We start from the raw sequence: 115,343 nt of genomic DNA, 5'->3' as shown, positions 1-115,343 counted from the left end.
TCGCCAATCTCAACCTCCATTATGATCCACCAAGGGGGGAGGGGGTGTGGTCGCGATTGCGGCTGTTCGCCTCGGTGCAGAACCTGTTCGACACGACCTATGTCGGCTCGGCATCGGTGATCGCGAACAGCCTGAACGCGGCGACCGGGCAGCAGAATCCGGCGGCCGTGCTCAGCACCGCAACCGGGTCGATCTATGCCGGTGTCCCGCGCACCGTCTATGCCGGCGTGAAGGCGCGGTTCTGATGCGTGCGACCACTCCACATTCTTCCGCCGCCGCACGTTCGGGCGGACCCGGTCCCGGTCGCGGCTGGCCGGGCTATCCGACGATCTGGCGCTGGCATTTCTATGCCGGGCTGTTCTGCCTTCCGTTCGTGCTGTGGCTGTCGGTCACCGGCTCGATTTACCTGTTCCGCCCGCAGATCGAGGCGCTGATCGATCGGCCCTATACGCATCTGCCGCTGGACGGCGCGCGCGCCTCAGCGGCGCGACAGGCCGAGGCGGCGGTGCGCGCGGTGCCGGGATCGGTGCTGCACCGTTATCAGTTGCCCGAGCGTCCCGACGAGGCGGTGCAGGTGATCGTCGGCGCCGGCACCACCGAGACGCGAGTCTATGTCCATCCGAACACATTGGCGATCCTCCACACGGTCGACGAGGACAGCCGGCTGATGCGGATCATCTTCCGGCTTCACGGTGAGTTGCTGATCGGCACGCCCGGCTCTTATCTGGTCGAGCTCGCCGCCTCCTGGGCGATCGTCATGATCCTGTCGGGGCTCGTGCTGTGGTGGCCGCGCGGCAGCGGGTTGGCGGCGGTGGTCTATCCGCGGCTGCGTGCCGGCGGGCGGCGGTTCTGGCGCGACCTGCACGGCGTTACCGGGCTCTGGGTATCGGTCTTCGCACTCGCATTGCTCATATCGGGGCTGCCCTGGGCCGCGAGCTGGGGGAGTTACCTGAAGGCGATCCGGACGGTCACCGAAGGGCGGGTGGTCAGGCAGGACTGGTCCGCAGGGCAGGCCGCGGAGCTTCGCGCGCGCGGTGCCGCCGATGCCGGCACCCGCGCGATGGTGGGCGCGCATGCCGAACATGGCGGGATGACGATGGCGCATCCCGCGGTCTCGGACGTGCCGCTCGACCGGCTGATCGCGACGCTGCGCCCGCTCGCGCTCGCGCCGCCGGTCCTGATCGCGCCGCCGACGGGCATGGGCCAGCCCTGGACCGCCAAGTCCGATACCGCGAACCGGCCGCTGCGCACCGACCTGACGCTCGACGGCGCTACGGGCGGGATCCTGACGCGCAAGGACTTCGCGCAGCGTCGGCTGATCGACCGGATCGTCGGTTACGGTGTCGCCGCGCATGAGGGACAGCTGTTCGGCTGGGCGAACCAGCTGCTCGGGCTGCTGACCGCGATCGGGCTGGCGCTGGTGTCGGTCAGCAGCGTGGTGCTGTGGTGGCGGCGTCGGCCCGCCGACACGCTGGGCGCACCACCCGCGCGGCCGCGACCGCGCGTGGCGGCGGGGTTCGTGGCGCTGCTGATCCTGCTGGGTCTCGCACTGCCGCTGTTCGGCGTGTCGATGCTGCTGGTGCTGCTCGTCGAGCGGCTGGTGCTGCGCGACTGGACGGCGGCGCGACGTTGGCTCGGTCTTCGGTGATCCGGCCCGCTCAGCCCGCGGGCACGTTCCGCGACAGCACCGCGCCGACTTCCGCGGCGAACCCGGCCAGCGCCGCGGCGGTCTCGCGCCCGCTCAGCTGGCGCGGGCGCGGATCGATCGCGCACAGCGTGCCGTAGAACGACCCGTCGGCGAGCGTGATCGGGAAGGAGACATAGCTTTTGAACCCATAGAGCGACGGCGCGGGGTGCGTCAGCCAGCGGTCGTTGGTCGACACGTCGTCGATGACGACGGCCTTGCCCGACTGGCGGATGTCGTCGCAGATTGTCGTCGAGATCCGCAGCTCGTCGCCCGGCGACATGCCGAAATCGATCTGGTCGAGGACCTGGCAGGCGATCCAGCGCGTGTCGGTGACGCGCGCGACCGCGACGAACCCCATGCCGGTCAGCGCCGCGACCTTTTCGAGGATCGCCCGCACGTCGCCATTGTCGCTCTCGAGCATGACGCTCTCGGCCAGTTGATCGTACATCCGCCCCATTCCCCGTTCGGCGCACGATCCCCCCGGAGATCGCGCTGCTTACGCTACGGCAGATGTGGGCGCGGCGTGAGAATGCAAGGGCAGGGGTCAGTCGCCCCGCTCGACCAGATGCGTCAGAAAATTGGTGAGTTCTAGCCGCCGACCCGCCTCCTGCGCGAAATCGTCGCCGACGCCGAGCAGCCAGAGCAGCGACCGGCGGTCGGGTTCGTCGTGCAGCGCATCGAGCTGCGCCGCGCGCTGTTCGACATCGGCCTCGCGCTCGGCGAGCCCCGCCTCGATCAGGCTGCCGGCCTGGCGGCGGAGCGCGATCGCGATTTCGCGCGGGGCCAGTTCGGGATGATATTGCACGCCCCAGAAAATCCCGCCGTCATGCCGGATCTCGGCCGCCTGGATCGCGGTGATCGCGTTGCTCGCGAGCAATGTCGCATCGTCCGGCAGCCGCTCGACCTCGTCGCCGTGGATCGCGGGCGCATCCCAGCTGTCGGTGCGGCCGGCGAGCAGCGGGTGATCGCGACCCGCCTGCGTGCGCGTGATCCGGCGCGCGATCCCGGCCTCCATCGTCTGCGGCATCTTGCGGACCGTGCCCCCTGCTGCGGCAACCGCGAGCTGCAGCCCCGCGCACGAGCCGAAGGACGGTGTCCCTGATGCGAACACTGCGCGCATGAAGGCGAGCTGGCGCTGCACCTCGGGCGAGTCGTCATAGACGTGGAGCGGCGAGCCGGTGACGAACACCGCGTCGAAATCGCCGATCTCGCCCGCCGCGAGCACGGGCGCGTCGTCGTCCGCGGGTGCGACGATCGTGATCTGCGCATCGGGCCGGAGCTGTTCGAGCGTCGCCGCATAGGTCTCGCCCGAACTCTTTCCCGCATGCTCGCGGCGGGCGTCGCGCTGTTCGGGTGTTTCGCTTTCGGCCACTAGAAACTTCAGCACTATCAGTCCTCTGACCGCAAATGGCCGACAGGATAACGCGCGCGCTGGCGGTTCGCCCAAGACCGTCGGCAGATAATCCGCGCGCTTCCGTAACGATCTTCCGCGCCGGCTCCGTCGCGCAGGGTGCAGTGCAACAAAACCCCGTCGCGCGGAGTTGCCAGCCTCATTCCATCCTTCCTGAACCACGGAGACTGTCATGTTCGGACTTACCAAGAAGGTGCGCTACGCCGTCGTCGGCGGCGGGCAGATTTCGCAGCAGGCGTTCATGCCGGGAATCGCGCGGACCAATAATTCCGAAATGACCGCACTGGTCACCGGCGACCCGGTCAAGGCGGACAAGCTGGCCAAGCTCTACAAGCTCAAGGCCTATTCCTACGAGCAATATGGCGAGCTGCTGGCCTCGGGCGAGATCGACGCGGTCTATATCGCAACGCCCAATTTCCTGCACATGCAATATGCCGTCCCCGCGCTCGAGGCGGGCATCCATGTCCTGCTCGAAAAGCCGATGGCGTCGAGCGTCGCGGAGGCCGAGCAGATCATCGCCGCCGAGAAGAAGGGCGGCGCCAAGCTGATGATCGCCTACCGGCTGCATCACGAACCCGGCACGGTCGAGATGATCACGCGCGCGCGGGCGGGCGAATTCGGCGACCTGCGCGCCTTCTCGTCGACCTTCATGCAGAATGTCCGCGAGGAGAATTCGCGTGGGCATAACGGCTATTGGGGCGGGCCCGTCCCCGACATGGGCACCTATCCGCTGAACGCGGTGCGCAATCTGTTCGGGCAGGAGCCGATCGCGGTGCATGCGGTCGGGACGAAGACGCCGGGTCGCGGCTTCAACTTCCACGACACCGTCGCGGTGACGCTGAAGTTCGCCGACGACCGTATCGCGCAGTTCACCGTCAGCTATGCGACCGCCTCGTCCGAGGGGTTCGAGCTCGTCGGTACCAAGGCAAGCATCCATGCCGCGCCCGCCTTCATGTTCGGCCCGACGACCGGCATCACCTATGTCGAGCGCACCGCGGACGGCAAGGAGAAGACGCACGCCTTCGATCCGGTCGAACAGTTCGGCAACGAGACGCAGTATTTCTCCGACTGCATCCTCAACGACCGTCATCCCGAAGCCGACGGGCAGGAGGGCCTGTTCGACATGCGCGTGCTGGCAGCGGTCGAGCGGTCGCTCGAAACGGGCGAGACCGTTACGCTCGAGCCCGCGACGCGCACGCGGCACGTGACCGCGGATCAGGCACTCAAGCTCAAGCCCGCCAAGGAGCCGAGCGAGGACGCGATGATCAGCATCATTCCGCAGTCCGCCTGATCACCGGCCGCGCCGCCCTTCGGGGCGGCGCGCGCCGTCTCAGGCGCCGACCCCGCGTTCATGCGCCCAGACCACCGCGGCGCTGCGCCGGTTGACGCCGATCTTGGCATAGAGCCGCGCGACATGGTTGCGCACGGTGTTGCGTGACAATTCGAGCCGCTCGGCGATCGCGGCATCGTCGAGATCCTGGCAGATCAGCTCGAGCACCTCGCGCTCGCGCTTGCTGAGATCGAGCAGCGGCGCGTCCGAGGCGGCGCCGGGGCGCGGGTTCCGCAGCGTCGCCAGCTTGTCCATGATCGACCGGCCGAGCCAGTTGGCGTCCTTCATCACCGCCTCGATCGCCTCGACCAGCTCGAGCTCGCCGCGCCGCCGCGCGGTAATATCCTGATAGAGCCAGAGTACGCAGGCATCGCCGTCGATCCGCATGTTTTCGGCGGAGGCGAGACAGTCGAGCGCCTCGCCATTCTTGTGGAGCAGGCGGACGTCCTGTCCGCGGAACCCGCCCTGCGCGCGGATCTCGGTTTCCAGCTGTTCGCGCTGGCCCGCATCGTTCCACAATTGCAGGTCGTCGGCGACCCGGCCGATCACCGCGCGATCGTCATAGCCGGTCAGCGTCTTGAACGCCGCGTTCACCTGCAGGATGCGATTGTCGTCGGTCTGGGTCACGACCATCGCCACCGGCGCCATCTCGAAGACCGCGGCGAAATGCCGCTCGCTCGCCTTCAGCGCATGTTCCGCGCGCCGACGCGGTTCGAGGTCGGCGAAGGTGAACAACAGGCAGTCGCGGTTGCCGACCTCGATCGGCTGCCCCGCCAGGATGACCAGCGTGGTGTCGCCGCCGGCGAGCGGCAGCTCGGCCTCGAGCTGTGGCACGACCTCGCCGCGCGCGACGCACGCCTTGACGAACGCCTTGCGCTCGACATCGGCGAGAAAGTCGAAATCGAACAGCGTCTTGCCGATGATCGCGTCGCGGTCATAACCCGACAGGTCGAGAAACCCCTGATTGACCAGGACGAAACGCTGGTCGGCGATCCGGATGATCAGCGCGGGGGCGGGATTGGCGTGGAACATCGCCTCGAACCGGTCCTCCGCGTCGAACCGCTCGGACACGTCGCTGATCACCAGCGCGAGACAGTCCGGCTCGCCGCCATCCTCGTCCATGACGATGTCACGGACCTGATGGACCCAGCATGGTTCGTCCGCGTCGCGCGGCGTGACTTCGACGATCAGGTCGGGGAAGCTCTCGCCCGCGAGCAGCCGGAGCAGCGGATATTCGCGCCGCGGCACCTTGCGCCCGTCGCGGTAGCGCAGGGCGAACCGCGCCGCATAATCGTCCGCGGTCGCACCCAGCTCGCCGACGCCGCGGACGCCGTGCATCTTGAGCGCGGCGGGGTTGGCGCTCAGGATCACGCCGGTCGGGTCGATCAGGATCACCCCTTCGAGCAATCCGGCCATGAGCTGTTCGAGATGATGCAGGGTGGGCGCATGCAGCGGCTTGCCGGGGGTACTGGTCATGCCTCCTCAGCGCTGGAGCGCGCGACCGGTTCCTTCACGGTCAGACCCGACCTACCAACCGGACTAGTGCCCCTATACCAATGTCGCAAAGCACTATGCGCGGCCGAACTGAACGTAAGCCGCACCCGGTCCGTTGAGCAGCCTGTACCAGTATCAACAGGAGCCTCATCATGAACCTCATCATCCTTCTCGTCGTCGGCGGACTCATCGGCTGGGTCGCCAGCATGATCATGCGGACCGACGCTCAGCAGGGCGTTTTCCTCAACATCGTCGTCGGCATTGTCGGCGCGTTGCTCGCAGGCTTCCTGATCACGCCGCTCATTGGTGGCGCCTCGATCATGGACGGCGCGCTCAACATCCAGTCGATCCTGATCTCGCTGGTCGGTGCGGTGATCCTGCTCGCGATCGTCAACATGGTGCGCCGCGGTTCGGTGCGCTGATGAGGGGAGGGGCGGCCGCATCACGCGGCCGCCCTTCGTCGCATATTGATCTCGATTATTCGTCACGCCAGCCCGGCGTTGCGGTGTCTTTGCGCGTAGCCTAGATATCAGCGACTTAGTGCAAAGGGCGAGTAGACGGTCTTGAACGATACACCCGACCGCGCCGACCCCGGCGCTCGTCCGTTGACGGCCGACGCCGAGCGAATCGCCGCCGAGCTGATCGGGCAGGACCTCGGCACCGACCCGTTCGTCGCCGCGGTGCGGGCGACGCGGATGCCGATGATCATCACCGATCCGCGCCTGCCCGACAATCCGATCGTGTTCACCAACGACGCGTTCTGCCGGCTCACCGGCTATCCGCGCGAGGACATACTCGGGCGCAACTGCCGGTTCCTCCAGGGGCCGGAAACCGATCCCGCGACGATCGACCGGATCCGCGACGCGGTTCGCCGGGTCGAATCGATCGAGATCGAGATCCAGAACCACCGCAGGGACGGTGAGACGTTCTGGAACCGGCTGCTGATGGCGCCGGTCTTCGACACGCACGGCGTGCTCGCCTATTTCTTCGCCAGCCAGGTCGACGTGACGCTCGAGCGTGAGCGGCTGAAGGGACTCGAGAGCAGCAACGCCTCGCTGATGGCGGAACTGACCGACCGGTTGCGACAGCAGCAGGAGCATGAGCGCGAGCTCGCCTTCACGCTCAAGGCGGCGCGGTTCGGGACCTGGAGCCTCGAGATCGCGACGAAGCGGCTGACCGCATCGGATACCTGCAAGGAGATCTTCGGCCGGCCTACGGACGCGCCGTTTTCCTATGACGACCGGCTGGCCGCGATCCATCCCGACGATCGCGCGCTAAGCGTCGCCGAGGTCCAACGCTGCGTCGAGGAGGGGACGGATTACGAGGTCGTCTACCGCATCTACCGCCAGGACGGCGAACTGCGGTGGATCGGATCGCGCGGACAGCCCTTTTATTCCGCCACCGGCGAGGCGCTGCGGATCGCGGGCGTGTCGACCGACATCACCGACCAGCGCCGCGGCGAGATGATGCGCGCGGCGCTGGTCGAGCTGGGCGACATGTTCCGCGACACCGACTGCCCCGACGACATCTCCTACCAGGCCGTCCAGATCATCGGCCGGACGATCGACCTCAGCCGGACCGGCTATGGCGAGATCGATCCGGACGCCGAGACCGTGACGGTGCACAGCGACTGGACCGCGCCGGGGGTCGACCAGCTTTCGGGCACGTTCAGGCTGCGCGACTTCGGCACCTATATCGACGACCTCAAGCGCGGCGAGGAGGTCTGTGTGACCGATGCGCGCGCCGACCCGCGGACCTACGCGACGAGCGCCGCGCTCGAGGCGGTGCAGGCCCGCGCGATCATCAACATGCCGATCACCGAAAACGGCCGGATCGTGGCGATGCTGTATCTCGCCAGCGGCTGGGCGCGGCATTGGCGCGCGGACGAGGTCGCGTTCGCGCGCGAGGTCGCGGATCGGACCCGCATCGCTACCGAGCGCCGTCGCACCGAACAGGCGCTCGCCGCCCTTGCTGCCTCGCTCGAGCAGCAGGTCATCGCGCGAACGAGCGAGCTGCAGACCGCCGAGGACGCGCTGCGCCAGTCGCAGAAGATGGAGGCGGTGGGCCAGCTGACCGGCGGTGTCGCGCACGACTTCAACAATCTGCTCACCGTGATCCGGTCGGCGACCGACCTGCTCAAGCGCCCCGACCTGCCGCCCGAACGGCGCGAGCGTTACATCGACGCGATCTCGGATACCGCCGATCGCGCCGCCAAGCTGACCGGGCAATTGCTCGCCTTCGCGCGGCGGCAGGCGCTCCAGCCCGAGGTGATCGATGTCGGCCAGAGTCTGGGCAGCATCGCCGACATGCTCGGCACGTTGACCGGATCACGGATCACGATCGCGATCGACGTGCCCGACACGCCCTGCTTCACCAATGTCGACCCGAGCCAGCTCGACACCGCCCTGGTCAACATGGCGGTCAATGCGCGCGACGCAATGGACGGCGCCGGGCAGATCGACATCGCGCTGCGGACCGCTACGATGATCCCCGCGGTGCGCTCGCATCCGGCGGTTGAGGGGCAGTTCGTCGCGATCTCGATGCGCGATACCGGGTCGGGCATCCCGCCCGAAAAGCTCGAGCGGATCTTCGAGCCGTTCTTCACCACCAAGGGGGTCGGGCAGGGCACCGGCCTCGGGCTCAGCCAGGTGTTCGGCTTTGCCAAACAGTCCGATGGCGACATCATCGTCGAGAGCGAAGTCGGCTGCGGCACGGTCTTCACGCTCTATCTGCCGCGCGCGGAGGAGCGCACCGCGAACCTGCCGGGGGCGGTCCCGGAGGGGCTGGCGGACGGCCATGGCACCTGTGTGCTGGTGGTCGAGGACAACAAGGACGTCGGCACGTTCACGACCCAGTCGCTTGCCGAGCTCGGTTATGTGACGGTCTGGGCGGCGGATGCGCAGGAGGCGCTGGCGGTGCTGGGCGAGGACGCGGCGCGCTTCGACATCGTGTTTTCGGATGTCGTGATGCCGGGGATGAACGGCATCGATCTGGCCAAGGCGATCCGGGCATCGCATCCCGGGCTGCCGGTGGTGCTGACGTCGGGCTACAGCAACGTGCTGGCGCAGGATGGTACTGACGGGTTCGAACTGCTGCACAAACCCTATTCGGTCGAGGACCTGTCGCGCATCCTGCGCAAGGCGGCAGGATAGCGCGTAGAAAAAAGGGCGACCGGCCGAAACCGGTCGCCCCTTCGGATCAGGTGAGGCTGTGCTTGAGCGCGCTCATCTTGTCATGGCCTTCGCGGACCGAGGCATAGCCCTTGGTGACCGCGTCGAGCGATGCGGGCGACAGCTGGCCGTCCTTCATCGCGTCCTCATACTTGGCCTTGATGTGGTCCTCGCCACGCTCGACCTCGAGGATGATCGCCTTGTCGTCCTTGCCGGTCAGCGCCTGCTTCAGGTCCATGAAGGTGCGATGCGCTGCGGCGAGCATGCTCGAATCCATCTCGGGCTCGCTGCCGAGTGCGCGGACCTGCGCCTGCAGGTTCGTCGCGACCTGGGCGCGATCGCGTGCGAAGTCGGCGAACATCGTCGCATACTGCGTGCTCTCGGCGTCCTTGGCCGCGTCCTCATAGCCCTTCATGCTGTCGAGGGTCGTCTTGATCAGGCCGTTCAGGACGGACACGTCGGTGTCGTTGCTCATCATTCGTCTCCTTTGGGAATGGCGGCTCAACGATCGTCACGCGATTAAGTCGCACCTGGATTTTACCCTCCGCACAGACAAGTATCGAGCATTGCGGCCGAATTCGGCGGTGAAACGGCTTTTGCGCCTGTACGGCTTGATCTATGTGATGGTCTGGCCACGGGGCCGGACCGCCGGTCCGCCACCGACGCGCCCGACAGTCTGGAGTGCCCATGGTCGCCGTTCCGTCCGCCGCATCGCCACTTTCCGCCACCGACCGACGCGACGGCCCGGTCGAAGCGCTGGGACGCGCCGAGTCCGCCGCACAGGTCCGCGAGCAGATCCTGTGCTATCCCGGCGCGGTTCGCATCCCGGCACCCGGGATCGAGCTGTACATCGTCCGCGATTTCCTGCCGCTCGACGTGTGCGCGACGCTGATCGCGCTGATCGATGCCGATCGCGTGCCGTCGCCGGTCGTCGCCGACGATCCGCGTCCCGCCTACCGGACCAGCGAGACCTGTTACCTTTATGCGGGGCCCGACGCGGTCACCGCGGTCGAGACGCGGCTCGACGCGCTGACCGGGCTGGAACCGCGCTACGGCGAGGCGCTGCAGGGCCAGCGTTATGCGGTCGGGCAGGAGTTCAAGCCGCATCACGACTTCTTCGATACCAGCCAGCTCTACTGGCAGGATCAGGTCGCGGTCGGCGGCCAGCGCACCTGGTCGGCGATGACCTTCCTTAACGAACCGGAGGCGGGGGGGCGGACCAATTTTCCGACAGCGGACGTGATCATCGCGCCGAAGGCGGGCAATCTGGTGATCTGGAACAACATGGACGCCTATGGCGCGCCCAATCCGGCGTCGGTGCATCAGGGCATGCCGGTCGAGCAGGGGGTCAAGTACGTGCTGACCAAATGGTATCGCGAGCGCCCTTGGGGTCAGTGAGGCACGGCGTCCGGCGCTGACGACGCCGCCGTCATCGCAAAGACGCTGCGTAAAGGCCGGGTCTCGGGCAGGATATAGACGATCCCGACGGTGCTCGTGAACAGCGGCTTGATTACCCCGTCATAGAAGCGCGCGGGCACGTTGACGCAGCCATAGGAGATCCGGTTGTCCTGCGGCGTCGCCGAGGCCAGCCGGCCGGCGCGGTCGTCGACCCGGCGGCCGGCGATGACGCGGTGGAGCGACAGCGCAGCGGCATAGTCGATCCACAGGATATCCTGCTCGAAATCGGCGCCGATCGACGCCTGGAACCGGCCGGCGGGCGTGGTCCGCTCGGCGGGCGTGATCGTCGCGAGCTTGCGCTGGCCTATCCCCGGCACGCTGTCGTCGCCGCGGGCGAGACCGAGCAGCGCGGGCGCCGTGCCGCGGAGCACCCCCACGCCATCGAACGCGAAGACCACCGCGTTCACCTTGTCGATCACGACGAACGGCAGGGCCTGGTTGTCGCGCGACCGCATCACCCAGTCGACCGTGTCGCGGGCATCGCGGGAAGCAGCGGCAGCCCCGAACCGCGCGGTCGCCGATGTGCCGGCCGCGACCGGCTGGGCGCCGGCGGCGGACGCGCCCCCAGCCGCCAGGGCGACCGCGACCAGCACCGCGCGCCGCGCTGTTCGCGACCCGAAGCCTGCCATATCAGTGGCGCGCCTGCTTGCGCGGATAGACCGGGACCACGGGGGTGCGCGGCACGGGCTGCGTCAGTTCCCCCAGCGACGACTGGGTCGGCGGCGTCACGGGGACCGGCGTCACGGGGGCCGGGGGGATCGGGAACGGTCCCGGACCCTCCGGCGGCACGCTCACGCCGCCGTCGACCACCGTCCCGACCGGCACGTTCGGCCGCCGGACCTGGGCTGGTGGCACCTCGAGGAACGGCCGCGTCGCGGTCGGCAGGACGGTGACGATCACCGGCGTCGGTGTCGGTGTCGGCGTCAGTATCGGCGTTGGCGAAGGCGAGGGTGCTGGCGACGGCGCGGGCGCGGGTGCGGGTGCGGGTGCGGGTGCGGGTGCGGGTGCGGGTGCTGGTGCCGGCGCCGGTGCTGGTGCTGGTGCTGGTGCTGGTGCTGGTGCTGGAGCTGGAGCGGGAGCAGGGGCCGGTGCAGGAGCCGGCGCAGGCGCAGGCGCAGGCGCAGGCGCTCGAGCTGGAGCTGGAGCTGGAGCTGGAGCTGGAGCCGGGGAAGGAGCAGGTGCGGGTGCCGGTGCCGGTGCCGGTGCCGGTGCTGGCGAAGGTGCGGGAGCGGGTGCAGGAGCAGGTGCAGGTGCGGGAGCAGGGGCAGGAGCTGGTGCTGGTGCAGGAGCAGGAGCAGGAGCAGGCGCCGGAGCAGCAGTGATCGTCCCCGTAGTCCGGAAGCCCGCCGTGCAGCACGATCCCGCCAGCGCATATTGGTCCGCATTCGCGCCGGTCAGCGTATAGCCGCTATAGCTGACGCCGATGCCCGCCCCGGCGTCCGCGCTGTCGAACGTCGCCGTCGCGTCCGTCCCCGCGACCAGGGTGACGCCACTCGGCAGCCCCGACGTGTCTGATGCGTTGAACCCACTCAGCACCGCCGCATTGGTGCCGTCCGCGACCTTCTGCGCGGACGGGAAGACCAGCATCCGCTGCGAAATCGCCGCACCCTCGGTCAGCACGAACTCGTTCGAGAAGTCGGTCGGCGTCGTATACGAAACCGGGTTGTAGGTGATCGACACCGGCGCCGCGGTCACCGTCGTCGGCGGCGACAGCGCGGAGAACACGATCGTGCCGCCGTTGACGCCCGGCCCGGTGCCGTCCGCGCCTGCGATCAGCGTCAGCCCGACCGGCAGGCCCAGGCTCTGCGCCGGGATCGTCGTGCCGCGCGTCAGCGTGACGGCAGCGTCGATCATCACGTCATGCCCCGCGCACAGCGCGATATTGCCGTCGGTCGTCGTGATCGCATGATAGACGTTCACGTTGCGCCCGGCGTTGAGCAGGATGCTGCCATTGACCGTCGTCAGGTCGGCGTTGACGTTCACGTCGCGGCCGCAGCAGGCGACGATGTTGCCGTTGGTCGCGCTGATCGGCGCGTTGATCACGACGTCGCGAAACGCGTTCAACGTCAGTGTCGTCGGCACGCCCGACGCGGTCCACGCGACCGCGTCGTTGACGAAGATGTCGCCATTGCCCGTCGTCGTGTCGCCCGCCGCGGGCAGCGTGCTGATCGTGATGCTGGTCGTCACGAGCTGCGCCGACAGCGTCGAGCCCGAGATGTTGCCGCCTGCACCAATCACATAATCCTGCGGATCGATCAGCCAGGTGCCGGTCGTGCCCGACCGCGCCAGCGTCGAGACCCTGGCCCCATCGGCGATGTTGACGGTCGCCGCCGACGTCTCGACGAAGCCGCCATTGCCGCCGACCGGTGCGCTCGCGTCGAGTGTCCCGCTGAGATTGGTGGTGCCGGTCTGCATGTCGCCGAGCAGCAGGATCGTGCCGCTGCGGTTCTGCAGCGTCCGCGCCTCGATGATGCCGCTATTGTTGACCGCGGTATGGAGCAGGTCGCCCGCACCCTGCGCGGTCATCACGACCTTGCCGCCATCCGCGCGGATCAGCCCGCCATTGCGCACCAGCGCGCCCACCGCGCCCTTGTCGACCGCGACGTTGAGCAGCCCGTCGCCCGCGACGTCGAGCGTGATCGCCTCGCCCGCCGCCAGCACGACCGTGCCGAAATTGGCGCGGATCACGCCGCTATTGCCGACCTGCGCGCCGAGCAGCGCGACATAGCCGCCCTTGGCGGTGATCGTGCCGTCATTCTGGACACCCGCGGTGCTGGTCCCGGCAAAGCGCGACTGGCCGGCCATGAAATCCGCATCGCTGATGTTCAGCGTCGATGCGACCAGCCCGCCGACGTTCACGCTGGCGGTCTTGCCGAACACGATGCCGTTGCCGTTGACCAGGAAGACCTTGCCGTTGGACGACAGGTTGCCGAGGATTGACGACGGATCCGACCCGACCACGCGGTTGAGCGCGACCGAGCTTGTGCCCGGCTGGTCGAAGGTCACGCTGGCGCCCTTGCCGATCGAGAAGGACTGCCAGTTCAGCACCGCGCGGTCGCTGGTCTGGGTGACCGTCATCGACGGCCCGCGCGTCGCGATGCTCGCCTGGCCCGCGGCCACCTCGCCCCCGGTCGGCAGCGTCTGCGCCGTGGCGGGGCGCGCGGCGACCGTGCCGGCAAGGCTGATGCCGATCAGCCACGCGAACCGCGCGAGTCCTGTCGTGCCGAACAGCCCGCCGCGGCGCTGACGCGTCGGTGCGGTGGAGGGAGCGGCGGCGGCGGGGCGATGGCGGATCGATGCGGGGATCGGGGTCATGGGCGGTATCCTCGGGTGGCGGCGGATGGCCGCGAAATGTCGGTGCTGGTCGCGGTCGTGCGCGCGGGCGTCAGAAGCTCTTGGCGATCTGGAACCAGGCGCGGCCGGACCGGTCGGGGGCGGCGGTCGCGTCGGCGCTGCCCAGCTTGCGCGCATAGGTCGCGCGCAGCACGATGTCGTACGGTGCAGTCCAGGTCGCGCCCGCGCCATAGGCGCTGCGGACAGCATGGTTCGATCCGTCGAAATAGCGCCGCTTCACATAATCGACCTCGCCGACATCGACGAACGCGAACAGCTGCAGCGCGCCCGGGATGACCCGCGGCAGCGCGAGCCGCGCCTCGGCGGTCGCGACATAGCCCTGGTCGCCATAGGCCTCGCCCTCGGGATAGGCGCGCACCGCATAGGCGCCGCCCAGCTCCATCTTCTCGGAGATGTCGAGATTGTTGAACGCGACCTGCCCGCGGACCGAGCCGAACACCGAGACCGGCCCGCTGATCGTCTGCAGCCGCGCCAGGCTGAACTGCATCTTGCCATAGCGCCCATCGGTGCGCGCGGTCAGCGCGTCGACCGACCGCTCATAGGCACCGCGAATGTCGAGCGTGCCGACCGAGACGCTCAGCGAATAGGCGTTCCAGCCGCCGCCGAGCAGCGTGTCGTGCGAGTCGCCGCTGAGGCCGCCGGTGACGACCTGCGCACTGCGATAGGTGACCGTGTCGACGATCCCGAACCGGTCGTCGAACCATTTCGCATCGCCCGCCACCGTCACGTACAGGTTGCTGTCGCGCGACCGGATCAGAGGGTAGCTGGCATAGACGCTGGCGATCTCGGCATTGCCGCTGCCGTCGAGGCTGTCGAATTCCTTGCCGAGTTCATAGTCGAGATGCGCATAGGCGACGCCGAGCGTCACCTTGCCGATCGGCGCCTGATAGGAGGCGCGGCCATAAGCAAGCCCCGAGAAGGACGTCAGCGCGCGAAAGCCGAGCACGTCGCCCGAGCCGGTCGGGTTGTTCCAGTTGACCGACCCGCCGACGCGGTAAGCGCCGGTATAGCGATTGCCCGCATTGTCGGCCTCGACGCTGCCCGTGATGCTGCGGCCCGGGGTGATGTCGACCAGCAGGTCCGACGTGCCGACCGCGGTGCCGGGGCTCAGCGTCGAGCGCACGCGCACGCCGGGCAGGTCGGACAGCATCAGCAGCCGGCGTTCGATCGGCGCGACCGCGACCGCATCACCGACCTCGAGCCCGTCGAGCATGCCGTTCGCGACGCTGTCCGCGAGGCGGGATTCGTTGCGCAGCCCGACCGCGCCGAGGCGACCCTCGACGACCGCGATCGTCACCGTCCCGCTCTGCACGTCCTGCGCGGGCAGATAGGCCTGCGCGACGAAATAGCCGCGGCTGGTATAATAGTCGGTGATCCGCGCCGCGAGCGTCTTCAGACCCGCGAGATCGAGCGTCGCACCGGGCGCGAACCCCGTCGCGGCGACCAGCGTCGCGTCGGGGAACAGCGTCGCGCCGGTGACGCGGATCGCATCCACGCGCGCCGAGGGTCCGCCCGCGGCCGGGATCGCGACCGGCGTCTTGCGAGTCAGGCCGAGCTCGGGATCGGGCGTATCGGTCAGCGGCACGGGCGGGATCTGCTGCAGCTGGCCACCGGCGCCGACCGGTACCTGTGCCTGCGCGGCCCCGCCGCCTGCCACGAGCGCAGCCATACTCACCGCCGCACACGCGGCTGCCCGAAGGATCGACGTCATTGGATATACCTCGAAAGTCACCGCGGATGGACGCTACGAACCTCCCATCCGCAGCAGCGGGAGTCGTAGTAGCAAGGCGTCGGAAGGGCCGCTGAATGCGGCAATGTCGGTGGCGAAGGTCTTGATGAAAAGAAGGTCGATCGTTGTATAAAACGAACGGCCGCGGTGGCTTAGTCCTTCGAATACAACTGAAATATACCCCGATTCCGTTACCTTTCTCTTAACGTTGATCTCTGTTCTTGATTTGAATCAAAAAAGAGAGGCCCGCGCGCGGGCTGATGCTGGACGCGCGACCTGCCTTACCGGACGGCCGCAAGCCCGATCACATGCCAACCCTCGACAGCCTTATTGTCCTGACACGCAGAGGGCCGGGCGCGTCAGAGACGTGGCACCACGTGACTCGCTCTTCCAAAAACCGTCCAAAATCCAAGCCAAACCCAAAAATTAACTGGTCAGGCCAATTGTCAGGAATTAAGCTGCCAAAAAAAGATCAGGGAGAGGGTTATGCAGACCAGATATGTCGCGGCGGCCGTCATCGCCGTTATGGCCGCGCCCGCTGCCGCACAGAGTGAGCGAACGGTCGTCCCCTTGGCGCAGGGCTGGGAGTTCCAGCGCGGCGGCGACGTCGATCCGGCGCAGGCCGCGCAGGCCGCCGGATCCTGGGAGCGGGTCAGCGTACCGCACACCTGGAACCGCGTCGGCTATTACATGCCCGACCCCCAGACCCATCTGAACAATGCCGAATCGGTCGACAAATATCAGGGCGTCGGCTGGTACCGCATGACGTTCACGCCGCCCGCCATGGACGCAGGTCAGCGCGCGTGGTTGCAGTTCGACGCGGCGAGCCGCACCGCCGAGGTCTGGCTCAACGGCCAGCGGATCGGCGGGCACAAGGGCGGGTTTTCACGCTTCCGGCTCGATGCCACGCGCGCGTTCCGCGCCGGGCAGGCGAACACGCTGCTGGTCAAGGTCGACAATACGCAACCGGCGCAGGGGTCGTCGACCGCGGACATCCTGCCGCTCGCGGGCGATTTCTTCGTGCATGGCGGGCTGTATCGGCCGGTCAGCCTGATCGTCACGAACGCGGTCCATGTCGACATGCTCGATGCCGGTGGCAGCGGGATCTTCGCGACGACCAGGTCGATCGACGCGGCGATGGCGAAGGTCGACGTCCGCGTGCGGATCCGGAACGACGGCACCAAGGCTCAGGCGGTCAACGCGGTGGTCAGGCTGATCGACGCGGGCGGCAAGACGGTCGCCACCGCGACCCGCCGCATCCCCCTGCGCGCCGACACCGCGTCCGAGAGCGTCCAGTCGCTGTCGGTCGCGACGCCGCATCTGTGGAACGGGGTCGCCGATCCGTATCTGCACCGTCTGGTGGTCGAGATCGCGACGCCGTCGGGCGCGGTGCTCGACCGGGTCGAGCAGGCGTTCGGCATCCGCGAGATGCGCGCCGACCCGGCCCGCGGCTTCATGCTCAACGGCAAGCCGCTGCGGCTCCAGGGCGTCGGCTATCACCAGGATCGCGAGGGCAAGGGCTGGGCGACCGCGCCTGCGGATATCGAGCAGGATTTCGCGATCATGCGCGAAATGGGCGTGAACAGCATCCGCCTGACGCATTACCAGCACGGCCAGGTGATCCACGACCTCGCCGACCGCTACGGCATGGTGCTGTGGGACGAGATCCCGCTCGTGTCGCGCTGGACCTGGGGCGACGATGCGGTCGCGAGTGCCGGGCTGCGCGACGATGCGCGCCAGCAGCTGCGCGAGCTGATCCGGCAGAACGGCAACCACGCGTCGGTGTTCAACTGGGGGATCGCGAACGAGGTCGATTTCGGCAAGTCGCTGCCGGCGTTCATCACCACCAGCAAGGACACGCCCGCGCCCGATCCGCTGCCGCTGCTGCGCGAACTGAACGCGCTGGCGAAAAGCGAGGATCCGTCCCGCGCGACCGCGCTGGCGACCTGTTGCGAAGGCCGGCTGCTCGGCTCCGCGGACATTCCGATCACCGCGGAGGCCGCGGATCTCGGCGGGGCCAACCGCTATTTCGGCTGGTATTACGGACAGCCCGGCGATCTCGGCAAGCATCTCGACTCGCTCCGCGCGCTGCGCCCGAACCAGCCCGTGTCGGTGACCGAATATGGCGCGGGCGGCGCGACGACGATCCACACCGACAACCCGCTCGGCGGCAAGGTCGACCAGCGCGGGCGCAACCAGCCCGAGGAATATGAGAGCTACATCCACGAAACCGCCTGGGCGACGCTGTCCGCCAAACCCTATCTCTGGGGGACATGGCTGTGGAATTCGTTCGATTTCGCGACGACCGTCCGGCGCGAGGGCGATGCGATCGACATCAACACCAAGGGGCTCGTCACCTACGACCGAAAGATCCGCAAGGACGCCTATTATTTCTACAAGGCGAACTGGACCGCGACGCCGACCGTGCACGTCGCCGGGCGGCGCTATGTCGACCGCGCCTATCCGGTCGCCGACGTCCGGGTGTACAGCAACGCGCCGCGCACCGACCTGCTCGTCAATGACCGCGTCGTCGGCACGCTGAGCGCCTGTCCGCAGATGATCTGCGCCTGGTCGAACGTCGCGCTGGCGGCGGGCGCGAACCGCGTCGTCGCGCGCGGCGTCTTCCCGACCGGGGCGGTCGACGACGCGATCGAATGGCGGGTGGCGCCGGAGGCTGCGCGGTCGATCCGGATCGACAGCGGCGCGCTGGTCGCACCGGAGATCGCGGGCAAGCGTTATGGCTCGGACGCGTTCTTCGACGGCGGCCGTTTCGGCGATATCAACGCCTATTCGGGCTATGGTCCGCGCCCCGAGAAAAAGGTTGTCGCGGGGACGCCCGAAGGTGCCGTCGCCGAAACCTACCGCGAAGGCCGGTTCGGCTACCGCGTGCCGCTCGCCAACGGGCGCTACACGGTCGAGCTGAGCTTCGTCGAACCCGCGCTTGCGGCCGGCGCCCGACAGTTCGACGTCGTCGCCAACGGCAAGCGCGCGATCGCCGCGCTGGATATCGCCGCGGTCGCGGGCGCGCCGCTCACGCGCGTCACGCGGCGGATCGTCGTGCCGGTCACCGACGGCATGCTCGACCTGAAATTCGTGCCGATCAAGGGCGACGCGATCGTGTCCGGCATCGAGATCACGCGATGAGCGCGCCGGGCAACCCGCGGCGCGGCTGGCGCAGCGTGCCGCTGCGCTGGCGGCTGATCGGGCTGGTGACGCTGGGGACGATCCTCAACTATCTCGCACGCTCGACCCTGTCGGTCGCCGCACCGCAGCTGAAAACCGAATTCGGCATGTCGACCGAGGATTACAGCTGGGTCGTGCTGGCGTTCCAGGCCAGCTACACGGTGATGCAGACCGTTGCCGGCAGCATGCTCGACCTGCTGGGCACACGGCTCGGCTTCTTCCTGTTCGCGGTCGGCTGGGCGCTCGCCAACATGGCGCATGCGCTGGCGACTGGCTGGCCGAGCCTCGCGCTGTTCCGCGCACTGCTCGGCGCGAGCGAGGCGGCGGCGATCCCCGCGGGCGCCAAGACGGTGTCCGAATGGTTCCCCCCGCGCGAGCGATCGCTGGCGACCAGCGTGTTCCAGATGGGCACCAGCGTCGGCAACATGATCGCGCCGCCGCTCGTCGCCTTCTGTATCCTCGCCTGGAACTGGCAGGCGGCGTTCATCGTGACCGGCGGCCTCAGCCTCGTCTGGGCGTTCCTGTGGTATTGGGGTTATCGCAGCCCCGCAGAGCATCCCGCGCTGAGCGAGGACGAGCGTGCCGCGATCATCGAGACCCGCGGCGAGGACGTCACCGCCAAGCCCGCGACGCGCGGCGACCTGTTGCGCAGCCGCAGCTTCTGGGGGATCGCGGTCCCCAAATTCCTGGCCGAACCGGCGTGGCAGACGTTCAACTTCTTCATCCCGCTCTATTTGGTGTCGGTGTGGAAGCTCGATCTGAAGAGTATCGCCTTATGGGCGTGGATGCCGTTCCTCGCCGCCGATTTCGGCAGCCTGGCCGCGGGCGTGCTGCCGAGCTGGCTGATGAAGCGCGGCGTGCCGCTGGTCGCGTCGCGCAAGATCACGATGACGATCGGCGCGCTGTGCATGATCGGACCGGCGTGCATCGGTCTTGCGCACTCGCCCGGCGTCGCGATCATCCTGTTCTGCATCGGCGGCTTCGCGCACCAGATGCTGAGCGGCGCGCTGGTGACGCTGTGTTCCGACATGTTCGACAGCCGGACGGTCGGCACCGCCACCGGGATGGCGGGGACGTCGGCCTGGGTCGGCGGGATGCTGTTCACGCTGCTGATCGGGCAGAGCGCGGATGCGTGGGGATATGACCCGCTGTTCGCGGCGTTGGCGGCGCTCGATCTGCTCGCGGCGGTCGTCTTGTGGAGTTTGCTGCGCGCTACGCCGCGCACGGGGTTGAGGGTTTAAGAGGATGACGAGTGTGTTGATGACGCAGACGATGCGCTGGTTCGGGCCGAACGATCCGGTGCGGCTGGACAGCATCCGGCAATCCGGCGCGACCGAGGTGGTGACCGCACTGCACGAGGTCCCGAACGGCGAGGTCTGGACGCGCGAGGCGATCGCCGCGCGCAAGCAGATGGTGCGCGACGCCGGGCTCGACTGGACGGTGGTCGAAAGCCTGCCGGTCGACGAGGGCATCAAGACCCGCTCGGGCGAATGGGACAGGCTGATCGACGCGTACCGCGAGAGCCTGCGCAATCTCGCGGCGTGCGGCATTCGCGTCGTCACCTATAATTTCATGCCGTTGCTCGACTGGACGCGGACCGATCTCGCCTGGGAACTGCCCGACGGATCGCGCGCGCTGCGGTATGAGGCGATCGTGGTGGCCGCCTATGACCTGTTCATGCTCCAGCGGCCGGGCGCCGAGCAGAGCTATGCGCCGGCGGTCCGCGAGGCGGCGGCGGCGCGCTTTGCCGGCATGGACACAGCGGCGCGCGCGGATCTCGAACGGACGATCCTTGCGGGCCTGCCGGGCAGCGAGGAGGGCTTCACCTCGGCCGCGTTCCTCGAGGCGATCGGCCGCTACGACGCCATCGACGCCGCGCGGCTGCGCGACAACCATGTCGCGTTCCTCGAGGCGGTGTGCCCGCTCGCCGACGAGCTCGGCATCGCGCTGGTCGTCCATCCCGACGATCCGCCGTTTCCGATCTTCGGCCTGCCGCGCGTCGTCAGCACCGAGGCCGACGTGACCGATCTGTTCACCCGCGTGCCCAACGTCTCGAACGGGCTGTGCCTGTGTACCGGGTCGTTCGGCGTGCGCGCTGACAACGACCTGCCCGGCATGGTCGACCGGCTCGGCTCGCGGATCGGCTTCCTGCACCTGCGTTCGGTCCAGCGCGAGGCCGATGGCGCGTTCCACGAAGCCGATCATCTGGAGGGCGATGCCGGCATGGCGGCGGTGATGGCGGCGGTCCACCGGCTGTCGGTCCGCGAAGGGCGCAGCATCCCGATGCGCCCCGATCACGGGCATCAGATGCTCGACGACCTGACGCGCACGACCAATCCCGGCTATTCGCTGCTCGGCCGGATGCGCGGGCTCGCCGAACTGCGCGGACTTGAACGCGGTATTGCCTTTGCGGCAGGAGCCCTTGCATGACCCGTCCTTTAGAGCTTCACCCCGACCGGCTGTTTCCCGCCGATCCGACGACCCGCGCGATCGCCCGCACGCTCTATGCGGAGATCGCCGACCTGCCGATCGTCAGCCCGCACGGCCATACCGATCCGACCTGGTTCGCCGACAACGCCAACTGGACCGACGCGACGTCGCTGCTGCTCGCGCCCGACCATTATCTGTTCCGCATGCTCTACAGCCAGGGCGTCGATCTGGACGCGCTGACGATCGCGCGCCGCGATGGCACGCGGAGCACCGATCCGCGCGCGGCGTGGCGGCTGCTCGCCGACCATTATGCGCTGTTCCGCGGCACGCCGTCGCGGATGTGGCTCGATCATGTGTTCGCCGAGGTGTTCGAGTTCGACGTCGCGTTCGAGCCGGCGACCGCGGACCTGTATTTCGACACGATCGGCGAAAAGCTCGCGACCGCGGCGTTCCGCCCGCGCGCGCTGTTCGACCGGTTCCGGATCGATTTCCTCGCCACCACCGAAGGCGCGCACGACAGCCTCGACGCGCATCACCGGATCCGCGAGAGCGGCTGGAACGGCCGCGTCGTCACCACCTATCGCCCCGACGGCGTCATCGATGTCGAGCACGAGCAATTCGCCGGCGCGCTACGCCGCTTCGGCGAGCTGACTGGCGAGGACGTCTATGGCTGGCAGGGCTATCTCGCCGCGCACCGCAAGCGCCGCGCCGATTTCCGCACGGCGGGCGCCACCGCGACCGATCACGGCCATCCGACCGCAGCGACCGCGAACCTGTCGACGCCTGAATGCGAGGCGCTGTTCGCGCGCATCACCGGCGACGACTGGACCGCCGCCGACGCCGAGCTCTTCCGCGCGCAGATGCTGACTGAGATGGCGGCGATGAGCGTCGAGGACGGCATGGTCATGCAGATCCATCCCGGCTCGGTGCGCAACCACAATGCCGGGCTGTTCGCCAGCCATGGCCGCGACAAGGGCGCGGACATTCCTGGGCGCACCGACTATGTCCACGCACTCAAGCCGCTGCTCGACCGGTTCGGGACCTCGACCGCGCTGTCGATCATCCTCTTCACGCTCGACGAGACGGTCTATGCGCGCGAGCTGGCGCCGCTGGCGGGGCATTATCCGTGCCTGAAGCTCGGCCCCGCATGGTGGTTCCACGACAGTCCCGAGGGCATGTGGCGGTTCCGCGAGATGACCACCGAGACCGCGGGCTTCTACAACACCGTCGGTTTCAACGACGACACGCGCGCCTTCCTGTCGATCCCGGCGCGGCACGACGTCGCGCGCCGGATCGACTGCGGCTATCTCGCGCGGCTCGTCGCCGAGCACCGGCTGGAGGATTGGGAGGCAGCAGAGCTCGCGCGCGAACTGACGAGCGATCTGGTCCGCAAGGCATACCGGCTGTGAGGCTGTCCAGGGCCACGCGCTCCGCGCTCGCCGCCGACGTGGCGCAGCCGGCATCCTCCACCGCGACCGGCGGGCGGATCGTGCATCTCGGGATTGGCGCGTTCCACCGCGCGCATCAGGCGGTCTATACACAGGATGCATCGACGCCGGACGCGGGCTGGCGGATCACCGGCGTGTCGCTGCGCTCGCCGCAGGTGCGCGATACGCTCGCCCCGCAGGACGGGCTCTACACCGTGACCGAACGGTCGAACGGCGCCAGCGCGACCCGGCTGATCGACGTGATCGACACGCTGCTGGTCGCCGCGGAGGATCCCGACGCGGTGATCGCCGCGCTCGCCGATTCCGCAACTCAGGTCGTGACGCTGACCGTCACCGAAAAGGGCTATTACCGGCATCCGGCGACCGGCGCGCTGCTCGTCGACGATCCGGCGATCGCGCACGATCTGAGCGGCGGCGTGCCGCGGACGATCTTCGGCTTTCTCGCGGCCGCCCTCGATCGGCGGCGCGGCGCGGGGGCAGGGGGACTGACGCTGGTGTCGTGCGACAATCTGTCGGGCAATGGCGCGCTGTTGATGCGTCTGCTGCTCGCGTTCCTCGAGCGCCGCGATGCGGATCTGGCCGGCTGGGTGCGCACGCATGTCACCGCGCCCGATACGATGGTCGACCGGATCGTGCCCGCCTCGACCGAGGCCGACCGCGCGGGCGTCGCGACCGCGATCGGGGTCGACGACGCCGCTGCCCTTGTCACAGAACCGTTCCGCCAATGGGTGATCGAGGACCGCTTCGCTGGCCCGCGCCCGCGCTGGGAGGCGGCGGGGGCGCAGATCGTCGACGACGTCGCGCCGTTCGAACTCGCTAAGCTGCGGCTGTTGAACGCCAGCCATTCGACGCTCGCCTATGTCGGGCTGCAACGGGGCCACGCTTTTGTCCATGAGGCGATCGCCGACCCGGCGCTGCGCACGTTCGTGATCGCGCAGATGCAGGAGGAGGCGGTGCCCAGCCTGACCGCGGCGGCGGGGCTCGATCCCGCGGCGTATATCGACGCGATTCTCGACCGCTTCGCCAATGCCGATCTGCACCACCGGCTCGATCAGATCGCGATGGACGGATCGCAGAAGCTCCCGCAACGCTGGATCGCGACCGTCGCCGAGCGGCAGGCGCAGGGGCTCGACAGCCCGAAGCATCGCCTCAGCCTCGCCGCGTGGATCGCCTACACCGCCCACGCGCCCGCCATGGCCGACGATCCGCTGCGGAATCGCTACGCCGCGATATGGGCGGACACGGCGGGCGACGCGCGGCAGGTCGTCGCGCGGTTCGTCGACGAACTCGGCATATTCCCCGCCGATTTCGACCACGCGGCGCTGGGCGATGCGGTGGTAACCTGGCAGGCGCAGGGGCCAGAGGCCGCGCTGCGCGGCGCCATCGGAGAGCCCGTCGCATGACCGGTACGATAGTGTGTTTCGGCGAGATGCTGTTGCGGCTCGCCGCGCCCGATCGCGGGCATCTGTTCCAGGACGCCCGGCTCGACGCGCATTTCGGCGGCGCGGAGGCGAACGTCGCGGTCGCGCTCGCGCGGATCGACGTGCCCGCCGCGGTCGTCACGACGCTGCCGCACGGCCTGATCGGCAATGCGGCGCTCGATTCGGTCCGTGCCGCCGGCGTCGACGTCTCGCGCGTGGTGCGCGCGGACGGCCGGCTCGGCCTGTATTTCCTGTCGCCGCCAAGCGGGTCGCGCGGCGCGCAGATCGTCTATGACCGCCTCGACAGCAGCTTCGCCGCCACCCCGTCGAGCGCCTATGACTGGCCCGCGATGCTGGACGGCGTCGGCTGGTTGCATCTGTCGGGGATCATTCCCGCAATCGGTCCGGGTGCCGCGCAGCTGTCGCTCGATGCGATCGCGGCGGCGCGGGCGGCGGGGGCCAGGGTCTCGTTCGACGGCAATTTCCGCGCGAGCATGTGGGCGCGCTGGTGCGCCGATCCGCAAGGCGTGCTGGTCGACCACGTCGACGGTGCGGACCTGTTGTTCGGCAGTCACCGCGATATCTCGCTGCTGCTCGGCGAGGACCATGCCGGTGACACGCCGGACGCGCGGCGTCGCGCGTGCGAGGCCGCGTTCGCGCGGTTTCCGACGCTCGCCTGCATCGCCTCGACCGCGCGCCGGGTGATCGATGCCGATACGCACGCCCTGTCCGCGCGCGTCGATCGCCGTGACGACTCGTTCGAGACCGAGACTGTCCTCGTCACGCAGATCGTTGACCGGATCGGCACCGGCGACGCGTTCGCCGCGGGCGTGCTCTCCTGTCTCGACGACGGGTGCGAGGCGGCGGCGCGCCGCGGTCTCGCGCTCGCCGCGCTCAAGCACGGCACCGCGGGCGATCACAGCCGGACGACGCTGACCGATCTCGCCGACTTTACCGGGGCACCCGCCGACGTGCGGCGGTGACCGGGCTCAGCCGGGGTTGGGCGTCTCCGCGACGGGGGTAAGCGCGCGGCCGGTCTCGAACCACGCGCGCAGATTGTCGACGACCAGCCCGCCCATCGCCGCGCGCGTCCGCTTCGACGCCGAACCGATATGCGGCAGCAGCACCGTGTTCGGCCGCGCGCGCAGGCTGGCGGGGACATTGGGCTCGTCTTCATAGACGTCGAGCCCGGCGGCGAGGATCGTGCCCTGCTGCAACGCTGCGATCAGCGCGTCCTGATCGACGACGCTGCCGCGCGCGACGTTGATGAACACGCCCTGCGCGCCCAGCGCCTCGAGCACCGCGGCGTCGACCAGATGCTGCGTCCCCTGACCGCCGGGCACGATCGTGATCAGCACGTCGCACGCCGCGGCCAGCGCGACCGGCGTGTCGTGATAGTCATAGCCGATATCCGCCTGCCGCGACCGGCCATGATAGGCGATCGGCACGTCGAACGCCTCGAGCCGCCGCGCCACCGCCTTGCCGATCGCGCCGAGCCCCAGAATCCCGATCCGCCGTCCGCGCAGGCTCGGCGACAGCGGAAACGACTGTTCCGCCCAGGCACCGTCGCGGACATGGCGATCGGCCTGCGGGATCCCGCGCAGCGTCGCGAGCAGCAGCCCGATGGTCAGATCGGCGACCTCCTCGTCCAGCACACCGGGCGTATTGGTCACGACGATGCCGCGCGCCGCCGCGGCATCCGCGTCGATCCCGTCATAGCCCACGCCGAAATTGGCGACGATTTCGAGCGCGGGCAGCCGGTCGTACCACGACGCGTCGATCCGCCCCGCGAGCGAACTCGCCGCAAGCCCGCGGACGCGCGGCGCCACCGTCGCGAGGAACGCGTCGGGGTCTTCCTGCTCCCATAGCCGGTGCACGACGAACCGCTCGCCCAGCGCGTCGAGGACGCTCGGCAGCATGGGGGCGGGGATCAGGATTTCGGGTCGGTTCATGCCGGGGGTTTACGCACAAACCGCGCGGGCAGACACCCCCTTCCGGGGCCCCCGCGGCGGCCGCCGCATGCGAGAAAACTGCCCAACCCTATGCCCCCGCTACGCAAAAGGCCGGGATCGCTCTCGAATTGCTATGCCGCGGCCGATAGCTGGAGGGCCACGACAAGGAGAGTGGCATGGCAGCGTGGCATCGTTCGCGGCGCGCGGATCTTGGTCTGCGCGCGGTGGGACTTCTCCTCTGCGCAATGGCGTACATCGCCGTGTGGCGGCTGTCCGCCCTCGCGCTTTCCCCTCACGCCGCGGGTGCGTTGGCCTTCGCGCTCGCCGCGATCGGCTTTCTGGGGGCGAGCGCGGGCAGTGTCATGGTGCTACTCGGGCATCACCTGTTCGACGGTATCGCGGTCAGCGAGCGCTGGCGGCCCCGCGTCCGCGCCACGCCAGCGACCACGCACTGAAATGCGACGAGCCGTTGCGCCCACTATGGCGCCACTATGGGGTTTCGGGGAATCGCTCTCGAATCCCTATGCCGCGGTTCGTAATTCGGGTTTGCGGGCGCCTGGACGCCCGATCACACAGGCAAAAGCGCGAACATGTCGTCTGAACCCACGCCGGAGCCCCGCGCACGCGGGCGCGTCATTCCTCTCGGCCAGAACAAGGCGGGCCACGGGCGTGTGACCCCGGCACTCGGCGCCACGGCGGAAGCGAAGGCGGACATGCCCGCCACCATGACCCGAGCCTGCGCACGCCGCGCGACGCGCGATCCGCGCTGGCCGCATATCGCGGCGGCGCTCGCCGATCTGCGCGAACGGCATCGCCACGCGGTCCGGATCGTCGATGCCGACTGTGCATGCGGGACGCTGCTGATCGAAACCGTGCGTTACGCCCGCGCGCTCGGCTTCACCGCGATCGAGGGGCAGGGCGTCGCCGATGCGCCGGCGCTGATCGGCCGCGCCCGCGCCGCTGCAGCGCGGCTGCACGATCCCGCGATCGGGCTCGACTTCGAGGTTGGCGGTCTGGCGCAGGCGCTCGCCCGCGAAGCCGATTTCCCCGCCGACATCGTGCTGTGCCACGACCAGGACGGCGGCATCGCGCGGCTGCTGGCGGCCGCCGGCACCCTCGTGATCGGCGATCCCGTCGCGACGCGCGTGCGGAGGCAGGCGGCATGACGCGGCGCGACCTGCAATGGAAGGCGGGCGGCTTCGCGCTGATGGCCGTCTCCTGTGCGCTGTGCATGGCGGTCGACGGATCGCCGCTGATGCTCCTCTTCTTCCCGCTCGCGCTGCTCGGGTTGCCGCTGATGATCCACGGCAAACGCGTCGGGCAGATGGTCCGGGCGGAACGCCGCGGGCACAGCCACACGGTCGACGCCGTCCATGCCGCGCGCCTGCGTCGGCGCGGACGGGGCTGCGACGGCTCCGGCCGCTGACCGCGAAAGCGCCTGTCACGGACATCGTCGACGATCGCGTGTCACGCCGGTGCAACCTGTCGGCACTAACGATCCCGGGTGAACACGCCGTCGCCGCTGTCGCTCGACTGCCGATCTGAACCGGGCATGGTCCGCGGGCGTTTGCGGACCATGCGCTCCTCCTGTGGGTTGCCCCGATGACCGATGTCTCCCGTCGTACACTGCTCGGTGCAGGCGCCACCGGTGCCGCGCTGTCCGCGTTTCCCGCGGCGATCGCGCGCGCCGCGGCGATCGCGCCCGATGTGAAGACGGGCTCGATCATGGATGTCGAGCATGTCGTCATCCTGATGCAGGAAAATCGCGGGTTCGATCATTATTTCGGCACGTTGCGCGGCGTCCGCGGCTTTGCCGACCGGTTGCCGATCCCCGTGCCGGCAACGGCTGCGGGCGGGGCGGCGGCGCCGGTCTGGTATCAGCGCGACCGGACGGCACCGGGCGGCGCGCGGACCGTGCTGCCCTTTCATCTCGCCACCCGCACCAATTTCGACCTGATGCGGATGGAGGGTACGCCGCACAGCTGGCCCGATGCGCAGCGTGGCTGGGACGAGGGGCGGATGGCGCACTGGCCCGAGGCGAAGAGCCAGCGCGCGATGGGGCATTACCGGCGCGAGGACCTGCCGTTCCAGTTCGCGCTCGCCGAGGCGTTCACGCTGTGCGACGCGTATCACTGTTCGGTGCAGACGGGGACCAACACCAACCGGCTGTTCCTGTGGAGCGGCACCAACGATCCCGGCGGCACGCTGGGCGGTCCGGCGATCGGCAATTCGCATGACAGTTTCCCGGAGGATGGCGGCGATCCCGAACCCTATCGCTGGACCACGATCGTCGAGCGGTTGCAGGCCAAGGGGGTCGACTGGCGCATCTATCAGGACATGGCGGACAATTTCACCGACAACCCGCTGGTCGGGTTCGCCACCTTCCGCGCGGCGCATCATGCGGCAGGCGACGCGGAACTGCGCGACCGGGGGCTGACGACGCGCGGGCTCGACGCGCTGCGCGCCGACGTGCTGGCCGGGCGACTGCCACAGGTGTCGTATGTCATCGCCACCGCGAAGGGATCCGAGCATCCCGGTCCGTCGAGCCCGGCACAGGGTGCGGCCTATACCGCCGAACTGCTCGACGCGCTCACCGCGGATCCGAAGATCTGGGCGCGGACCGCCTTGTTCGTCATGTTCGACGAGAATGACGGCTTTTTCGATCATGTCCCGCCGCCCGCGCCGCCGTCGCGCGCCGCCGACGGCACGCTGCTCGGCGGATCGACCGTCGATCTGACCGGCAGTTACCATCTCCGCCCGAGCAAGGGCGACGCGGCGCTCGACCTCCCCGCCTATCGCGGCCGCGCCTATGGCTTGGGGCCGCGCGTGCCGATGTACGTCGTCTCGCCGTGGAGCCGGGGCGGGTGGGTCAATTCGCAGGTGTTCGACCACAGCTCGGTGATCCGCTTCCTCGAACAGCGGTTCGATGTCCACGAGCCCAACATCACGCCATGGCGCCGCGCGGTCTGTGGCGACCTGACCTCGGCATTCGATTTCACCGCCGCCGACGTCGCGCCCTTCGTGGCGATGCCCGATCCGCGCGCCGATGCCGCACGCGCCGCGGCGATCCCCCGGCAGCCGAGCCCGCAGGCACCGCCGGGCGAGTCCCTCCCGTGGCAGGAACCCGGCATCCGCCGGTCCCGCCCGCTACCCTATGCGCTGCGCGTCGCTGAGACGATGACGGGTGACGCGATCCGGCTGCACTTTGCGGCCGACGGCACGCAGGCCGCGGTCTTCCACGTCTATGACCGCCGGAGCCTGGACCAGCCGCCACGCCGCTTCACGGTCGAGCCCGGGCGCACGCTGGACGGGCAATGGGGGTTCGACGCGGAGGGCCGCTACGACCTCTGGGTGCTAGGCCCGAACGGCTTCCACCGGCATTATGCGGGGCATCGTGACGACCCGGCACTGGTGTCGCGGCTCGTCTGGCACGCGACACCGACCGAATTGGCATTAGTGCTCCCCGCCGGACACCGCGAACACGGGCTGGTCGCGCAGGTCGAGCGCGTCGGGGCGGCGGCGCTCGTGACCGGGCTGGTCGACACGCGCTACCGCTGGCCGCTCCGCAACAGCCATGGCTGGTACGACGTCACGATCACCGCGGCGACCGCGCCGACCTATCGCCGCCGCGTCTCGGGGCGGGTCGATGCGCCCGGGCGGATGACGTGCAGCGATCCGTTCGTCACCGCGGCTCAGAACGCGGGGAGCACCGCGCCCGCATAACGGTCCGCAATGAAGCGCCGCGTCTCGGGGCTTCGCAGCGCGGCGATCAGCTTGACGACGCGCGGATCCTTGTCGCCACCGGGCAGGCCGACGACGAAATTGACATAGGGGCTGTTCTTGTCCTCGATCGCGAGCGCGTCGCGCACCGGGTTCAGCTTCGCGTCGAGCGCATAGTTCGTGTTGATCAGCGCCAGATCGACCTCGCCGAGCGTGCGGGGCAGGGTCGCGCCCTCCAGCTCCTTGAACTTGAGGGTCTTGGGGTTGGTCGCGATGTCGTTGAGGCTCGACAGCGCATTGGTCGGGTTCTTCAGCGTGATCAGCCCGGCCTTCTGCAGCAGCAGCAGCGCGCGGCCGCCGTTGCTCGGCTCGTTCGGGATCGCGACGGTCGCGCCGTTCGGGACCTGCGCGATCGTCTTCCACTTGCGCGAATAGGCGCCCAGCGGCTCGACATGGACGCCCGCATAGGGAACCAGATGCGTGCCGCGCGAAGCGTTGAACTCGTCGAGATAGGGCTTGGTCTCGAAATAGCTGACGTCGATCTGCTTCTGCTCGACCTGGAGGTTGGGCTGCACATAATCGTTGAAGACGCGGATCTTGAGATCGACACCCTGCTTGGCGAGCGCCGGCTTGATCGATTCGAGGATCTCGGCATGCGGCACCGCGGTTGCGGCGACGGTCAGCGCCGTGCCGTCATCCGTCTTGGCGCCACCGCATGCGGCGAGCGCGAGCAGCGAGAGCGAGGCGAGAAGCGTGCGGCGGTTCATGGCATTTCCTAGCGGCGGGTAAAGTGGCGGGCGAGCGCGTCGCCGGCATATTGGATGATCTGGACGAGGACGACCAGCAGGACGACGGTGACGACCATCACATCGGTCTGGAAGCGCTGATAGCCGAACCGGATCGCGAGATCGCCGAGCCCGCCCGCGCCGACCACCCCGGCCATCGCGGTGAACGAGACGAGCGCGACCGCGGTGACGGTGGCGCCCGAGATCAGCCCCGGCATCGCCTCGGGGATCAGCGCGCGCGTCACGATCTGGCGGGTCGTCGCGCCCATTGCCTGCACCGCCTCGATCGTCGTCCGGTCGATCTCCTTCAGCGATCCCTCGACCAGACGTGCGTAGAAGGGCGCGGCCCCCACCACCAGCGGCGGGATCGCCCCCGCGACGCCCAGCGACGTGCCGACCAGCAGCACGGTCAGCGGGATCATCACGATCAGCAGGATGATGAACGGCACCGATCGCAGGATGTTGACGGCGATCCCGAGCGCGCCATTGGCAAGCCGGTTCTCGATCAGCCGACCCTTGCCGGTCAGATACAGCAGGACGCCGAGCGGCAGGCCGAGCAGGATCGTCAGCACCAGCGACCCGCCGAGCATGATGAGCGTGTCGAGGCATGCCTGGCCGATATCGGACCAGTCGACATTTTCGAAGAATGTCATGCCGCGAGCGCCGCCAGCATGCGCCGGGTCGCCGGATGCGCGGCGTGGGCAAAGATGTCGGTGACGGTGCCGGTCTCGACGACCTGGCCGCGTTCCAGCACCGCGACGCGGTCGCAGACGTAGCGGACGACGTCCATCTCGTGCGTGATCAGGACGATCGTCAGCCCGAGGTCGCGGTTGAGGTCGCGCAGCAGCGTCAGCACCGAGCGCGTGGTTTCGGGGTCGAGCGCGCTCGTCGCCTCGTCGCACAGCAGGATGTCGGGGTCGGTGGCGAGCGCGCGGGCGATACCGACGCGCTGCTTCTGCCCGCCCGACAGCTGAGCAGGGTATTTGTCGGCGTGATCGGACAGGCCGACCCGGTCCAGCAAGGCGGCGACCTTGCTCTCGCGGGTCGCTTTCGCGACGCCGGCGAGCACCAGCGGGAAGGCAACGTTCGCCGCGACCGTCCGCGAGGAGAGCAGCCCGAAATTCTGGAAGATCATGCCGATCCGCCGCCGGAGCGCGCGCAGATCCGCCGCCGACAGGCCTGCGACGTCGATCCCGTCGACCTCGACGCGCCCGGACGTCGGCCGTTCGAGCGCATTGATCAGCCGGATCAGCGTCGACTTGCCCGCGCCCGACTGACCGATCACCCCGAACACGCCGCGTGCCGGAATCTCCAGCGACACGCCGTCGAGCGCGGCCGCATCGCTCGCCGGATAGGTTTTGGAAACGTCGCGCAGGCGGATCATGCGGACCCCATGACCTGCACCGCGAACCGCTCCATTTCCTCAGCCTGCGGGCTCATCTGGAGCAAGAGCAGGTCGAGCCCGGCGGCCTCATACTCCGCGATCCGCTCCTTCAGCTGTTCGGGCGTGCCGACCAGATTGGGGCGCAGTCCGCGGTTGGAGACCGAATATTCCTGGATCTTCAGTTCGCGTTCGAGCTGCGTGCCCGACAGCCACTGGTCGAAATTGGCATAGCCTGCGGGCAGTTCGGTGACGCTGGTGATCCGCTCGAGCTCGCGCTTTGCCTCGGCCTCGCTGTCACGGACGATCGCATAGGCGGCCATGCCGTATTGCATCGGTGCGCCGCCCGCGGCTTCGCGTCGCGCCGCCATGTCGGCGATCTTCGGCGCGATCGCGTCGGCCGGGTCGCCGTGCATGACATAGGCGTCGCACTTGGCCGCGATCATCGCCTTCGCCTTCTCGCTCTCGCCGCCGGCATAGACGGTGGGGCGCTTGACGGGCTTGGGCGAACAGATCGCCTGCTCGGTGGTGTAGAACTGCCCAGCAAAGTCGAACCGCTCCTGCGTCCACAACCCGTCGACGACGGAGAGCCATTCGTCGGTCCGCGCATAGCGATCGTCATGCTGGTCGAACTGCAGGCCATATTGCTTCGCCTCGTCCGCCCACCAGGACGACACGACGTTGAGCGCGAGGCGCCCGCCTGAGATGCGGTCGATATTGGCCGCCGCCTTGGCGAACAGCGCGGGGTGGTGGAAATTGGGGCGCACCGCGACCATCAGCTCGATGCTGTCGGTCACCGCCGCCAGCGCCGCCGCGGTCGACCACGCATCGAGCGCGGGCTGTTCGACACCCTTGATGTCGTTCAAATTCAGCTCGGCGATCAGCGTCAGGTCATAGCCCCAGCGCTCCGCATTCTGCGTCAGCGCCTTGGTATAGGCCCAGCTCGCCTCCATCCCCTCGTCGGGGACGTTGCGAAGCCAGCCGCCGAAAACCGGAGTCCAATAGCCATAGCGCATCAACGAGTCTTCCCAATCTGTTCGATCAGGTAATCGACGAGCCGGTCATGCGGATCCCAGCCGAGCACGTCGAGCGGCTTGGCGACGAAATTGGACAGCGCGTTGATGTCGTAGAAGCGCGCGACGCCGTCGCGGTCGTCGATCATCACCTCGACCCCGCCGACATCGAGATCGACCGCGCGCGCGATCGCCTCGGCGGCATCCTTCAGCACCTGCGACGGCTCGACCGCGGCCATCTTGATCCCCGAGCCGGGGACGACGCACGCATCCGCGGGGCAGAGATCGAACGCGCCGCCGCCTGCGACGTCGATCGCATAGAGGAACTTGCGGTCGAGCGTCTCGATCCGGGTGATCGCGCCACCCCGGACGGGGACATATTCCTGCACCAGTAACACGCCGTCGACGCTGCCCGGCAGGCCATCGTCGGTGACCGCGGCGCGGAGTTCGTCGAGGCTGTCGAAGCGGATGATCCCCGCGCCCGAACCGCCGATATTGGCCTTCACGACCAGCGGAAAGCGCAGCGTCTGCGCCGCGCCGACGATGTCGGCGGCGCGGTGGACGACGCGCGTCTCGGGGATTGCGAGGCCGAGCGATGCGATCAGCGACAATTGCCGCGCCTTGGAGGCGTCGATCGCGAGCACGTTGGCGCCGTTGATCACGCGCGCACCGGTGCGGCGCCAGTGATCGAGCATCGCCATCGTGTCGAAGATCGGATGCTCGTCGCTGCGCAGGAAGCTCGACATCGCGATCCGGTTGAACACGACGCGCGCCGGCGCAGTCTGGTCCGCGGGGTTCCAGAACCCGTCCGGCGTGGCGCGCGAGAACTCGACGCCGCGCGCGTCGAGCGCCGCGAACAGCGGCACGAACCAGGCGGGATGTTCGTAAAGGACGGCGAGATCGGTCATGAAGCCTCGGATGAATTGAGCGCGCCCTCTGCCACGCCGACGCGGGGACCGCCATCGATAGCGGCTTTGGCCCGATCAAGCCTGGGTTTAGCGAACGGCGCCGGCGCCGGCGGTCGCTTCAATGGATCCGCGGGATCGACCTGCGCGATCTCGACGAGGCACGCTTGCGGCGCGCTCGTCAGCGTGGCGACGATGCCGACCGGGGGGTGGGAAGGGGCGGGCCTCGCGGCGCAGCGCCGACGGCAGGCGCGCTCAGTCGATCGCGGCGGGTCGGCGGAGGCGCCGTGCCGGGCGGGGTCCGGGCGCGAAGGCATCGCCCGGCACCCGGTGCTCGAGCAGCGGGAGCAGCGCGATCAGCCGGGCCTCGTCCTCGGTCGGGGTGGCGGTGCGCGTCGTCGGCGCCGGAGCGGCGATCGATCCGCGCTCGACGAAATGACTGCCCCAGCGATCGGCCAGCGCCAGCACCCGGTCGATGAACGGACCCGGGGCACAGGCGACGACCGACGGGAAGGGCAGGCGGGTTGTCGGCCCGGGACGCGCCGCCGCCGCGATCGCCTCCTGACCGAAGCCGATCGACAGCGGCGACAGCAGGACCGCGCCCTCGATCGCCTGCAGATAGCTGCGCGGCGACAATTGCGCCCACCACGCGACCGCAAGGCAGGCGACCCCCTGCGCCAGGATCACCGCCGGCTCCTCGCGCCGGGCAAATGCCGCGTCGAGCTGCAACGCCCAGCGACCGCTCTGAAATTTCGCGAGATCCAGTTCGATCGTCGGGATCGCGGCGTCGGGGACCGGATCGCCCCGGATCACGACGATAACGGCATGCTGGGTATCGATCGAAGCCTTGTCCCTGACGGCCATAGCGGATCACCTCGGATAGACCTGCAGCAGCGCGCGACCATCGATCTCCGACTCGCAGTCACGCGCTCCGATGACGAAGCGTAATCCGGCCCGGACGATAGGCAATAGTCTTGCGGCATCCCATGCCGGCGATGCGCCGGATCGCGTCCCGACGCCCCGATCCGCGGCGTGACCGCGCTGCCTTCAGGCATACTGCCCTGCCTGCTTTCACAAGCCGCCCTATTCCCGACATATAATACCGCTCCACTCGATGTCGCCCGCTGCGTGAGAGTGTGACGATGATCGATCCCCCCGCCATCCTGATCCGCCGTTCGTGAGGGTTCACGCGCCGGTCCGCCTGTACCCGTCGATGCTCGTCTGCCTCGGGGGCGGCGTGGTGTGTCCCACGGCCGGATCGACGCAGGCGATCCCCGTGCCGGCATCGGCGTCGGGCGACGACATCGTCATCACGGGCCAGCGGAGCGCGGGCAGCGCGGTCGGGGCGATCGATCCGACCGCGACCCTCGATCAGGCCGGGATCCAGTCGCTGGGTGCGACCGATCTCAAGACGCTGCTGGAGCGCCTGAAGCCACTGACGACGTCGGCGAGCGGCGGCGATCCGGTCTATCTGCTCAACGGTCGACGCATGTCGAGCATGAACGAACTCTACAGCCTGCCGCAGGAGGCGATGGAGAAGATCGAGGTCCTGCCCGAGTCCGAGGCCGCACGTTTCGGGTTTCCGGCCACCGTTCGGGTGATGAACTTCATCACCAAGAAGCGGTTTCGCGCGGTCACCTACCAGCAGGCCACGGGTGTCACGACCGAAGGCGGGGGCGAGACAAGCTACGCCGAGGTGACCGCCGCGCGGATCGACGGGCCGCGCCGCGCGACGCTGACGCTGTCGCATCTTCGCCTCAACCCGATCCTGCAGAGCGAACGCGCGATCCTGCCCGATCCGGACACGCTCTATGCGCTTGGCGGCACCGTCACGGGAATAGGCGGGGCCAGTATCGATCCCGCGCTCGATGCGCTCGTCGGGGCCCCGGTCACGATCGCCGCCGTGCCGGACGACCCGGCGGGGCGCGACACTCTGGCGGGCTATGCCGCCGGCGCCGGCGCACCCGCGGTCACCGATATCGGGCGTTATCGCTCGCTCCAGCAGCGCAGCGACAGGATTTCGGTCGACGGAACGCTCGCGGCGCCGATCGGGCGGACGATGAGCGGATCGCTCAACCTGTCGATGGAAGCGCAGCGTAACATCGGCGTGAACGGTCTGACGCCCGCGCTGCTGAGTGTGCCGGGAGGACGCGGCGCGCTGCCCTTTGCGGACGATGTCCTGCTTTATCGCTACCTGCCCGATGCGGTGCTCCGGCAGCGGAGCACCAGCCTGACGCTGCATGGATCGGGCATGGTCCAAGGCAGTATCCGGCGCTGGGGGTGGAACGTCACGACCAGCTATGACCGGGTGCAGGGGGTGGCGCGGTCCGAACGCGGCGTGCCGATCGACGATCTGCAGGCCGCGATCGATGCGGGGGGCGATCCGTTGGCGCGCGTAAGTCCCGAGGCGGCGGCGCTTCGGCTGGCCGATCGCAGCCGGACCGTTACCGGCACATTGCTGACAAAGGCGGTCGCGAACGGCCCGCTGGTCCGGTTGCCGGCCGGCGACGCGCAGATCACGCTCTCGGGGGATTATGCCCGGTCGAGCAGTTCGGGCAGCCTGCCGGGCCTGCGCGACACGACGCTCGATCTGACGCGCACCACGGGTGGGGCCAGCGTCAACGCGGATCTGCCGATCGCCTCTGCCAATCAGGACGTTCTCGCGTTTCTCGGACAGCTGTCGGTCAACGGCATGATCGGCGTCTCGGACGTGTCCGATTACGGCCGGCTGCTCAGTTCGAACTACGGCCTGACATGGTCGCCGGTGCGGCCGGTCCAGCTGATCGCCTCGGTCAATGCCGCGCAGACCCCGCCGGCGATCGCGCTGCTGACCAACCCGACGGTGACCACCCCGAACACGCCGTTTTTCGATTTCACCACCGGCACCAGCGTGCTCGTCACGACGATCGCCGGCGGGAATCCCGCGCTCGACCCGGAACGCCGGCGGCTCGTCACGCTGGGTGTCGCCGTGTCGCCGATCAAGGCCCGCGATCTGCGGCTCACGCTCAATTATCTCCAGACGCGCATCGACAATCAGACCGCGACGCTGGGCAGCGCCACCCAGGCCTTCCAGACCGCGTTTGCCGGGGCGTTTCAGCGTGATGCAACAGGACAGCTCGTCAGCGCCGACCTGCGGCCGGTCAACATCGCCCGCGAACGCGAAACGAAGATGCAGGCGACGATCAGCCTGTCGACGCCGATCGGGCGTGCGCCTGCGCCGCTGACGCCGCCCGTCGGCATCGCCGCGAAGGATGTGCCACCGCCGGCGCCACCCCGGCCCCGGCCGCACCTCAACATGTCGATGACCACGACGTGGCGGCTCGACGATCGCCTGTCGTTGCGGAGCGGGGGGCCGGCACTCGATCTCCTCGATGGCGACACGCTGACCGGCACCGGCGGACGACCGCGCTGGGAAACCGAGCTGAACCTCAGCGGATCGCTCGGGGCTGCGAGCATCGGCGTGTACGGCCGTCTTCAGGGGCCGACCCGGATCCGCAGCGACCTGGCGGCGTCGGATCTGCGCTTTTCAGGTCGGACCTGGCTGGTGCCCTATAGCTCGCTCAAGGTCGACCAGATCGTCAAACGTCCCTGGGCAAGCAACATGACGCTGCAGCTGACGGTCGAAAACCTGCTCAACGACCGTATCGCGGTTCGCGATCGGCTCGGGCGGACGCCGAACCGGTTCCAGGCGGCGTATATCGATCCGGTCGGCCGGTCCGTCAGGCTGGGCCTGCGCAAGCTCTTCTGACACCGCCCGGTACGGCGGAGGATATCGATCTCCGGAGCGCCCTGATCAGGCCGCGAGCGCGCTGATCGTCGCGCGGTTGCGGCCGTCGCGCTTGGATTGATACAGCGCCATGTCCGCCGCCTGGATCAGCGTCGCGCCCTCCCGGTCCATGATGTCCGTCCAGGTCGCGATGCCGAACGACATGCTGGTCGATCCCAGCGCGCGGTTCCCGTGGCGGACGGCGATCTCGGCGATCGCCTGCCGGACGATATCGACACGCTTGGCCAGCGCCTCGGCGGTCGTGCCCGGTGCGATGATGGTGAACTCCTCGCCGCCGAAGCGACAGACGACATCGCCGTCGCGGAACCGGCTGCGCATCTCGGCCGCGACCTGCTGGAGCACCGCGTCCCCCGCGTCGTGACCGAACTCGTCGTTGAACCGCTTGAAGTGATCGACGTCGCACATGACCAGGCTGAGCGGATTGCCCGACCGCGAGGCGCGGGCGATCTCCAGCTTGAGCGCCTCCTCCATGTATCGGCGGTTGAATAGGCTGGTCAGAGGATCCCGGATCGTCTGTTCGCGCAGCGACCGCTGCAGGCGGTGGTTCACCAGCGCCGAGGCGATGTTCTCGGTCAGCACGTTCATCCGGAAGCGGTTCTCGGCCTCGATCCGGCCGCGCAGATAGAGCACGCCGATGACTTCGCCGCCCGCGAGCAGTGGCTCGCAGTGATAGACCTCGTCCTCGTCGACATGCGCGCAGACGATGTCGCGGCGCGGATCCACGACCGAATGGCTCTGACCACGGCGCAGTGCCCAGCACCGCTCCGGCGCGAAGCCATCGTCCGGCACGACGATGTCCCCCCAGCTGGCGACCGGGACCAGGCAGTTGCGCGAGTTGTTGTGCGCGTACAGCGCGCCGGGAATGTCGGGCAGGACCTGCGGTACGAACACCCGGATGATCTGGGCCAGCTCGTCGTCGGTGCGTGCGGCCTGCATGCGATGCGCCATGCCGCCGAGCAGCTCGATCACGTCGCCGCGTTCGCGCAGCGTCTTGGTATTGCGTTCGAGCTCGGCGTTGACGACCTGCAGCTGGCGCTCGCTCGCGCCCTGATCGGAAACCGCGCCCTCCAGCCGGTCGGCCATCGCATTATAGCCGATCGCGAGGCGGTTGAATTCGCGCGATCCCATCGCGGTATCGATCCGCGTCTGCTCGTCCCCGCTGCCGAGCGCGGTCATCGCGCGCAACATGGTTTCCAGCGGGCGGCGGATACCTTGCACCAGCAAGGTAAAGCCGCCGATGACGATCAGCGCGACGGCGATCGCGCCGAAGATCGCAAGCCGCTTGCCGCGGCGCAGGCGCTGCGCCGCCGCATCCTGCCGCGTGGTCTGCAACGCGCGTTCCTCTTCGAGAAACGCCTCCCCGCGCACGCTGATCGCATCCATCAGGTCGCGACCACGGCCGCTGGCGATGATCGTGACCGCTCCCGCAAAATTGCCCCGGCGGGCAAGGTCGAGCGGCTGGCGCAGAAAGGCGGACCGCTCCTTCATCAGCAATGCCATTTCGCGCGCACGGGCATGCTGGCGCGGGTTGTCGCGGGTCTGGCCCGCAACCCGCGCGATGGTCCGGGCGGCGCTGTCCAGGCGTTTGGCGAAGGACCGGGCATAGGCCGGATCCCGCGTGATGACGAACCCGCGCTGGCCCGATTCGGCCTCGCGCAGATCGTTCAGCGCCGCCTCGGTCGTTTCGATGACCTGCGCGGAATGGGCGGCCCATTGGAAGCTCTGGCTGGCTTGGTACGAGGCGTCGGCGAGCAGCCCGGCCAGCGACCCCAGTGCCAGGACCACGATGAGGCCGATCGCGACGATCCGCGCAGTGAGCGATATGAACATTGCGCTATGTTAAACAACAAAGACTTAGCTTTTGGTTACTTGCCATCACACGCCGCGCCGCGACCGGTCTACTGCGTCAGCACCCCGAGCTCTGCGATGGCCAGCCGCGTCTCGCCCTTGGCGGTCCGGGTGAAGGCGATCTCGATGTAGCGGCCACGGTGCGGCCGCGCGAAGGCGAGGCGTTGCGGCGCCTGGTTGGCGGCGATGTTCGAGAACTCGCCCTGCTCCTGCGGCGCGTCGGCCAGCCCCGGGTCGTCGCCGATGCGTACGCGCCAGGCGGCGGGGTCGCCGGCCCCCTGCGGCGCGTGCCAGCCGGGCTTCAGCACGAACCCGCGCAGTTCGACGCTACGCCCAAGATCGATCGTCACCGAACACGGCTTGCCGTCCGCACCGGTCAGCGGCGCGACCCAGTCGGTGCGGTTCTTCTCGTCGATCAGCAGCTCGGCCAGCGGCGCGCTGGCCCGCAAGATCTTCCAGTCGCTCTTGCGGATGTCGAAGTTGCGACGCCCCACGCTGCTGACCGCACCCTTGGCCGCGTGGATGCTGATCGCCTGGACGATCCCCGCATCGCGCATCGTAAACGGCGCCGTGTAGCGCGGCGATGCGATCGTCGGCACGCTGCCGTCGGTGGTGTAGGCGATCGCCAGCCCGGGGGAATCGCTGGTCAGCGTGACCACGCCCTCGCGGTCGCGAACGATGTGCGGCGGATCGAGCAGCACGGGCGCGAGATACACGCCGAATTCGGTGATCGCCGGCGCCGCGGCGGCTGCGGTGATCCGCAGCCTGACCCGCCGCGCGGTGATCGGCGCGTCGAGCCGGATCAGCCGCTGCGATCCGATGCCCTGCTTGCTGGCGATTTCGGTCCAGCCGGTCGGGCCCTGAGCGTCGATCGCGAACCGGTCGACGCGCAGCCCGAGCGGCAGATGCTCCGCCAGCCTGACGACATCGAACAGCCTTGGCTGTTTCAGGTCGAGCGTCAGCGTCGGGACCTGCGCCCGATCGGCGCTGACCCAGAAGCTTTCGGGATTGCCGTCGAGCACATGCGATGCGTCATGCCCGGCGCGCACGCTGCTCGCAGAGGCGATCGCACCCTTGCTCAGGTCGGTGGCGTACATCGCGCGCATCGCCGTGCCGAACGCGGTCAGGTTCGCGACATCCTCGTCGGTCACCAGCCCGCGCGTATCCGGGGCCAGGTTGAGCAACAGCCCGGCGCTGCGCCCGACCGTCTCGAAATAGATCTTCATCAGATTGGCGGGGCTGCGGCTCTGCCCGTCCTCATAGGCGTGCCAGAACCAGCCATAGCGGGTCGAGACATCCGCCTCGGCCGGCCACCAGATCGCGCCGCCGCGAACGCCGGCATTGCCCTTTTCCTCGGTGAAGCCCTTGTCGTCCATCGTCGCCCAGCACGGGTCGCCGGCCTCGCCCTCCTCGTTGCCGACCCAGCGCAGGTCCGCGCCGACCGGATCGAAGGTGCAGGCCATCGGCTGCAGCGCGTGGACGAAGGCGATGATCGACGGCCAGTCATAATAGGGGACCGCGTCGATCTTCCGCACTTCGCGCGCACCGCCATAATAGCCGTCGCCGCCGTTCGCGCCGTCGAAGAACACCTCGTAGATCGGCCCGTATTGCGTCAGCAGCTCGCGCAGCTGGTTGCGGAAGAAGGTGATGTATTCGGGCCGGCCATAGTCCGGATGGTTGCGATCCCAGGGCGACAGGTAGATCCCGAACTTCAGCCCCTGCCGCCGGCATGCGGCGGCCAGTTCGCCGACGATATCGCCCTTGCCGTTCTTGTAGGGGCTGCTCGCGATGCTGTGTTTCGTGAACTTGCTCGGCCACAGGCAGAAGCCGTCGTGGTGCTTGGCGGTGACGATCAGGCCGCGCAGGTTCGCCGCCTTTGCCGCGGCGACGATCTGGTCGGCATCGAACTGCTTGGGGTCGAAGATCGCGGGATCCTCGTCGCCATAGCCCCATTCGCGGTCGGTGAAGGTAGGCGAGCCGCATCGGATAGCAGAGCGAATCGAGCTCCCATTTGCGTTCGGCAACGCCCGCGCGCATCTCGGTCAGGTCGTCGATCGCGCCCAGGTTCGACTTGGCCTGCGGATCCGCCATGAAGGCATTGGCGTAGGAATCGATCAGGATGCACCGCGCCTGGCGCTGGATGACGCCGTGGAACAGGCGGCGCAGCGCCGGGTCGCGGCGGCAGAGATGGACATAGGTCTGCATCTGCGCCGAGCTGTCGCGCAGCCACATCGCCTCGATATCGCCGGTAATGACGAACCCGTCCGGCTTGCCGTCGACGATCCCCAACCGGACCGTCGTGTCGAGCGTGTTGGGATAACAGGTCTCGAACAGATGGCGCAGCGCGGGATCCGCGATCCTCGCCTTCACCCGCACGATCTCCTGCTCAACCGCCGGACTGACGAAGCGACGCTGATCGCGCGGCGGCCGGGCGCCGCCAGCGACGGGCGCCGACGCCGCGAAGCCGAACGCGGGCGTCGCCGCTGCCGCGCACAGCGCCGCAGCGCCGGCCTTCAGCATGTCGCGGCGAAGTAGTGCAGCAGATGACACCCCGATCATGCGGCCGACATCTCCGCACCCGCAAGTCCGGGAAGAACATTGCTCCGTACACGCTTCACTAATCGCCCGGTGTCCTTGCAGGCGATGCCTCGTGATGCTGCCAATGCGCCTCTCCAATACACGTCCGGGGCCGGCGTCATCGTCGGGATTGCCGGAAAGATACTGTCGAACCATTGAACGGCGGCGCGACATGATGTGCTGGGGTCAAGGCTAGGGGCCGACGTACCGGGGCGCAAGCAGATTAAGAAATTTAATTTTCTTTCACGCGGTCGGTTTTCCATGCGGTTGCAGCGGGGTGGCGCGTGATAGGGCCCGGGCGGATCGATGAGCCCGGCCGGGCCCATCGACTTTTCTTTCGCCGGACGTGTAAGAATACGTCGGAGGGGCATATCACGATGGACAAACCGATACGGGAAGCGCGCGGTGCGCGCCTCGCAGTGTCGTTGTCGGGCACGAACCTGGCGCGTGCGAGCGACTATAATCAGCGCGTGGTTCTGCAGGCCATCCGGCTCAGCCCGGAGACCAGCCGTGTCGAGCTGAGCCGGACGACCGGGCTGACCGCGCCGACGATCGCCAACATCACGCGCCGGCTGATCGACGCCGGTCTGGTGAAAGAGGTCGGCCGCCTTCAGGGCCCGCGTGGGCAGCCCGCGATCCAGCTGACGATCGAGCCGCTGGGCTGCGTCGCGATCGGCCTCAACATCGATCGCGATCACCTGACGCTGGTCGCGCTCGATCTCGCGGGTCAGGTGCGCAGCCGGATCGCGCAGGATATCGCCTTTGCGATGCCCGAGGACGTCGTCGCGTTCGCCGCGCACAACCTCGAATCGCTGCTCGCGGAGGCCGGGGTCGGACGCGACCGCGTGATCGGCGTCGGGGTCGCGGTACCCAATGATCTGGGCGTCATCACGCTGCCGGGGCGGCCGTCGGATTATGATCGCTGGGCGGGCCTCTCGATCCCCGCGCTGCTCGCCCCGGTCATGCCCTGGCCGACCGTGATCGAGAACGATGCGGCGGCGGCGGCGATCGGCGAGGCGCAGGCGGGGGCGGGGTCACCGCTGGCGAGCTTCTTCTATATCCTGATCAATTCCGGGCTTGGTGGCGGGTTGATGATCGACCGCCATTTCGTCGAGGGCGCGAACAAGCGCAGCGCCGAACTGGGATTGCTGCCCGACGCGACCAACCCGGCGCCGGGCGCGGTCGTGCAGGACATCGTCTCGATCTCGGCGCTGCTGCAGATGCTGAAGGACGCCGGCCTCGATGTCGAAAGCCAGAAGGACATCCGGCCCGCCGATCCGCAGACCGACCGCGTGCTCGAACGCTGGGTCGATCTCGCCGCCAAGGCGCTGATCGCACCGCTGATCAACATCACCTGCCTGATCGATCCCGACGCCATCGTCATCGGCGGCCGGCTCGACACCGCGCTGCTCGACCGCCTGATCGCCCGCCTCGCCGGCGCGTTGGCGGTCACCGTACAGCCCCCGATGACCACGATCATCCGCGGCGCCCTCGCCGCCGACGCACCGGTCATCGGCGCCGCGCTGCTGCCCTTCCTCGACAAGCTGCTCCCCTCCGACGCCATCCTGATGCAGGTCGGCCGGTAGGGGCGTGAAGAGCCGGAATACGGCCCTTCACGCCGCGCCTGCGAGGGAGGGGCCCTCGCGGCTTACTGTCCCGCGATCATCTTCGTGTAGGCCGCCACCGGCACCGATTCCCGCGTGCCCTTGGTCGGTTCGATCTTGAAGAAATAGGATTCCGTCCACGCGCGACCGCCGCCCCAGGCCATCGCATCGAGCCAGACGTCACTGTCGGTCTTGATCGACTTGACGACGTTCGCCGCGATCGCGGTGCAGGATGCGGGCAGCCCCTTGGAGCTTCCCAGTGCATATTCGCCCAGGATCGCCCGATATCCCCGCTTCCGGGCAGCCGCAGCGAAGATCTTCAGTCCGCCGTCGCCCGCCGGTTCGCTGACGCACTCCGCATTGGTACCGCTGGAGCCGGTGTCGAAATAGCGATGCGGCGACAGGATGATGCGGTTCAGCGGGTCGATGAGGCCGCCCGAGCGATCGATCGCGCACGCAGCGCTCTCGCAGTCCCGGCTGGCCGGTTCGTTCTTGTCGAACCGGAATGACGCGGACCATTGTGGCCACTCGACGAGGATGCGGTGCTTGAACCCCGCCTTGCGAATGCCTGCGACGATCTGGTTGGTATCGCGAACCCATTGCATCCAGTCGTTCGTCACCACGGGATCGGTGAAGAAGCGCGGCTCGTTCATCAGGTCGATCATGACCATTTCGGAATTGTCGAGCTTGCGCAGGATCGGCAGCCAGAATGCGATCTGCTCCGCCGGCGTCGGCCATTTATAGTCATGGCGGTCGAGGATCACGGGCACGTTGCGCGCGCTGGCCGCCTTGACGACGTCGACCACCCGCTGGAGGACGACGGGGTCATTCATCTGGCTGCCGTTGAACGGCAGGCGGATGCTGCGAAACCCGGCCTTGTCGACGTACCAGGCGACGTCGGCCACGGTCGGGCACAGGGCGCCGTTCGCGACGAACGAACATCCCGCGAGATTGACGCCGAACCGCGGCGCGGCCTCGGCGGCCGTGGCGAAGGACAGCAGGGCCGTGGCAGCGGCGATGACACGAGGAAGAATCATCTTACTTCACCTACGAGGTTTGGATGGAATGCCGTGCTCTCGATGTGAAGCACAGTGCGATCCCTCAAATAGCCAGTTTGTGTTAAATTTTTCTTCCGCAACAAGACGTTGCCGTGGAATAATTATCGAGAGCGTCACAATTACTGACAGAGCTCGAGAGATGCCGTCGACTCGTGTGACACAGGTGGCGCGTGTCCGGCATGAACATGGCCGAGATCATCGCTAAAGTGAATCGTCCGGTAACCAGATGCTTCGATGCGACGACACGCCTGTCCGCCGCGGTCAGTGCCATTCCGGGTCGCGCCGACGCCGGGAATCCCGTGGAAGTCAGCGCCATTCTATGCCAGAAGCCCGCTCACGACACCGGATGGGGACCAGCGTGCGGTCAGATATGCCCTCTATCTATCTGATAACGCGGTTTTAAGCCCGTCGACATGGCGCTGAACCGCCGACGTGGTTCGACGAGCACCCTATGACTCTGAGGTTGTACCCCGTCAGATGCCCAATTCTGAGCGTATAATAGTTGAATATCCTGTCCTGCAGCACCGGTCGCGTGCCGCAGGGCTAGTAAACCTGTTTAAACTGTAAGGCGGACAATCAGTGACCTCCGTACCAAAATCCGGGATGCACCTGTCGTCCTTGCAATATCTGCGCGGTGTCGCTGCACTGGCCGTCGTCTATTTCCACGCGGTCGTACAAGTCGAGCAGGTGGCGAATATTCGCGAACTTCCGCTGTCCGGATCCTTCGGCGTCGACATATTCTTCGTCCTGAGCGGGTTCGTCATGTGGTGGACGACCAGGGACCGCAAGGTCGGCATTGGCGACTTCCTGGTCAAGCGCCTGATCCGGATCGCGCCGCTTTACTGGGTCCTGACGATATTTGCCGCGATGGTCGCGCTGTTCTTCGGCGATCTGTTGCGGTCGACCAAGTTCGACCTCCCGCATCTCGGCTTCTCGCTCCTGTTTCTCCCCTATTGGAACCCGGCCGTTGCCGCGACCAATGCGGAGGTCCTGACACCGGTCATCGTTCCAGGCTGGACGCTCAATACCGAGATGATGTTCTACGCGGTGTTTGCGTGCGCGCTGGCCGTCAGGCAGTCGCTCAGGCCCCTGTTCGTCGCCGTGCTGCTGGCGCTCGTGTACGTGTCGGCCAAGACGTGGCTCTCCGGGACGACCGCGGCCTTCTACGGTACGGACCGCCTCGCCGAATTTCTCGCGGGGATTGTTCTGGCGTGTACGATCCGCCGTCTTCCGCGCCTGTCGCCCGGCATCTGGGCGGTGGCAGGGCTTGGCGCGTTCGCCATGCTGTTCTGGATGGATCTCGAAAGGCCTTCCGTCTCGCAATTCATTGTCCTCGGCATACCCGCGGTCATTCTGCTGTGCGCGGCGCTCCAGATCGAGATCTCGGGCCATTTGCCCGACCTGCCGAAACTGTCCCTGCTCGGCGACGCGTCCTACAGCATCTATCTCAGCCATATCTTCGTGATCGCGGGCACCCGCGTCGCGGCCCATGTCGTCGGTCTCGATCTGGGCATGGCGAACGGTGCCGTCTTCGTTATCCTCGCGCTCGTCGTCAGCAGCGTCGCCGGGATCGTCGTCCACCGGACCATCGAACTCCCGCTGCTCAAGGGCATGAACAGGCTGCTGCGCGGTGGCCGCAAGCCGCCCGCCGCCGCCGAACTGGGCACATCCTGAGCCGGGATTTAGGGCTGGCCATCGACGCGCAGCCGTAGAATGTTCCTCGAGCGGCGCGTCGGCCTCGATTATCCGCACCAACCGCAAACGGTGACACCATGAAGACTTCACAACCTATCACCGGGGTCAGGGCGCGGCCCAAGACGGCGGCGCCACCCGGCGGCAAGGCGCTGATCAGCGATCAAAGGTTCGGGATCCTCGCGGTCACGCTCGTCGTCTCCGCGAGCCTGTACAATGCGATGCTCGCGATCATCAGCGCGCATGTGAAGGGCCTCACGTCCGCGGCGCCGATCGCGATGGAGGGGCTGCTGCTCGGCGGCGCGATGGGGCTGGCGCTGTTCAAGCGCCGTCCAGACGGCGAAGACGCTCCGGCGATCGGCTTGCTCTACCTGTTTGCGCTCCTTGCGGTGTTCACGTCGCTCGCGAGCGATGCGGTGTTCCCCGATGCCTTTCGCAACGTCGCGATCATCGCGTCCTTCTTCCTGCTCGGCCGTCGGTGCAGCTTTCCCCAGGTGCATCTCGCCTTTGCGCTGCTCACGATCATCACGCTGACGGTGCTGATCTTCGAGATCGCCTTCCCGACCGCCTATGTGTCGGTGTTCCAGCCGGGCAATTACTATGCGGCAACGCGCGGCATGGAGGTGAGCGAGTTCAACGAGACCGGCCTGTTCAACAATGCGGCGGGGTTCGAATCGCGCTTTTCCTTTGGCGTGTTTTCGGGCGCGCGGACCTCGTCGGTGTTCCTGGAGCAGGTTTCGAACGCGAACTTCGCCGGAATCCTCTGCGTCTTCCTCGTCGCCACATGGGGGCGGCTGAGCGTCGCCATCCGGACGACGATGGTGGCGACGATCCTGCTGATCCTGCTCTCGAACAACACGCGGACGTCATCGGCGCTGGCGGTGGTGACGATGATGGGATATTTCATATTTCCCCATCTGTCGCGGTGGTTCACCCTCCTAATTGCACCGGTCCTGGTCCTGCTGGCGTTTCTCGTCGTCGGTGACAATGTTGAGCATACCGACGATCTGATCGGCCGACTGGGCATCACCACCGAGGCGCTGCGTAAGCTCGACATTCCGACCATATTCGGTGCGAATGCGATGAAGGCGCGGCATCTGATGGATACCGGCTTCGGCTATGTCACCGCGTCGAGTTCGATCTTCGGGCTGATCGCGATCTGGCTGTTCTTCTCGCTCGGCCAGCGCGCGACGGACACCGCCTCGAAGCGCTGCGCCTGGGCGACCGCGGTCTATCTCTTCGCCAACATGATGATCGGCGGCACCGCGATCTTCTCGATGAAGGTCGCCGCCCCCTTGTGGATGCTGGTCGGCTATATGGCGGCCATCGCGCCCAAGCCCCAGCCGTCCCGATCGAATGGCCCTGCGCCACGAGGAACGGTCGCGGCCTGAAGCAGGACCCGGCCTGCCATCCGGGGAGTATTGGCGTCGGTGTGCTATGTCGGGACCGATTGGCTGCATAAAACCTAATTCAATCTGATACGTAGCTTTGCCATGGCAAGCAGCGAATCTCCCTCAACGGCAACCCGGTCTGCGGAAGCACTCCCCGACGATCCTCCCCTGCAACCGCCGGCCATCGAGCCGGCCGATCGAGAATATCTGGTCGCCGCGAGCACGATTCCGGGTTCGCACTACGGCGCGAGGATCGGGAGCAACGCGGCGCTCTGGGCGCTCGCGAACCAGCGTCAGGACATCGACAAGCGTTTGTCGGTCCTCACGGCCCGTAACCAACGAAGCATCCGTACGGCACGATATTCGGCGATCGCCGCGGTCGTTCTGGGGATCATGAGCACGGTTGGCGCAGCCTATTACACCCGCCAGGCAGATCCCCGCCCGGCTCTGGTCAAGGCTCCCGTCGCCCAAACCCCAAAAGCCCCCATCGCACCGCCTGTCAGACCGCAGACAGCCGCCATCTCGACCGCAGTTCCCGCTGACGGTGGCAACACTCCCGTGGCGCAGAAGGCCAATGCCGCACTGAGCCAGGCTCGAGCGTCAATGCTCAAAAAGGCACGGAGGCTTTCACCCGCGAGACGTAAGGCGCGGCCTGCGCGCGCGCGGTCGTCAAGGTGGATTGCACAGCCGCTGCACGGTGCAGCGCTTCGGCGGGCGTTGATCGCCGATCGCAAGCGGACCCGGGAACTCAATCAAGCCCAGCTGAGAAAATTGACACGCCGACGTCGCGACTGATCGCGAGCCGTTGCCCTCCATGGCGGAGACATCCTCCGCCGTGAGAAGCATGGCACGCTGGCGTCTGCGCCTGTTGTCGCCACGCTGCTCGATACCTTAGAGGATGATCTCCACCAGGCTGATTGGGCGCGCATCGCGGCAGCGGTCGACGCGGTCGATGAGGCGCGACTGCAGTGGTCGATCCCGCTCCCCATGGACCTTGAAAACATGCGGCCCCTCGATATCCAGACCATAGATCTGATCTATGGCTGTGGACGGCATACGGAGGTCAACCTCGAAGCCTACCGGGGGACCGAGGCTGACCCGGTTCTTCCGTTGCGGTGAGTGCGGCAAGCGGCCGAAGACCGCGCCGCCGGGGTGGCTGCACCGCGACGCGGCAAGGTCGTCGACAGTCCGGTCACTGGACCTGACCGAAGAGCGCTACCTGCCTGGGGACGAGGCGCTGCTGCAATATTAGCCCTTCTGCTATTCTGCACCATTCACGGCAGTTGCAGGTGCGCTTCTTGAAGGCCGCGTTCGCGCCATTGCCGGACCAGCAACTAGGTGCTGAGATAAGCGCAACACCGGCTTTTCGACAGCCATGTAGAATAGCGAACCGACGACGATGGCGGCCAATATCGCAATCGACGATGCCCCATAGACGGCGAGCGGTTCCAACCCGTGCTCTACGAAGATGGGCATGCGACGAGTGAACATATAGATCACGAGTATGTGCGTCAGGTAGATAGCGTATGAGGCATTTCCGATGAAGAGCAGCGCCGAGGGCCACCGGATGTTATCGCTTAGAGACAGAAACCCGACGAACAGCAGGGTCGCTGGGATGCCGTAGGTGAACACCCGGTATTGCAGGGGAATGTCAGCATATACTCCGACGAGCATGCCCATCATGCCAGCAGCGATCCACACGATCGGCAAACGCACCTTCTGATTTGTCTCCCTAAACCTGAAGCCGATGAGCGCACCGACGACGAACTCGAAAACGATAGGCTCGGCTAAGAATACGTGCATTACCTTATTGGTGCTAAAGACACCCAAAAGATATAGAGCGCCGATTAAAATGGAAAGCTTCAGTATGGCGTGCTTGCGGCCACTTGCGATTACGAGAGTAAAGCAGGCGTAGAACATCATCTCATAACATAGCGTCCACCCCGGCCCGATAATTGGCTGCAGGTTGCCTGATATGTCGAATGAGGGGATGAAAAAGATCGTCAATAGGCGTGGCATAGCGAGCTCCGGGCCGAAGCCAGACCTCGCAGCGATCAGGGCGCACGCCACCAAGGTGACCAATGCATATGGGGGCCAGACGCGCACGATCCGGTCGATCATGAAGTCAGCAGGCGAATTCCGGCCTAGGAAAAATTTCTGAGAAATGAATGCCATCAGAAAGCCGCTGATGACGAAGAAGACGTCTACGCCGGCAGCCCCGGCTTGGATAATCCAGCTTTGCGGTGCGTAAGCGCCCGGGGGCGCGTCATGCAGCGTCGTGGCGCGGAACGCATGATGCGCAACCACCGCGAGAGCCGCAAACGCCCGCAGGGCTTGTATTGCATCGATCTGGCCCGGTTTCCTTGCAGTGTCCTGCCTAAATTCTGTTCCGATGCCGCTGCTCGATGTCACTATACGCCCCCCGGCCTTTTCTTTGTTCTCCGGCCCATACGGTTCGATGGAGCATGATCGCAAAATAATTCTTACCTTAGGTTTCCCATTTTAGATCATGCGCGGCTATTAACATCGGGCATAACGCGAGCGCGTCTGCTGAATAGTGCCGTTCAAATTGATTGGAATGGCCCAAGCGTTTTCAGGGAACATGCGCAGGGCCGCCCCATGTAAAGCGCCCGGCTCTTTCGAACCGGGCACCTTGGTCACATCGCGTCATAATAGCCCGCGTACCGCTTCGTCAGGGAGGTGTTGAACGTGCCGCCATTGGCATCAGCGCCCTTTGCGCGATCGCGGCCGTAAGCGGTGCGGCCCTTGGCGTAGCGCTTCTTGTATGCGCGGTTTTCCCGGTCACCCATGGTGCGTTCTCTTGGTAAGAATGTCCAAGTCGACCATGGTTAGGCCCGCAAAGCATTCGGGTCCTAGGATCCCTATAAGCCTCCCGATGCGCTCTTCACGGCGCCGACCTCGAGCTATGATGAGCGGCTGACGGGGCGCTAATCGTCCACCATAAAGGCAGGTGATGCCCATGTCGGGCGTACCGAGTTTCGCCAGTCCGGCCCCCGCCTGATGGCATGGCAGGGGCCAACGCCCGTCGTAGCGGACCGTCGCAGACCATGGCGGACATTCAAGCACGATCGGGTGTCGGATGCGCTCGACAGGCGGCAACGAACCGAGCTCCGGCCGCAGGGATGTGAGACGGTTTGGCAAAACCTTGCGCTTGCCCATCAGCGACCGCGAACCACGATGCGGGTTGATCGCGGCTTGCTCGAACAGGCGCTCGTTGCGACCCTGGGGCCTGCCCGGCTCGCCACGTCCTCGGCCCTGGGTATCACGGCACCAAGCGCACTATGGTACTTTGGTTGCTCGCTAAATTTACCGGAATTTTCGGTCGGAACCAATGCGCCGCTCAATTCTTGGACTCTGACGAACTCAGTTACGTCGCAATTAACGCGAACGTGTAAAGAGTTAAACAATAGGGTTAATGGGAGTTCACGATGCGCGACAAGGCTTCGACACCACATGGCGCTGGATCGACAAACCAGGATCGTGGTTACTGCCAGCGGATGCCGAGCAGTATGAAGGCGGGCAACCGAGATCTCGGCATGTTCAATCGCAGCAGCGTGAAAGGCGAGAAATACCAGGGCCATGGTACGACGCCGGCCTATATCTAAGTCAGAGTCGAGCCCGGCTGTCACTGGCAACAGACGTCAGGTGCACAGCTGAGAGATCGGCAAGGTCAGCGATGGTGAGCCGTAGAAGCGGTTCAGCCATCGCAGTTGCCGAATATGAACGCATGCTTGCGACCACCCGCGAGGCGGGGCCGATGCGCGATGCGGACGAGCTATTACTCCACATCATCTGTCCCGTCATGGTCGGGACATTACCGAAGTCGATCCGTGCCGAGGTGCCACGGCCTTCGACCAGCGTCACCGTGCGTACAAACGGCGCTCCGGTCGAGGGCGTTAACCATTTCTTAACCACAAAGCCTCATCCGGCCGATGAGGCCTCGCCTCCCCGCAAGGGTTCCCTGCTCGTCACGATGCCGCCCCAGCTGGGACGGGCAGGGACTGCGACCCAATGACCTAGTCGGAGCGCCGCTGCCGGCGCGTCTGGGACGTATTCGGCTCCAAGGATGCCACAGGCGCAGGGTACCGCGCGATCGCGCGGGCAGGGGCTCAGCTAGGCGAGTAGGCCCCCTGATACAGTCGAAGACGGGCAACCCGGTCGTGCGGCCGATCTCCGGTCACGCGATGCTCAACGTCATGCGAACCTGCAGCGAGCCAATCGCGAACAAGGCGCGAAAGATCGCGGTCGCGCGGCAGGCGCATATCATTCAGTTGGGAGAGAAACTGTCGGAAGACAGATCAGACCATGTCGAACAGACATGACTCCGCCGCAGTGGAAAACATTTGTTTTCTGCGGTGGAGGATGGTGGACGCACTTGGGCTCGAACCAAGGACCCGCTGATTAAGAGTCAGCTGCTCTACCAACTGAGCTATGCGTCCATTCCGGGGCGGTTTTGAGTGGCGCCCTGGTGTGGCGCCCCGCTGCTGGAGGCGCGCTGTTAGCAGACTCATCGGGGGCCGCAACCCCCTTTCGTCCAAATTGCTGTCTTTTTCTGCTTACCAGCGGGTCGTCTTGCGATTTTCCCGGTCGATCGACATCAATATCCCCAGGCACAGCAGCACGGTCATCTGCGACGACCCGCCATAGCTGAACAGCGGCAGCGGGATGCCCACCACGGGGGCGAGGCCCATCACCATCATCAGGTTGATCGCGACATAGAAGAAGATCGTCGTGGCGAGCCCCGCAGCGGCCAGCCGCGCGAACCGCGACTGCGCGCGCTGCCCGACCTCAATCCCCCAGCGGATCACCAGCAGGAAGGCGAGGATCAGCAGGCAGCCGCCGACCAGCCCCCATTCCTCCGCCATCGTCGCGAAGACGAAGTCGGTATGCCCCTCGGGGAGATAGTCGAGATGGCTCTGCGTGCCGTTGAGGAACCCCTTGCCCCACAGCCCGCCCGATCCGATCGCGATCTTCGACTGGCTGATATGATAGCCGGTGCCCAGCGGATCGCTTTCGGGATCGAGGAAGATCAGGATGCGATTGCGCTGATAATCGTGCAGCGCGAAGTTGATCGCGAGCGGGATCGCGACCGACGCGGCCACCGCGCCGCCAACGAACAGCCTGAGTGGAATGCCCGCCAGGAACATCACCGTCGCGCCCCCCGCGCAGATCATCAGCGCGGTGCCCAGATCGGGCTGTTTCATCACGATCGCCGCGGGGATGCCGATCAGCACCGCGGCGGGCCAGACGGCCGCGAACCGCCGCGTCTCGTTGGGCGGCAGCATGTCGTAGAAGCGCGCACAGGCGAGCACGATCGCCGGCTTCATCAATTCGGACGGCTGCAGCCGGATGAAGCCGAGATCGAGCCAGCGCTGGCTGCCCCCGCGCACCGCGCCGAGCAGCTCGACGAGGACGAGCGCGAGGACGAGCGCACCATAGGTCGGCCACGCCGCCGCCTTCCAGACGCGCTCGGGGATGCGTGAGAGCACGACCGAGCCTGCCAGGAGGATGAAGAAGCGGATGCCCTGCGGCAGCGTCCAGGGGCGCAGCGAGCCGCCCGCCGCCGAATAGAGCACGACCAGCCCGAAGGTCCCGATCGCCGTGACCAGCAGCAACGTCCGCCAGGGCAGGGTGGCAAGCTGTTCGGGGATGATCCGCGATGTCATTGGCCGCGCTCCGTGGTTCCGTCTTCCGCGACCCCGCCGCCCGCGGTGGCCAGATCCGCCTGGGTCCGGTTGGCGACATCGGTGGCGTTCTCGACCGCCGGGGCGTCGCTCGGCACGGTCGCGTCGGTCTTGGTCGCGATCGCGGCGGGCGGGGCACTCTGCGCCGCGCGATAGCTCGCCGCGGTCGCCGCCATCCGCGTCCTGATGTCGCCGCCCCAGGTCGGTTCGACCTCGGCGAGCGACTTCAGCGCGCGCTCGCGGTCGAGCATATAGGTCATGATGTCGCGCCCGATCATCGGCGTGTCGAGGTTGCGCACCGTATGCCCGTTATGCTCGAGCACCACGGCAAGCGCGTAGCGCGGGTTGTCCGCGGGCGCGAAGCCGATGAACAGCGCATGGTCGCGCAGCTTGAACGGCAGCTGGCCGTTCTTGAGCACGCCCGAGCGCCGCTCCGCCATGGTGATGCGGCGGACCTGCGCGGTGCCGGTCTTGCCCGCGATCGCGACGCCCGGGATCAGCAGCTTGGCCGCGCCGCCGGTGCCGCCCTGGTTGATCACCCCGAACATCGCCTCGCGCACCCGCGCCAGATTTTCCGAATCGATCGCCAGCGCGGGCGCATCGCGGTGGACCTGGCTGGCGAGAATGCTTGGCTGCAGGTCGCGGCCCGACGCGATCCGCGCCGCCATAACCGCCAGCTGCAACGGGTTGGCGAGCACATAGCCCTGGCCGATCGACGCGTTGAGCGAATCCGCGACCGTCCAGGGCCGCTTGTATTTGTGCAGCTTCCAGTCGGGGTCGGGCATCGTCCCGAACCGCTGCGTCGAAAAGGGCAGGTCGAACTTCTGCCCCATGCCCAGCGTCCGCGCGATCGGCGCGATCGCGGCATAGCCGACCCGCCGCGCCATCTCGTAGAAATAGATGTCGCAGCTCTGCATGATCGCGTTCTTGAGGTCGAGCGGCCCGTGCCCGCCGCGCTTGTGGCAATGGAACACGCTGGTCCCCAGCCGCATCGCGCCCGAACAATTGACCCGCGCGTCGGCCGGGACGCCGGCATGGAGCAGCGCGAGCCCGTTCATCGGCTTGACCGTCGAGCCCGGCGGATACAGCCCCTGCGTGACCTTGTTCATCAGCGGCACGTGATCGTCGTCGCTCAGCATCTGCCATTCGAGATGGCTGATCCCGTCCGAAAAGCTGTTGGGGTCGTAGGCGGGCATCGACACCATCGCGAGCATCTCGCCGGTGCGACAGTCGATGACGACCACCGACCCCGAATTGGTGCCCAGCCGGCGCGCGGCATATTCCTGCAGTCCCGCGTCGATCGTCAGCCGCGCGGTCTTGCCCGGCACGTCGGGCTTGGTCGCGAGCTCGGCGACCAGCTTGCCGCGCGCGGTGACCTCGACCCGCTTGGCGCCCGCCTCGCCGCGCAGCGCGGGTTCGAGCATCTTCTCGAGCCCGTCCTTGCCGAGCTTGAAGCCGGGGGTGACGAGCAGCGGGTCGCGCGTCTTCTTGTATTGTTCGGCATTGGGCACGCCGACATAGCCGGTCAGATGCGCGACCGCAGCGCCCGCGGGATAGTTGCGCGCAAAGCCGCGCGTCGGCGCGACGCCGGGCAGCTCGGGCAGCCGCAGGCTGACGGCTGCGAACCGCTCCCAGTCGAGATTCTCCGCGACCTGGACCGGCTGGAACCCGGCGGCATGGTCGAGGTCGATCGCGATCCGCTCGATCTCCTCGGGCGGCAGCTGGAGGATGCGGCCGAGCAGCGGCAGTACGCGCTCCTTGTCGCGCAGCCGGTCGGGGATGATGTCGACGCGGAAATCGGTGCGGTTGTTCGCGATCGGCACGCCGTGGCGGTCGACGATCCAGCCGCGCCGCGGTGGCAACAGCGTCATGTTCACGCGGTTGCTCTCGGACAGCATCGTGTAGCGTTCGTTCTGCGCGATCGACAGCCAGGCCATCCGCCCGGCCAGCATCAGCCCGACGCCACCCTGCACCGCGCCCAGCATCCAGGCACGACGCGAGAAACTATAGGCTTGCGACATCTCGGTCACGACACGCGGCGGCCGTCTCATTCGGAAACCCGCTTCATTCCTGGACCCTGCGTCGTTCGATCGTCGCGACGATCCGTGCCGCCAACGGGAAGAGCATCATGGTGATCACGATCTGCGCCAATAGCACGGTGTCGACATGCGTGCCGACCCGTACGCCCAGAAATCGCCCGCCGATCACGCAGCACGCGATCCCGCCGCTCGCGATCAGCCAGTCCTGCCAGAAATCGCGGTACACCAGCCGCTGCTCGATCATGTCGATCGCCACGAACGCCAGCGACCAGAGCAGCACCGCGCTGCCCAGCGGCTGCCCGCTGAGCAGGTCGTCGAACAGCCCGAGCGGCGCCGCCGCCCAGGGGCGCAGCGCGTAGCGCGCAAGCAGCCGCCATGCGAGCAGCATGACGAACCCGAACGGCGGCAGGATCGGGATCGTCGCGATCAGCGGCACGATCGTCATCAGCGATCCCGCCATGACGGTCAGCCACGGGATCGCCCGCGCCCGGCCGCCTGCGACCTTCGGTTCGAATGGCTTATAGTCGACGCTGTTGCGGGTGGTCACGGCTGGTCGATCATCTGGGGGAAGACGGGATAGGGTGGTTTGGCAGTCACTTGGCGCTATTGTCGGACGGCGCAAGGGCGCGCGGCGGCGGCACCGGCATGAAGCCGGGCTCGACCACCGCGAAATCGAAGGTGTCGGGGTTGGCGAAGGTCCGCGCCATCACCGAATCCGCCCCCGCGGTCATCACCCGCGCGACCGGGATGCCGGGCGAATACAGCCCGCCGACGCCCGACGTGACGAACAGGTCGCCCGCATTGAACTTGACGTTGGTCGCGTTGACCGACCGGACGTCGAGCATGCCGTCGCCGCGCCCGACCGCGATCGCGGGCAGGCCGTCGCGCGTCCGGCGGATCGGCACGATGCTGTCGCCGTCGGTCAGCAGCATCACCCGCGCCGCATTCGGCCCGGTCTCGACGACGCGCCCGACCAGCCCGTCGGGGCCGCGCACCGCCATGCCCGGCCGCACGCCGCTCCAACGGCCCGCGTTGAGCAAGGCGAACCGGCGCCCGCTCGACGCGCTCGAACTCACCAGTCGCGCGGTGACGACCGGTTCGGCGATCCGGTCGCGGACCTTCAGCAGCGATCGCAGCCGGCGATTGTCATAGGCGATCGTCCGCGCGCGCATCAGCAAAGCGCGCGTCTGCTCACGCTCGCGGCGCAGTGCGACATTTTCCTGGCGGACGAAGAAATAGGTCCCGATTGCCTCGGGCACCGCGGCGACCCCGCCCACGACCCAGGCGAGCCCAGACGAGACCGGCGCGGTGAGGCCCGCCACGCCCATCCGCGCGCCGGCAAAGGCGGGCGGGTTGAAGGTCGAGACGACGAGCAACGCTGCGCCCACCACCGCACCGGCGATGGCGAGCACATAGCCTACGAACACCCCATATTGACGCCGTCGGGAAAACCCCGTCCGGCGGTCGCGGGCTGGCGCCATGCGCCTGTCCCCTCGTTCTCGGGCATCGCCGGGTCCGGGGCCCTATCCCCGCGACTCGGTCGATGCGATTTCCACTGACCCGTTTCCCACCTACACGCTTCTCAGCCGCTCATCAGCACGCCGCGGAACAGCGGGTCCTCGAGCGCGCGGCCGGTGCCCAGCGCGACGCAGGTCAGCGGGTCCTCGGCGACCGTCACCGGCAGCCCGGTCTCGTCGCGCAGCACCTCGTCCAGCCCCTGCAGCAGCGCGCCGCCGCCGGTCAGGACGATGCCCTGGTCGACGATGTCCGCGGCCAGCTCGGGTGCGGTGTTCTCCAGCGCGACGCGGACGCCCTCGACGATCGTCGCGACGGGCTCGCTCAGCGCCTCGGCGATCTGGCCCTGGTTGATCTGGATTTCCTTGGGCACGCCGTTGACCAGGTCGCGGCCCTTGATGTGGATGATCGTGCCGATGCCGTCGACCGGCGGCTTGGCGATGCCGACCTCCTGCTTGATCCGCTCGGCGGTCGCTTCACCGATCAGCAGATTGTGGTTGCGGCGGACATAGCTGACGATCGCCTCGTCCATCTTGTCGCCGCCGACGCGGACCGACGTCGTATAGGCCAGACCGCGCAGGCTCAGCACCGCGACCTCGGTCGTGCCGCCGCCGATGTCGACGACCATGCTGCCGATCGGCTCGGTCACGGGCATGTCGGCGCCGATCGCGGCCGCCATCGGCTCCTCGATCAGCCACACCGTGCTCGCGCCCGCGTTCGACGCGGCGTCGCGGATCGCGCGGCGCTCGACCTTGGTCGACCCCGACGGCACGCAGATCACGATTTCGGGCCAGCGGGCGAAGCGGCGCGGGCCGTGCACCTTCTGGATGAAATATTTGATCATCTGCTCGGCGACGTCGATGTCCGCGATCACACCGTCGCGCAGCGGGCGGATCGCCTCGATATTGCCCGGGGTCTTGCCCATCATCAGCTTCGCGTCGTCACCGACCGCCTTGACGCGCTTGATGCCGTTGATCGTCTCGACCGCGACCACCGACGGCTCGTTCAGGACGATGCCGCGGCCACGGACATAGACAACCGTGTTCGCGGTGCCGAGGTCGATCGCCATGTCGTGCGACATGAACTTGAAGAAACGCGAGTAGAAGGCCATTCAATCAGGGTCCCGTAATCCTGGCCGCCGGACGGGCGGCATTTCGCACATCATCTCGCGGGCCCCGCCGGTGTTTTCGAGCACCGGGTGCCTAATAAGCGGGCGTTTGCGGGTCGCGGGATGCCGTCGCTTGGTCTAGACGCAAACCCATGTCAATACGGCGTCTCCCCGAGCATCTCGTCAATCGTATCGCCGCCGGTGAAGTGGTGGAAAGACCCGCCAGCGCGTTGAAGGAGTTAGTCGAGAACGCCATCGACGCGGGCGCCGGACGCATCGCGATTCTCCTCGTCGAAGGCGGCACATCGCGCATCGAAGTCGCCGACGACGGATGCGGCATGACGCCCGCCGACATGATGCTCGCGCTCGAACGGCACGCGACCTCGAAGATGCCCGACGAGATCATCGAATCGGTCGTGACGCTCGGCTTTCGCGGCGAGGCGCTGCCCTCGATCGCCAGCGTCGCACGGCTGACGATCGAGAGCCGGGTGAGGGGGGCCGAAGGCTGGTCGCGGATCGTCGACAATGGCCGCGTCGAGCGCGAGGGGCCCGCCGCGCTGCCCCCCGGCACGCGCGTCGTCGTCGAGGATCTGTTCGCGCGCGTTCCCGCCCGCCGCAAGTTCCTCCGCTCGCCGCGCGCCGAATATGCCGCCTGTCTCGATGTCGTCCGCCGGCTCGCGATGGCGCGTCCCGATATCGGCTTCACGATCGAGCATGACGGCCGTCGCACGCTGGCGGCGACGCAGGTCGAGGACCGGCCGGGCCGCGTCGCGACGCTCACCGATCGCGCGCTCGCCGACAATGCGGTCACGATCGACCTCGAACGCCCGGTCGACTCGGGCATGCTCGTGCTCGGCGGGGTCGCGAGTCTGCCGACCTACAATCGCGGCATCGCCGACCACCAGTATCTGTTCGTCAACGGCCGGCCGGTGAAGGACCGGCTGCTGATGGGCGCGATCCGCGGCGCCTATGCCGAGATGCTCCCGCGCGACCGGCACGCGGTCGTCGCGCTGTTCCTCGACGTCCCCACCGACCAGGTCGACGTCAACGTCCACCCCGCCAAGACCGAGGTCCGCTTCCGCGACCCCGCGATGGTCCGCGGCCTCATCGTCTCGGGCCTGCGCCGCGCCCTCGACGCCGCCGGCCACCGCAGCCAGCGCGCATCCGAGTCCGCCCTGTCGATGTGGCAGCCAGAAACCTCCTCTCCCCCCGGGGGAGAGGAAGGGGCCCGCCCGCAAAGCGGGTGGGAAGGTGAGGGCACGCCGCAAAGACTGCCGCTCGAAAACCGCAGCTACGGCACGGTAAGCGACGCCCGCCCCACCTTCTTCGCCGCGCCCCCACAGGCAAGAGCCGAACCCGCCTGGACACCCCCGCCGCAAACCTCATCCTTCCCGATGGGTGTCGCCCGCGGCCAGGTCGCCAAGACCTATATCGTCGCCGAGGCGGAGGACGGTCTCGTGCTCGTCGACCAGCATGCCGCGCATGAACGCCTCGTCCTCGAACGGATGCGCGCCGCGCTCGCCGGCGGCACGGTCGCGAGCCAGGCGCTGCTGATCCCGGAGGTCGTCGAACTCGACGAACCCGCCTGCGACCGGCTCGAGGCGCGCGCCGCCGAGCTGTCCGAGTTCGGGCTCGACCTCGAACGCTTCGGCGCGCGCGCGATGCTGGTCCGCGCGACCCCCGCCTTGCTCGGCCAGAGCGATCCCAAAGGCCTCGTCACCGACCTTGCCGACGAGCTCGCCGCGTTCGACGAGGCGCTGTCGCTGAAGGAACGGCTCGACGCGGTCGCGGGCACGATGGCCTGCCACGGCTCGGTCCGCGCCGGCCGCATCCTCTCGGTCCCCGAGATGAACGCGCTGCTGCGCGAAATGGAGATCACCCCCCATTCGGGCCAATGCAACCACGGCCGCCCCACCTGGGTAAAGCTCGCGCATGGCGACATCGAGAAGCTGTTCGGCCGCAAGTAAACCGTGCGGCGTGGGGGTGGGCGCCGTCTCCCGCAGCCCCCCACACTCCCGTTCGTGATTATCGCAAATACAAGAGCTTTGACCAACGATGGTGTTCGACAGGCACTGCTCACGGTACCCCCCCCCCCCCAGCAGAACCGCCTGCCGAACGCATCGGCATGTAATAAAGCAGGCTGCTCAGGACTATTATTAAGTTTGATCCGAGGATCGACAATTAACTATTGATACTACGATTTATGGAAAATACGCCTTTCAGGTGTACTTCAAGGCTTATGCGGACATGGATAAAGCGCATAATGCATAACATAGGTTATGTTTTAGGATCGACTTCTTTGTGCTTCTGCATATTCTGATTTGACGAGATACTTCAACACTTTCGTGGCAGGAGTGCTATCTACTGCGAGCGTCGTCCATGGCCATTGCCAACGTTGTTCGCAACAGGTTAACTTGGCAGGTGGATTAAGCTGACACTTACACCTTCGCACAATTGCAGACATTCGAAGCTTAGCGGGGTTGGAAGCAAAGGAGCGTTCATGCCGGCGGCAAAACATCCGGCAATTACCGTGACGCGTATGCTTCCGCTCGCGGCATCGCTGCTGTCTGGCACTCTATTGGGTCGAGCGGCAATGCTCGCGTTAGTTTCGCCGATGGCGATGGACGGTGGACAGTCTGTCGGCGCGTGGGCGCTGGTATTGTTCTTGCTCGCTCAGCCTATCATGCTCGTCGCTGCTATGACGGCGGGCTTGCTCTGCTATCGCCGATTGACAAAATGGCGCTTCGTCACTGCGCTCGCACTGCCGGCTTTGCACCTTCTCGGCATGAGGATTCTCATGCTCGCTTTACAGGCTGAAAGTCGAGTTTCCACCAAGTTGAGCCGTTGACACCGGCTGCCCGGTGCCCGGCGATAACGCCCTAACATTCGCGTCGGTCACAAAAAAAAAGCCCCCACCGTCAGGTGAGGGCTCGTGACATCAGGCGAAGTCTTACTTCTCGCCATTGTCCTTGACGCCCACGGTGGGCACGTCGACCGTTTCGGTCTCGGTCTTGACCTTGGGGACCTCGACTTCGGTCTTCTTCGTGCCGACGACGACCGCCTTCGAGTCGAGATCGACGTTCGGCATGTCGCCGCCCTTGACGGAGACCTCCGGAAGCGAACCTTCCTTCACGTTGGCGCTCCAGAACCCGGTCGCAAAGAGGACACCGACGATGGCCGCAATGACGACAAGGACGATGACGATCGTCTTGCCTGCGCCGCTCTTCTGACGAATTGGCTCGCCGCCCCGATAATCTGACATTTAACTCTCCCTGTACTTACAACAGGTTCGAACACTCTCGACGCAGTCTTGTTCCGTTTGCGTCATGACGTCGAAATTGCCGGCGCCCGGCACGCGGAAATTCACGCGTCTTGAGGGCGGAGCGACGGACGGACGTCGCCGGCGCGCTTCCCAAAAAAAAGGGGCCCGTCGCGAACGACGAGCCCCCCGATACGCCCCGGTTCGATCAGAACCGCACGGTCGCCCCGACCGCGAGGTTGCGGCCCAGCGCGTCGTAGCGCGCGGGGATCGTGTTGCTGCGCGCCAGGCTGATGTCGTAGGAATTCGCCAGGATCGGCGGCGTCTTGTCGAGCAGGTTGTTCGCGATCAGCCGGAGCGAGAAGTCGCGCGACACGGCGAAGGTCAGCGCCAGGTCGAAATAGCTCACCGGCGCGATCCTGTAGAAGGTCGTCCGCGCGCGGTCGGGCGTGCCGCCGATCGCCGGATCGCCCGAATTGTCCGCACTCGTCAGCGACCCGACATAGCGCCAGTTGAACGAGGTGCTGAAGATGCCGTCGCTCGTCGTATAGGTCGTCCGCAGCCCGTGCGACCATTTCGGCAGCAGCTGCCCACAGCCATTGCCGTAATAGCCCGCGCAATTGCGCTTGGGCTGGAGCGGCGAATCCTGCCCGCCGGCAAAGGTGGTCAGCGACCCGTTAAAGTTCCAGTCGATCTTGCCGACCCCGCCCAGACCCAGCGTATACTGGCTCTGGAAGTCCCAGCCGCGCGCGATCGAGAAATAATAGTTGGTCGTGCCCGCGCGGATGAAGCCGCTGGTCGGGTTGTTCGCGGCGGCGGCGTAGAGGATGCCGGTGCCGGGCTGGCGGACGATCCCCGAGCAGAAGAACGGGTCGCCGTTCGAACGCTGGCAGCCATCGGTGTAATAGCTGTCGTCGTTATAGCCGAGCGAGTTGTTGATCTTGATCCGGTAGCGATCGACCGAGAAGACCAGCCCGCGCAGGAAGCTCGGCTTCACGACCAGGCCATAGGTCTGGGTATAGGCGGTTTCCGGATCGGCGGTGAACCCGCCCGATCGCACCGTGCACTGGTCGTTCGGGCACAACAGGGTCGCGCTGCCATAGAGTGCGTCAGACAGCCCGGTCGCCGCGCACACCTCGCGCGAGGCGATCGGCGTGGTCGTGGTGATCGTCCGGCCGGGATTGGCGGGGTCCGCGATCTGGCGCGGCACGGGGGCGCAGAAGTCGTTCTGCGATCCGCCCTGCCGGCTATAGTTGATCGCGGTCGCCTGGCGGATCTCGAATACCGTCGGTGCGCGCTGCGCCTTGTTGAACGATGCGCGGAACGTCAGGTCGCTGACCGGGGCATAGGTGCCCTCGAGCTTCCACGTGTTGAAGGTTTTGGGATTGCTGCTGTATTTCGACACACGGTAGCCGCCCGTGACCTGCAGCAGATGCGCGAAGCGGCGCTCCTCGATCAGCGGCGCCTGGACCTCGATGTTCGATTCCCACACGTCCTGGCTCAGGTTGAAATCCTCGCCGCCATTCTGCTCGCGGTAGATCGCATCCGCGGACGAGTCATAGCTGTCCTTGCGATATTCGCCGCCCAGCGCGATCGCGACGCCCTGGTTCGCAAAGGGCGAGGTGATCCCGTATTTGCCGAGGTCGCCGGTCACGGACGACACGATGTCCCACAATTTGGCGACGCCGGTCGAGGTGCCGCTGCGCGCGGTGAAGAGGTAATCGGCCAGCGGTCCGCCGAGCGTGCCCGCGCTGAACGCGTTGAACGGGACACAGGCCGGGTCGACCCCCGACACGGTCGCCGCGCAGGTCGGCGTGCCGTTGACGCTGACGACGTTGAGCGAGCGGTTCACCCGGTCGAAATCGGCGAAATTGCCGAAGGTTATGTCCTGCTGGTTGCGCGAGAACACGCCGCCCAGATCATAGGTCCACGCGTCGCCGACGGTGCCGCGGATCCCCGCGGTCGCGCGGATCCCCTTGTTCAGATAGACGTCGGGCGAGAAGGGCAGGTCGTTGAAGCGATAGCGCACGTCGAGCGGCGCGAGCGCCGACGTCCCCGCCTGCGCACCGCAGATCGTGCTGGCCTGCGACGTCGACAGGAACGGGTTGTTGCAGTTCACCTGATACGGCGTGTCGCCATAGTTGGTGTAGCTGTAGACGCGCGTCGGATAGGGGTTCACCGACCTGTCGCGGAACCAGATCCCCGAACCATAGAGCTCGAGCTCGGGCGCGATCTTCGCGCTGACGAAGCCGCCCGCCGTATAGCGTTCGAATTCGCGCTGGTAGGAATAGCCGTCATAGGGGTTGGCCGCGTTGCCCGCCCCTGCGCCGTAGGGCACGAAGCTGCGCGTGCCGGCGGGATCGTTGACATAGCCGACGCCGCTGTTCGCTCCGCTGCGCGGCGAGATATAGCCGCTCGGCGAATAGGTCGACAGCGAGCAGGACAGCGGGCCGTCCTTGCCGGTCTGGACCAGCTGGCATGCCGAGCTCGACCGCGCGTCATAGGGGACGTCATTGGCCTGGCGGTAATTGACGAAGCCCGACACGCGCAGCGCGCCGTCGAACAGCTTGGTGCCTGCGGTCAGCGTGACGTCGGACCGGCCGCCGTCATTAGTCAGCCCGCGCGGCGCCTCGAACGCGTTCGCGCGCGCCAGCGGCGACACGATCGTGTCCTTGTTCTCGTGATTGTAGAAGCTGTAATTGCCGTCGAGCTGGATCCCCTCGAAATCCTTCTTCAGGATGAAGTTCACCACGCCCGCGACCGCGTCCGATCCATAGACCGACGACGCGCCGCCGGTCAGCACGTCGACGCGTTCGAGCAGCGAGGGCGGGATGATGCCGACGTCCTGGCCGTTCTGCGTGCCCAGCCGCTTGCCGTCGACCAGCACCAGCGTCCGCTCGAAGCCCAGGCTGCGCAACTTGATCCGCTGGCGGCCGTCCGAATCCTGATAGGTCTGCTGGCTGTCGGGCGACACCTGCGGCAGGCGGTTGAGCACGTCCTCGACGGTGATCGCCGCCTGCGCGCGGATGTCCTGCGCGGTGACCGAGGTGATCGGCGCGGCCGATGTCATGTTGGGCCGCTGGATCCGTGATCCAGTGACGACGATCATGTCGTCGGACACGGTCTTGGCCGTATCGCCCGCGGCGAACGCGGTCTGCGCATCGGCCTCGACCTTGGCCTGGGCCGGCGTCGCCGGGCTGTCCGTCGCGGTCTGCGCGACAGCGGGGATCGCCGTCAGCAACAGCGATCCGGCAAGTGCAATATAGGACGTGGTATGTCTGAAGTTCATGAAGGCCCCCTTGTCCGGCTGCGCGATCGCGCTTGGTCCGGTTCCGGGGACATGAATTCTCCATTATGACTTATATGACAATACCCAAATATGACCTCTTCATACGAATGTTGCGAGGATGTTCAGAATAGGCACTATTTCGGTTATCGAGAGCCATCGCCGTTCACCGTGGCGCCGCCCATTGCCATGCCGCCCGCCGACGAATCGTCGTGGGTGGCATTTCGGCGGATTGTCATAGGGCTGTACCGCTACCGGTACGGCGGACAGGCTAGCGTTTGGCGTTCCGCTTGCACGCAAAGGACCGGCGCAGCGCGTCGCGGACCACGAAGATCGGCGCGGCCTTCGCCTTCTTCCCCTTGGTGCGCAGATATTTGCGCGTCGTCGCCACCGCGTCGATCGTCGAGCCCTTGGTTGCCGACGGGCAGATCTCGCGCGCCATCGACAGTGTGTCGAACGCGCCGAGGATATAGCCCGTGCAGAAGCTCGGCGCGGGGTCCGCATCCTTGCCGCGGCACTGCGCGATCAGCTCCTCGGTCGTCAGCGCGCTCACCACCACGGGGCGGTCGGCGCGAGCGGGGGTGCTGGGAGTGGGGGCAGGGGCAGCGGCCACGGCCACCGCGGCGAGCCAGAGCAGGATCATGTCGGTTCGCTTTCCGCACCAGGGGGCGCCGCGACCGGCGTCGGCTTCAGATAGGGCAGCAGCCGCGCCCGCGGAAACACGTCGTCGAGCGTCCGGCTCTCGGGCAGGATGTACACAACGCCGCCCTTGCGGCGGAACAGCGGGCTCAGCTGGCCGGTATAGAATTTGCTGCCGACATTGATGCAGCCAAAGCTGATCCGGTTATCCTCCGGGCTCGGCGACACCAGCCGCTCGACCCGGCGTTCCTTCTTGTGGGTCGTGATCACCGCATGGATCGCGACCGAATTGGCATAGTCGACCCACAGCACCGACTGGCGTCCGAACGCGCGGCCGAACTTCGTGACGAACCGGCCCGCGGGCGTGGTCCGCTCGGCGGGGCCGATCTCGGCCACATCCTTCGCGCCGACGCCCGGCGACGAATCGTCACCGATCCCGACGCCAAGCAGCACCGGCGTCTGCCCGACATATGCGCCCTTCGCATCGAACAGCAGCAGCGACGCCGCCTGCTTGTCGATCACCGCATAGGGCAGCCCGGCATTGTCCTTCGCCGCCGCGACCCAGGCGACGATCTGGTCCGCGGCCGGTGACAGCAGCGGCAGCGCGAGCGGCACGACCGGGGCGGCCACCGCCACCCCGCGCCGCGGCTTCGCGCGCGTCTTGCCAGCGGCCTTGCCACCCGCTTTGCCACCAGTCTTGGCGGCAACCTTGGCGCCGGCAGCGGCCGCCAGCGGCACCGGCGCGGCAACGAGCGCCAGCGCCAGGCCGGCAAGCGCCGCCGCCCGGTACCGTCCCGGTAACAGCCCTCTCACGCGCAAGATCCTCTCACGATGGCGATCCTGCGCGGCGAAAGCCGTCCCGGGTATTGGCATGGAGCAGGGTCAGGCTCAGCCGCGCGGCTTGCGCTGGCGCTGCTGCATCTGCTGCTGCATCTTCTGCTCCATGCCGTCGACGCGACCGTTGATCTGGTCGATCCGCTGGCCGTTCTGCTGTGCCTGGCCGGCTGCGGCCTGGGCCTGGGTCAGTGCCTCGCCCGACGTGCCCTCGACGGTCCGCAGGCGGCCGTCCATGCCGTCGATGCGCGTGTTGACGGTCGCGATCTGCTCGCGGACAAAGCCCTTGGTGGCGCAACCGCCCAGCCCGATCGACCCGATCAGCAGGAGGGCAACCGTCGGATATTTCTGGAGACTCGTACGCATTATCTTAACCTTTCCAAAAACTGGAACCTGCACTCAGCGATCACAATCGCGCGCTGACAATCGATTTTGGCCAGAATGTGCGTCTTCTGCGGTAGAGCAGGGGGCGGGGTGAATGCCGCCGGTTCGCCGCGCCGCGCGGTTCATCTGCCCGCAACCTTTCGCCCGGCTTGGGCATTATCGCCGCATCCCATTTCATAGAGTTCGCCGGCCATGAAACAGATCCTCCCCGTCATCTTCGCGCTCGTCCCCCTCGCCGCGATGGTCGGCGCCTGCGTCACCTGCCCCTGAGCCGCTGGCGTTCCTGCCGCGGACATGAAAAAGGCCCGCCCGGATCGCTCCGGACGGGCCTTTTTCGTGTCGGCCAGGAAAGGCGAGGGGGTTAGCCCTGTGCCTCTTCCTCCTGGTCGCGCGGGGCTTCGGCGGTCGCGCCGGGCTCTGCGTTCGGATCGTAATCCTCGACGAAGCCAGCCTCGTCACGCTCGAACATCGACGACATGACGTCGACGCCCTGAGCCTGCATCTCGGCTTCTTCCGGCGACCGGGCGACGTTGACCTTGACGGACACCGACACCTCGGGGTGGAGTGCAACCTTGACGGTGTACACGCCGATCGCCTTGATCGGCTTGTCGAGCACGATCGCCGACTTGCCGACCTTGTGACCATCGGCCACCAGCGCATCGACCAGATCGCGAACCGCGACCGAGCCGTAGAGCTGACCGGTGTTCGACGCCTGACGGATCAGGGTCACGCTCGCGTCGGTGAAGGTCTTCGCTTCGGTCTCGGCATCGGCACGGCGCGATGCGTTGTCCGACTCGATCCGCGCACGGTTCGCTTCGAAAACCTTGCGGTTGGCTTCGTTCGAACGAAGCGCCTTCTTGTTCGGGAGAAGGAAGTTACGGGCATAGCCGTCCTTGACCTTCACCACGTCGCCGATGGCGCCGAGCTTTTCGACGCGCTCAAGCAGAATGACGTCCATGGGGGCGCTCCTTACTTAACGATGTAGGGCAGCAGGCCCAGATGACGCGCACGCTTGATGGCCTGGGCCAGTTCGCGCTGCTTCTTTGCGGCCACCGAAGTGATACGCGACGGGACGATCTTGCCACGCTCGGACACGAAGCCCTGCAGCAACCGGACGTCCTTATAGTCAATCCGGGGAGCGTCTTTGGCAGAGAACGGGCAGCTCTTGCGGCGGCGGAAGAATGGACGTGCCATGATTATTCAGCTCCCTCTTCGCGGTCACGACGGGGACCACGGTCCGGACGATCGCCGCGGTCAGGACGGCCTTCACGGCCACCTTCGCGGTCGCCACGACGCTCACGGTCGCGGTCCGACTTGCGCATCATCACGGTCGGGCCCTCTTCGAGCGTGTCGACCTTGACCGTCATGTAACGGATGATGTCTTCGTTGATCTGCGTCTGGCGCTCCAGCTCTGCGATCACGTTGCCCGGGGCATCGATCTCGAGCATCACATAGTGCGCCTTGCGGTTCTTGGCGATCTTGTACGCCAGCGAACGCAGGCCCCAGTTCTCGGTCTTTACGACCCGACCTTCGTTGTCGTTCACGATCTTGGTGGCGATTTCCGCCAGAGCGTCCACCTGCGCCTGTGCCAGATCCTGGCGCGCAAGGAACACGTGCTCGTAAAGAGCCATGTCTTGTCCTTCGTCTTGGCCGATCGCTGATACACGCCCCATGCGTGCACCCCTCCGGCTGTCGTCTAGAATGCAAACCTGGGCAAGGGACGCGAATCCCTCACCCCGGTTGCGATGGCCCTTACCCGATTGACGGGGAAAGGCAAGGTGTCCGTCCGTCTTCCCAACCCCTTCCGTCATCCGCTCCCTCGTCCGTCATCCTGACGAAAGTCAGGATCCAGAGTAACGGAGCGCCGCCCTGTCTGACCCTGGATCCTGACTTTCGTCAGGATGACGGGGTATATCGAGGACGGCGCTCATCTCAGGATGACTATGTAGTGGAGGCCCGGACCTTACCGGAACGCGCCACCACGCACCTGGACCACATTGCCGCGGCCGTTGACCAGCAGCGCGTCACGACCCGAACGGACCCACTGGCTGCCACGCGGCGGGGCGGCGAGGCGATAGTTGCGGTACGTCGTGATCACCCGGTAGTTCTGCGCATAGCGGCGGTCGAACCGCTGGCCGGTGCGGAAATTGCGATACTGGTTCGGGCGGACGGTGGTCCGCTTGGTGACGACGGTGCGGCCATTGTTGTTCTGGCGCACGGTGGTCACTTCGCGGCGCTGCTGCGCCTCGGCCGGAGCGGCGGCCAGCAGCGGGCTGGCGACGAGGGTGGCGGCAAGCGCGCTGAGGATGAACGTCTTCATGATACTCTCCCGTTGAAACACGGCGCCGATGCTGCGGCGTCCTCCATAATCTGGGGGCCGCTTGTCGCAGGCGCTTGTCGCCGGCGTCGCGAATTGGTCGCATTTTGTCGCAAACCCGCCGGGTCCGTTCAGGTTCGCGCGGTTGCAACTCGGGCCACACCTTTCTAGTCCGCCCGCTTCAAAGAGGAGAGGTCATGCGCGCGTTCATCTTCCCCGGCCAGGGGAGCCAGTCTGTCGGCATGGGCAATGCGCTCGCCGACGCCAGCGCCACCGCGCGCGAGGTCTTCGCCGAAGTCGACGAGGCGCTCGGCCAGAATCTGTTCCGGCTGATGAGCGAGGGGCCCGCCGACGAGCTGCTCCTCACCGAGAATGCGCAGCCCGCGATCATGGCGAACGCGATCGCCACGCTGCGCGTCGCCGAGAAGGAGGGCGGTCTGCGCCTCGCCGACAAGGCCGACTATGTCGCCGGGCACAGCCTCGGCGAATATACCGCGCTGTGCGCCGCGGGCGCGCTCGACCTGTCGACCACCGCGCGGCTGCTGAAGCTGCGCGGCCGGGCGATGCAGGCGGCGGTGCCGGTGGGCGAGGGCGCGATGGCCGCGCTGCTCGGCACCGACCTCGAAAAGGCGCAGCTGATCGCGGGCGCCGCGGTCGATTCGATCCTCGCCGAGGGCGGGGCCGAGCTGGTCTGCACCGTCGCCAACGACAATGACCCGTCGCAGGTCGTGATCTCGGGCCACCGCCTCGCGATCGAGAAGGCGATCGCGCTCGCCAAGGATCTCGGTGCCAAGCGCGCGGTGCTGCTCCCGGTCTCCGCGCCGTTCCACTGCCCGCTGATGCAGCCCGCCGCCGAGGCGATGGAAGCCGCGCTCCTCGACGCCGACCTCCGCGCGCCGCTGGTGCCGGTGTTCGCCAATGTCGACGCGGTCGCCGTCGCCAACCCCGGCGCGATCCGCCACCTGCTCGTCCAGCAGGTCACCGGCATGGTCCGCTGGCGCGAATCGGTACTCGCGATGCACGCAGCCGGCGTCGGCCACTTCGTCGAATTCGGCGGCAAGGTCCTAGCCCCCATGGTAAAACGCACCGCCCCCGACGCCGAAACCACCAGCGTCATCACGATGGACGACATCGAGGATTTCGTGAAGAAGATGTAATTCACGCAAAGGCGCAAAGGCGCGAAGATGATGGATATCGAGGCTGCCGCTTCTGACGTCATTAACGTGTCTCTGCGCCTTCACCGCGAACTGGGCCCAGGCTTGCTCGAGAGCGTCTACGAAACTGTTCTGGCGTCCAAGCTCACCACTCTGGGCTATCAGGTCGAGCGGCAGCGACCTGTTTCGATCGAGTTCGAAGGCCTGCACTTCGATGCGGCATTTCGGATCGACCTCATCATCGGCAATCGACTGCTCGTCGAAATCAAATCCGTCGAGCGGCTGAACGCCGCTCATGCAAAGCAATTGCTGACCTATTTGCGACTTACCAGGCAGCCACTTGGGCTGCTGATCAACTTCGGAGGCGAAACGCTGAAGGAGGGGCTCCGTCGGATCGTCAACGGCTACACCCCCTTCGCGCCATCGCGCCTTCGCGTGAACCAAATTATTGGAGACTAGAATGTTCGACCTCACAGGCATGACCGCCCTCGTCACCGGCGCATCGGGCGGGATCGGGTCCGAGATCGCCCGAGCCCTAGCCGCACAGGGCGCGCGCCTCGCCATATCCGGCTCCAACGCCGCCAAGCTCGACGCCTTCCTCGCCACCCTCGGCGGCGACCATGTCGCGCTGCCCTGCGACCTGTCCGACCCCGCCGCGGTCGACGCGCTCGTCCCCCAGGCGGTGGAGAAGCTCGGCAAGATCGACATTCTCGTCAACAATGCCGGCGTCACCCGTGACAATCTCGCGATGCGGATGAAGGACGACGAGTGGGACAGCGTCATCCGCGTCAACCTCGAGGCCGCGTTCCGCCTGATGCGCGCCGCCGCCAAGCCGATGATGAAGGCGCGCTTCGGCCGGATGATCTCGGTCACATCGATCGTCGGCGTCACCGGCAATCCGGGCCAGGCCAATTACGCCGCGTCGAAGGCGGGGCTGATCGGCATGTCGAAATCGATGGCGCAGGAGCTCGCCAGCCGCGGCATCACCGTCAACTGCGTCGCCCCCGGCTTCATCACCTCGCCGATGACCGACGCGCTCCCCGACGCGCAGAAGACCGCGCTGACGACCAAGATTCCGGCCGGCCGGCTGGGCGAGGGCGCGGACATCGGCGCCGCGATCGTCTATCTCGCCAGCCGCGAGGCGGGCTATGTCACCGGGCAGACGCTCCACGTGAATGGCGGGATGGCGATGATCTGACGTCACGGATCCGCGGCATGAGCCGGGCTAACGCCCGGTTTTCGCCCGCAATCGCGCAAAGCGACCCGGCAAGGCGATGAACTGACCCTTGCCACGAAACGGACCCCGTTCTACGGGCGTTCAGGAACTGGTAAAAACCCCCAAAGATAGAGGGAACGAACATGAGCGAGACCGCAGACCGCGTGAAGAAGATCGTCGTCGAGCATCTCGGCGTCGAAGCCGACAAGGTGACCGAAGATGCGAGCTTCATCGACGATCTGGGTGCCGACAGCCTCGACATCGTCGAGCTGGTCATGGCGTTCGAAGAAGAATTCGGCGTCGAGATCCCTGACGACGCGGCCGAGAAGATCGCGACCGTCAAGGACGCGATCACCTATATCGACGAGCACAAGGCCTGATCAGGGCTTGAGGTCCGATCCGTCGGGCTTGCCCTGGTGGCTATGATCTGAGCGGCTCCCCGTCCTTGGGCTAAGAGGGCGGGGAGCCGTTTCGTTTTGGAAGCATGTGGAGTTTGAGGTCATGCGGCGTGTCGTCGTAACCGGGCTAGGCCTGGTCACCCCCCTGGGGGCCGATGTTGAAACGGCTTGGGCGAACATTCTCGCCGGCAAGTCGGGGGCGGGCCCGATCACCCGGTTCGATGCGTCGGACCAGGTCTGTCGCATCGCCTGCGAGGTGAAGCCCGCAGACCATGAATATGGCTTCGATCCCGCCAAGCGCGTCGACCACAAGGTCCAGCGCCAGGTCGATCCCTTCATCATCTACGGCATCGACGCCGCGGGCCAGGCGCTCGAAGACGCCGGCCTGACCGAGATGACGGTCGAGGAAAGCTGGCGCGCGGGCGTGTCGATCGGCTCGGGCATCGGCGGCCTGCCGGGCATCGAGAGCGAATCGATCGTCCTCCACACCAAGGGGCCGCGCCGCGTCTCGCCGCACTTCGTCCATGGCCGTCTGATCAACCTGATCTCGGGTCAGGTCTCGATCAAATATGGTCTGCGCGGACCCAACCATGCGGTCGTCACCGCCTGCTCGACCGGGGCGCATGCGATCGGCGACGCCGCGCGGATGATCGCGATGGACGATGCCGACGTGATGCTCGCGGGCGGCGCGGAGGGCACCGTCTGCCCGCTCGGCATCGCCGGCTTCGCCCAGGCGCGCGCACTGTCGACCAACTTCAACGATTCGCCCGAAAAGGCTTCGCGTCCCTATGACAAGGACCGCGACGGCTTCGTGATGGGCGAGGGCGCGGGCGTGCTCGTGCTCGAGGAATATGAACACGCCAAGGCGCGTGGCGCGAAGATCTATGCCGAGGTGATCGGCTATGGCCTGTCGGGCGACGCGTACCATGTCACCGCACCGCATCCCGAAGGCGACGGCGCGTTCCGTTCGATGCAGATGGCGATCAGGAAGTCGGGCCTCAAGCTCGAGGACATCGACTACATCAACGCGCACGGCACCTCGACGCCGATGGGCGACGAGCTCGAACTCGGCGCGGTCCGCCGGCTGTTCGGCGATGCGATCTCGGGCCTGTCGATGTCGTCGACCAAGTCGGCGATCGGGCATCTGCTCGGCGGCGCCGGCGCGGTCGAGAGCATTTTCTGCATCCTCGCGCTGCGCGACCAGATCGTGCCGCCGACGCTCAACCTCGACAATCCGAGCGACAGCTGCATCGGCGTCGACCTCGTGCCGCACGTCGCCAAGAAGCGCGAAGTCCGCGCGGTGCTGAACAACTCGTTCGGCTTCGGCGGCACCAACGCCTCGCTGGTGATGACGCTGGTCAAGTAACCTGTTCCCCGGCGAAGGCCGGGGTCCAGTTGGGTGAATGGTGCTTTTATCGGAGGGCCTGCCCAACTGGGCCCCGGCCTCCGCCGGGGAACGTTAATGCGCAAGGTCGGCTGTTTCGGAGTGATTCTCGCCCTCGTGGCGATCGTCGCGCTGTTCCTCGTCGTCCAGGGCTGGGGCGGCGCCGGCCCGGCCGCGCGCACGCTCACCGTCCAGGTCGCGCATGGGTCAAGCCTCGCCGCCGCCGCGACCGAGCTCGAAAAGGCCGGCGCGATCCGCTCCGCCAGCCGCTTCCGCCTCTACGCCCGCATCTTCGGCTCGGGCGATCCGATCAAGGCGGGCGAATACCGCATCCCCGCAAACGCCAGCCCGTCCGACATCCTGAAGCTGATGCAGGGCGGCAAGGTCGTCCAGCGGCTGGTCGCGGTCCCCGAGGGCTATCCCTCGGTCCTCGTCCACGACGCGCTGATGAAGGCCGACGGGCTGACCGGTACCGTGCCCGTCCCCGCCGAAGGCTCGATCCTGCCCGACAGCTATGCGTTCGAACGCGGCGACACGCGCGCCACGGTCGTCGCGCAGATGCAGTCGGCGATGACCGCCTATCTCGCCAAGGCCTGGGCGGCGCGCAAGCCGGGCATCGCGGTGGCGACCCCCGAACAGGCGATCATCCTCGCCTCGATCGTCGAGAAGGAAACCGGCAAGCCGTCCGAGCGTCGCATGGTCGCCGCGGTTTACGGCAACCGCCTGCGCGTCGGCATGCCGCTTCAGGCGGATCCGACCGTCATCTACCCGATCACCAAGGGTCGCCCGCTCGGCCGCCGCATCCTGCGTTCCGAACTGCAGGCGAAGAACGGCTACAACACCTATGCCAGCCCCGGCCTGCCGCTCGGCCCGATCGCCAATCCCGGCCGCGCCTCGATCGACGCGGTGCTCGACCCGGCGCAGACCCAGGCGCTGTATTTCGTCGCGGACGGCACCGGCGGCCATGTCTTCGCCGACACGCTCGACCAGCACAACGCCAACGTCCGCAAATGGTACGCAATCCGCAAGGCCCGCGGCGAGATGTAATCGCCCCCTCGGCGCCTGACACCATGGCGCCGGGTCGCTCAGCCACCCCGTTCGTCCCGAGTAGCTGCTGAGCGAAGTCGAAGCGGCGTATCGAGGGACAATTGGCGCACGGGCCCCCTCCGTCGATACCCCCTCTTCGGATAAGCGGTGCTTCGATACGAGCCCTCGATACGCCCCATCGGGGCTACTCGGTCTCTACTCGGCACGAACGGGGAGGGGGGACGTGGGCACCAGTGCCGCACGTCCGATCCTTACCCCCGCAGCGCGTTGGCCGCGCGCGCCTTCATCTCGATCTCGGCCATCGTGCCCCCGGTCACCCAGCTCCCGCCGACGCACAGCACCGGCTTGAACGCGAGCCACTCGGGTGCGCTGGCCTCGGTGATCCCGCCGGTCGGGCAGAACCGCGCCTGGTAGAACGGCGCCGCCAGCGCCTTCAGCGCCTTCAGCCCGCCGCTCGCCTCAGCCGGGAAGAACTTGAAATGCGTGAGGCCGAGGTCGAGCCCGGTCATGATGTCCGCCGCATTGGCGATGCCCGGCAGGAACGGCACGCCGCTCTCGATGATCGGCGTCGCGAGCCGCTCGGTCAGGCCGGGCGAGACGATGAACTCGGCGCCCGCGTCCATCACCTCGGCGAACTGGCGCGTGTTGACGACGGTGCCCGCACCGACGATCGCGCCCTCGACCTTCTTCATCTCGGCGATCGCCTCGAGCGCGGCGCCGGTGCGCAGCGTCACCTCGAGCACGCGCAGGCCGCCCGCGACCAGCGCCTCGGCGAGCGGACGGGCGAGCGCCGCGTCCTCGATCACCAGCACCGGGATGACGGCGCTGGTCTGCATGATGTTTGCAATAGTGGGCAAGGCTGTGGCGGTCATTGCGTGTGTTCCTGTGCGAAGGCAGCCGCGGCGCCGAACAGGCCGGGCTGGGGATGGGTGATCAGCTTGACGGGCATCGCCGCCATCATCGTCTGGAACCGGCCCTTGGCGACGAAGCGCTGGTCGAAGCCCGAGCGGACCAGACGGTCCTTGATCCGGAAGCCGAGCCCGCCCGCGATCACCACCGCCTTGGCGCCCTGCGCGAGCGCGAGATCGCCCGCCACCGCGCCGAGCGCGAGGCAGAAGCGGTCGAGCGCTGCGAGTGCGATCGAATCGGTGCCGTCGATCGCTTCGGTCCAGATCGTCCGGTCGTCGCGGCTGGGCACCGAACGCCCCTCCATCTCGGCGAGCGTCTCGTAGATCGCGACGATCCCCGGCCCGGCGACGACGCGCTCGGCCGACACGCGCGTGAAGGTCTTGCGCAGCCGCTTGAGCAGCGCGTCCTCGATCCCGTCGAGCGGCGCGAAGTCCATGTGACCGCCCTCGGTCTCCAGCACCTGGTACCGGTCACGGTGCCGCAGCAGCTGTGCGACGCCCAGGCCGGTGCCCGGTCCGCAGATCGTCGTGATCCCCTCGGACGGCAGCGGCGTGTCGGGGCCGCACAGATGGATGAAGTCGCTGTCGGGGACCTGCGCGACGGCATGGCCGACCGCGCCGAAATCATTGACGACGACCCACTGGTCCGCGTTGAGCCGCTCGGTGATCAGCGACTTGCGGATGATCCACGGGTTGTTGGTCAGGCGGATCACGTCGTTGGCGACCGGCGACGCGACTGCGATGCCCAGCGCGCGGGGCAGGGGCCGTCCCAGCCCCGCCTCGAACGCCTGATAGGCGGTCTGCAGCGACGCATGATCCGCGGTCTTCATCGTCACCGGCTCGCCCAGCTTGACGACGCGGCCATTCTCGACCTCGGCAATCGCAAAGCGCGCATGCGTCCCGCCGATATCTGCCGCTACGATTTCCATTGGTCTCTCCCGATCCTTGATCTCTTATCGCCGTTCGTCCTGGGCGACGTCGAAGGACATCGCCCGGAACGAACGGTAGGCGCGGGCTCTAGAGCCCCGCGCCCGCCAGCATCGCCGACGCGCCCTTTTCGGCCTCGTCGGCCAGCCCGCGGAACATGCCGAACAGCTCGCGGCCCATGCCGCTGACCGCGGGCGGCAGCGTCACCATCTCGCGCGTCGCCCACACGTCCGCATCGACCAGCGCTTCCAGCGTGCCGTTGACCGCATCGACGCGGATCATGTCGCCGTCGCGGATCAGCCCGATCGCGCCGTCGAGCAGCGCTTCCGGCGAGCAATGGATCGCGCACGGCACCTTGCCGCTCGCACCCGACATGCGGCCATCGGTGACCAGCGCCACCTTGAACCCGCGATTCTGCAGCACGCCCAGCGGCGGGGTCAATTTGTGCAGCTCGGGCATGCCGTTCGCGCGCGGCCCCTGGAAGCGGACGACGACGACGACGTCCTTTTCCAGCTCGCCGCGCTTGAACGCCTCGATCACGTCGAGCTGGTCGTCGAACACCATTGCGGGCGCCTCGACGATCCAGCGCTCGCGTTCGACCGCGGACACCTTGATGCACGCGCGGCCGATATTGCCCGCGAGGATCCGCATGCCGCCATCTGCCGCGAAGGGCGCGGTGGCCGGACGCAGGATCGTCTCGTCACCGCTGTCGGGCGTGTCGCGCCATTCGAGCGCACCGTCCGCGACGACCGCGGTCTTGGCATAGGCCGACAGGTCCTGCCCGCCGATCGTCATGATGTCGCCGTGGAGCAGCCCTTCGCCCAGCAGTTCGCGGATCACATAGGGCATGCCGCCCGCCGCCTCGAACGCGTTCACGTCCGCCGAGCCATTGGGATAGACACGCGCGATCAGCGGCACCGCCGCCGACAGGCGATCGAAATCCTCCCAGTCGATCACGATCCCCGCCGCACGCGCGATCGCGGGGACGTGGAGCAGATGGTTGGTCGAGCCGCCCGTCGCGAGCAGGCCGACCGCCGCGTTCACGATCGCGCGCTCGTCGACGCAGCGGCCGAGCGGCCGGTAATCGTCGCCGCGCGCCCCGATCTTCGCGAGCCTATGGACCGCCGCGCGCGTCAGTTCCTGGCGCAGCTTGGTACCCGGATTGACGAACGCCGCGCCCGGCATGTGGAGGCCCATGACCTCCATCATCATCTGGTTGGTGTTGGCGGTGCCATAGAAGGTGCAGGTGCCCTTCGAATGATAGGCGCCGATCTCCGCCTCGAGCAGTTCCTCGCGGCCGACCAGCCCTTCGGCGAACTTCTCGCGCACCGCGGCCTTGGCCTTGTTGGGCAGCCCGGTCGGCATCGGCCCGCCCGGGATCAGCACCATCGGCAGATGCCCGAAGCGCAGCGCGCCCATCAGCAGCCCCGGCACGATCTTGTCGCAGATGCCGAGCAGCGCCGCGCCCTCGAACGTGCCGTGGCTCAGCGCGATCGCGGTCGACAGCGCGATCGTGTCGCGGCTGAACAGCGACAGCTCCATCCCCGGATAGCCCTGCGTCACGCCGTCGCACATCGCCGGCACGCCGCCCGCGACCTGCGCGGTTGCGCCGGCCTCGCGCGCCCAGACCTTCATCAGTTCGGGATAGCGGTAATAGACCGCATGCGCCGACAGCATGTCGTTATACGCCGTCACGATGCCGATGTTCATGCCGGCATCGGCCTTCATCGCATCGCGGTCCTCCTCGGTCCCCGCATAGGCATGCGCGAGGTTCGCGCAGCCCAGCGACGGCCGGCGCACCTGCGCCTCGCCCTCGCGGTCGATCAGCGCGAGATAGGCGGCGCGGCTGTCGCGCGACCGTTCGATGATCCGGTCGGTGACCGCGGAGACGACGGCGTTCAGCATCTCAGGCGGCCCAGTGGATGTCGACGGGCAGCTCGACCTCGGCCAGCACGCGCCCGATCGGATATTTGGACGACGGACCCTGCTCGATCGCCTGTTCGAGCAGCGTCTTCTTCTCCTCGCCGGTGATCATGATCATCAGCGCCTTGGACGACGCGATCGCCGCGGCGGACAGGGTGACGCGCGCGACCGGGGCCTCGGGCGGCAGCGGCTCGGGCATCACGCCCACCGCGCGGCGTTCCTTGGGACCGCTCAGCGCCTCGTCGAAATCGGGGCCGGGGAAGATCGACGCGGTATGGCCGTCGGTGCCCATGCCCAGCAGGCAGAAGTCGAGCGGCCAGTGCAGGTCCTGCATCAGCGCATCCGCCGAGCGGCCAGCGGCCTTATAGTCGGAGATCGCATCGGGGACGATCGGCTTCACCCGCGCCCCCTTAGGCAGGAAGATCTTGGCGAGCGCGGTGACGTTCGACATCGGATCGCCCAGCTTCACGATCCGCTCGTCGCCGGGAATGATCGTGACCTTCTTCCAGTCGAGCTTGGCCTGGGCGAGCTTCTCATACGCCGCCATCGGCGTCTTGCCGCCCGCCAGCGCGATCACCGCCGAGCCGCGCGCGTCGAGCGCGCTCTCGATGACGAACTGGATGTCGCCGGCAACCGCGGCTGCGAGCTCCTCGGTGTCCTCGTAATCCCACCATTCGATCTCGGTCATATGCTCAAACTCACTTAGAAATTAGTGTTCGTGCCCAACAGTTCAGGTCGTGTCCGCCAGTCCCGTTCGCACCCAGCAGTCCCGTTCCTACTCAGCGGCCCGTTCGTACCGACCAGTCCCGTTCGTGCCGAGTAGGGATCGAGCGAAGCCGAGAGCCCGTATCGAGGTACAATGCCACAACCGGGCCGATCCCTCGATACGCCATCTCGACAAGCTCGACGGCTACTCGGGACGAACGGAGGAAAACATGCTCAGTCGTCCTGCCAGGTCACGCCGTCGCGCTCGGTCAGCGCGATCGCGGCGGACGGGCCCCAGCTGCCCGACGGATAGCTTTTGGGCTTCATTCCGTTCGCTTTCCAGCCCTCGCGGATCGCATCGATCCAGGTCCACTGCGCCTCGACCTCGTCACGCCGCACGAACAGCGTCTGGTCACCCTCGATCAGGTCGAGCAGCAGCCGCTCATAGGCGATCCGCCGGCGCGTGCCCGCAAACTCGGCGTCGAGGCTGAGGTTGAGCGGCACCTCGCGCAGCCGCACGCCCTCACGGTCGAGCCCCGGCTCCTTCGCCATCACCAGCAGCTGGACATGCTCTTCGGGCTGCAGGCGGATGATCAGCATGTTGGGCTGGAGCAGCCCGCCGCGGCCCGCGAACATCGAATGCGGCACCGCCTTGAACTGGATCGCGATCTCGCTGCCGCGTGCCGCCATCCGCTTGCCGGTGCGCAGGTAGAAGGGCACGCCCTGCCAGCGCCAGTTGTCGACATGCGCCTTGATCGCGACGAACGTCTCGGTGGTCGACGTCTGGCCGAGCTCCTCCGAATAGCTCTTCACGAACTTCCCGTTGACCGCGCCCTCGGCATATTGCCCGGTCACGGTGACGTGCGGCGCCTCCTCGGGCTTGATCAGCCGCAGCGATCGGAACACCTTCGACTTCTCGTCGCGCACGTCGGTGCCCTCGAACCGCGCGGGCGGCTCCATCGCGATCAGCGCGAGCAGCTGCAGGATATGGTTCTGCACCATGTCGCGCAGCGCGCCCGCGCTCTCGTAATAGCCCGCGCGTTCCTCCAGCCCGACCGTCTCGGAGATCGTGATCTGGACGTTGTCGATCCCTTGCGCATTCCACACCGGCTCGAAGAACGAGTTGCCGAAGCGCAGCGCGAGGATGTTCTGGACGGTTTCCTTGCCCAGATAATGATCGATCCGGTAAGTCCGGTTCTCGGGAAACGCCTTGGCGACCGCGTCGTTGATCTCGCGGCTCGTCGGCAGGTCGTAGCCCAGCGGCTTCTCGAGCCCGACGCGGACCGTCTCGCCCGCAAGCCCGACCTTGTGCAGCCCCTCGATCGCCGATTCGAACAGCGACGGCGCAGTCGACAGATAGATGGCGAGCCCGCCCGAAATGTCGCCGATCTTGTCCGCCAGCGGCTGGAAGCTCGCCGGATCGGACAGGTCGGTCGGCTGGTAATGCACGCGCTCGAGGAACGCGTCGATCGTCCCCGCATCCTTGCGATCGTCCTTCAGATACTCGTCGAGCGCGGCCCTCGCGAAGGTGCGATACGCCGCGTCGTCGTGATCGTGACGCGCCGCGCCGGTGATCGTCAGCCCCTCGGGCAGCAGCCCGTCGGCGTGCAGGCCATAGAGCGAGGGCAACAGCATCCGCTGCGCGAGATCGCCGGTGGCGCCGAACAGGAGCAGCTTGGCTACGGGATTACGGTGCATGAGAGCTCCTGGGTCAGTCGGTCTTACGAAACCAGACCGGCGACCGGGTCGACCCCGGCCATGATGTTGAGGTTCTGGACCGCGGCGCCGCCGGCGCCCTTGCCCAGATTGTCGAGTGTCGCGACCAGCCGCGCGTGACCGGTCGCATCGTTGCCGCAGACGCGCAACGTCAACCGGTCGGTTCCGGCATTTTCCTCGATCGCGATCGCCGCCGCATCGCCCGCCGCCACGGTCACGAGCGCCGCGCCGTCATAGGCCTGCCGCAGCACGTCCTCGACCGCCGCCAGCGTCGGCCGGCCGGGCAGGGCATGAAGGTGCAACGGCACCTCGACGACCATCCCGCGATAGGTGTTGGCGACCGCGGGCGCGAAGATCGGCGCATGCGTCAGCGCGGCATGCTGCGTCATCTCGGCGATGTGCTTGTGCGCAAGGCCCAGCGCATAGGCGCGGAACGCGGTCGGGGTGGCGCCGGCCCCCTCGAACTCCGCGATCATCGCCTTGCCGCCGCCCGAATAGCCCGACGTCGCGTTGACGCTCAGCGGATGGCCCGCCGGCAGCAGCCCGGCCGCGACCAGCGGCGCGACGAGCGCGAGGAAACCGGTCGGATAGCAGCCGGGGTTCGACACCCACGTCGCCGCGGCGATCCGCGCGGCCTGGCCCGGCAGCTCGGCGAACCCATAGGTCCAGCCCGGCGCGACGCGGTGTGCGCTCGACGCGTCGATCACCCGCGTGCGGTCATTGTCGATCAGCGCGACCGCTTCGCGCGCGGCATCGTCGGGCAGGCAGAGGATGACGAAATCGGCATCGTTGAGCGCCGCGCGCCGTGCCGCGGGATCCTTGCGGTTCGCCTCGTCGAGCAACGCGATCCGGATGTCGGACCGCCCGGCGAGCCGGTCGCGGATCTCGAGCCCGGTGGTGCCCGCCGCACCGTCGATGAAGACCGTCGCGGTCATGCCGCCACCGCCTTGCCGTCCGGCAGGTCGAGCGCGTCGATCTCGACATAGCCGACAAGGCCGTGCGGCTGCGCGACGCCCCAGGCGGACGATCCCGCAATCTCGAGCACTTCGATCGTGTCGCCGACTGCCAGCGCGGTGACCGGATCGCTGGCCGTGTCGCGGCCCGCGCGCAGCGTCGCGGTGCGCGCGACCAGCCGGATCATCGGCACCGCATAATGCGGCGCGAAGACATGCTCGGCGAGGCGGATGTCGGCAATGTCGCGGCGGACCGCGTGCGTGCGCAGGTCGAGATCGACCGAACGCCCGGTCAGCGCGAAACTCTGGCGACGCGAGTCGGCAGAATCACGCGGCTGAATGACGCCGTCAGGCTGTCGCGGCGCGGGGCGCGGCGTGGTTATCGCCGATGAACTGCCCGAATTCTTCAAGAAAATCTGCCCCTTCACTCGTCCGCGCGACGAAGATGTTGCGCTTGTCGCTATCGTCGCGTTGCCGGCGCAGATAGCCGAGGGCACCCAATCTGTTCAAGGCGCGCGTGACGACGGGCTTCGATACGTTCAGTGCACGCGCCAGACCGCGCACCGTATGCGGGCCGGGTTTGAGATAGACGAGCAGCAAAAGCGCCATCTGGCGATTGGTCAGATCCGGTTCACCCGAACGGACATAATCGACCAGAGCCGTCATCCACGTCGATAGAGTATTGACTGCCATTGATGCCACAGCGTTGATCCGCCATCTGAATTTCAGGGTCTACGTCCCGTTAAGGAACGTCATTACGCTGTCACAACGCCCGCCCGCACGGCTTGTTTCCGTGTGTTTCGGTGTCGTGTGCGATATCCGGAGCCCGGGATGCGGTTGATCGTTGCCGCCGGCTCGCCTATGTGCGCGGCTTCGTAAAGTTCCGGGGTTTTCCGCGCAATGTTCGCCTTCCTGCTTGTCATCCACGCGATCATCGCGGCCGCCCTCGTCACCGTGATCCTCATGCAGCGGTCGGAAGGCGGCGGTCTGGGCATGGGCGGCAGTCCCTCGGGGCTGATGTCGGCCCGCGGCGCCGCCGATTTCCTGACGCGCGCAACGGGCGTGCTCGGGACGATGTTCGTGCTGTTCTCGATCCTGCTCGCGATCCTCGCGGCGAATCACCGCAGCACCGACATCGACACGTCGCTCGCCCGCACGCCGGCGGCCGCCGCCACCGCGGTTCCGACCGCGGAGCCCAAGGGCGATGCGGCACCGTTCGCCGGTGGTGCAGAGAATGCTGGCGCCGCCGCACCGGCGCCCGCCGACAATGGCGCGGTCCCGCTCGCCCGCTAAACACTCCATTCGCCGACAAAAGCGCCCTGCGTGATCCGCGGGCGCTTGTCGTTCGTCCCCAACACACGCTACGAGACTCTTCCCATGGCTCGGTACATTTTCATCACCGGGGGCGTGGTATCGTCGCTCGGTAAAGGTCTCATGGCGGCATCGCTTGCCGCCCTCCTCCAGGCACGCGGCTACAGCGTCAGGATCCGGAAGTTCGATCCGTATCTGAACGTCGATCCCGGCACGATGTCGCCCTATCAGCACGGCGAGGTCTATGTGACCGACGACGGCGCCGAGACCGATCTCGACCTCGGTCACTATGAACGCTTCACCGGCGTGCCCTCGCGCCAGTCGGACAACGTCACTTCCGGCCGCATCTATCAGCAGATCATCGCGCGCGAACGCCGCGGCGACTATCTCGGCGCGACGGTGCAGGTCATCCCGCACGTCACCGACGCGATCAAGGCGTTCGCGCGCGCCGAGACCGACGATGTCGACTTCGTGCTCTGCGAGATCGGCGGCACCGTCGGCGACATCGAATCGCTCCCCTTCATCGAGGCGATTCGCCAGCTGAAGAACGAGGAAGGGCGCGGCAAGGCGATCAGCATCCACGTGACGCTCGTCCCCTATATCGCCGCCGCGGGCGAGCTGAAGACCAAGCCGACCCAGCATTCGGTCCGCGAACTCGCCGCCCTCGGCGTCCAGCCCGACGTGCTCGTCTGCCGCTGCGAACACCCGCTGCCGCCGTCGGAGCGCGCGAAGATCGCGCTGTTCTGCAATGTCCCCGCCAGTGCGGTCATCCCCGCGCTCGACGCGAAGAGCATCTATGCGGTGCCGCTCCAGTATCACGGCGAGGGCCTCGATATCGAAGTGCTGCGCGCGTTCGGGATCGAACCGGCCGCTGCGCCCGATTTGTCGCGCTGGACCGAGATCATGGACCGGCTGACCAATCCGCAGGGTGAGGTCACGATCGGCGTGGTCGGCAAATATGTCGGGCTGCAGGACGCCTACAAGTCGCTCAACGAGGCGCTGGTCCATGGCGGCATCGCCAACCGCGTCAAGGTCAACGTGCGCTGGATCGACGCCGAGCTGTTCGAGAATGCCGAAAGCGACATCGCCGGCCAGCTCGAGCCCTGCGACGCGATCCTCGTCCCCGGTGCGTTCGGCGAACGCGGCGCGGAGGGCAAGATCGCCTCGGTCAAGTTCGCGCGCGAACGCAAGATCCCCTATTTCGGGATCTGCTTCGGGATGCAGATGGCGTGCGTCGAGGGCGCACGCGGTCTCGGCGGCGTCCCCGATGCCTCGTCGACCGAATTCGGCCCGACCGACAAGCCGGTGGTCGGCATGATCACCGAATGGATGGGCCGCGAGGGTCTCGAGACGCGCGCGGCCGAGGGCGATCTCGGCGGCACGATGCGGCTCGGCGCCTATGACGCCAAGCTCGACGGCAACAGCGTCGTCGCGGCGATCTATGGCGGCACCGACATCTCGGAACGCCATCGTCACCGCTACGAGGTGAATACGGGCTACAAGGACGTGCTCGAACAGGGCGGTCTGGTCTTCTCGGGCATGTCGCCCGACGGCACGCTGCCCGAGATCGTCGAGCGTCCCGACCATCCCTGGTTCGTCGGCGTCCAGTTCCACCCCGAACTCAAAAGCAAACCCTTCGACCCGCACCCCCTGTTCGCCAGCTTCATCGAAGCCGCCGTCAAACAGAGCCGCCTCGTCTGACCCGACCGGGCGCCCTCACGGGCGCCCGCCAGAGCGAATATCGATCACGCGAAGGCGCAAAGGCGCAAAGGGACCCAGAATCTTAGCGCCTTCGCGCCTTCGCGCGAACAAAAACCCTCTCCGCACAGTCCGAACAGAAGAAGTGGTTCACGCGGAGACGCGAAGGCGCGGAGAGAAATCGTGGCCTACCGCAGTCGGCCTCACTCCGGTTCGCGCAGGAATTCATGAGGGCCGCGACGCGGCCAGGAAAATCTCCGCGCCTCCGCGCCTCCGCGCGAACAAATTCTTCTAAATCCGAACCCCAGACATCAAAAAGGCGCCCGGACCCCAAGGATCCGGACGCCCCGCAGCGCTGACCAAAAATCAGGCAGCCTGATCGACAGCAACCGTATCGACCGCAGCCAGCGGCGCGCCGGTCTTGATCGCGATGCTCTTCGGCTTCATCGCCTCGGGCACTTCGCGGACCAGGTCGATCACCAGCAGCCCGTCGTTCAGCCGCGCATCCTCCACCAGCACGAAGTCCGCCAGCTCGAACCGCCGCTCGAACGAGCGGTTGGCGATGCCGACATGGAGCAGCTGGCCCTCGGGCGCGCGCTCCTCCTTCTTGCCCGCGACCAGCAGCAGGTTCTGCTGCGCGGTGATCGCGATCTCGTCGCGCGAGAAGCCGGCGATCGCCAGCGTGATGCGGTAACGGTCCTGCGCGATCCGCTCGAGGTTGAACGGCGGGTAATTGTCGGACGTCGCGGCGCGCGCGTTCGTCTCGATCATGTCGAACAGCCGGTCGAACCCGACGGTCGAGCGGCGATAGGGGGTAAGGTCGAGTCGCATGGTCAAATCCTCGTCTTGAGCAATCCAACATCAGCCCTGGCCCGCCTGTGCGCGGCCCGGGCACACGGCCCATCAGGCGCCGTGCGGCAGTGATCTGGTCACCCCGCAAAAACCTTCAAGATCGCCCCGCCAAGATTTTTTAAAGGCCCTCGATAGCCCAGCTTTGCCCCCGCAAAGCCGTTCCCGATTGAACTCCCACCAAATCAATGGACTTTTAGCGCCAAGGTTCAAGGGAGACGATCATGGCCCATATTTTCGCGATGCTGGTCGCCGCACAGGCGGCCGCATCACCGCTGCCGGCACCCGCCGATCAGGCCGCACCCGCGCCGCAGGACGCACAGCGCGACACAGGCCGGCTGGGCGCGGCACAGCAGGGCGGGGGAGACATCGTCGTCACCGCGCGCCGCCGCGCCGAGACGATCCAGAGCGTGCCGATCGCGATGTCGGTGATCGGCGGCCAGGCGATCGCCGACACCGGCGCATACAACGTCAACCGCATCACGCAGCTTCAGCCGACGCTGCAATTCTACTCGACCAACCCGCGCAACTCCGCCGCCAACATCCGCGGGCTCGGCGCGCCGTTTGGGCTCACCAATGACGGCATCGAACAGGGCGTCGGCATCTATGTCGACCAGGTCTATTACAGCCGCATTGCGTCGGCGACGTTCGACTTCACCGACACCGAACGGATCGAGATCCTGCGCGGGCCGCAGGGCACGCTCTACGGCAAGAACACCACCGCGGGCGCGATCAACATCTACACGCGCAAGCCCAGCTTCACCCCCGAGGCACGGATCGAGCTCACCACCGGCAATCTCCGCTTCGTCCAGGCCAAGGCGTCGGTGTCGGGCCCGCTCGTCGACGACCGGCTCGCGATCCGCCTGTCCTCGTCGATCACCCGGCGCGACGGCACGATCCGCAATCTCCGCACCGGCAAGGACGTCAACGCGCAGGACAATCAGAGCTTGCGCGGCCAGCTGTTTTGGCACGCGACCGGCAATCTCGATCTCACGCTGTCGGGCGACTATAATCACCAGAACCCCGATTGTTGCGCGCAGATCTTCGCACGCGTCGGCACCACGCAGCGGCCCGTGTCGCGGCAATATGACGCGCTCGCCGCCGCACTCAAATACACCCCGCCGTCGCGCGACGCGTTCGACCGCGTGACCGATCTCGACACCCCGCTGCGCGCACGGCAGGAGCTGGGCGGCGCCGCGCTGCTCGCCGAATGGGATCTCGGACCAGTGTCGCTGACCTCGGTCTCGGCATGGCGCATCTGGGACTGGAAGCCGTCGAACGACCGCGACTTCATCGGCCTGCCGATCACCTCGGTCTCGGCCAACCCATCGCAGCAGGAACAGGTCAGTCAGGAGGTCCGCCTCTCGTCGAACGGCCGCAACACCGTCGATTACGTCGCCGGGCTGTTCTACTTCCACCAGACGATCGACACGCAGGGGCTCCAGGTCCAGGGCGCCGCCGCCAGCCGCTACCTGCTCAACCCGACCAGCGCGAACGCATCCAACCCCGCGGTGCTCGACGGCCTGACCGCGACCAACACGATCGGCTTCAAGAACACGTCCGCGGCCGGGTTCGGCAAGGTGACGTGGCACATTGCCGACAAGCTCTCCTTCGCCCCGGGCGTCCGCGTCAATTACGACAGGAAGACCGGCTCCTATGTGTCTGTCGTAACGACGGGGGCAGGGGCGGTGCTCAACTGCTCGACGACCGCGCAGGCAGCCAGCTCGGTCACCCGCGACCGGTGCAGCACGCTCGCGCCCCAGGTCTACACCCCCGCCTTCGACGACTGGAACGTGTCGGGCGACGCGACGCTCGCCTATGACGTCGCCCAGGACATCCACGCCTATGCGACCTATGCGCGCAGCTACAAATCGGGCGGCATCAACCTGTCGGGGCTCCCGCTCGACGGCGCGAACAACCCGATCCTCGCCTCCGCGACGGTCAAGCCCGAGACGGTCAACCATTACGAACTCGGCCTCAAGACCCAGTTTCTCGACCGCCGCGTGACGCTCAACATCGCGGGCTTCTGGACCGAGATCAACGATTACCAGGCGACCGTCACCAACGGGCAGCTGGGCGTGCTGCGCGGCTATCTGGCGAATGCGGGCAAGGTGCGGACGCGCGGGTTCGAATTCGACTCGGCGTTCCGCCCGACGTCGCGCTTCAACCTCTACGTCAACGGCGCCTATACCGACGCCAAATATGTCCGCTTCGTCGATGCGCCATGCCCGCCCGAGCTGTCGGGCGGCACCACCGCGACCGCGAGCCAGACGCCGAGCCCGGCAGGAACCCCGGGCGGGATCAGCCCCGCAAACTGCGACATTTCGGGCCAGCGCCTGCCGGGCATCTCCAAATGGGCCTTCTCCTACGGCGCGGAATACGACCTGCCCGCACGGATCGGCGGTCTCGATGGCCAGGTGTATCTGGGCTATGACGGCAGCTACCGCTCGACCTTCTCGTCCAACCCGTCCGCCTCGGCCTATACCGACATCAAGGGCTATGCGCTCGGCAATGTCCGGCTGGGGTTCCGCGGCGAGGACCGGCTGAACGTCTTCGCCTGGATCCGCAACGTCTTCGCGAAGGATTATTACGAATTGCTCGCGCTGCAATCGGGCAGCACGGGGCTGGTCGTCGGCCAGCCGGGCGATCCGCGCACGTACGGCGTCACGATCTCGCGCTCGTTCTGATACGGTTCACAAACGCTGCTCTACTCTATCTGCTATAAAGAGAGATCCGGGCGAAGGGTGAGAATTGGAAGCTCCCACTCTTCGTCCGGTGCCTGTTGCACTTCGGGGGTTCCAGGAACGGCGAATAGTGTATTCGTTGTAAGGAAAATGGCCCGGACAAGCAAACGCCCGGACCGTTTCCGATCCGGGCGCCTGCGTGACGATCGCTCGTCAGCCCCCATTTTGTCGCTTCCGCTCTGCACCTTCGGTGCGGCGTCAAAGCATTCCCCGAACCACGGCCGTTGCCTGTGTCTCAGCGAGGTTTTTGCTAAGTAATTGCGTGGTGTTTGTCACCCTGTTTGCGGGGCGCGCCACACGATTGGCCGGGCCCTGTGTCGAATCCGCAACAGACCAATCCAGACGCGGCCATGGTTGCCTCGCGCGGGGCCGCGTCCTAGAGCCGATGGACATCTCTTCTAACGATCGAACCCCCGCACCCATGATCCTGTCACGCTATGAACGGATGATCGCCCGGCGCTATCTGCTGCCGGGCAAGGGCGAGGCGTTCATCTTCCTCGTCGCCTCGATCAGCCTGGTCGCCGTCATGCTCGGCGTCGCCGCGCTCGTCATCGTGATGAGCGTGATGAACGGCTTCCGTGCCGAGCTGTTCGACAAGATCGTCGGGCTCAACGGCCATGCGGTGGTCCAGCCGCTCGGCGGCCGGATGCCCGACTGGCGCGAGATCGTCGCACAGGCGCGCGCCACTCCCGGCGTCACCAGCGCGGTGCCGCTGATCGAACAGCCGCTCGCCGCCACCTATAACGGCCGCGCGGAGGCGGTGCTGGTCCGCGGCATGCGCGTCGACGACATCCGCCGCAACTCGACGATCCAGGACAAGGTTCTGATGGGGTCGCTCCAGTCGATCACGCAAGGGTCCGGCCGGATCGCGATCGGCTCGCGGCTCGCCGAGTCGCTCGGCGCGCAGGTCGGCTCGGACATCTCGCTGTTCAGCCCGCAGGGCCAGACTACGCCGTTCGGCACCGTGCCGCGCATCGTCAGCTACAAGGTCGGCGCGATCTTCGAGATCGGCGTCTACGACTATGACAAAGCGTATATCATCATGCCGATCGAGGATGCGCAGACGCTCCTCCTGATGGGTGACGCCGCGGGCATGGTCGAGCTGAAGACCGTCGATGCGGACAAGGTCGGCGAGATCCTGCGGCCGCTCGCCGAGAAGATCGGCGGCCGCGCGGTCATCCAGGACTGGCGGACGATGAACGCGCAGCTGTTCGAGGCCTTGGCGGTCGAGCGCGTCGCGATGTTCACCGTGCTGTCGATCATCATCCTCGTCGCGGTGTTCAACATCCTGTCCTCGCTGATCATGCTGGTCCGCGCCAAGACTCGCGACATCGCGATCCTGCGGACGATGGGCGCGACGCGCGGCGGGCTGATGCGGATCTTCATCGTCGTCGGCACGACGATCGGCGCGCTCGGCACGCTCGCCGGGCTCGGGCTCGGCTTCGTCTTCCTGTTCTACCGGCAGGGCGTGGTGAACTTCGTCCAGCTCGTGACGGGGCAGAATCTCTGGGATCCCTCGATCCGCTATCTGACCGAACTCCCGTCGAAGACCGATCCGGTCGAGATCATCGTGATCGCGCTGATGGCGCTGATCTTCAGCTTCCTCGCCACGCTCTATCCGGCCTGGAAGGCGGCGAGTACTGACCCCGTGCAGGTGCTGCGTTATGAATAATGGCCTTCCGATCGAGCGGCGCAGCGCGCAGGCGTACGACTATGTCCTGCAGACCAGCGGTCTGACCAAAAGCTTCACGCAGGGCGGCGCGACGATCGACGTGCTGCGCGGCATCGACCTCGCAATCGCACCGGGCGAGATCGTCGCGCTGCTCGGCCCCTCGGGCTCGGGCAAGTCGACCCTGCTCCAGGCGGTCGGCCTGCTCGAAGGTGGCTTCCAGGGATCGATCAAGATCGCCGGTACCGAGGCGTCGAAGCTCAACGCGCATGACCGCACGGTGGTACGCCGCGACAGCCTCGGCTTCGTCTATCAGTTCCATCACCTCCTCCCCGATTTCAACGCGACCGAGAATGTCGTCCTGCCACAGCTCGTCCACGGCGCGACGCGCGCACAGGCGGATGCGCGTGCGGCCGAACTCCTGACCCAGCTCGGGCTCGGCCACCGCCTCACGCACCGCCCCAGTCAGCTCTCAGGGGGCGAGCAGCAGCGTGTCGCGGTAGCCCGCGCGCTCGCCAACAAGCCCGCGCTGGTGCTGGCGGACGAGCCGACCGGCAATCTCGACGAGCATACCGCCGACATCGTCTTTGCCGAATTCGTCCGGCTTGTCCGCGAACAGGGCACCGCGGCGCTGGTCGCGACCCACAACGAGCGGCTCGCTGCGCGGATGGACCGCGTGTTCCGGCTGCACGAGGGCCGGCTGGCTTGAGCTGGGACGCGACACCGACGCTCGTCGGGCGTCACGTCACGCTCCGCCCGCTGGTCGCGGCGGACAAGGACGCGCTCGTGGCCGCCGCGTCTGCGGATGATCTCTGGGACCTGTTCTACGCCAATGTCGCGCTGATGAAGGCGCCCGACCGCTGGCTCGCGGCGGCGTTCGAGCAGCAGGACTTTGGCCGCGCGCGGGTCTTCGCGGTGGTCGTCGACGGCATCGTCCGCGGCAGCACCCGCTTCATGCGGATTAGCGCGGCCAACAAGCGGCTCGAGATCGGCGGCACCTTCTACGCCACCGCGGTCCAGCGCACTGGCGTCAATACCGAGGCCAAGCGGATGCTGCTCGCCCACGCCTTCGACACGCTCGGCTGCGAATGCGTCCAGATCCGCACCGACAGCCTCAACAAGCGCTCACAGGCCGCGATCGAGCGGCTCGGCGCGAAACGCGACGGCGTGTTGCGCGGGCACCAGGTGATGGCGGACGGCCGCTTGCGCGACACCATCGTCTACAGCATCCTTCGCCACGAATGGCCGGGTGTCCGTCAGAACCTGACCTATCTGCTCGCCCGACACGAGGACCGCGCATGACCATCACCGACTTCACCGTGAAGGCCGCCAACGGCACCCCCGCGTCGCTCGCGGCCTATGCCGGCAAGGTGCTGCTGATCGTCAACACCGCCTCCAAATGCGGCTTCACCCCGCAATATGAGGGGCTCGAGGCGCTCCACCGCGACTATGCCGATCGCGGGTTCGAGGTTCTGGCCTTCCCCTGCAACCAGTTCGGCGCACAGGAACCCGGCGACGCGGCAGAGATCGCGAACTTCTGCACGCTCACCTACGACGTGACCTTCCCCGTCTTTGCGAAAGTCGACGTCAACGGCGGCGAGGCGGACCCGCTGTTCGACCGCCTGAAATCGGACGCCCCCGGCGTGCTCGGCTCGAAGGCGATCAAATGGAACTTCACCAAGTTCCTGATCGACCGCGCGGGCAAGGTCGTCGACCGCTACGCCCCCACCACCAAACCCGCCGACCTCCGCACCGACATCGAAAACCTGCTCTAGCGCGCCCTTACTACCACCCCGGCGAAGGCCGGGGCCCAGTTGGAAAGGCCACAGTAACGAAGCGCAGACCTCGGTCAGCAACGTCCCCCAACTGGACCCCGGCCTCCGCCGGGGTGGTAGTTTTGGGCAGCACCTGCACCACAAGACTGGTCCCCCGCGAAGGCAGGGACCCAGCCCGGAGTCCCACCTCCCTTCCGGACCACCCCGGCGAAGGCCGGGGCCCAGTTGGAAAGGCCACAGTAACGAAGCGCAGACCTCAGTTAGCAACGTCCCCCAACTGGGCCCCGGCCTCCGCCGGGGTGGTAGTTTTGGGCAGCACCCGCACCACAAGACTGTTCCCCCGCAAAGGCAGGAACCCAGCCCGGACTCCCACCTCCTTTCCTACCACCCCGGCGAAGGCCGGGGCCCAGTTGGAAAGGCCACAGTAACGCAGCGCAGACCTCAGTTGGCAACGTCCCCCACCCGGGCCCCGGCCTCCGCCGGGGTGGTCATTGTAGGCAGCACCCTCACCACAAGACTGTTCCCCCGCGAAGGCGGGGGCCCAGACTGGGCTCCCGCCTTCGCGGGAGAACAGCCTCGAACCAAAAGCCCACACACATAGACTCAACTCATCGCGTCCCACCCCGCACCCCCCGCCATCGCGTCTGGTCGAATCACGCCGCAACGCCTACCTCTCACCCATGCATTCCGGTTACGTCCCGCTCCGCGTCTTTTCCTGCTACACCATGCTCGACGGCGCGATCGATCCCAAGGCGATCGCCAAGCAGGCGCGCGCGCTCGGCTTCCCCGCCGCCGCGCTGACCGACCGCAACGGCCTCTACGCCGCGATGGCCTATTCGGACGCCGCCAAGAAGGACGGCGTCCAGCCCGTCATCGGCGTGATGCTCGGGCTCAGCCGCCCCGACATGCCCGACGGCATCGCCACCCCGTTCGACTGGATCGCGCTCTACGCACAGAACGCGAAGGGCTATGACAATCTCTGCGCGCTCGTCTCGATGGCGCATCTCGACCGCCCGATCGAGATGCCCGCGCATGTCGATTTCGCCGCGCTCGAGCGCCATGCCGACGGGCTGATCGCACTGACCGCGGGCGGCGAGGGCGGTCTCGCCCGGCTGTTCGCGGAGGGCCAGCCCGACCGCGCCCGCGCCTATCTAGACCGCCTCCAGGGCCTGTTCGGCGACCGCCTCTACATCGAACTGTCACGCCGCGGCGACGCGACCGAGATCGCCGCCGAGGACGCGCTGATCGACATCGCCTACGACCGCAACCTGCCGCTGGTCGCGACCAACCCGTGCTGCTTTACCGAAAGCGCGTTCGGCGACGCGCACGACGCCATGCTCTGCATCGCGCATTCGACCTATGTCGAGACCGAGGACCGCATCCGCAGCTGCCCCGAAGCGTGGATGAAGCCCGCGCCGGTGATGCACGAGATGTTCGCCGACCTGCCCGAGGCGATCGCCAACACTTTGGTCGTAGCCCAGCGCTGCGCGGTCATGGCGCCCTACCGCAAGCCGATCCTTCCCAGCCTCGCCGGCGATATCGAGGGCGAGGCGAAACTGCTCCGCGACGACGCCGAGGCCGGGCTCGAAAAGCGTCTGGCACGCATCACCGAGCTGCACGGAGAGGCCGAGGACGGCTGGCGCGACGTCTATCGCGCGCGGCTCGCCTTCGAGGTCGACGTGATCGTCCAGATGGGCTTTCCCGGCTATTTCCTGATCGTCGCCGACTTCATCAAATGGGCGAAGGATCACGACATTCCGGTCGGTCCGGGCCGTGGCTCGGGCGCAGGCTCGGTCGTCGCCTGGGCGCTGACGATCACCGATCTCGATCCGATCAAGCTCGGCCTGCTGTTCGAGCGCTTCCTGAACCCGGAACGCGTGTCGATGCCCGATTTCGACATCGACTTCTGCGAAACCCGCCGCGGCGAGGTGATCCGCTACGTCCAGGAGAAATACGGCCGCGATCAGGTCGCGCAGATCATCACCTTCGGTAAGCTGAAGGCACGCGCGGTGCTGAAGGACACCGGCCGCGTGCTGCAGATGAGCTATGGCCAGATCGACCGGCTGGCGAAGCTCGTCCCCAACCACCCGACCGATCCCTGGACGCTCGAGCGCGCGCTGAACGGCGTCGGCGAACTCGCCAAGGAATATGCCAACGACAATGGCGTGCGAAAGCTGCTCGATCTGGCGATGAAGCTGGAGGGGCTGCCGCGCCACTCGTCGACGCATGCCGCCGGCGTGGTGATCGGCGACCGCCCGCTCGCGCAGCTCGTCCCCCTCTATCGCGATCCGCGTTCGGACATGCCCGTCACGCAGTTCGACATGAAATATGTCGAGGGCGCAGGCCTCGTGAAGTTCGACTTTCTCGGGCTGAAGACGCTCTCGGTGCTCCAGAAGGGCGTGCAATTGCTCGCCAAGCGCGGGATCAAGGTCGATCTCGACGCGCTCGAATGGGATGACGCGGGCGTCTACGCGCTGCTCCAGAAGGGCGACACGGTCGGCGTGTTCCAGCTCGAATCGGAGGGGATGCGCCGCACGCTGTCCGCGGTCCGCCCGTCCAACTTCGGCGACATCATCGCGCTCGTCTCGCTCTACCGACCGGGCCCGATGGACAATATCCCGTCCTTCGGCCGCCGCAAGAACGGCACCGAGACGATCGAATATCCGCACCCTGCGCTCGAATCGATCCTGTCGGAGACCTACGGGATCTTCGTCTACCAGGAACAGGTCATGCAGGCCGCGCAGATCCTCGCGGGCTTCTCGCTCGGCGGCGCCGATCTGCTGCGCCGCGCGATGGGCAAGAAGATCAAGGCCGAGATGGACGCGCAGCGTGCGATCTTCGTCGAGGGCTGCGCCAAGGTGAACAATATCCCGAAGGCGAAGGCCAACGAGCTGTTCGACTTGATCGACAAGTTCGCAGGCTACGGCTTCAACAAGAGCCACGCCGCCGCCTATGCGCTGCTCGCCTATCAGACCGCGTGGCTGAAGGCGCATCACCCGCACGAATTCTTCGCTGCGTCGATGTGCTACGATCTGCACCAGACCGACAAGCTCGCGATCTTCACCGACGACATGCGCCGCCTAGGCATCGCCACGCTGCCGCCCTGCATCAACGCGAGCCAGGCCGAGTTCGACGTCGAGGTGAAGGACGGCGAACCCGCGGTCCGCTACGCCCTGGGCGCGCTGAAGAGCGTGGGCGAAGGCGCGATGGAGAAGCTCATCGTCGAGCGCGTTCAGAACGGCCCGTTTGCCGGGCTCGACGATCTCGCCAAGCGCGTCGACCCGCGCCTCCTCAACAAGCGCCAGCTTGAGACGCTCGCCGCCGCGGGCGCGTTCGACGGGTTCGAGCCCAATCGCGCCGGGATCCACGCCACCGCCGAGACGATCCTCGCGATCGCCGCCCGCACCCACGCCGCCAAGACCAGCGGGCAGGGCGGTCTGTTCGGCGATGCGGAACCCGCGGGCGACGCGATCAAGCTGCCGCCGTCAGTCCGCTGGACGCTCAGCCAGCGCATGGATCAGGAGAAGGAGGCGTTCGGCTTCTACTTCTCCGCGCACCCGGTCGACCGCCACCGCCACATCGCCAACAGCCACGGCGCGCGCGCCTATACCGCCTTGTCGGAGCTCAACATCCCCGACGACGGCAGCCGCGCCGGCGCGACGATGGCGGTGCTGGTCGAGGACGCGCGCTACCGCACGTCGGCGCGCGGCAAGCGCTTCATGATGGCACAATGCTCGGACGCCAGCGGCCAGTTCATGGCGACCTGTTTCGACGATCAGGTCTCGAAGGATCTCGAGGACGCCGCCAAGGCGGGCGGCTGCGGCCTCATCACCGTCGAGCTCGACCGCAAGCCCGGCGAGGACACGCCGCGCGTCAGCATCAAGCGGATCCAGCCGTTCGAGGGGCTCGCCAACATCGCGCGCTTCCAGGTCGTCGTGACGATCTCGGACATGGCCGCCTTCGCCGGGCTCGCGTCCTTGCTCGCCGATCACCGCGGTGCGCGCGGCGAGGTGCGCGTCCGCGCGATGCTCCCCGACGGCGAGGTCAGCATCCTGCTCGGCCGCGATTTCCTGCTCGACGGCGAGCTTGCAGAGCACATCGAGTCGTTGCACGGTGTGACAAAGGTGGAGCTCAAGACCTCGGAAACGCGGCTGGCTCTCGTCGGATAATTGCTTGGGAGAGCGAGAATGCTGGGTGGAATGCAGGACTTCGAGCTTCGCGTCCCCCGGCTGATCGACCATGCCGCGCGCGAACATGGCCGGCGCGAGATCGTCAGCTACTGGGCGGACGGCCGCGAGACCCGCACCGACTGGTCCGGGATCGCACGCGACGCGAAGAAACTCGCCCAAGCGCTTGAAAAGCTTGGCGTCCGTCCGGGTGACCGGGTCGCGACGCTGGCCATGAACCACGCGCACCACCTGATCGCCTGGTATGGCACGATCGGGATGGGCGGGGTGATCCACACGATCAACCCGCGGCTGTTCGACGAACAGCTCGTCTATATCGCCAACCACGCCGAAGACCGCGTGATGCTCTACGACAAGGCGTTCCAGCCGATCGTCGACCGGCTGCGCGGGCAATGGTCGAGCATCCGCCATTATGTCTGTTTCGACGATCTCGGCCCCGACGGCTTTCGCGCGATGCTCGACGAGCAGGATGGCGACTATGCCTGGGTCGAGGGGCCCGAGCGCGATCCGTGCATGCTCTGCTATACCAGCGGCACCACCGGCAATCCCAAGGGCGTGCTCTACACGCACCGCTCGACGCTGATCCACGCGATGGCGGAGGTCGCGCCCTGGGTGTTCGATCTGTCCCCCAGCGCGGTCGTGCTACCCGTCGTGCCGATGTTCCACGCCGCCGCCTGGGGGCTGCCCTTCGCCTGCGCGCTGTCGGGGGCAAAGGTCGTCTATTCGGCGATCAACGATCCGGGCGTGCTGTGCCGGCTGATGAACCAGGAGCATGTCACGCATTCGGCGGGCGTGCCGACCGTCTGGCTCGCGCTGTTCGGGCATATCGACGCGACCGGCGAGGCGCCCGAGCATCTGAAGCTCGTCACGATCGGCGGCGCGGCGGCCCCGCGCGCGATGATCGACCGGATCATGACCCTGGGCGCGTCGGTCAAGCACCTCTGGGGCATGACCGAGACCTCGCCGATCGGCACCGCGGGCTTCGCACCGCCGCACTGGGACATGATGACGCATGACGAGAAGCTTGATCTCGTCACCAAGCAGGGCAGCGTCCCCTTCGGCATCGAACTGCGCATCATCGACGATCAGGGGCAGGTGCTGCCGCGCGACGGCTCGATCGCTGGCTCGCTCCAGGTCCGCGGCCCCTGGGTGGTGCAGCGCTATTTCGGCGCGGACACCGACGCGGTCGATGCGGAGGGCTGGTTCGACACCGGCGACGTGGCGATGCTCCACACCGACGGCACGATGCAGATCACCGACCGGTCGAAGGACGTCATCAAGTCGGGGGGCGAATGGATCAGCTCGGTCGATCTCGAAAACGCCGCGATCGGCTGCCCCGGCGTCGCGGAGGCCGCGGCGATCGGCATCCACCACCCCAAATGGGACGAGAGGCCATTGCTGATCGTCGTCCGCAAACCCGGCAGCACCGTCACCGACACCGCGATCCGCGATCACCTGGCCCGGCACGTCGCCAAATGGTGGCTCCCCGACGCGATCGTGTTCGTCGACGAACTGCCCCACACCGCGACGGGAAAACTCCTGAAAACCGCGCTGCGCAAACGGTTCAGGGACTTCACCCTCACCGACGCCTGACGCCCCCTTAAACCTTCCGCGGCGTCCGCTTGGCCTTGCGGACCCGCGGCTCGACCAGCATGTCCGCCGCCGCCTTGATCTCCTGCCGCAGCTCGTCGCGCTTCTCGTGGATCGACGCGATCACCGGCCCCATCGCGACGCCCAGGTCGACCAGCACTGCCTCCGCCAGCTGCAGCGAGCTCTCCAAGGTCTCCGGCACCGCATCGGTCACGCCTGCACGGTACAGCTCGGCGGCATGCGCGGTGTCGCGCGCGCGCGCGACGATCGGCAAATTGGGCGCCAGCAACCGCACCCGCCGCGCCAGCCGCACCGTCAGCACCGGGTCGTCCATCGTCAGGATCAGCGCCTTGGCGGTATCCAGCTTCAGCCGGTCGACCAGCTCGAGCCGCGCCACGTCGCCGAACAGCACCGGATGCCCCTGCGCCCGCGCGGCCTCGACCGAATCGATATCCGCCTCGACCGCGACATAGCGCTGACCGTGCACCGCGAGCATGTCCGCGACCATCCGCCCGACCCGGCCGAAGCCGATCACCACCGTCCCCGGACCCTCCTCGTCGATCTCGATATCGCCCGTATCCGCGGTCGACCGGCTTTCCAGCTGACGCGACACGGTACGCCCGAGCTTGGCGAGCAGCGGCGTGATCGTCAGCCCGATCGCGGTCACCGTCTGCCAGAAGCTCGCGGTCGACGGCAGGATCAGCTGCGCCTGCGCCGCGGTCGCCAGCACGATCAGCGTCGTCTCGGACGGGCTGCCCATCAGCAGCCCGGTCTCCGCCGCCACCCCGCGCCGCGAATTGGCGACGCGCAGGAACAGGAACGTCACGACCGCCTTGGTCGCCACCACCCCCGTCACCGCAAGCAGCAGCGACGGCCAGTTCTGCGCGATCAGCCGCAGGTCCAGGCTCATCCCCACCGTGATCAGGAACACGCCCAGCGCCAGCCCCTTGAACGGCGCGGTGATCACCTCGACCTCGCTGTGATATTCGGTCTCCGCGATCAGCAGCCCGGCGAGCAGCGCGCCGACGATCGGCGACAGCCCCGCCGCGGTCGTCGCCACGCTTGCGACGATCACCACCAGCAGCGACGCCGCCAGGAACAGCTCGGGGCTCTTGGTCCGCGCCGCTTGCCCGAACAGCCGCGGCAGGATCAGCCGCCCGCCGACATACATCGCCACCACCGTGGCCGCGCCGCGGAGCGCCACGCCCGCCAGGTTGCTCCACCCGTCCGCGGTCGCGGTCGGGGCGAGCGCCCCCAGCACGAAGATCAGCGGCACCAGCGCCAGATCCTCGAACAGCAGCATCGCGAACGCCCCGCGCCCGACCGCGCCGGTCGTCCCGACCAGCGGCAGCACCAGCGCGGTCGACGACAGCGCCAGCGCAAAGCCCAGCCCGATCGCCCCCGCCCAGCCTTGCCCGATGAAATGCAGCGCGACCGCGATGATCATCGCCGACCCGATCAGCTCGGCCGCCCCGGTCCCGAACACCAGCCGCTTCATCGACCAGAGCCGTCGGAAGGACAATTCGAGCCCGATCGAGAACAGCAGCAGGATGATCCCGAACTCGGCGAACGGCTCGATCGCCTCGGGGTTGGAGATCGTCAGGTAATAAAGCCAAGGCACCGCCCCGGTGAGCGAACCCAGCCCCGCCGGCCCGACCAGCAGCCCGACCAGGATGAACCCGATCACCGGACTGACCCTGAAGCGCGCAAACGCCGGAATCACCAGCCCCGCCGCCCCTAGAATGACGAGTGTGTCGCTGAAACCCTGATTGTCGAGCCGTAATGCCATCCCCCGACCTTAGGCGACGCCTCCCCGATTCGTCAGGGAATAATACCGCCCCACCGCCGCGCGGTTCGTGCTCCTGGGAGCGGCGGGCGCGGGGGGGCGAGCCGGGCTAGGCTGAGGCGGGCCGAGCCGAGCCGAGCCGGGCAGCGCAATGCCGTTCCGAGTAATGCCGGGCATCGAACACCGACACCCACCTCCACCCGTCATCCTGACGAAAGTCAGGACTCAGAGCCAAACAGCGCACCGCCCGTAACCCTGGATCCTGACTTCCGTCAGGATGACGGCGGCGGCGGGGCACAGGGCGGGGCGGGGCGGGAGCAGGCAGCGATTGACCAGCGCAAACCGAAGCTGCGCAAAGCCGAGCCCCGCTACTGGGCAAAAACCCACGCCTCGTCCCCCAACCGTCATCCTGACGAAAGTCAGGATCCAGAGCCAAGCAGCGCGGCGCGCGTAACCCTGGGTCCTGACTTCCGTCAGGCTGACGGCGGAGAGGGCCAGGACCGGAAAGCTAAAGCAGGGGAGTCGGAGAGCCGGGAGGGCCCTGGACGCCGGGCCGGCCGAGCCTCGCAGAGCCGCGAGCGCGCGGCGTCACGGAAGGCCGACACCGCAACCCGCACCCAAAAAAAGGCCCCTCCCGTTTCCGGGAGGGGCCGTCCGTCACGCCCAGTTGGCCATTTCGGCTTCGAGGTTCGAGCGGACCTGCTCGAAGAACTGCTCGGTCGTCATCCAGGGCTGGTCCGGCCCGATCAGGATCGCGAGATCCTTGGTCATGTGGCCGTTCTCGACCGTCTGGACGCAGACGCGCTCGAGCGTCTCGGCGAACTTCGTCACGTCGGGCGTGTCGTCGAACTTGCCGCGATACTTCAGGCCACCGGTCCAGGCGAAGATCGACGCGATCGGGTTGGTCGAGGTCGCCTTGCCCTGCTCGTGCATGCGGAAGTGACGCGTGACCGTGCCGTGCGCGGCTTCGGCCTCGACGGTCTTGCCGTCCGGGGTCAGCAGGATCGAGGTCATCAGGCCCAGCGAGCCGAAGCCCTGTGCGACCTGGTCCGACTGGACGTCGCCGTCATAGTTCTTGCACGCCCACACGAACTCGCCGTTCCACTTCAGCGCCGACGCGACCATGTCGTCGATCAGGCGATGCTCGTAGACGATGCCCGCTTCCTTGAACTTGTCCTTGAATTCGCTCTCGAAAACCTCTGCGAAGAGGTCCTTGAAGCGGCCGTCATAGGCCTTCAGGATCGTGTTCTTGGTCGACAGATACACCGGCCATTTCAGGTTCAGGCCGTAATGCATCGACGCGCGCGCGAAGTCGCGGATCGAGTCGTCGAGATTGTACATCGCCATCGCGACGCCCGCCGACGGGAACTGGAACACTTCGCGGTCGATCGTCGCGCCGTCATCGCCTTCGAACACCAGGCGCAGCTTGCCCGGGCCGGGGACGAGGAAATCGGTCGCGCGATACTGGTCGCCGAACGCATGGCGGCCGACGACGATCGGGTGGGTCCAGCCCGGGATCAGGCGGGGGACGTTCTTGATCACGATCGGCTCGCGGAAGATCGTCCCGCCCAGGATGTTGCGGATCGTGCCGTTGGGCGACTTCCACATCTTCTTCAGGCCGAATTCGGTCACGCGCTGCTCGTCGGGCGTGATCGTCGCGCACTTGACCGCGACGCCGTGCTTCTGCGTGGCGAGCGCGCTGTCGATGGTCACCTGGTCGTCGGTCGCGTCGCGATGCTCGACGCCGAGATCGTAATAATCGAGCTGGATGTCGAGATACGGCTTGATCAGGCGCTCGCGGATCCATTCCCAGATGATCCGGGTCATCTCGTCGCCGTCGATCTCCACGATCGGATTCTTAACCTTGATCTTCGCCATATATCGTCCTTCGGGGGAGGGGGTTGGGGGAGCGTCTAGGGGAGCCGGCCCCGCCGATCAACCGTCGGGCGCGCCCCGATCGACTGCCGAATGTCGCGCGAAGCAACCTCGAGCAACCTCGCGCAACCCCCGGTCCTGTCGCGAAAAGGCTGTTCATCGTTGTATCGCGCGTCCGGCACGGATAGACCCGCACGCTATGGCATCGCTCGACAAGCCGCCCGTCACGACCTCCACGGTCAAATGGCGATTTCCCGCAGTCCATCCGGAAGGCTATAAATACGTCGCCATCGCGACCGGCATCACATTGCTGCTGACGATGCTCAGCCATGTGCTGTTCTGGCCGATGGTCGGCGTCGTGATCTGGGTCGCGACCTTTTTCCGTGACCCCGTTCGCACCACGCCGCAGGGCGAGGGGCTGATCGTCGCCCCCGCCGACGGGCTGATCACGATGATCCAGCGCGTCCCCATCCCGCGCGAACTCGCCGGCGAGAATGGTCTCGGCGATGCACCGCTGGTGCGCGTGTCGATCTTCATGTCGGTGTTCGACGTGCACATCAACCGCACGCCGATCGCGGGCACGATCCGCCAGGTCGTCTATATCTCGGGCAAGTTCCTCAACGCCGATCTCGACAAGGCGTCCGAGGAAAATGAGCGCCAGCATTTCGTGGTCGAGGATCGCAACGGCATGCGGATCGGCTTCACCCAGATCGCCGGGCTCGTCGCGCGTCGCATCCTGGGCTTCGTCAAGGCGGGCGACATGGTCGCGGTCGGCCAGCGGATCGGGCTCATCCGATTCGGCAGCCGCGTCGACGTCTATCTCCCCGATCATGTCGTCCCCCAGGTCTGTCTCGGCCAGCGCAGCATCGCCGGCGAGACCGTGCTCGGCCGTGTCGGCGGCGTGCCCGTCGGCGGCATTGCCCAGTGATCGATGGTCCTGCGATCGATGGTCCTTCGAATGATCGACCAGAGCATGATGGTCCTTTGAATGATGGTCCGGTGAACGATCGGGACGGGACGTCTTACGGATCCGTCAGCCGCGCGGACGAGTCGCAGGCGGCGGGACGTGCGATGCGGGCGCGCCGGCCGCGCCGCGGCCTGCCGCTCCGCGCGGTCGCACCCAATGCGGTCACCGCACTTGCCCTGTGTTCGGGTCTCAGCGGCGTCCGGTTCGCGATCGGCGGCCAATGGGAAAGCGCGGTCGCGATGATCATGGTCGCGGGTGTGCTCGACGGGCTCGACGGCCGGATCGCGCGCATGCTCCACGGCGAGAGCCGGTTCGGCGCAGAACTCGATTCGCTGTCCGATGCGATCTCCTTCGGCGTCGCGCCTGCACTGATCGTCTATCTCTGGTCGCTCGCCGCGCTGCCCCGAATGGGCTGGATCTGCGCGCTGATCTTCGCCGTGTTCTGCGCGCTCCGCCTCGCGCGCTTCAACGCCAAGATCGACGAGAGCCATCAGCCGCACAAATCCGCGGGCTTCCTGACCGGTGTGCCCGCGCCGGCCGGGGCAGGGCTCGCGCTCATGCCGATGTTCTTCTGGTTCTGGACCGACGAACCGTTCTTCGCCTCGCCCTATATCGTCGCACCCTGGATCGCGTTCGTCGCGCTGCTGATGGTGTCGAGTATCGCGACCTGGTCGTGGAGTTCGCTCAAGCTGCGTCGTAACGTCCGGTTCGAGGCGATCGCGCTCGTCGTCCTGCTCGGTGCCGCGCTCGTCAGCGCCCCCTGGCACACGCTCAGCGTCATCTGCCTTCTCTATATCGTCTCGATGCCGTTCAGCATCGCCAGCTATGCCCGGGTCCGCCGCCAGCGCGCCGGCGTCCGTAGCGGCGAGACGTCCGCCAAACCGGGTCTCTGATCCGGCCTATCGAGCCCCGGGCCCGCCGGCCCGGGGCAGACCCGGAAAGTTCGATCCCCATGTAATCCACAAGCCGGCCACGCCCGTGGATCAGTAAAGGCGCCTGTCGATCAGGCGCCCAGGTCAAACCGCCAAAGTTCAGGCGGCGGCATTCCAGCGCTGCGACGGCTGCGGCATGCCGGTCGAAGACCAGCGGCGGACCGCGATGCGGCGCTCGGCGCGCGCTAGCGTCTGCAACGGGGCGAAGGCCGGCTCGACATTGCCCGATGCCAGGCTGACGATGCGCGACCATTGCGGTGCGATCGACGTCAGGATCACCGCGGTCGCGACTGCGAACGACCCCGAGAACACCATGAAGCTCACTATCATCATCCCGCTCATCTTCCCGCTCGCCTTCCCTGCAAATGCGAACATTGTGTTAAGGTTCGCAACACCCGGTCGAAAACATCGTTCCGTTCGTCGCATTTGGATCACCGCCGTTCCGGGGTGATTCTACGCCGAGTCGAACCTCTGTTCTGTTCTGACCCCGTTATGTTCTTATTGCGTTCTTTTGTCAAGTCGGACGTAAGCCGTTGCATTTGGCGCGGTCCCCGGCTAAGGGCCGCGCCTCTAACCCCGCATGGGAGGCATCATAGCCCGGTGCGTTTCGGTCATTCGGCCGGCACGTCATCCGCTTCCCAGAGGCACAACCGGAAGGACATATCCTATGGCGGCACCAGTCGTCTCGATGCAGCAGCTCATTGAAACGGGCGCACATTTTGGTCACCAGACGCATCGCTGGAACCCCAAGATGAAGCCTTACATCTTCGGTGACCGCAACGGCGTCCACATCCTCGACCTCTCGCAGACCGTGCCGCTCTTCGCGCGCGCGCTCGAATTCGTCTCGTCGGCCGTCGCCGGCGGTGGCAAGGTCCTGTTCGTCGGCACCAAGCGCCAGGCGCAGGAGCCCGTCGCCGACGCCGCACGTCGCGCAGGTCAGCACTTCGTCAACCATCGCTGGCTGGGCGGCATGCTCACCAACTGGAAGACCATCTCGGGTTCGATCAAGCGTCTGAAGACGCTCGAGGAAATGCTGTCGGGTGACACCGTCGGCCTGACCAAGAAGGAAGTGCTCCAGCTCACCCGCGAGAAGGACAAGCTCGAGCTTTCGCTCGGCGGCATCCGCGACATGGGCGGCATTCCCGACGTGATGTTCGTGATCGACGCGAACAAGGAAGAGCTGGCGATCAAGGAAGCCAACACGCTGGGTATTCCCGTCGTCGCGATCCTCGATTCGAACGTCTCGCCGGACGGCATCGCCTTCCCGGTGCCCGCGAACGACGACGCCGCGCGCGCCATCCGCCTCTACTGCGAAGCCATTGCAATCGCAGCGACTCGTGGTGGCCAGGAGCAGCAGCGCCGGACCGGTGCCGACATCGGTGCGATGGTCGAGCCGCCGAAGGAAGAGGCGATCGCCGAGCCGACCGTCGAGCCGACCGCCGACACGACGCAGGTTGCGGCGAACGCCGAGACCGCCGCAGAGTTCGCGGCCGAGGGTGAGCGCCAGATCGACGCATAAGCGTCGTCGCCGAACCGTCATGCGGGCGGGGTAGGGCATCTGGCCTTACCTCGCCCGCAACTACATTCAGACTAAAGAGGATTTACGGACATGGCTGATATCACGGCAGCAATGGTCAAGGATCTGCGCGAAAAGAGCGGCGCGGGCATGATGGACTGCAAGAAGGCGCTCAGCGAGAATGCCGGCGACATGGAGCAGGCGATGGACTGGCTGCGGACCAAGGGTCTCGCCGCCGCCGCCAAGAAGTCCAGCCGCACCGCGGCCGAGGGTCTGGTCGGCGTCGCCGTTTCGGGCACCAAGGGTGCTGCGGTCGAGGTCAACTCGGAAACCGATTTCGTCGCAAAGAACGATCAGTTCCAGTCGTTTGTCCGTGACGTGACGCAGATCGCGCTCGCCACCGGCGGTGACATCGACTCGCTCAAGACGCAGGCGATGCCATCGGGCAAGACCGTCGAGGAAGTCCTGACGAACAACGTCGCGACGATCGGCGAGAACCAGTCGCTGCGCCGTTCGCGCACGCTCGAAGTCAGCAAGGGTGCGGTCGTTCCGTACATTCACAACGCGGCATCGCCGGGCCTCGGCAAGATCGGCGTGCTCGTCGCGCTCGAGTCGGAGGCGTCGGACGAGGTGCTCCAGACGCTCGGCAAGCAGCTCGCGATGCACATCGCAGCGGCGTTCCCGAAGGCGCTGAACGAGGCCGATCTCGACGAAGCCGAGATCGAGCGTGAGCGCGCGATCGCGACCGAAAAGGCCGCCGATTCGGGCAAGCCTGCTGATATCATTGCAAAGATGGTCGAAGGCGGCATCGCCAAGTACCGCAAGGAGCACGCCCTGGTCAGCCAGCTGTTCGTGATGGACGGCAAGACCAAGATCTCGGACGTCGTCGCCAAGGCCGGCAAGGACGCGGGCGCCGAGATCAAGCTGGTGGACTATGTCCGCTTCCAGCTCGGCGAAGGCATCGAGAAGGAGCAGTCCGACTTCGCCGCCGAAGTCGCTGCCGCCTCGGGCGTCCCCCAGGCGTAACAACGCCCTCCCTCTCCCGTCCGGGGAGAGGGAAGGGGCCCACGGCCACTCGGCCGTGGGAAGGGTGAGGGGAGTGGCGAGGTCTCGAACCTCACGCCCCTCATCCGGCTCCGCTGGTCTACCGTCTCCCCGAGGGGAGAAAGATCACGGAGTAGCCGTGCGCTACTCCGTGATCCCCGCGCAGGCGGGGATCCAGACCCTAGGCGGTCGGTGTCGCTCGCGACGCCAGCCCCTCCATCTCCGCGGAAATGACGGCATTTCCCCTCGCGCGCCCTCCTGCGGTCGACGATTTTCCGTCTCCTGACCGCTCAGAGTCCACACAGGCACGTCGCAGCGCTTCACATCCCCGGCCTCGCCGCCTAAGGTCCGCGCCGCCCCGCCAATCACAATTCGAGATTTATGACGCCTCCGCGCTTCAAACGCATTTTGCTCAAACTGTCGGGCGAAGTCCTGATGGGACCCGCCGGTCTTTCGATCGATCCCACCGTCACTGCACGCGTCGCCGGCGAGATCGCCGACGTCCGCGCCAAGGGCTATGAGATCTGCATCGTCGTCGGGGGTGGCAACATCTTCCGTGGCCTCGCCGCCGCCGCCAAGGGCTTCGAGCGCGCGACCGCCGATTATATGGGTATGCTCGCGACCGTGATGAACGCGCTCGCGGTGCAGAACGCGCTCGAGCAGATCGGCATCGACACGCGCGTCCAGTCGGCGATCCCGATGGCGAGCGTCTGCGAACCCTTCATCCGGCGTCGCGCCGAACGGCACCTCGAAAAGGGCCGCGTCGTGATCTTCGCGGCCGGTGTCGGCAGCCCCTATTTCACCACCGATTCGGGCGCCGCGCTGCGTGCTGCCGAAATGAAGTGCGACGCGCTGTTCAAGGGCACGTCGGTCGACGGCGTCTACAGCGCCGATCCGAAAAAGGACCCGGACGCAACGCGCTACGAGACGATCTCGTACAGCACGGTGCTGTCCGAGGACCTCAAGGTCATGGACGCGAGCGCGATCGCTTTGTGCCGCGACAATGATATCCCGATCGTCGTCTTCAACATCCGCGAACCCGGCAATCTTGCCGCGGTGCTGGCGGGTGATGGCGTGTCGACGATCGTCCAGAACGAGCAGGAGAGTTAAGATGGCAGCGTATGACAAGAGCGACCTGGAACGCCGCATGGCGGGTGCCGTCGAAGCGCTGAAGCACGATCTGGCCGGGCTTCGCACCGGCCGCGCGTCGACCGCGCTGCTCGATCCGGTGATGGTCACGGTCTACGGCTCATCGATGCCGCTCAACCAGGTCGCGACCGTGTCGGCGCCCGAGCCGCGGATGCTGTCGGTGCAGGTCTGGGACAAGTCGAATGTCGGCCCGACCGACAAGGCGATCCGCTCCGCCGGGCTGGGTCTCAACCCGATCGTCGACGGTCAGACGCTGCGTCTGCCGATTCCCGATCTGACCGAGGAGCGTCGCAAGGAACTCGCCAAGCTCGCCGGCCAATATGCTGAAAAGGCCCGCATTGCGGTCCGTAACGTCCGTCGCGACGGGATGGATTCGCTGAAGGTCGACGAGAAGAAGGGCGTGTTCGGCGAGGACGAGCGCAAGCGTCACGAAGTCGAGGTGCAGAAGCTCACCGACAGCACGATCGCCGATCTCGACGCGACCGCGGGCGCCAAGGAAAAGGAAATCCTGGGCAAGTGAGGCCGCTTGGCGCTGCTTCGGCCGGAGCCTCCCAGGCTGCGTCGCTCGTCGCCGTTCCTGGGGGCGGCGCGGTGCCGCGTCATGTCGCGATCATCATGGACGGCAATGGGCGGTGGGCGAAGAAGCGCTTCCTCCCCCGCTTTGCCGGCCACAAGGCGGGCGTCGACGCGGTGCGCAATGTCACCCGCGCGGCGCGGGCGATGGGGATCGAGGCGCTCACGCTTTATGCGTTCTCCTCCGAGAACTGGCGCCGCCCCGCGGAAGAGGTCAGCGATCTCATGGGGTTGCTGCGGCATTTCATCCGCAGCGATCTCGACGAACTGACGCGCGAGAATGTCCGTTTGTGCGTCATCGGCGACTACCACGCCTTCTCGCCCGATCTGGTCGCGATGGTCGATGATGCGATTGCGCGGACCGCGGCCAATACGGGTCCGCTGCTCGCGATCGCACTCAACTATGGCGCCCATGCCGAACTCGTGCTCGCCGCCCGCCGCCTGGCGGAACGCGCGCGCGACGGGGTGCTGGATCCGGCAAGCATCGACGCGGCGATGGTCGAGGGCGAACTCGACACGCGTGATCTTCCCCCGCTGGACCTGATGATCCGCACCTCGGGCGAACAACGCCTGTCGAATTTCCTGTTGTGGCAGGCGGCCTATGCCGAACTGCTGTTCGTCGACACGCTCTGGCCCGATTTCGACGGCGACGCGCTCGCCGAGGCCGTTGCGGCCTTTGGCGTGCGGCAACGCCGCTATGGTGGGCTGTGACGCTTACCGATCCCGAACGGGCCCCCGATCAGGCGCTTCGCACACCATCCAACCTCAAGCTCCGGATGATCGCGAGCGTCGGCATGATCGTCGTCGCGAGCATCGCCCTGACGCTGGGCGGCATTGCTTTCTGGCTGTTGGGCGTGGTGGCCGCGCTGTTCATGATGGCCGAATGGGCGATGCTGCAGGGGGCCGACGCGAAAACCAGGCGCATGACGCAGTTCGCGTTGTCCGTGCCGCTCGCGCTGATGGCGCCGGCCTCGCTGATCCTCGTCGTGCACGATTTCTTCACGCTGGGCCTGCTTGCCGGGGCGGCGTTCTTCGTCGTCATCACCACGCGTAGGCCTCCGCTGGCGCTCGGAATCATCTATTGCGGGCTGCCCGTGCTCGCGCTGATGATCATCCGGCGTCAGGAGGACGGCGTGCTTCTGACCCTCTGGGCGCTGTCGCTGGTCTGGGCGTGCGATATCGGCGCGTTCTTCACCGGGCGGTCGCTCGGCGGACCCAAGCTTGCACCCGTGATCAGTCCGAACAAGACTTGGTCGGGCCTGATTGGCGGCGTGGCGCTCGCGGGCATCGTCGCCGCGATCCTCCACGTCGAATATGCGCTGCCGTTCCACCTTGCGCTCGCCACGCCGTTTCTCGCGGCGCTGGCGCAGATGGGGGACCTGTACGAAAGCTGGTTGAAGCGCGTCGCAGGCGTCAAGGACAGCGGCAATACGCTGCCCGGTCATGGCGGCGTGATGGACCGTCTCGACGGGCTTGTCCCGGTCGCCCCGGTCGCGGCGTTACTCATCATGTTGCCGAGCTTATACTCATGAAAAGCGTCACGATTCTCGGTGCGACCGGGTCGGTCGGTACGTCGACGCTTGATCTCGTCGAACGCGAGCCCGATCGTTTTCGCGTCGTCGCGCTGACCGCAAATTGTGACGTCGCGCGGCTCGCCGCGGCCGCGATCCGGACCCGCGCCGAATTCGCGGTGGTTGCCGACGAGCAATGCCTGCCAGAGTTGCGGACGGCGCTGGCGGGCACCGGTGTCCGGGCCGGCGGCGGCCCTGACGCGATCGCCGAGGCCGCCGCATCGGGCGCCGACTGGACGATGGGCGCGATCGTCGGCTGTGCGGGCCTCAAGCCCGTCCTGGCGGCCATCGAGCAGGGCGGCACGGTCGTCATCGCGAACAAGGAACCGCTGGTCTCCGCGGGCGACGTCATTCTTCGTGCGGCGGCGCGGTCCGGGGCGACCCTGCTTCCGGCGGATTCCGAGCATAACGCGATTTTTCAGTGCTTTGATGCCGCGCGGCCCGAAGGCATAAGGCGGATCATCCTGACGTGCAGCGGCGGGCCCTTTCGCGACTGGACGACCGATAAGATGCGCGGCGTGACGCTCGAACAGGCTGTCAAGCATCCCAACTGGTCGATGGGCGCGAAGATATCGGTCGATTCGGCGACGATGATGAACAAGGGGCTCGAACTGATCGAGGCCGCCCGGCTGTTCCCGATCGCTCCCGACCGGATCGAGATCGTCATCCATGCGCAGTCGGTGATTCACAGCCTGGTCGACTATGTCGATGGCTCGGTTCTCGCGCAGCTCGGCCCGCCTGACATGCGCACGCCGATCGCACATACCCTGGCCTGGCCCGACCGGATGGCGACACCGATGGCGCCGCTCGATCTCGTCGGCATCGGCCGACTCGATTTTGCGGCGCCCGATCCGGTCCGGTTTCCCGCACTGCGGCTGGCCCGCGAAGCACTGGACGCGGGCGGGGGGCGCCCGGCGATCCTCAACGCGGCGAACGAGGTCGCGGTCGACGCCTTTCTCAACCGCCGGATCGGCTTCCTCGAAATTGCCGCAATCGTGGAGGATACGCTGATACGCTACGATCCGGCCGCACCGGATAGCGTCGATGCCGTTCTGGCCATCGACGCCGAGGCGCGGCGCCTTGCGAGCGAGCGTGTGAAGGATTGCGTGGTTTGATCGAAACGCCCGGTATCCTGCTGACGATCCTGTCCTTTATGCTCGGCATCGGACCGCTCGTGTTTGTTCACGAGATGGGCCATTATCTCGCTGGACGGATATTCGGGATCAAGGCCGATGCCTTTGCGATCGGGTTCGGACGCGAGATCGCGGGCTTTACCGATCGTCGCGGCACACGCTGGAAATTCGGCTGGCTGCCGCTTGGCGGTTATGTGAAATTCGCCGGGGACATGACCCCGGCAAGCCAGCCTTCCGCCGAATGGCTCGCCTTGCCTGCCGACGAACGTCAGCGGACATTCCAGTCGAAACCGGTTTGGCAGCGCGCGATTGTCGTTGCCGCAGGTCCGGTGGTCAATTTCGTCGTCGCAATCGTCATCCTCGCCGGATTCGCGCTCGCTTATGGCGACGTCCGGATGCCGCCGGTGATCGGGGCCACCGTTTCGGGCAGTGCGGCGGCACTCGCCGGTCTGCAACAGGGCGACCGGGTCACCGCGCTGGGCGGGCGTTCGGTCGAAACCTTCGACGACATGGCACGCTATGCCCGCATCCGTGCGGGAGAACGCACTCGCATTGATGTACTGCGTGATGGACGACTGGTATCGCGCGATGTCGTGATCGGTACCGAGCTCCAGCGCGACCGGTTCGGGAATGAATATCGGATCGGCCGGCTCGGGATCGCCGGTGGCAAACCCATCGTCGTTCGCGTCGGCTTGCTCGAAGCACCGGCCGTCGCGGTGAAGCGGACCGGCGAGATCGTCTCGATGATGGTCGAGACGCTAGGCCAGGTGATTTCGGGCCGTCGCTCCGTCAAGGAACTCGGCGGACCGCTCAGTATCGCCAAGGTCTCGGGCGAGCAGATGTCGCTCGGCCTCGATGCCTATGTCTTTCTGATTGCGCTGGTGTCCATCAATCTGGGGTTCATCAACCTGCTGCCAGTGCCGATGCTTGATGGCGGACATTTGCTATTTTATGCGATAGAGGCAGTCCGGCGAAAGCCCGTCGGTCCCGACGTTCAGGAATGGGCGTATCGCGGCGGTCTTGCGGCGATCCTCGCATTGATGCTTCTCGTGACCTTCAACGATCTCGGCAATTTCGGGTTGTGGAAGAATCTGGCCGGCTTGATCGGCTGACGCGGTTAGGGCAGGGCGGGCGCGCCCTTGCGTATGCAAGTTTCTTGGGGTGGGTTTGGTGACAGCAATCAACGGTTACACTTTGGCGCGTAACGGCGCCCTGCTCCTGGCAGGTACGATGCTGTCCGGCGTGCCGGTCTGGGCACAGGTTGCGCCTACCGGCGCCGCGCCCGCGGCTCAGGCACGATCCGGTCCGCCGCGTGCACAGGCGGCTTCCCCTGCATCTGCTCCTACAACGCCCGTAGCGGCGCCTGTATCCCAGACTCTGATCAAGACTTTGCGTGTCGAAGGCTCGCAGCGCATCGAGCCCGAGACCGTGTTGAGCTACACCAAGCTCCGCGTCGGCATTCCGTACACGGCCGAGACGCTCGATCAGGCGCTCAAGGACCTGCAGGCAAGCGACCTGTTCGCGGATTATTCGATCGCCGGGGTCGAGGACGGCAATATCGTCCTGCGTATCCGCGAGAATCCGATCATCAACCGCGTGATCCTAGAGGGCAACAAGGCGCTCAAGGCGGACAAGATCACCAAGGAGATCAAGCTCGCGCCGCGGCAGATCTTCACGCGCACCGCGGTCCGACAGGACATCGCGCGGATCATCGAGCTCTATCGCCGGCAGGGCCGCTTTGCCGCGGTCGTCGATCCGAAGATGGTCAATCTCGACCAGAACCGCGTCGACGTCGTGTTCGAGATCAGCGAAGGCCCGAAGTCCAAGGTCCGCCAGATCAACATTCTTGGCAACGAGGTGTTCTCGGACGACAAGATCCGCGGCCAGATGGCGACCAAGCAGGCGCGGCTCTTCCGCCTCCTGTCCTCGGCGACCAGCTATGACCAGGATCGCCTGAGCTACGACCAGCAGAAGCTGCGCCAGTTCTACCTGACCGAGGGCTATGCCGATTTCCGCGTCACGTCCGCGGTCGCCGAGCTGACGCCGGACAAGAAGGACTTCATCATCACGTACGTGGTGGAGGAGGGCAAGCGCTACAAATTCGGTGACGTCACCGTCGACAGCCAGATCCGCGACTTCGACAACAAGAAGCTCGCCTCGACGCTGCCGCTCAAGAAGGGCGAGTGGTATAACGCGAAGCTCGTCGAGGATTCGGTCGACAATTTGAGCCAGACCGCGGGCCTCTTCGGCTATGCGTTCACCGAGGTGAACCCGGAGTTCCAGAAGGACGTCGATACTCTGACCATGGGTATCAACTTCAACATCGCCGAAGCCAAGCGCACCTATGTCGAGCGGGTCGAGATCAACGGCAATTCGCAGACGCAGGACAAGGTTGTGCGTCGCGAGATCCGCCTGGCGGAGGGCGACGCGTTCAACAGCTTCCAGGTGAAGCGCTCGCAGGATCGCATCAACTCGCTCGGCTATTTCCAGGACAAGATGGAAATCAAGCAGACGCCAGGCTCCGCGCCTGACCGCGTGATCCTTGAAACCAATCTGGAAGAGCGCTCGACGGGCGAATTGCAGCTGTCGGCGGGCTATTCGAGCCTCGAGCGGTTCATCATCCAGGCGAACATCACGCAACGCAATTTCCGCGGCAAGGGCCAGGAACTGCGCGCCGGCGTGAACTATTCGAGCTATTCCAAGTCGATCGAGCTTGGCTTCACCGAGCCGTATCTGTTCGACAAGAACATCGCGCTCGGTGGCGACATATTCCGGCGCGATTACAATTCTTTCAACTATGTCGGGAACGACCGCCAGACGACCTATTCACAGGTCTCGACGGGCTTCCAGATCCGTGCCGGTGTGCCGCTGACCGAGTTCTGGTCGCTGTCGGGCCGCTACGGCCTGTCCTATGACGAGGTCGGCCTCGATCAGGCCTCCTATTTCACCAACGGCGTCTGCGACCCGCTCAAGGCCGGGCGCTACCTCTGTGAGGCACTCGGCAATCGCTGGACGTCGTCGATCGGCTATTCGCTGATCTACGATACGCTGAACAGCCGTTTGCGCCCGACCGCCGGGCAGCGCTTCTCGTTCAGCCAGGACTTTGCCGGTCTGGGCGGCGACGTGAAGTATATCCGTACGCGCGCCGAAGGATCGAAGTTCTGGAACCTCGGCAGCGGCTTTATCGGCTCGATCATCGCCGAGGGCGGCTATATCCACTCGCTCGAGAAGAGCCGTGGCGAGGGTGTCGACCGCGTCCGCATCACCGACCGCTTCTATCTCGGCGAGCCGCAATTCCGCGGCTTTGACATTCGGGGCGTCGGTCCGCGGGTCCTGCGCCAGCAATATGTCACTGCGGCCGATGGCACGCAGACGGTAGTGACCGATCGCAATCAGATCGTCGACGACGCGCTCGGCGGCCGGGCTTATTATCTGGCTCGTGCCGAAATCGAGATTCCGCTGGGCTCTGGCGCGCGCGAACTGGGGCTTCGGCCGACCATCTATGCACAGATCGGCAGCCTGTTCGGCATCACCAAGCCGTTGCCAACCGCGGTCTTCCCAACGTCGGTCGACGCGGCCGGCAATGTCACCGTGTTGCCGATCAACACGCCGCTGTTCGACAGCGCAGGCCGCCAGCTCTATTTCAACACCTACACGCCGACCGGCGCGACCGAAACGGCGCAGCGGGCGACGACGTGTCAGACGGGCTATTCCGATACGCTCGGCGGCGCCTGCGCAGGCGCCGAGGCCAATGTCATTGCGACCAGCGCGATCGCGCCGTTCAAGGAGACCTTCCTTGGCAATTCGCCGCGACCGCGTCTGTCGGTGGGTATCGGCGTGAACTGGAATTCGCCGTTCGGCCCGCTGCGTATCGATCTTGCCAAGGCGATCCTGACGCAGCCGGGTGATGACCCCAAGCTTATTACTTTCAACGTAGGGACACAGTTCTGATGACGACGTTCAAGACGCTTCTTCTCGCCGCAGCCGTGCTCGCACCGGCGGCGATCGTCGCACCGGCGCAGGCCCAGGTTTCGGGTATCGCGGTCGCCGACCCGCAGGGCGCGATCGCAGGCTCCAAGGCCTGGACCACCGCGCGTGGCCAGATCGAGACGACCTACAAGGCACAGCTCGACCAGGCCGAGACCCGCCGCCAGGCGATCGCCCGCGAACTCCAGCCGCTCGTGACCGCCTTCCAGACCGCACAGCGCGCGCCGACCCCGAATGCGGCGTCGCTCCAGAGCCAGGCTCAGGCGATCCAGGCACGCGAGACCGCGGCAAACCAGGAACTCGCGCGTCTGACCCAGCCGGCACAGCGCGCCCAGCAATATGTCATCGAACAGATCCAGGCGAAGCTCGGCGATGCGGTCAGCAATGCGGTTCGCGCCAAGAACGTGACCCTGCTGCTTCGTCCCGATGCCGCATTGTTCGCACAGCCGGCTGCCGATATCACGGCGTCGATCACGGCCGAGCTCGACCGTCTCGTCCCGACCGTCGGCATCACGCCGCCTGCCGGCTGGCAGCCGAACCAGCAGGGCCAGCAGGGTGGGGCAGCCGCACCTGCTGCAGCGGCACCCGCCCGCGCGACGCCTGCGCGCACGACGCCGCAGGGCCGCTGAGAACTTCGTCGGTGAGCACGGATAACGTGAACGTCGACGTGGCTGACGCCGCGCCCGGTCGATCGAGCGGACCGCTCGATATCGGCCGGGTGATGGCGGCATTGCCCCACCGCTATCCGATGTTGCTGGTTGATCGTGTCGTGGATCTCGTCCCCGACACATCGATCAGCGCCATCAAGGCGGTGTCGATGAACGAGCAGTTCTTTCAGGGGCATTTCCCCGGCAGGCCGATCATGCCCGGCGTGCTGATCGTCGAGGCGATGGCGCAAGCCGCCGGCATATTGGCGGTCGAATCGCTCGGTCTCGCGGGTTCGGGAAAGCTCGTCTATTTCATGGCGATCGACGGTGCGAAGTTTCGCAAGCCGGTCGAGCCCGGGGTTCTGCTTCAGCTCGACGTGACGTTCGTGCAGAAGCGCGCAAGCGTCTGTAAATTCGCAGGGCGCGCCCTGGTCGACGGTCAGCTGGTCGCAGAAGCGAATTTCACCGCGATGATCGCCGATCCGCCAAAGGTGTGATCGGCGAAACGGGGGCTCGCTTGCATCATGGCGCCGCTGTGTGTACGGGCCCGCCGTGCTTTAGGCTGGTCGGAACCAGCCGTTTATACCGGAGACATACGATGAAGGCCGATACGCATCCCGACTATCACATGATCACGATCCAGATGACCGATGGTACCAAGTACCAGACCCGGTCGACCTGGGGTAAGGAAGGTGATGTGATGACGCTCGAAATCGACCCGCTCGCGCATCCGGCGTGGACCGGCGGTCGTGGCACGATGCTCGACACCGGTGGCCAGGTCGCTCGCTTCAACAAGCGCTTCGGTGGCGGTCTCACGCTCCGCAAGTAATTCCTGTCCGACTGATGTCGGGCTGGCGAAAGACAGAACCGGCGTACGCAAGCAGCGTGCGCCGGTTTTTTCGTATTTTCCTCTTTAGCATCTGAATACGATGAGACCGTTGGTACGGCAGTACCGGGCCGCGCATTCGGACGACCCCACGAACGGGAGGGGCGGGAAGCAGGACGGGAGCGTTATAGGAGCGCCGCAGCCGCCAGTTCGCAAAAATTGCCATAAAAGTGAAATTTGCGTTTGACGGGATTGGGGAGTGGGCCTAG

At 66.7% G+C, this 115,343-nt stretch carries 98 protein-coding genes, 1 tRNA gene and 1 pseudogene (1 of these 100 running past the window's edge); 53 read left to right on the top strand and 47 right to left on the bottom strand.

Features of this window, described 5'->3' with window-relative positions; translation table 11 throughout:
* Together IFT87_RS00505 and IFT87_RS00500 are read left to right on the top strand one after the other, a co-directional pair.
* Positions 1 to 245, top strand: partial view of a TonB-dependent receptor family protein gene (locus IFT87_RS00505; protein WP_249403147.1) — the final stretch only. The gene continues 2,119 nt to the left of window position 1, outside the view; the window shows 245 of its 2,364 coding nt (coding positions 2,120-2,364); its start codon lies beyond the left edge, outside the window; it ends in the stop codon at positions 243 to 245.
* Positions 245 to 1,648 carry a PepSY-associated TM helix domain-containing protein gene (locus tag IFT87_RS00500; RefSeq protein ID WP_192007168.1) on the top strand — a complete coding sequence of 468 codons (1,404 nt, stop codon included), beginning with the start codon at positions 245 to 247 and terminating at the stop codon, positions 1,646 to 1,648. Before IFT87_RS00505 ends, IFT87_RS00500 begins: the two co-directional genes overlap by 1 nt.
* Before the next feature lie 10 nt (positions 1,649 to 1,658).
* Here IFT87_RS00500 and IFT87_RS00495 read toward each other — a convergent pair whose 3' ends face one another.
* The gene (locus IFT87_RS00495) at positions 1,659 to 2,135 is read right to left on the bottom strand and encodes a GAF domain-containing protein (protein ID WP_107045184.1); all 477 of its coding nucleotides are present in this window, start codon (positions 2,133 to 2,135) and stop codon (positions 1,659 to 1,661) included.
* Between the two features lie 96 nt (positions 2,136 to 2,231).
* On the bottom strand, positions 2,232 to 3,074 hold the full coding sequence (locus IFT87_RS00490; RefSeq protein ID WP_192007166.1) for a glutamine amidotransferase-related protein: 843 nt from the start codon (positions 3,072 to 3,074) through the stop codon (positions 2,232 to 2,234).
* Positions 3,075 to 3,270: 196 nt separating this feature from the next.
* Here IFT87_RS00490 and IFT87_RS00485 point away from each other — a divergent pair, with 196 nt between their 5' ends.
* Positions 3,271 to 4,389 (top strand): Gfo/Idh/MocA family protein, encoded by a 1,119-nt coding sequence (locus IFT87_RS00485; RefSeq protein WP_192007164.1) that lies wholly within the window; start codon positions 3,271 to 3,273, stop codon positions 4,387 to 4,389.
* A 39-nt stretch (positions 4,390 to 4,428) separates the two neighbouring features.
* On the opposite strand, the gene IFT87_RS00480 is transcribed toward IFT87_RS00485, so the two are convergent.
* The gene (locus tag IFT87_RS00480; protein ID WP_056680612.1) at positions 4,429 to 5,904 is read right to left on the bottom strand and encodes a helix-turn-helix transcriptional regulator; all 1,476 of its coding nucleotides are present in this window, start codon (positions 5,902 to 5,904) and stop codon (positions 4,429 to 4,431) included.
* A gap of 170 nt (positions 5,905 to 6,074) precedes the next feature.
* On the opposite strand from IFT87_RS00480, the gene IFT87_RS00475 reads away from it, so the two are divergent.
* Positions 6,075 to 6,344 (top strand): GlsB/YeaQ/YmgE family stress response membrane protein, encoded by a 270-nt coding sequence (locus IFT87_RS00475; protein WP_031393553.1) that lies wholly within the window; start codon positions 6,075 to 6,077, stop codon positions 6,342 to 6,344.
* 141 nt (positions 6,345 to 6,485) lie between these two features.
* Positions 6,486 to 9,074 (top strand): PAS domain-containing protein, encoded by a 2,589-nt coding sequence (locus tag IFT87_RS00470; RefSeq protein ID WP_249403146.1) that lies wholly within the window; start codon positions 6,486 to 6,488, stop codon positions 9,072 to 9,074.
* 46 nt (positions 9,075 to 9,120) lie between these two features.
* On the opposite strand, the gene IFT87_RS00465 is transcribed toward IFT87_RS00470, so the two are convergent.
* A complete protein-coding gene (locus IFT87_RS00465) occupies positions 9,121 to 9,567 on the bottom strand; it encodes a PA2169 family four-helix-bundle protein (protein WP_234387285.1) in 447 nt (148 codons plus the stop codon).
* A gap of 212 nt (positions 9,568 to 9,779) precedes the next feature.
* Here IFT87_RS00465 and IFT87_RS00460 point away from each other — a divergent pair, with 212 nt between their 5' ends.
* A complete protein-coding gene (locus IFT87_RS00460) occupies positions 9,780 to 10,490 on the top strand; it encodes a prolyl hydroxylase family protein (RefSeq protein ID WP_192007163.1) in 711 nt (236 codons plus the stop codon).
* On the opposite strand, the gene IFT87_RS00455 is transcribed toward IFT87_RS00460, so the two are convergent.
* The 3 genes from IFT87_RS00455 to IFT87_RS00445 form a co-directional block, all read right to left on the bottom strand.
* Complete coding sequence (locus IFT87_RS00455; RefSeq protein ID WP_192007161.1) at positions 10,484 to 11,179, bottom strand: L,D-transpeptidase; 696 nt, start codon at positions 11,177 to 11,179, stop codon at positions 10,484 to 10,486. The genes IFT87_RS00460 and IFT87_RS00455 overlap by 7 nt on opposite strands.
* A gap of 1 nt (position 11,180) precedes the next feature.
* Positions 11,181 to 13,865, bottom strand: coding sequence for a two-partner secretion domain-containing protein (locus IFT87_RS00450; protein ID WP_249403145.1), 2,685 nt, complete (start codon positions 13,863 to 13,865; stop codon positions 11,181 to 11,183).
* 70 nt (positions 13,866 to 13,935) lie between these two features.
* Positions 13,936 to 15,573, bottom strand: a complete 1,638-nt coding sequence (locus IFT87_RS00445) for a ShlB/FhaC/HecB family hemolysin secretion/activation protein (RefSeq protein ID WP_249403144.1) — start codon at positions 15,571 to 15,573, stop codon at positions 13,936 to 13,938.
* Positions 15,574 to 16,119: 546 nt separating this feature from the next.
* Between IFT87_RS00445 and IFT87_RS00440 the strand changes: the two genes are divergently transcribed.
* From IFT87_RS00440 to IFT87_RS00415, 6 genes are read left to right on the top strand one after another with little or no spacing between them, the layout of a single operon-like run.
* A complete protein-coding gene (locus IFT87_RS00440; RefSeq protein WP_192007159.1) occupies positions 16,120 to 18,777 on the top strand; it encodes a glycoside hydrolase family 2 TIM barrel-domain containing protein in 2,658 nt (885 codons plus the stop codon).
* Positions 18,774 to 20,057: an MFS transporter gene (locus IFT87_RS00435; RefSeq protein ID WP_052149062.1), complete on the top strand. Its 1,284-nt coding sequence runs from the start codon at positions 18,774 to 18,776 to the stop codon at positions 20,055 to 20,057. Before IFT87_RS00440 ends, IFT87_RS00435 begins: the two co-directional genes overlap by 4 nt.
* 19 nt (positions 20,058 to 20,076) lie before the next feature.
* Positions 20,077 to 21,246 (top strand): mannonate dehydratase, encoded by a 1,170-nt coding sequence (uxuA, locus tag IFT87_RS00430; protein ID WP_197975084.1) that lies wholly within the window; start codon positions 20,077 to 20,079, stop codon positions 21,244 to 21,246.
* Positions 21,243 to 22,655, top strand: a complete 1,413-nt coding sequence (uxaC, locus tag IFT87_RS00425; RefSeq protein ID WP_037529167.1) for a glucuronate isomerase — start codon at positions 21,243 to 21,245, stop codon at positions 22,653 to 22,655. The genes uxuA and uxaC overlap by 4 nt, the downstream gene beginning before the upstream one ends.
* Positions 22,652 to 24,097 (top strand): mannitol dehydrogenase family protein, encoded by a 1,446-nt coding sequence (locus IFT87_RS00420; RefSeq protein ID WP_052149063.1) that lies wholly within the window; start codon positions 22,652 to 22,654, stop codon positions 24,095 to 24,097. The genes uxaC and IFT87_RS00420 overlap by 4 nt, the downstream gene beginning before the upstream one ends.
* Entirely contained in the window at positions 24,094 to 25,098 is a 1,005-nt protein-coding gene (locus IFT87_RS00415) for a sugar kinase (RefSeq protein ID WP_031440143.1), read from the top strand. Before IFT87_RS00420 ends, IFT87_RS00415 begins: the two co-directional genes overlap by 4 nt.
* A 6-nt stretch (positions 25,099 to 25,104) precedes the next feature.
* On the opposite strand, the gene IFT87_RS00410 is transcribed toward IFT87_RS00415, so the two are convergent.
* Positions 25,105 to 26,067 carry a 2-hydroxyacid dehydrogenase gene (locus tag IFT87_RS00410; RefSeq protein ID WP_192007157.1) on the bottom strand — a complete coding sequence of 321 codons (963 nt, stop codon included), beginning with the start codon at positions 26,065 to 26,067 and terminating at the stop codon, positions 25,105 to 25,107.
* 176 nt (positions 26,068 to 26,243) lie between these two features.
* Between IFT87_RS00410 and IFT87_RS00405 the strand changes: the two genes are divergently transcribed.
* From IFT87_RS00405 to IFT87_RS00390, 4 genes are all read left to right on the top strand, one after another.
* Entirely contained in the window at positions 26,244 to 26,522 is a 279-nt protein-coding gene (locus IFT87_RS00405; protein WP_128082125.1) for a hypothetical protein, read from the top strand.
* Between the two features lie 135 nt (positions 26,523 to 26,657).
* The gene (locus IFT87_RS00400; RefSeq protein ID WP_245336700.1) at positions 26,658 to 27,233 is read left to right on the top strand and encodes an SAM-dependent methyltransferase; all 576 of its coding nucleotides are present in this window, start codon (positions 26,658 to 26,660) and stop codon (positions 27,231 to 27,233) included.
* A complete protein-coding gene (locus IFT87_RS00395; RefSeq protein WP_037529445.1) occupies positions 27,230 to 27,493 on the top strand; it encodes a hypothetical protein in 264 nt (87 codons plus the stop codon). Before IFT87_RS00400 ends, IFT87_RS00395 begins: the two co-directional genes overlap by 4 nt.
* Before the next feature lie 176 nt (positions 27,494 to 27,669).
* Positions 27,670 to 29,790 carry a phosphocholine-specific phospholipase C gene (locus tag IFT87_RS00390; RefSeq protein ID WP_192007155.1) on the top strand — a complete coding sequence of 707 codons (2,121 nt, stop codon included), beginning with the start codon at positions 27,670 to 27,672 and terminating at the stop codon, positions 29,788 to 29,790.
* Here the strand turns inward: IFT87_RS00390 and IFT87_RS00385 are convergent.
* The 6 genes from IFT87_RS00385 to IFT87_RS00360 form a co-directional block, all read right to left on the bottom strand.
* Positions 29,760 to 30,554, bottom strand: a complete 795-nt coding sequence (locus tag IFT87_RS00385; RefSeq protein WP_037529442.1) for a MetQ/NlpA family ABC transporter substrate-binding protein — start codon at positions 30,552 to 30,554, stop codon at positions 29,760 to 29,762. The two genes, IFT87_RS00390 and IFT87_RS00385, sit on opposite strands and share 31 nt — an antisense overlap.
* An 8-nt stretch (positions 30,555 to 30,562) precedes the next feature.
* Positions 30,563 to 31,225 carry a methionine ABC transporter permease gene (locus IFT87_RS00380; protein WP_107932587.1) on the bottom strand — a complete coding sequence of 221 codons (663 nt, stop codon included), beginning with the start codon at positions 31,223 to 31,225 and terminating at the stop codon, positions 30,563 to 30,565.
* Entirely contained in the window at positions 31,222 to 31,956 is a 735-nt protein-coding gene (locus IFT87_RS00375) for a methionine ABC transporter ATP-binding protein (protein WP_084215117.1), read from the bottom strand. Before IFT87_RS00375 ends, IFT87_RS00380 begins: the two co-directional genes overlap by 4 nt.
* Positions 31,953 to 32,969 (bottom strand): LLM class flavin-dependent oxidoreductase, encoded by a 1,017-nt coding sequence (locus IFT87_RS00370; RefSeq protein WP_037529438.1) that lies wholly within the window; start codon positions 32,967 to 32,969, stop codon positions 31,953 to 31,955. The genes IFT87_RS00375 and IFT87_RS00370 overlap by 4 nt, the downstream gene beginning before the upstream one ends.
* A complete protein-coding gene (locus IFT87_RS00365; protein WP_192007154.1) occupies positions 32,969 to 33,874 on the bottom strand; it encodes an ATP-grasp domain-containing protein in 906 nt (301 codons plus the stop codon). Before IFT87_RS00365 ends, IFT87_RS00370 begins: the two co-directional genes overlap by 1 nt.
* Before the next feature lie 252 nt (positions 33,875 to 34,126).
* Positions 34,127 to 34,735, bottom strand: coding sequence for an alpha/beta hydrolase (locus IFT87_RS00360; protein WP_192007153.1), 609 nt, complete (start codon positions 34,733 to 34,735; stop codon positions 34,127 to 34,129).
* Positions 34,736 to 35,048: 313 nt separating this feature from the next.
* Here IFT87_RS00360 and IFT87_RS00355 point away from each other — a divergent pair, with 313 nt between their 5' ends.
* Positions 35,049 to 37,619 (top strand): TonB-dependent receptor domain-containing protein, encoded by a 2,571-nt coding sequence (locus IFT87_RS00355; protein ID WP_197975083.1) that lies wholly within the window; start codon positions 35,049 to 35,051, stop codon positions 37,617 to 37,619.
* A 45-nt stretch (positions 37,620 to 37,664) separates the two neighbouring features.
* Here the strand turns inward: IFT87_RS00355 and IFT87_RS00350 are convergent, their stop codons facing one another.
* The 3 genes and pseudogenes from IFT87_RS00350 to IFT87_RS20235 all read right to left on the bottom strand — a co-directional run.
* Positions 37,665 to 39,488 carry a diguanylate cyclase gene (locus IFT87_RS00350; protein ID WP_192007151.1) on the bottom strand — a complete coding sequence of 608 codons (1,824 nt, stop codon included), beginning with the start codon at positions 39,486 to 39,488 and terminating at the stop codon, positions 37,665 to 37,667.
* A gap of 68 nt (positions 39,489 to 39,556) precedes the next feature.
* Positions 39,557 to 41,530 (bottom strand): alpha-L-fucosidase, encoded by a 1,974-nt coding sequence (locus IFT87_RS00345; protein ID WP_192007149.1) that lies wholly within the window; start codon positions 41,528 to 41,530, stop codon positions 39,557 to 39,559.
* Between the two features lies 1 nt (position 41,531).
* Positions 41,532 to 42,026, bottom strand: a pseudogene (locus IFT87_RS20235) (glycoside hydrolase family 125 protein); the annotation flags it as partial.
* A gap of 434 nt (positions 42,027 to 42,460) precedes the next feature.
* On the opposite strand from IFT87_RS20235, the gene IFT87_RS00335 reads away from it, so the two are divergent.
* The gene (locus tag IFT87_RS00335; RefSeq protein ID WP_037531182.1) at positions 42,461 to 43,669 is read left to right on the top strand and encodes an ROK family transcriptional regulator; all 1,209 of its coding nucleotides are present in this window, start codon (positions 42,461 to 42,463) and stop codon (positions 43,667 to 43,669) included.
* 62 nt (positions 43,670 to 43,731) lie between these two features.
* Here the strand turns inward: IFT87_RS00335 and IFT87_RS00330 are convergent, their stop codons facing one another.
* Positions 43,732 to 44,724, bottom strand: a complete 993-nt coding sequence (locus tag IFT87_RS00330) for a cellulase family glycosylhydrolase (protein WP_031440167.1) — start codon at positions 44,722 to 44,724, stop codon at positions 43,732 to 43,734.
* Positions 44,725 to 45,324: 600 nt separating this feature from the next.
* Between IFT87_RS00330 and IFT87_RS00325 the strand changes: the two genes are divergently transcribed.
* The 3 genes from IFT87_RS00325 to IFT87_RS00315 all read left to right on the top strand — a co-directional run bounded on the left by IFT87_RS00325 (position 45,325) and on the right by IFT87_RS00315 (position 48,623).
* Positions 45,325 to 46,419 (top strand): acyltransferase family protein, encoded by a 1,095-nt coding sequence (locus IFT87_RS00325; protein ID WP_152555432.1) that lies wholly within the window; start codon positions 45,325 to 45,327, stop codon positions 46,417 to 46,419.
* Positions 46,420 to 46,517: 98 nt separating this feature from the next.
* A complete protein-coding gene (locus tag IFT87_RS00320; RefSeq protein ID WP_192007148.1) occupies positions 46,518 to 47,828 on the top strand; it encodes a hypothetical protein in 1,311 nt (436 codons plus the stop codon).
* Between the two features lie 102 nt (positions 47,829 to 47,930).
* The gene (locus IFT87_RS00315; protein WP_152555433.1) at positions 47,931 to 48,623 is read left to right on the top strand and encodes a hypothetical protein; all 693 of its coding nucleotides are present in this window, start codon (positions 47,931 to 47,933) and stop codon (positions 48,621 to 48,623) included.
* A gap of 465 nt (positions 48,624 to 49,088) precedes the next feature.
* Here the strand turns inward: IFT87_RS00315 and IFT87_RS00305 are convergent, their stop codons facing one another.
* Together IFT87_RS00305 and IFT87_RS00300 are read right to left on the bottom strand one after the other, a co-directional pair.
* On the bottom strand, positions 49,089 to 50,240 hold the full coding sequence (locus IFT87_RS00305; RefSeq protein ID WP_192007145.1) for an acyltransferase family protein: 1,152 nt from the start codon (positions 50,238 to 50,240) through the stop codon (positions 49,089 to 49,091).
* A 245-nt stretch (positions 50,241 to 50,485) separates the two neighbouring features.
* Positions 50,486 to 50,638, bottom strand: a complete 153-nt coding sequence (locus tag IFT87_RS00300) for a hypothetical protein (protein WP_157840552.1) — start codon at positions 50,636 to 50,638, stop codon at positions 50,486 to 50,488.
* Between the two features lie 639 nt (positions 50,639 to 51,277).
* Here IFT87_RS00300 and IFT87_RS00295 point away from each other — a divergent pair.
* Positions 51,278 to 51,454, top strand: coding sequence for a hypothetical protein (locus IFT87_RS00295; RefSeq protein WP_160172618.1), 177 nt, complete (start codon positions 51,278 to 51,280; stop codon positions 51,452 to 51,454).
* A gap of 758 nt (positions 51,455 to 52,212) precedes the next feature.
* Here the strand turns inward: IFT87_RS00295 and IFT87_RS00290 are convergent.
* From IFT87_RS00290 to IFT87_RS00265, 6 genes are all read right to left on the bottom strand, one after another.
* Positions 52,213 to 52,288 (bottom strand) — tRNA-Lys (locus tag IFT87_RS00290).
* A 117-nt stretch (positions 52,289 to 52,405) separates the two neighbouring features.
* A complete protein-coding gene (gene rodA, locus IFT87_RS00285; RefSeq protein ID WP_031392826.1) occupies positions 52,406 to 53,515 on the bottom strand; it encodes a rod shape-determining protein RodA in 1,110 nt (369 codons plus the stop codon).
* Entirely contained in the window at positions 53,512 to 55,584 is a 2,073-nt protein-coding gene (mrdA, locus tag IFT87_RS00280; RefSeq protein ID WP_037531191.1) for a penicillin-binding protein 2, read from the bottom strand. The genes rodA and mrdA overlap by 4 nt, the downstream gene beginning before the upstream one ends.
* A gap of 13 nt (positions 55,585 to 55,597) precedes the next feature.
* Entirely contained in the window at positions 55,598 to 56,119 is a 522-nt protein-coding gene (gene mreD / locus IFT87_RS00275; RefSeq protein ID WP_031440173.1) for a rod shape-determining protein MreD, read from the bottom strand.
* 46 nt (positions 56,120 to 56,165) lie between these two features.
* Positions 56,166 to 57,053, bottom strand: a complete 888-nt coding sequence (mreC, locus tag IFT87_RS00270) for a rod shape-determining protein MreC (RefSeq protein WP_107932619.1) — start codon at positions 57,051 to 57,053, stop codon at positions 56,166 to 56,168.
* A gap of 101 nt (positions 57,054 to 57,154) precedes the next feature.
* Positions 57,155 to 58,198: a rod shape-determining protein gene (locus IFT87_RS00265; RefSeq protein WP_031439534.1), complete on the bottom strand. Its 1,044-nt coding sequence runs from the start codon at positions 58,196 to 58,198 to the stop codon at positions 57,155 to 57,157.
* A 149-nt stretch (positions 58,199 to 58,347) separates the two neighbouring features.
* Between IFT87_RS00265 and mutL the strand changes: the two genes are divergently transcribed.
* The gene (mutL, locus tag IFT87_RS00260; RefSeq protein WP_192007143.1) at positions 58,348 to 60,162 is read left to right on the top strand and encodes a DNA mismatch repair endonuclease MutL; all 1,815 of its coding nucleotides are present in this window, start codon (positions 58,348 to 58,350) and stop codon (positions 60,160 to 60,162) included.
* A gap of 533 nt (positions 60,163 to 60,695) precedes the next feature.
* Positions 60,696 to 61,043 carry a hypothetical protein gene (locus IFT87_RS00255; RefSeq protein ID WP_192007142.1) on the top strand — a complete coding sequence of 116 codons (348 nt, stop codon included), beginning with the start codon at positions 60,696 to 60,698 and terminating at the stop codon, positions 61,041 to 61,043.
* Between the two features lie 102 nt (positions 61,044 to 61,145).
* On the opposite strand, the gene IFT87_RS00250 is transcribed toward IFT87_RS00255, so the two are convergent.
* The 9 genes from IFT87_RS00250 to IFT87_RS00210 all read right to left on the bottom strand — a co-directional run bounded on the left by IFT87_RS00250 (position 61,146) and on the right by IFT87_RS00210 (position 68,917).
* Positions 61,146 to 61,457 (bottom strand): hypothetical protein, encoded by a 312-nt coding sequence (locus IFT87_RS00250; protein WP_031440198.1) that lies wholly within the window; start codon positions 61,455 to 61,457, stop codon positions 61,146 to 61,148.
* A gap of 205 nt (positions 61,458 to 61,662) precedes the next feature.
* On the bottom strand, positions 61,663 to 64,743 hold the full coding sequence (locus IFT87_RS00245) for a TonB-dependent receptor domain-containing protein (RefSeq protein ID WP_192007140.1): 3,081 nt from the start codon (positions 64,741 to 64,743) through the stop codon (positions 61,663 to 61,665).
* 268 nt (positions 64,744 to 65,011) lie between these two features.
* A complete protein-coding gene (locus IFT87_RS00240) occupies positions 65,012 to 65,383 on the bottom strand; it encodes a Rap1a/Tai family immunity protein (protein ID WP_192007138.1) in 372 nt (123 codons plus the stop codon).
* Positions 65,380 to 66,192 (bottom strand): hypothetical protein, encoded by an 813-nt coding sequence (locus IFT87_RS00235; protein ID WP_342211104.1) that lies wholly within the window; start codon positions 66,190 to 66,192, stop codon positions 65,380 to 65,382. The genes IFT87_RS00240 and IFT87_RS00235 overlap by 4 nt, the downstream gene beginning before the upstream one ends.
* Before the next feature lie 75 nt (positions 66,193 to 66,267).
* Positions 66,268 to 66,579, bottom strand: a complete 312-nt coding sequence (locus IFT87_RS00230; RefSeq protein WP_031393980.1) for a hypothetical protein — start codon at positions 66,577 to 66,579, stop codon at positions 66,268 to 66,270.
* Positions 66,580 to 66,958: 379 nt separating this feature from the next.
* Positions 66,959 to 67,555: a 50S ribosomal protein L9 gene (gene rplI, locus IFT87_RS00225; protein ID WP_031440825.1), complete on the bottom strand. Its 597-nt coding sequence runs from the start codon at positions 67,553 to 67,555 to the stop codon at positions 66,959 to 66,961.
* Between the two features lie 11 nt (positions 67,556 to 67,566).
* Positions 67,567 to 67,791: a 30S ribosomal protein S18 gene (rpsR, locus tag IFT87_RS00220; protein WP_031393978.1), complete on the bottom strand. Its 225-nt coding sequence runs from the start codon at positions 67,789 to 67,791 to the stop codon at positions 67,567 to 67,569.
* A 2-nt stretch (positions 67,792 to 67,793) separates the two neighbouring features.
* Positions 67,794 to 68,228, bottom strand: coding sequence for a 30S ribosomal protein S6 (gene rpsF, locus IFT87_RS00215; RefSeq protein WP_031393977.1), 435 nt, complete (start codon positions 68,226 to 68,228; stop codon positions 67,794 to 67,796).
* 332 nt (positions 68,229 to 68,560) lie between these two features.
* Positions 68,561 to 68,917, bottom strand: coding sequence for an RcnB family protein (locus IFT87_RS00210; protein WP_037528667.1), 357 nt, complete (start codon positions 68,915 to 68,917; stop codon positions 68,561 to 68,563).
* 194 nt (positions 68,918 to 69,111) lie between these two features.
* Here IFT87_RS00210 and fabD point away from each other — a divergent pair, with 194 nt between their 5' ends.
* From fabD to mltG, 6 genes are all read left to right on the top strand, one after another.
* Positions 69,112 to 70,071 (top strand): ACP S-malonyltransferase, encoded by a 960-nt coding sequence (gene fabD / locus IFT87_RS00205; protein WP_037528665.1) that lies wholly within the window; start codon positions 69,112 to 69,114, stop codon positions 70,069 to 70,071.
* A gap of 27 nt (positions 70,072 to 70,098) precedes the next feature.
* Entirely contained in the window at positions 70,099 to 70,527 is a 429-nt protein-coding gene (locus tag IFT87_RS00200) for a GxxExxY protein (protein ID WP_031440822.1), read from the top strand.
* A 1-nt stretch (position 70,528) separates the two neighbouring features.
* Complete coding sequence (fabG, locus tag IFT87_RS00195; protein ID WP_031440821.1) at positions 70,529 to 71,266, top strand: 3-oxoacyl-[acyl-carrier-protein] reductase; 738 nt, start codon at positions 70,529 to 70,531, stop codon at positions 71,264 to 71,266.
* A 161-nt stretch (positions 71,267 to 71,427) separates the two neighbouring features.
* Positions 71,428 to 71,664 carry an acyl carrier protein gene (locus tag IFT87_RS00190; protein ID WP_031393971.1) on the top strand — a complete coding sequence of 79 codons (237 nt, stop codon included), beginning with the start codon at positions 71,428 to 71,430 and terminating at the stop codon, positions 71,662 to 71,664.
* Between the two features lie 121 nt (positions 71,665 to 71,785).
* Positions 71,786 to 73,048: a beta-ketoacyl-ACP synthase II gene (fabF, locus tag IFT87_RS00185; protein ID WP_037528671.1), complete on the top strand. Its 1,263-nt coding sequence runs from the start codon at positions 71,786 to 71,788 to the stop codon at positions 73,046 to 73,048.
* A 96-nt stretch (positions 73,049 to 73,144) separates the two neighbouring features.
* Entirely contained in the window at positions 73,145 to 74,113 is a 969-nt protein-coding gene (gene mltG / locus IFT87_RS00180) for an endolytic transglycosylase MltG (RefSeq protein WP_192007137.1), read from the top strand.
* A gap of 251 nt (positions 74,114 to 74,364) precedes the next feature.
* Here the strand turns inward: mltG and eda are convergent, their stop codons facing one another.
* The 8 genes from eda to IFT87_RS00140 all read right to left on the bottom strand — a co-directional run bounded on the left by eda (position 74,365) and on the right by IFT87_RS00140 (position 81,911).
* Positions 74,365 to 74,949, bottom strand: a complete 585-nt coding sequence (gene eda, locus IFT87_RS00175) for a bifunctional 4-hydroxy-2-oxoglutarate aldolase/2-dehydro-3-deoxy-phosphogluconate aldolase (protein ID WP_249403142.1) — start codon at positions 74,947 to 74,949, stop codon at positions 74,365 to 74,367.
* Between the two features lie 32 nt (positions 74,950 to 74,981).
* Complete coding sequence (gene glk / locus IFT87_RS00170; protein WP_031396123.1) at positions 74,982 to 75,950, bottom strand: glucokinase; 969 nt, start codon at positions 75,948 to 75,950, stop codon at positions 74,982 to 74,984.
* Positions 75,951 to 76,038: 88 nt separating this feature from the next.
* On the bottom strand, positions 76,039 to 77,853 hold the full coding sequence (gene edd / locus IFT87_RS00165; protein WP_192007135.1) for a phosphogluconate dehydratase: 1,815 nt from the start codon (positions 77,851 to 77,853) through the stop codon (positions 76,039 to 76,041).
* Between the two features lies 1 nt (position 77,854).
* Positions 77,855 to 78,559, bottom strand: a complete 705-nt coding sequence (gene pgl, locus IFT87_RS00160) for a 6-phosphogluconolactonase (protein ID WP_031396120.1) — start codon at positions 78,557 to 78,559, stop codon at positions 77,855 to 77,857.
* Positions 78,560 to 78,810: 251 nt separating this feature from the next.
* Complete coding sequence (gene zwf, locus IFT87_RS00155) at positions 78,811 to 80,274, bottom strand: glucose-6-phosphate dehydrogenase (protein ID WP_037528659.1); 1,464 nt, start codon at positions 80,272 to 80,274, stop codon at positions 78,811 to 78,813.
* Between the two features lie 23 nt (positions 80,275 to 80,297).
* Complete coding sequence (argC, locus tag IFT87_RS00150) at positions 80,298 to 81,227, bottom strand: N-acetyl-gamma-glutamyl-phosphate reductase (protein WP_192007133.1); 930 nt, start codon at positions 81,225 to 81,227, stop codon at positions 80,298 to 80,300.
* A complete protein-coding gene (locus tag IFT87_RS00145) occupies positions 81,224 to 81,655 on the bottom strand; it encodes a hypothetical protein (protein ID WP_235188378.1) in 432 nt (143 codons plus the stop codon). Before IFT87_RS00145 ends, argC begins: the two co-directional genes overlap by 4 nt.
* Entirely contained in the window at positions 81,594 to 81,911 is a 318-nt protein-coding gene (locus IFT87_RS00140) for a MarR family transcriptional regulator (RefSeq protein WP_192007131.1), read from the bottom strand. Before IFT87_RS00140 ends, IFT87_RS00145 begins: the two co-directional genes overlap by 62 nt.
* Positions 81,912 to 82,145: 234 nt before the next feature.
* On the opposite strand from IFT87_RS00140, the gene secG reads away from it, so the two are divergent.
* Positions 82,146 to 82,538, top strand: coding sequence for a preprotein translocase subunit SecG (gene secG, locus IFT87_RS00135; RefSeq protein WP_031395050.1), 393 nt, complete (start codon positions 82,146 to 82,148; stop codon positions 82,536 to 82,538).
* Positions 82,539 to 82,622: 84 nt separating this feature from the next.
* The gene (locus tag IFT87_RS00130; protein WP_031395051.1) at positions 82,623 to 84,257 is read left to right on the top strand and encodes a CTP synthase; all 1,635 of its coding nucleotides are present in this window, start codon (positions 82,623 to 82,625) and stop codon (positions 84,255 to 84,257) included.
* Between the two features lie 363 nt (positions 84,258 to 84,620).
* Here IFT87_RS00130 and IFT87_RS00125 read toward each other — a convergent pair whose 3' ends face one another.
* Positions 84,621 to 85,085 carry an Hsp20 family protein gene (locus IFT87_RS00125; protein ID WP_031440813.1) on the bottom strand — a complete coding sequence of 155 codons (465 nt, stop codon included), beginning with the start codon at positions 85,083 to 85,085 and terminating at the stop codon, positions 84,621 to 84,623.
* Positions 85,086 to 85,327: 242 nt separating this feature from the next.
* On the opposite strand from IFT87_RS00125, the gene IFT87_RS00120 reads away from it, so the two are divergent.
* The 7 genes from IFT87_RS00120 to IFT87_RS00090 all read left to right on the top strand — a co-directional run bounded on the left by IFT87_RS00120 (position 85,328) and on the right by IFT87_RS00090 (position 97,071).
* Positions 85,328 to 87,790: a TonB-dependent receptor gene (locus IFT87_RS00120; protein WP_037528653.1), complete on the top strand. Its 2,463-nt coding sequence runs from the start codon at positions 85,328 to 85,330 to the stop codon at positions 87,788 to 87,790.
* A 478-nt stretch (positions 87,791 to 88,268) separates the two neighbouring features.
* Positions 88,269 to 89,519: a lipoprotein-releasing ABC transporter permease subunit gene (locus IFT87_RS00115; RefSeq protein WP_031396032.1), complete on the top strand. Its 1,251-nt coding sequence runs from the start codon at positions 88,269 to 88,271 to the stop codon at positions 89,517 to 89,519.
* Positions 89,512 to 90,225: an ABC transporter ATP-binding protein gene (locus IFT87_RS00110; protein ID WP_052149002.1), complete on the top strand. Its 714-nt coding sequence runs from the start codon at positions 89,512 to 89,514 to the stop codon at positions 90,223 to 90,225. Before IFT87_RS00115 ends, IFT87_RS00110 begins: the two co-directional genes overlap by 8 nt.
* Positions 90,222 to 90,818: a GNAT family N-acetyltransferase gene (locus IFT87_RS00105; protein ID WP_192007129.1), complete on the top strand. Its 597-nt coding sequence runs from the start codon at positions 90,222 to 90,224 to the stop codon at positions 90,816 to 90,818. Before IFT87_RS00110 ends, IFT87_RS00105 begins: the two co-directional genes overlap by 4 nt.
* Positions 90,815 to 91,291 carry a glutathione peroxidase gene (locus tag IFT87_RS00100; protein ID WP_192007127.1) on the top strand — a complete coding sequence of 159 codons (477 nt, stop codon included), beginning with the start codon at positions 90,815 to 90,817 and terminating at the stop codon, positions 91,289 to 91,291. The genes IFT87_RS00105 and IFT87_RS00100 overlap by 4 nt, the downstream gene beginning before the upstream one ends.
* A 680-nt stretch (positions 91,292 to 91,971) precedes the next feature.
* Complete coding sequence (gene dnaE / locus IFT87_RS00095; RefSeq protein ID WP_037528649.1) at positions 91,972 to 95,460, top strand: DNA polymerase III subunit alpha; 3,489 nt, start codon at positions 91,972 to 91,974, stop codon at positions 95,458 to 95,460.
* A gap of 18 nt (positions 95,461 to 95,478) precedes the next feature.
* Positions 95,479 to 97,071, top strand: a complete 1,593-nt coding sequence (locus IFT87_RS00090) for a long-chain fatty acid--CoA ligase (RefSeq protein WP_192007125.1) — start codon at positions 95,479 to 95,481, stop codon at positions 97,069 to 97,071.
* 7 nt (positions 97,072 to 97,078) lie between these two features.
* Here the strand turns inward: IFT87_RS00090 and IFT87_RS00085 are convergent, their stop codons facing one another.
* Both IFT87_RS00085 and IFT87_RS00080 read right to left on the bottom strand, forming a co-directional pair.
* On the bottom strand, positions 97,079 to 98,857 hold the full coding sequence (locus IFT87_RS00085) for a cation:proton antiporter domain-containing protein (RefSeq protein ID WP_192007124.1): 1,779 nt from the start codon (positions 98,855 to 98,857) through the stop codon (positions 97,079 to 97,081).
* Positions 98,858 to 99,511: 654 nt separating this feature from the next.
* Positions 99,512 to 100,732, bottom strand: a complete 1,221-nt coding sequence (locus IFT87_RS00080; protein ID WP_031394019.1) for an NADP-dependent isocitrate dehydrogenase — start codon at positions 100,730 to 100,732, stop codon at positions 99,512 to 99,514.
* A 196-nt stretch (positions 100,733 to 100,928) separates the two neighbouring features.
* Here IFT87_RS00080 and IFT87_RS00075 point away from each other — a divergent pair, with 196 nt between their 5' ends.
* Both IFT87_RS00075 and pssA read left to right on the top strand, forming a co-directional pair.
* Positions 100,929 to 101,657, top strand: coding sequence for a phosphatidylserine decarboxylase (locus IFT87_RS00075; RefSeq protein ID WP_031440639.1), 729 nt, complete (start codon positions 100,929 to 100,931; stop codon positions 101,655 to 101,657).
* A gap of 143 nt (positions 101,658 to 101,800) precedes the next feature.
* Complete coding sequence (gene pssA, locus IFT87_RS00070) at positions 101,801 to 102,589, top strand: CDP-diacylglycerol--serine O-phosphatidyltransferase (protein WP_031439368.1); 789 nt, start codon at positions 101,801 to 101,803, stop codon at positions 102,587 to 102,589.
* 138 nt (positions 102,590 to 102,727) lie between these two features.
* On the opposite strand, the gene IFT87_RS00065 is transcribed toward pssA, so the two are convergent.
* Positions 102,728 to 103,003: a hypothetical protein gene (locus IFT87_RS00065; RefSeq protein ID WP_235516292.1), complete on the bottom strand. Its 276-nt coding sequence runs from the start codon at positions 103,001 to 103,003 to the stop codon at positions 102,728 to 102,730.
* A gap of 292 nt (positions 103,004 to 103,295) precedes the next feature.
* Between IFT87_RS00065 and rpsB the strand changes: the two genes are divergently transcribed.
* From rpsB to rpmE, 12 genes are all read left to right on the top strand, one after another.
* Positions 103,296 to 104,147, top strand: a complete 852-nt coding sequence (gene rpsB, locus IFT87_RS00060) for a 30S ribosomal protein S2 (RefSeq protein ID WP_031394210.1) — start codon at positions 103,296 to 103,298, stop codon at positions 104,145 to 104,147.
* A 90-nt stretch (positions 104,148 to 104,237) separates the two neighbouring features.
* On the top strand, positions 104,238 to 105,170 hold the full coding sequence (gene tsf / locus IFT87_RS00055; RefSeq protein ID WP_037533281.1) for a translation elongation factor Ts: 933 nt from the start codon (positions 104,238 to 104,240) through the stop codon (positions 105,168 to 105,170).
* 399 nt (positions 105,171 to 105,569) lie between these two features.
* Positions 105,570 to 106,298 carry a UMP kinase gene (pyrH, locus tag IFT87_RS00050; protein ID WP_031394212.1) on the top strand — a complete coding sequence of 243 codons (729 nt, stop codon included), beginning with the start codon at positions 105,570 to 105,572 and terminating at the stop codon, positions 106,296 to 106,298.
* 1 nt (position 106,299) lies between these two features.
* Entirely contained in the window at positions 106,300 to 106,857 is a 558-nt protein-coding gene (gene frr, locus IFT87_RS00045) for a ribosome recycling factor (RefSeq protein WP_031394213.1), read from the top strand.
* Positions 106,854 to 107,621 carry an isoprenyl transferase gene (locus IFT87_RS00040; RefSeq protein WP_446740624.1) on the top strand — a complete coding sequence of 256 codons (768 nt, stop codon included), beginning with the start codon at positions 106,854 to 106,856 and terminating at the stop codon, positions 107,619 to 107,621. The genes frr and IFT87_RS00040 overlap by 4 nt, the downstream gene beginning before the upstream one ends.
* A 65-nt stretch (positions 107,622 to 107,686) precedes the next feature.
* A complete protein-coding gene (locus IFT87_RS00035) occupies positions 107,687 to 108,442 on the top strand; it encodes a phosphatidate cytidylyltransferase (protein WP_052149409.1) in 756 nt (251 codons plus the stop codon).
* On the top strand, positions 108,439 to 109,596 hold the full coding sequence (locus tag IFT87_RS00030; RefSeq protein WP_192007122.1) for a 1-deoxy-D-xylulose-5-phosphate reductoisomerase: 1,158 nt from the start codon (positions 108,439 to 108,441) through the stop codon (positions 109,594 to 109,596). The genes IFT87_RS00035 and IFT87_RS00030 overlap by 4 nt, the downstream gene beginning before the upstream one ends.
* Entirely contained in the window at positions 109,593 to 110,726 is a 1,134-nt protein-coding gene (gene rseP / locus IFT87_RS00025) for an RIP metalloprotease RseP (protein WP_192007120.1), read from the top strand. The genes IFT87_RS00030 and rseP overlap by 4 nt, the downstream gene beginning before the upstream one ends.
* A gap of 118 nt (positions 110,727 to 110,844) precedes the next feature.
* Positions 110,845 to 113,565: an outer membrane protein assembly factor BamA gene (bamA, locus tag IFT87_RS00020; protein WP_192007673.1), complete on the top strand. Its 2,721-nt coding sequence runs from the start codon at positions 110,845 to 110,847 to the stop codon at positions 113,563 to 113,565.
* The gene (locus tag IFT87_RS00015; RefSeq protein WP_031439361.1) at positions 113,565 to 114,230 is read left to right on the top strand and encodes an OmpH family outer membrane protein; all 666 of its coding nucleotides are present in this window, start codon (positions 113,565 to 113,567) and stop codon (positions 114,228 to 114,230) included. The genes bamA and IFT87_RS00015 overlap by 1 nt, the downstream gene beginning before the upstream one ends.
* 11 nt (positions 114,231 to 114,241) lie before the next feature.
* Complete coding sequence (gene fabZ, locus IFT87_RS00010) at positions 114,242 to 114,745, top strand: 3-hydroxyacyl-ACP dehydratase FabZ (protein ID WP_426291022.1); 504 nt, start codon at positions 114,242 to 114,244, stop codon at positions 114,743 to 114,745.
* Between the two features lie 101 nt (positions 114,746 to 114,846).
* The gene (gene rpmE, locus IFT87_RS00005) at positions 114,847 to 115,077 is read left to right on the top strand and encodes a 50S ribosomal protein L31 (protein ID WP_031393312.1); all 231 of its coding nucleotides are present in this window, start codon (positions 114,847 to 114,849) and stop codon (positions 115,075 to 115,077) included.
* Positions 115,078 to 115,343: the final 266 nt, after the last annotated feature.

It is taken from the genome of Sphingomonas sp. CFBP 8765 (assembly GCF_014841445.1).
Classification (GTDB): Bacteria; Pseudomonadota; Alphaproteobacteria; order Sphingomonadales; family Sphingomonadaceae; genus Sphingomonas; species Sphingomonas aerolata.
This window is presented reverse-complemented; position numbering and strand designations above follow the sequence as displayed.

Excerpts from the sequence above, each read along its gene's own strand:
- IFT87_RS00320 (WP_192007148.1), top strand. The coding sequence starts at position 46,518 with ATGAAGACTTCACAACCTATCACCGGGGTCAGGGCGCGGCCCAAGACG.
- rpmE (WP_031393312.1), top strand. The coding sequence starts at position 114,847 with ATGAAGGCCGATACGCATCCCGACTATCACATGATCACGATCCAGATG.
- IFT87_RS00405 (WP_128082125.1), top strand. The coding sequence starts at position 26,244 with ATGGCAGCGTGGCATCGTTCGCGGCGCGCGGATCTTGGTCTGCGCGCG.
- IFT87_RS00485 (WP_192007164.1), top strand. The coding sequence starts at position 3,271 with ATGTTCGGACTTACCAAGAAGGTGCGCTACGCCGTCGTCGGCGGCGGG.
- pyrH (WP_031394212.1), top strand. The coding sequence starts at position 105,570 with ATGACGCCTCCGCGCTTCAAACGCATTTTGCTCAAACTGTCGGGCGAA.
- eda (WP_249403142.1), bottom strand. The coding sequence starts at position 74,949 with ATGCAGACCAGCGCCGTCATCCCGGTGCTGGTGATCGAGGACGCGGCG.
- bamA (WP_192007673.1), top strand. The coding sequence starts at position 110,845 with ATGCTGTCCGGCGTGCCGGTCTGGGCACAGGTTGCGCCTACCGGCGCC.
- IFT87_RS00495 (WP_107045184.1), bottom strand. The coding sequence starts at position 2,135 with ATGTACGATCAACTGGCCGAGAGCGTCATGCTCGAGAGCGACAATGGC.
- fabD (WP_037528665.1), top strand. The coding sequence starts at position 69,112 with ATGCGCGCGTTCATCTTCCCCGGCCAGGGGAGCCAGTCTGTCGGCATG.
- rpsR (WP_031393978.1), bottom strand. The coding sequence starts at position 67,791 with ATGGCACGTCCATTCTTCCGCCGCCGCAAGAGCTGCCCGTTCTCTGCC.
- uxuA (WP_197975084.1), top strand. The coding sequence starts at position 20,077 with ATGACGCAGACGATGCGCTGGTTCGGGCCGAACGATCCGGTGCGGCTG.
- IFT87_RS00315 (WP_152555433.1), top strand. The coding sequence starts at position 47,931 with ATGGCAAGCAGCGAATCTCCCTCAACGGCAACCCGGTCTGCGGAAGCA.
- IFT87_RS00435 (WP_052149062.1), top strand. The coding sequence starts at position 18,774 with ATGAGCGCGCCGGGCAACCCGCGGCGCGGCTGGCGCAGCGTGCCGCTG.
- IFT87_RS00445 (WP_249403144.1), bottom strand. The coding sequence starts at position 15,573 with ATGGCTGCGCTCGTGGCAGGCGGCGGGGCCGCGCAGGCACAGGTACCG.
- IFT87_RS00255 (WP_192007142.1), top strand. The coding sequence starts at position 60,696 with ATGCCGGCGGCAAAACATCCGGCAATTACCGTGACGCGTATGCTTCCG.
- IFT87_RS00130 (WP_031395051.1), top strand. The coding sequence starts at position 82,623 with ATGGCTCGGTACATTTTCATCACCGGGGGCGTGGTATCGTCGCTCGGT.
- zwf (WP_037528659.1), bottom strand. The coding sequence starts at position 80,274 with ATGCACCGTAATCCCGTAGCCAAGCTGCTCCTGTTCGGCGCCACCGGC.
- IFT87_RS00500 (WP_192007168.1), top strand. The coding sequence starts at position 245 with ATGCGTGCGACCACTCCACATTCTTCCGCCGCCGCACGTTCGGGCGGA.
- IFT87_RS00440 (WP_192007159.1), top strand. The coding sequence starts at position 16,120 with ATGCAGACCAGATATGTCGCGGCGGCCGTCATCGCCGTTATGGCCGCG.
- IFT87_RS00385 (WP_037529442.1), bottom strand. The coding sequence starts at position 30,554 with ATGAACCGCCGCACGCTTCTCGCCTCGCTCTCGCTGCTCGCGCTCGCC.
- uxaC (WP_037529167.1), top strand. The coding sequence starts at position 21,243 with ATGACCCGTCCTTTAGAGCTTCACCCCGACCGGCTGTTTCCCGCCGAT.
- IFT87_RS00410 (WP_192007157.1), bottom strand. The coding sequence starts at position 26,067 with ATGAACCGACCCGAAATCCTGATCCCCGCCCCCATGCTGCCGAGCGTC.
- IFT87_RS00065 (WP_235516292.1), bottom strand. The coding sequence starts at position 103,003 with ATGTTCGCATTTGCAGGGAAGGCGAGCGGGAAGATGAGCGGGATGATG.
- IFT87_RS00380 (WP_107932587.1), bottom strand. The coding sequence starts at position 31,225 with ATGACATTCTTCGAAAATGTCGACTGGTCCGATATCGGCCAGGCATGC.
- pgl (WP_031396120.1), bottom strand. The coding sequence starts at position 78,559 with ATGACCGAGATCGAATGGTGGGATTACGAGGACACCGAGGAGCTCGCA.
- IFT87_RS00475 (WP_031393553.1), top strand. The coding sequence starts at position 6,075 with ATGAACCTCATCATCCTTCTCGTCGTCGGCGGACTCATCGGCTGGGTC.
- IFT87_RS00230 (WP_031393980.1), bottom strand. The coding sequence starts at position 66,579 with ATGCGTACGAGTCTCCAGAAATATCCGACGGTTGCCCTCCTGCTGATC.
- tsf (WP_037533281.1), top strand. The coding sequence starts at position 104,238 with ATGGCTGATATCACGGCAGCAATGGTCAAGGATCTGCGCGAAAAGAGC.
- IFT87_RS00480 (WP_056680612.1), bottom strand. The coding sequence starts at position 5,904 with ATGACCAGTACCCCCGGCAAGCCGCTGCATGCGCCCACCCTGCATCAT.
- secG (WP_031395050.1), top strand. The coding sequence starts at position 82,146 with ATGTTCGCCTTCCTGCTTGTCATCCACGCGATCATCGCGGCCGCCCTC.
- IFT87_RS00245 (WP_192007140.1), bottom strand. The coding sequence starts at position 64,743 with ATGAACTTCAGACATACCACGTCCTATATTGCACTTGCCGGATCGCTG.
- IFT87_RS00395 (WP_037529445.1), top strand. The coding sequence starts at position 27,230 with ATGACGCGGCGCGACCTGCAATGGAAGGCGGGCGGCTTCGCGCTGATG.
- IFT87_RS00125 (WP_031440813.1), bottom strand. The coding sequence starts at position 85,085 with ATGCGACTCGACCTTACCCCCTATCGCCGCTCGACCGTCGGGTTCGAC.
- IFT87_RS00015 (WP_031439361.1), top strand. The coding sequence starts at position 113,565 with ATGACGACGTTCAAGACGCTTCTTCTCGCCGCAGCCGTGCTCGCACCG.
- IFT87_RS00080 (WP_031394019.1), bottom strand. The coding sequence starts at position 100,732 with ATGGCGAAGATCAAGGTTAAGAATCCGATCGTGGAGATCGACGGCGAC.
- IFT87_RS00415 (WP_031440143.1), top strand. The coding sequence starts at position 24,094 with ATGACCGGTACGATAGTGTGTTTCGGCGAGATGCTGTTGCGGCTCGCC.
- edd (WP_192007135.1), bottom strand. The coding sequence starts at position 77,853 with ATGCTGAACGCCGTCGTCTCCGCGGTCACCGACCGGATCATCGAACGG.
- IFT87_RS00100 (WP_192007127.1), top strand. The coding sequence starts at position 90,815 with ATGACCATCACCGACTTCACCGTGAAGGCCGCCAACGGCACCCCCGCG.
- IFT87_RS00390 (WP_192007155.1), top strand. The coding sequence starts at position 27,670 with ATGACCGATGTCTCCCGTCGTACACTGCTCGGTGCAGGCGCCACCGGT.
- IFT87_RS00140 (WP_192007131.1), bottom strand. The coding sequence starts at position 81,911 with ATGACGGCTCTGGTCGATTATGTCCGTTCGGGTGAACCGGATCTGACC.
- IFT87_RS00190 (WP_031393971.1), top strand. The coding sequence starts at position 71,428 with ATGAGCGAGACCGCAGACCGCGTGAAGAAGATCGTCGTCGAGCATCTC.
- pssA (WP_031439368.1), top strand. The coding sequence starts at position 101,801 with ATGCGGGCGCGCCGGCCGCGCCGCGGCCTGCCGCTCCGCGCGGTCGCA.
- fabG (WP_031440821.1), top strand. The coding sequence starts at position 70,529 with ATGTTCGACCTCACAGGCATGACCGCCCTCGTCACCGGCGCATCGGGC.
- IFT87_RS00265 (WP_031439534.1), bottom strand. The coding sequence starts at position 58,198 with ATGGCCTTCTACTCGCGTTTCTTCAAGTTCATGTCGCACGACATGGCG.
- argC (WP_192007133.1), bottom strand. The coding sequence starts at position 81,227 with ATGACCGCGACGGTCTTCATCGACGGTGCGGCGGGCACCACCGGGCTC.
- IFT87_RS00120 (WP_037528653.1), top strand. The coding sequence starts at position 85,328 with ATGGCCCATATTTTCGCGATGCTGGTCGCCGCACAGGCGGCCGCATCA.
- IFT87_RS00240 (WP_192007138.1), bottom strand. The coding sequence starts at position 65,383 with ATGATCCTGCTCTGGCTCGCCGCGGTGGCCGTGGCCGCTGCCCCTGCC.
- IFT87_RS00075 (WP_031440639.1), top strand. The coding sequence starts at position 100,929 with ATGGCATCGCTCGACAAGCCGCCCGTCACGACCTCCACGGTCAAATGG.
- IFT87_RS00085 (WP_192007124.1), bottom strand. The coding sequence starts at position 98,857 with ATGGCATTACGGCTCGACAATCAGGGTTTCAGCGACACACTCGTCATT.
- IFT87_RS00200 (WP_031440822.1), top strand. The coding sequence starts at position 70,099 with ATGATGGATATCGAGGCTGCCGCTTCTGACGTCATTAACGTGTCTCTG.
- IFT87_RS00370 (WP_037529438.1), bottom strand. The coding sequence starts at position 32,969 with ATGCGCTATGGCTATTGGACTCCGGTTTTCGGCGGCTGGCTTCGCAAC.
- glk (WP_031396123.1), bottom strand. The coding sequence starts at position 75,950 with ATGGAAATCGTAGCGGCAGATATCGGCGGGACGCATGCGCGCTTTGCG.
- dnaE (WP_037528649.1), top strand. The coding sequence starts at position 91,972 with ATGCATTCCGGTTACGTCCCGCTCCGCGTCTTTTCCTGCTACACCATG.
- IFT87_RS00350 (WP_192007151.1), bottom strand. The coding sequence starts at position 39,488 with ATGTTCATATCGCTCACTGCGCGGATCGTCGCGATCGGCCTCATCGTG.
- mltG (WP_192007137.1), top strand. The coding sequence starts at position 73,145 with ATGCGCAAGGTCGGCTGTTTCGGAGTGATTCTCGCCCTCGTGGCGATC.
- IFT87_RS00365 (WP_192007154.1), bottom strand. The coding sequence starts at position 33,874 with ATGACCGATCTCGCCGTCCTTTACGAACATCCCGCCTGGTTCGTGCCG.
- IFT87_RS00300 (WP_157840552.1), bottom strand. The coding sequence starts at position 50,638 with ATGGGTGACCGGGAAAACCGCGCATACAAGAAGCGCTACGCCAAGGGC.
- IFT87_RS00450 (WP_249403145.1), bottom strand. The coding sequence starts at position 13,865 with ATGACCCCGATCCCCGCATCGATCCGCCATCGCCCCGCCGCCGCCGCT.
- rpsB (WP_031394210.1), top strand. The coding sequence starts at position 103,296 with ATGGCGGCACCAGTCGTCTCGATGCAGCAGCTCATTGAAACGGGCGCA.
- IFT87_RS00250 (WP_031440198.1), bottom strand. The coding sequence starts at position 61,457 with ATGTCAGATTATCGGGGCGGCGAGCCAATTCGTCAGAAGAGCGGCGCA.
- IFT87_RS00295 (WP_160172618.1), top strand. The coding sequence starts at position 51,278 with ATGCGCGACAAGGCTTCGACACCACATGGCGCTGGATCGACAAACCAG.
- IFT87_RS00400 (WP_245336700.1), top strand. The coding sequence starts at position 26,658 with ATGTCGTCTGAACCCACGCCGGAGCCCCGCGCACGCGGGCGCGTCATT.
- fabF (WP_037528671.1), top strand. The coding sequence starts at position 71,786 with ATGCGGCGTGTCGTCGTAACCGGGCTAGGCCTGGTCACCCCCCTGGGG.
- rpsF (WP_031393977.1), bottom strand. The coding sequence starts at position 68,228 with ATGGCTCTTTACGAGCACGTGTTCCTTGCGCGCCAGGATCTGGCACAG.
- IFT87_RS00035 (WP_052149409.1), top strand. The coding sequence starts at position 107,687 with ATGATCGCGAGCGTCGGCATGATCGTCGTCGCGAGCATCGCCCTGACG.
- rplI (WP_031440825.1), bottom strand. The coding sequence starts at position 67,555 with ATGGACGTCATTCTGCTTGAGCGCGTCGAAAAGCTCGGCGCCATCGGC.
- IFT87_RS00335 (WP_037531182.1), top strand. The coding sequence starts at position 42,461 with ATGGACAAACCGATACGGGAAGCGCGCGGTGCGCGCCTCGCAGTGTCG.
- mreC (WP_107932619.1), bottom strand. The coding sequence starts at position 57,053 with ATGGCGCCAGCCCGCGACCGCCGGACGGGGTTTTCCCGACGGCGTCAA.
- rodA (WP_031392826.1), bottom strand. The coding sequence starts at position 53,515 with ATGACATCGCGGATCATCCCCGAACAGCTTGCCACCCTGCCCTGGCGG.
- IFT87_RS00210 (WP_037528667.1), bottom strand. The coding sequence starts at position 68,917 with ATGAAGACGTTCATCCTCAGCGCGCTTGCCGCCACCCTCGTCGCCAGC.
- mrdA (WP_037531191.1), bottom strand. The coding sequence starts at position 55,584 with ATGAGACGGCCGCCGCGTGTCGTGACCGAGATGTCGCAAGCCTATAGT.
- IFT87_RS00115 (WP_031396032.1), top strand. The coding sequence starts at position 88,269 with ATGATCCTGTCACGCTATGAACGGATGATCGCCCGGCGCTATCTGCTG.
- frr (WP_031394213.1), top strand. The coding sequence starts at position 106,300 with ATGGCAGCGTATGACAAGAGCGACCTGGAACGCCGCATGGCGGGTGCC.
- IFT87_RS00030 (WP_192007122.1), top strand. The coding sequence starts at position 108,439 with ATGAAAAGCGTCACGATTCTCGGTGCGACCGGGTCGGTCGGTACGTCG.
- mutL (WP_192007143.1), top strand. The coding sequence starts at position 58,348 with ATGTCAATACGGCGTCTCCCCGAGCATCTCGTCAATCGTATCGCCGCC.
- IFT87_RS00090 (WP_192007125.1), top strand. The coding sequence starts at position 95,479 with ATGCTGGGTGGAATGCAGGACTTCGAGCTTCGCGTCCCCCGGCTGATC.
- IFT87_RS00465 (WP_234387285.1), bottom strand. The coding sequence starts at position 9,567 with ATGAGCAACGACACCGACGTGTCCGTCCTGAACGGCCTGATCAAGACG.
- IFT87_RS00360 (WP_192007153.1), bottom strand. The coding sequence starts at position 34,735 with ATGGCCGTCAGGGACAAGGCTTCGATCGATACCCAGCATGCCGTTATC.
- IFT87_RS00455 (WP_192007161.1), bottom strand. The coding sequence starts at position 11,179 with ATGGCAGGCTTCGGGTCGCGAACAGCGCGGCGCGCGGTGCTGGTCGCG.
- IFT87_RS00110 (WP_052149002.1), top strand. The coding sequence starts at position 89,512 with ATGAATAATGGCCTTCCGATCGAGCGGCGCAGCGCGCAGGCGTACGAC.
- IFT87_RS00330 (WP_031440167.1), bottom strand. The coding sequence starts at position 44,724 with ATGATTCTTCCTCGTGTCATCGCCGCTGCCACGGCCCTGCTGTCCTTC.
- IFT87_RS00460 (WP_192007163.1), top strand. The coding sequence starts at position 9,780 with ATGGTCGCCGTTCCGTCCGCCGCATCGCCACTTTCCGCCACCGACCGA.
- IFT87_RS00375 (WP_084215117.1), bottom strand. The coding sequence starts at position 31,956 with ATGATCCGCCTGCGCGACGTTTCCAAAACCTATCCGGCGAGCGATGCG.